The following is an 89,512-nucleotide window of genomic DNA, read 5'->3' on the forward strand; positions in this document are numbered from 1 at the left end:
TCCCCTCATCAGCCTGCCAGCCGTGGCACGCTGATCATCCCGGCCCCTTGCCGGAGAGCGCGGCGACCAAGCCGTCAGCTACACCACTCCCTGGGACACGATCGCAGGTCAACCGACACTCGAGCACCGTGTCTAGTGAGATAGGCAGCGATATCGGCCCCGGCTCGGTCGTTTCCGGTGCAGGTCGCCTCCGGATCGACGAGTGCGACACGAACTTCCTCAGCACCGGCTAGCAGATCCAGCGCTTCCCGAACCGAACGGGACGCCTCGACTCGCGAATCCCAGCCGACCAGAACGCGCCGTAGAGACAGAGTCGCCTCAGCGCCCTCTGGCACGACAAGAACCGGCGTTCCGGTGTCGAACAGGCTGCCGTTGATAACAAGGGGATCGACGTTAATGTCGTTCAGAAGTGCGGGGCCGACGATTGTCAGGTCATTGCAGATCGCCCGCGCTCGCACCGCCTCACCGATGCTGGCCTGATCGCAGTTGACAACATCGACATCATAGCACCGCCACGTGGCTCTCAGCAGTTTGTGAATTTCGCTCGAAGTTGTTTCCAGACTGGCCGCGTCCTGTGAAAATCTCTCGATTTGCCTGTACCGTTTTTCCAGAGTGGCAATGGCGTGTGCGCGTTGTCTAGTAGGCCACTCGGGGATGCCATCGCCTAGCGGCCGAGACGACATAACGACCGGCCGAGGCGACATAATCAGGACGGACAAATGTGCCCGACGTCGGCGCACAAGCTTGCAGCTGTTCTGACGTCCCGACCGGAGTGGTCAGCTCCCGCTACACTGAGTAGGCTTTTGAAGGCCATCTGACTGCTCCCACTGAGTATGTCGCGCCCGTAGCGCGTTTCGAAGCCGCAAGACTTGCCTTCCTACGAAGATGGAGAGTGGCACACCATCCGTTCGCTATTCAGTCGTCCGGCTTCTCGAGCGAGTAGCCGGCAGACCTGACAGTACGAATGACGCTACCTGGCGAGGCCGCCTTCAGCGCCTTTCTGATCCGGCTGATATGTACGTCGACAGTGCGTTCACCGATATGGATATTGTCCGGCCAGGCCGCGTCGATCAGCTCGTCTCTGCTGAAGACTTTGCCGGGAGCCTCAAGAAATTGCCGCAGCAGGTTGAATTCGAGAGGTCCGAGATGGATGTCGTGGCCATTACCTCGAACCCGGTGAGCATCGAGCTTCATCTCAAGGCTGCCGCAACAGAGCCAGCTGCCGTTTTTTATCCCGTTTGAACCCGGCTGTGGCAGCGCCAGCTTCGTGCGTAGACAATCAAGCAGCTTGGCCGGCGCGAAGGGCCGCACAAAGCTCTCGTCAATACCTACCTTCAAGAGATCGAGGTGCTGGTTCTCGGCGCCGGGCGCGATCAACGCAATGACGGGCAGGCGGCCCGTCCGGGGATCCCCCTTGAGCTGGGCGCAGATTGTGGAGCCTGCCGCGCTTGCTGGCCCGCAGTCCAGGATTACCGCCTGGAGCTCCCGTTGATCGGCCAATGCAAGTGCTTCCTTCACGCCGCCTGCCGGCTCACTCGTGAAGCCGTCCACCCCCAAAATGTGGCTGAGGAACAGATACAACTCCGCATCTTGCGAACAGATCAGTACCACTGGCTTCATCAACGCTACCCCAAGGACCACATCGGCCTTGGCCGCCTCGATTGAGAGGGCTGGCCTGTCCTCAAGACCTGACATGATCCCCTCGGCGGAAAATCGGTTCCATCACGCCCGCGCCACCTCGGGATAAGCCTCAATGGCCGCGGTGGCATCGCCGGCCAGTTGGGTACCGGCCGCGGCAAGTTTCCAGAACGTCTCGAAGCCGAACCGATGGACGTCGCGCAGGGTCTTGGACAGAACGACCAGTCGCCCGGCCGTGAAGAGCACGCGCCCGAAGCCCTCGTGGCTTATCTCCATCATCGGCGATGCCATCAGGCCGGAGCGTTCCTCAATCGCAAGCCCGACGGCGGTGTAGAACTTATCGAGCCTCCACAGCACGTCCGGATCGGGATCGCCGATGATTGGAATTGCACGGCGCTGTTCCCTGGTGATGATGAAGTCGCCCAGCAGCTCGGCGTCCGATTTGCCTTCCCATGACCCGTGGGAATCATTGGCACGGATCAGCCGCACGAGGCATTTGACGAACGGGGTGGCAAGGGCCGCCTCGTCCTCGGTGGCGGCAGGGCTAACAGCGGCTTCAAACATTTCGCCTACTCCTCATTTCAGTCCTCGTCATCGAAGGACGGTTTCTGTTCGGCGACACCTGCCTGCGCCAGCACCTTGCGCAGCCAAGGGGGAGGACACGTCCTGAGCATCATCTGCGTGCGCAACAGCACCTCTTGGATGGTTTGGGGGTGCGGCACTTTGATCGGATGAATTTTTGCCGAAACAACCTTGGCTGCCGAAGGCCCCCCGATAGCCAGACAAAACAGGAGATGACAGCCCTTCAGCGCCTCCACCTTCGGGGTGATGCGGTCGTCGCCCTCAGTCCGATGCTTCCCGCTCTGGTCGGAAACGTCATCGAAGGCCACGGCTTCCACGAGATTCCACTCCTCGCGCATCACGTCGTAGACAGCAAAGCGCCTGGCCGAGCCGAAATGGGCGTTGAGGTTCTTCATGTCCTGCGTGGCGATCGCCACGCGCAATGCGCCGGCTTGGCGTTCCGGCTTCGGTGCGTGAACCTCGTCAGTGACGAGCGAGAGGCGACGAACGGAGCTCATCTGGCATTTCTCGCTTACGGAGGGGATCAAGCGCCTCAGGTGTGGGCGCGTGCCGGTTGGCTTCAAAAATGTTGGCAACCTCGATGATCAGGTCCCGGGTCCCCTGGTAGAGGATTGTGAGCTTGTGCTGGCTGCCGAGCCGGTCGAAGATCGGGAAGCCGACCCGCATGAGCGGAATGCCGAGGCGCTGCGCCGCCTGGCGGCCGTGGGAATGGGTGACGAAAAGATCAGCGCCGGCGCCAAGAGCTTCCAAATCGCCGAGATCGCCGATTTGAACCGACTGCGCCGGTACTTCCTCCAAAATTTTCGACATGTCGGTCGTGGTGACCGCCGCCGCGATTTCGGAGCCCATGCCGATGAAGAAGCTCGCGAGTTGGTAGAGTTGGTCTGGTTCAGCAGCGATCGCAATTTTCTTACCTCCAAAGTGGAAATGTCCGTCGAGCAAAGCGTCCTGCAACTGCGCCCGCCGACGGCGCACCCCAGCCGGCGCCGCCGCGCCCGAAACTGCAGACAACAGCGAGACGAACCGGTCGGCGTCCCTCAATCCGGTCAACGACCGGAACAGCACGTAAGAAACCCCGGTCAACCTCTGCAGCACCTCGGCCGGGCGGCGCATATGCTCACCGATGACAATGCATCGCTCGGCCGTGCCAAGCTCGCGAATATCCTCGACGCTGGTGCCGCCATAGGTAGTCGTGACCCAACGGTCGGGCACCGTACCGTCGAGCGAGCCGGAGACGTCCGGCAAAATCACCGGCTTCAGTCCAAAGCTCTCAACCATCTCACGCAAATGCTCGATGTCAGCCACGGTGAGGTTCCAGCCAGGCAGGATCACGATCTTCTTCGATTGCCGCGCCTGCTCGCCGGGCCGTGTAATCCCTTCGATCATCGCGGTGACAGCTTTGGCCCAGCCCTCTTCGACCGCACCATCGAAATCTGGTGTGTTGGCCAGCACCACCTCCGTACCCGCGAGTTCTTTGGTGCGCTTCAGCCTGATATTGGCGATATCTCCTGCGCAGTCTTCGCCCCGGGTTTCCACCAGCGCGGTCGTGCAAACCCCGATCAGCGTTGGCTTTGTGCGGGCCTTGAGGTTGAGGATCGCCTCTTCCAGATGGTCTGCCCCGCCGAGGATCGTTGCGACCTCGTCCATCGCGGTTGTCTGCAAGGGAATGGCTTCCTTGAAATGTCGCACGAAGAGCACGAGCGCGAAGCTGGTGCACCCCTGGCTGCCGTGGAACAACGGCATCGCGCCGTCGACGCCAAGAAAGGCCAAGGCGGCACCCAATGGCTGCGATGACTTCAGCGGATTGACCGCCGCCGCTTTGGTCTGGGGAAGGATGCGGCCCATTGGCTTCCTCAACACTCGCCGAAATCAGCGGCCGTCGTGCCGGAGAATTCCTGGACAGCATGCAAGGTCACGGTCTCGCTTTTCGTGCGCGGCCGTTCCTCACTCACCGCAGGCTGGCAATCCCATGGTGCCGGCTCCCGTACCTGCCCCCAGATCGGGTTGTGAATGGCGATGTCGATCTGGCGTACGAGTTCCACCATGCCGTCATAGCCGGCGTAAGGGTGTTGGCGCTCCTGGTTAATATCCAGCCAGGGTGTCTTGGCCTTCAGCGCGATGAACTGCGTGCGCCCGCCCGACAGCAGGATATCGGCCTTGCGTCCTGAGAGCATGGCGAAAAGCTCGCGCGGCGCCATCTGCTCGAATATGTGGTTGTCGTCCTTGAGGATCTGTTTGATGCGCTCCTTGTCTTCGACGGTCGACTTCTTGACAGAGGTGCCGACGATCTCGATCCCGATCTCCATCAGCGCATGGACGACCGACCAGGACTTCACGCCGCCGGTATTGAGCAGCACGCGCTTGCCTTCGAGCCTCAGCCGGTAGGCGGCTAGCTTCTTCCAAGCGATCGCCTCTTCCTCTGCAATCAATACCTCCGTGCGGCCGAGGATCTCCGGATCGGCACCCTTCTCCACGAGCAGCTGAGATATTTGTCGGAGCGCTTCAGAGGTGGCGCTGATGCCGTAGAAGGAGCCCTCGAAAAACGGGATGTCCCAGCGCTCGTCCATTTTGCGGGCGAGATTGATGAGCGCGGTCGAGCACACCACCATAGCCGCCCGGGCGCGGTGCGCGCAGGCAATGTCGACGTAACGGGAGTCACCCGGAATGCAGGCGCGCACCCGGATCCCGAGCCGATCCAGCAGCGGCTTCACCAGCCAGAATTCGCCCGAGAGGTTGAATTCGCCAAGAATGTTGATGTCGTAAGGGCCGGCATCGTCGGGCTCGAGCGTGCCGATGACATGCTCGAGCAACGCCTCGCCGGCAAGCTTGTTGCCGAGATTCTTGGAGCCGACGAAGCCCGGCGCATTGACCGGTACAACGGCCAAGCCGTACTTTTCCGCCGCGCGCTTGCAGACGGCCTCGATGTCGTCGCCGATCAGCGCCGTCACGCAGGTCGGATAAACGAAGATAGCCGGCGGCCCATACGCTTCCTTGATCTCGAGGATCGCTTTGAAAAGCTTCCGCTCGCCCTGCCCCATCACAACATCGAGTTCGGTGAGGTCGGTCGTGAAGCTTGTGCGCCACAGGGCTGGCCCGGACGAAGCCGCACCGCGGTTGTCCCAGGAATTGCCCTCGCAGGCGAGCGGCGCATGGATCAAATGCGCAACGTCGGTGATCGGCTGCAGCACGATCTTGGCGCCATCGAAGGCACAGCCGCCGGCCGCCGCCCCGGGGGTCAGTGGCTTCGAACAGCCCTCCTTGCGCGCCTTGGCGTCCTTGCCGCGGTTCTTTTCGCAGCCAGGCTCGTTGAAGACATCCTGGATTTTGGCTCTGAGCAAGGGCATTGCGTCGGTCTCCAAAGTCCCTCGGGAAGACGACCGGCCAAAGCCGACGGTCAAGCTTAGCGGGTGAGGTCATACGAATAGTCCGTCACGCCCGTCTCGCTTGTCTCGCGATCGAGCTTGTCGAAGATCTTGTCGAGGATCGTCGTCAGCACGCGCAACCCGCCTTGGTAGCCCATCAGCGCAAACCGATGGTGATGGTGGCGATCGAAGATCGGAAACGTCAGCCGGATCAGCGGCGTGCCGGTGTCGCGCTCCACATACTTGCCATAGGAGTTGCCGATCAGCAGGTCCACCGGCTCGGTGAAGAGCAGCGAGCGCATCGCCCAGAGGTCCTTGCCCGCCCAGACTTGAGCATCCTTGCCGAAGGGCGATGATGCAAGCAGTTCCTTCAACTCCGCTTCCCATGCCGAGGTGCCGTTGGTGGCAAGGCAATGGGTCGGCTCGCCGCCCGTCTCCATGATGAAGCGGGCCATGGCGTAGACAAAGTCCGGATCGCCGTAAATGGCGTATTTCTTACCGTGCAGCCAGGATTGGCTGTCCGCCATGGCGTCAACAAGTCGGCCGCGCTCCAGGCGGATTGCCTCCGGGATTTGCTTGCCGGAAATCGCGGAGACCTCCACGAGGAAGTCGTCGGTCGCCTTGACACCGAGCGGGTAATGGAACGAGGCCGTAGCCTGCCCCACCCCCTCGCAATACTCCAGTGTTTTTCGGGTGTTGTAATGCTGTAGCGAAAGTGTCGCCTCGGCGTTGAGTGCCTTCCTCACGTCTTCGATCTTCGTGCCGCCGTCATACATCCGGTATTCGCCGTCGGACGGCGTGTCGAACTGGTCAGAGGCGTCTTGGATGAAGGAATAAGAAACGCCCATCAGATCGAGCAGGCGCTTGAGTTCCCGGTTGTTGCCCACGCAAAAGCCGTCGAAACCCGGAATGATGTTGATGGTTCCCTCGGCTTCCGTTCGCTCCTCGCCTTTCCAGAAATGCTCCAAAATGCCCTTTACCCCAACGTCATAGCCATCGACATGGCTGCCGACAAAGGCCGGCGTGTGGGCAAAGGGCACGTCGAAGTCGCGCGGGACCGAGCCTTCGTCCTTGGCGTTCTCGATGAAGCTGTGCAGGTCGTCGCCAATGACCTCCGCCATACAAGTGGTCGAGACGGCGATCATCTTCGGGTCATAGAGTTGGTACGTGTTGGCCAGCCCGTCGACCATGTTCTTCAGGCCGCCGAACACTGCCGCGTCCTCGGTCATCGAAGAGGAAACCGCCGAAGCAGGCTCCTTGAAATGGCGCGACAGGTGCGAGCGGTAATAGGCCACGCAGCCCTGGCTGCCGTGGACGAAGGACATGGTTCGCTCGAAGCCTGCGGCCGCGAACACCGCGCCGAGCGGCTGGCAGGCCTTGGCGGGGTTCACGACAAGCGCTTCGCGAGCAAGGTTCTTTTCGCGGTATTCCCACGTCTTGGTGAATTCGCCTTGGTCGGTAACGATCTGGTCCGGGTGAGGACATTCGAAATTCAGCCTCTTCTCGGCGAGCATCTGCCTGTATTCCGGCTCGCGGAACAGGGGCGCGTGGTCGAGAACTTTTTCAGCCGACTGCGGCATGGGTGGTTACCTCTTTCCATCTGGCCCGCCATAGGGCGGCACAGGGACGTCGAAACGTTTCAGGTCTCCCGCGGACAAGCGGCCACAGGCGTTCACTGCCTCCCGGCTTCCGGGAGGCCAGGGTTTCATTCGGCTGCGATCGCCGCCGACGGCTCGGCTTTTTTCTTCCAGGGAGCGTCGTAGAGGTTCCAGACCGGGTTGTTGATGGCCAGGTCCATGTCTCGGGCGAAGATGGCGAAGCCGTCGTAGCCGTGATACGGGCCGGAATAATCCCAGGAATGCATTTGACGGAACGGTATGCCCATCTTCTGGACCGGGTACTTCTCTTTGATGCCGGAGCCAACGAGATCAGGACGGATCCCTTCGATGAACTTCTCCAGCTCGTAACCAGTCACGTCGTCATAGATCAGGGTGCCCTTCTTCACGTAGTGGCCGGTGCGCTGATAGTCGTCGTTATGGCCAAATTCGTAGCCAGTGCCGACGATCACCATGCCCAGGTCCTCATATGCCGTGACGACGTGACGGGGGCGCAGCCCGCCGACATAGAGCATCACCGTCCTGCCTTCGAGGCGCGGCCGGTACTTGGCGATTATGGCATCGACCAAGGGCCGGTATTTGGCGATGACCACCTCGGCCTTGGCCTCGATTTCCGGCCCAAAATGCTTGGCTATCTTGCGCAGAGAGGCTTCGGTCTGGGAGGGGCCGAAGAAATTGTACTCCATCCAGGCGATGCCATATTTTTCCTCCATGTGCCGGCAGATGTAGTTCATCGACCTGTAGCAATGGATGAGATTTAGCTTGGCCTTTGGCGCCCGCTCTATTTCGGCCAGCGTAGCGTCGCCCGACCAGTTGCCGACCACGCGCAGGCCCATCTCCTCAAGCAGGATGCGCGAAGCCCAAGCGTCGCCGCCGATATTGTAGTCGCCGACCACATTGACATCGTACGGGCCGGCCTCGAACTCCACTTCCTTCTTCTCGAACACCCAGTCTCGGATCGCGTCGTTGGCGATGTGGTGGCCGAGAGATTGCGAGACGCCGCGGAAGCCCTCGCAGCGCACCGGCACGATTGTCTTTTCGTGCTCCTTGGCCTTGTTGCGGGACACAGCTTCGGTGTCGTCGCCAATCAGGCCAATCGGGCATTCGGATTGCACAGTCATGCCCTTGTTCAGCGGAAACAGTTCCTCGATCTCGTCGATGATCCGTTCGAGCTTCTTGTCGCCGCCGAAAACAATGTCCTTCTCCTGGAAATCGGAGGTGAACTGCATGGTGACGAACGTGTCAATGCCGGTCGTGCCGATGTAGTAGTTGCGGCGCTGAGACCAGGAATATTGCCCGCAGCCTACCGGGCCGTGCGAGATATGGACCATATCCTTGACTGGACCCCACACCACGCCTTTCGAGCCGGCATAGGCGCAGCCGCGAATCGTCATCACGCCGGGGATGGACTTGATGTTCGATTTGACCTCGCATTCGGAAAGGACCTCGCTTTCCTCGCCAGCCTCGTCGCCGCTTTTTGCGACGCTGAGGTGCTTTTTGCGGCGCTTCGCCGACTTGTCAGGATATTGCGACAGCACTTCCTCGATTAGCCTCGCATGGAGGCCACCGTCATTCTCGTATTCCAGGCTCATGGGACCCCTTTCAAGGTTCAGGGTGACGCCTCACCGACGAGGCGCCGTTCTTTGAAAGACGCACCAGGTCAGGCGGCGCCTCATGTCGGCAGTGGTCGCTACTGTGCGGCCGCCTTAGCCGCTTCCTTGACCTGAAGCTCGGCAAGCATCTGCTCGTCCGTCTTCATGATGCCGAAGTCGAGCAGCATGTCCTCGAGCTCCTCCATGGTGATCGGTGTCGGGATGGTGCCCTGGCCCGAATTCCCATGGATCTTCTCGGCCAGCGCCCTGTATTCGCCGGCCTGCTTGGAGTCCGGCGCATACTGGATCACAGACATCTTCCTGAGCTCGGCGTGCTGGACGATGTTGTCGCGCGGCACGAAGTGGATAAGTTTGGAATTGAGCCTGGAAGCAAGCGCCTCGGCGAGGTCGAGTTCGCGGTCGGTTTGGCGCTCGTTGCAGATCAGGCCGCCGAGCCGCACGCCGCCCGAATGGGCGTATTTCAGGATACCCTTGGCGATGTTGTTGGCGGCATAGAGCGCCATCATCTCGCCGGACATGACGATATAGATTTCCTGGGCCTTGTTCTCGCGGATCGGCATCGCGAAACCGCCACACACCACATCCCCGAGCACGTCGTAGGAGACATAGTCGACGTCGTCGTAGGCGCCGTTCTCCTCGAGGAAGTTGATTGAGGTGATCACGCCGCGGCCGGCGCAGCCGACACCCGGCTCGGGCCCGCCCGACTCCACGCATTTGATGCCTTTGTACCCGACCTTGAGCACGTCCGCGAGTTCCAGGTCTTCCACCGAACCTTCCTCTGCCGCGAGGTGCAGCACCGTATCCTGCGCCTTCGCGTTCAGGATCAGGCGGGTGGAGTCGGCTTTGGGGTCGCAGCCGACGATGAGGATTCTCTGCCCGAGGTCGACAAGGGCGGCGAGCGTATTTTGGGAGGTGGTGGACTTGCCGATGCCGCCCTTGCCGTAAAAGGCGATCTGACGCAAACCTGACATGTAGCTTTCCTTCCTTCGTTCCATTCATCGCGGCTGCCGCGACATGAATGCCGGTCGGGCAGCTGTAGCCGCCTCGCACCTAAGGATCTCAAGACTCGTGCCAATTTGGCTGATCGAACCGAAGAATAATTTGATGGTTGCTTTTCAGGGGTTTAGCCTGAGGGCCAAAGAAAGGATCGTCGCAACAGACCGTGTAGCGGACCCGACAATGGCGACACAAAGCGTCGGATCGCGATCCTCAGTCACCGAATTCGTTTGAACCGCGTCGTTATGTTGAAGTGGACGAACAGCAGCTCGATCCTGTTGGGTGAATTGCGGGATGCTGTCTGTTCCGGCGAGCTGACGTGCTTGCTCACGCGTGTCATCGTGGACACTCCGCGGAATCTTGCGCCACGCTGGCATGCCTTCGATCCAGCCATCCATAGGGCCGCGGATCGAAAGTTCCGCTATATCAGCAACCCGAGGGGACTCGGCTCACTTATCGGCGCAGGAGTTCAGTATCGGCGTCATCGCCTTCACATGTTCGTCCATCCGCTCGAGCACTTTCGCTGCGACAACGTCGCGCTCAGGCAGATGCCACCAGTACTCGTTGACGAGTTTGACCGTCTCGACCACTGCCTTTAGGACTGCCGGCTCCGGAAGCCTTGCGCGGTTCGCAAATGCTTTCCATCGCGGTGCTGCTAGCGCCTTGAACGAGCGCTCTCCTCCAAGCGACAGCGCCATGGCGTCGGCGGGAATATATGGCACAGTGGACAGGACGTCGTAGATTGGTGCAAGCGCCGGCTTGTCGCCGTTTCCGGGATACATCAAAGACCAATTCTTCAGGTGCATGTCGCCATTGCCGGTGATGACGCTCAGTGCCAGGCGGCGGACGAAATCGAGAGCCGCCGTAGGCGAGACGGCCACGCCAAGAGCCAAGGCTATGTCGTGATAAGCGGCCCCCTCATATTTGCGCGAGGGGTAGACACCGAAGACCTGAGCGAAATCCTCGATGTGTATCCTCTCGCCACCGGCGCCGCGATCGAAGCGTTTGACGAGAAGGACCTTGCCCTCCGACAGCGTATTGAATTCTTCGGGAACGCCCTCAAAATCGGACTTCTCGACCAGTTCGCATTCAGGAACCTCCATGCCGATTGCTGCTGCCAGCGCCAGGTTGGCGAATTCGTTCTCGGAAACGCCCGGAAACGCCGTCGAAGGGAACTTGGCAATGTACCGGCCCTGCTCGTCGTCCATCGGCAAGGTAAGGCCGCCGCCTTTTCCAATGTTCTTCATGACCGACAGCTTCATCTGCACGCCGGCAAGCGAGAACCGTGCCTTGGGGTGATCCTTTGAGCCATCCTTCGAAACCGTTATCGCGCCGTCACTGGGCAACGCCCGTACGGCTCCCGGCAGATCGGCGCCCAGTGCCGCTAAAAGATCGAAATCATTGCCTGGCCGCACATTGCCTTCGTGATGCCTTTCCATCGCCTCCCGCAATTTCTCCTCCGGCAGGAGGTTCGCGAAGAAAGCGGGCAAGGCGCTTGCCAGAGGCTTTGGATCTTTCCGCAATCCTCCCGTCGCTGCCCGGAACGACAGGCTGAGAACCGGAAAGCCGCCCGTCGCGCGGTAGGCGTCATCGAAGTTGAACGCATTGAAATCGCCCGGCGTCCTGACGATTGTGCCGATCTTCACTGCATTCAAGAGCACGTCCAGTGACGGGATCGTCTTAGGTGCGCGAAAGACTGGAGCCATGATCGTCATCGTCAGGTTGAGAAACAAAGGCGGGTCGATCGTCATCATCATGCGGACGCAATAGAGCCTGGACAGCCGGCACCATGGCTTGCGGAACCAGCATCATTTCCAGACCGAGCGCGCGAGCGATATTCATGAGCGTCGTCGCACGCGCGGCTGCGGCTCCCTTTTCGATGTCGCGATATCGGGGACGGGATATACCCGCCAAATCGGCGACCTGCTCCTGCGTCATCGCAGCGGCCAACCTCGCCTGCCTGAAAAACCCACCGATTTCCCGTAGAATTTCCGATTGAGAGTCCATAACGCAACCTATACGATCTATTCCAATGCGCGACGGTACGCAAAGGTATCTCATCCAGCGAGTAGTTTCAATGCTTTGATGATCTGTTTACGTATCATATGTGAAGAAAATGGTATGGAAAGAGATCAATCTTCCTCTCTCTTTAGCGCCGCGCGGCAACGTCGTTCCTCCGAAAACTGAACCGCACCGGGTTTTCCGGAGGCCGTTTCGTTGAGTCACGCGGCCATGGCTGGGTCATACAGAATGGCGTAGTAGCGTTCCTCGGCTTCGGCCGGCGGAATGTTGCCGATGGCCTCCAGCAGCCGGCGATTGTTGAACCAATCGACCCAATCGAGCTACCGAACTCGACGGCTTCGAAGTTGCGCCATGGTCCGCGTCGATGGATCACCTCGGCCTTGTAAAGGCCGTTGATCGTTTCGGCGAGAGCATTGTCGGTCGCCGACGCTGCCTACCGAAGGCTCAACGCCGGCCTCCGCCAGGCGCTCGGTGTATCTGATAGAGTCGTATTGGGCGGCCTCTATCGCTGTGATGGATCAGCCTGCCCCCCTGCACGGGCCGCCGATCATGGAGAGCCTGTTCCAGAGCGTCCAGAACGAAGCTGGCATGCGCCGTCCGGTTAACCCGCCAGCCGACGATCCTTCGCGCATAGGTGTCCATGACAAAGGCGACATAGACGGAGCCCGTCCAGGTCGCGACGCAGGTCAAGTCGGAGACCCACAGCATGGTCGGCGCCGGGGCATGGAACTGGCGATCAACGTGATCGAGAGGGCAAGGTGCGGCCTTGTCGCTCACTGTGGTGCGGATCGGCTTGCCGCGGATGCCCTCAAGACCCATGGCCCTCATCAGTGGGGCAACCGTGCAGCGGGCGACGTCGAGCCCTCACGCTGTAACTCCCCCCAGACCTTGCTCCGTAGACGCGGAAGTTGGCCTCGAACACGCGTCGGACCTCATCCTTCAAGGCCAGGGCCTCATCCCGCTTCGCCCGAGCCGACAGCCGGGAAGGATCGATGCGCTTGGCGACATGGTCGTGGTAGCTCGACGGGGCGATCGGCAGCACCTTCCAGATCGGCTCGACCCGATGCGGTTGCCACGTCCGAAGGCACGCCGGCGAGCACGGTTCATACAGCTGCTGTGGCCACCGTCCACCGGCTTTTCTTCGTAATAGGCCTAGTGCATGCGTCGCTGCCAGACGGCCAACTGAAAGAACATTCAGCCAACGGCTATTTGACCTCGGCACCGATGCGCTCGACGGTGGTCCTATGAAAGAGACGGGCTGCTTCAGATGCCGCACAGCCTTCATTTAGCTGAGTCGAGTGATTTCGGAGCGCTGATTGGGTTTGTTTCGGACGGCGTCCACCCTTTCGCCCGCGTTCGCGGGCTGCCTGTAACCGGGGCACCGTGGGCATTTTTATAATAATACCCGCTAAGGTAATTCGAAGTTGTTTGGATTGACCGGTTAGCTCGGATCGGCCTGGAGCGTTCCCGGGTCGGTTAATCTCGTTCCAGAGATAGTCTTCCGTGAATGCGATATGAGCCAAGGAGCGGTGCGACCTGGGAGAGCAATTCGACGGAATATCGATGCCCTGGCCGCGGACATAACCGACAGGGGCTGAGATGACGGTAAGCGCGTAGGCTAGGCCCCGTGTCAGCATCACCAAAGCTGACAACCCTTGGACGGCTCGCAGCGTCGGGGACGACTATGGGGTGGCGACAAGGCGCAGCTTGAGGTGTCCAGACCGGCGCTTGAGAAGGCTCTAACTCAGGCTGGCTAGACCTCCGACCCGACAAGCTAACACAAAGACGCAACGCACCGTTCGAGTTTATTGCTGGCAACAAGCCGGCTCCCCAATTAGAGGATTTCCCGGCTTAATTTCCAGCGTCGACTTGACTGCAAAAGACTTTCGCTGGAAGTGTCGACCTAGATTCGGGGGGCTCCATAAAATGGCAAGCAAGGCAAAATCGCGGAAGCGCGTTGGAACTCTAGAAGACCGGTTTATGGACGCCGTTAGAGAATTGTCGGGGGGCGGAAAAGTGAGCGTTAAGAACGCAGCCCTTTTCAATAAACTGGGTTGGATAGAAGAACGTTACACGACAACTAAGGACCGCCTGAGGAAGAATGGACTGATAAGAGGAGGTCCCGGTGGGACTATGTCCCTCCCCCAAAATGCGGCTAGCCCCAGTCCCAAGCCTCTCAAGGCGTTTATCTCCTACTCGCATGCAGATGCGGCTATCAAGGTTGACCTTCTAAAGCACCTTACGCCGCTGAGCCGACTTGGTCTTGTCGAGGCTTGGCACGATGGCGAAATCGAGACTGGCGACAAATGGGCGGACGCCATCAAGGGCAATCTAGAGAGCGCCGACATTATCATCCTCCTGATAAGCGTTGACTTTATCAACTCGCGTTATTGCAACCAGATTGAGCTAACTCACGCGATGGAGAGAGAGGCCAACAACACGACGGTTGTTATTCCAGTGATCGCGAGAAATTGCCTGTGGCAGGAAGAGCTCTTCGGGTCTTTTCAGGCGACCCTCAAGGGTACATCGATCGCAAGTTTCAAGGATCGCGACGAAGCTCTGACTTTGGTCGCGGCAGATATCAAGGAAAAAGCCCTTTCCATGCTTGCCAAAAAGAACGGGGTTGCTCCTTCCTAGATGTGCAATCTGCACAACATCACCACGTCGCAAGAAGCCATACGCCAGTGCACCAGGGCTCTGCGCGACCATCTCAGGCAACCTGAACCGTCCATCGACATCTACCCCAACCAGCCCCCAACCAGCCCGGTCCGGTGGTCCGCAATGCGGCAGACGGGCAACGTGAAGTCGCCAACCTGCTTTGGGGAATGCCGACACCGCTCGAACGGGTCAAGGGCAAGGCCGACTACGGCACGACCAATATCCGCAACCCACAATACGGCCATTGGCAGCAGTATGTTGGGGTTGAGCATCGCTGTGTGGTGCCTGTGACGAGTTTCTCGGAGCCCAGCCCAACACCCGGTATAAGGACCCTGAGACAGGTATTCAGCGGATTGGTTCGCGCTCAATGAGGACCGGCCGCTTTTCTTCTTCGCTGGCCTCTGGACGCCATGGCATGGGGTGCGCAAGGTCAAGGACGGCGCCGGCGATTTCGAGCTTTACGGCTTCATGACGACCGCGCCCAACGCCCCGATCAAGCCGATCCATGCGCCTCTAGCCTGGCAAGGCAGCGAGGCTCTCGTCCAGCCGCTTGTTGATGGCCGAGATCGACGAGGCCGAGAAGGCATGGCCGCACAGTTCTTCCGTGATCGCCTTCACCTTGCGGGTCGACACGCCCTGGACATACATCTCCGCCAGTGTCGCCACCAAGGCCCGCTCGGAACGCTGGTAGCGCTCGAACAGCTCGGTGGAGAAGCGCCCGGCCCGGTCCTGCGGAACCCGCAGCTCGAGCTTGCCGACCCGCGTCACAAGGGTACGGCCGTAATAGCCCGAGCGATAGCCAAGCCGTTCGGGCGTGCGCTCGCTCTTCGAGGCACCCAGCGCCTCGTCCATCTCGGCCTCAAGCACCTCCTGCATCACCGCACGGAGCACTTCGTGCAATCCATCCGGGTTCGAAAGCAAAATGTCTTTGACGGCAGCGCTGGCGGTCTTAACTTCAGTCTTGGTCATGGTGGCGTTCCTTCGCGGGAATCAGGTGACGTGAACAATCACCAGCCTGCCATGACCGCCCCCTCTCAGCGAATTTGCAGAACTCTCAGCACACTACCGGGGCAATGTGGATCGGTGCCTAATTTGCATAACACCAAGCAAACACAAGGGATTGAGGCTGACTTACCTTCTCCGTTGCTTGCAGGAATACTCCTTCATTGCAATGGATTTGCACCATCTGCTCCTGCCGGTCTCCCGCCGCACCTGGTGTTCCGGCCCTTTCAGGGGCTCGGCTCGATCGGCGTGACCACCCTGATCAAGCATCGACATAGCCGTCGAATACCGCTTTACTCTCGGCTGTCCGTTCGGGGCATGGCGGGGTGCCTCCCCGATCACGAAGCAGCACCCGAACAACCCCGTGACCAGCGCGTCCCCGCTTCCGAGACTTTCTCACTCAGTAAGGCTATGCGCCCGCCGCCACCTGCGGGCTACGCCGGCATCAACCGGCGGGCAGATGGGCCGAGGGCAATAAGCGGGCCTGGCGCAACGCCGCCAGATCAGCCGAGCCGGTGCAGAAGCAGGCGACGGCCAACTGGCGGATGACGATCTCGAAATGCGCGACAACGGCCTCGGTGGATACCGTAGCCGCGCGCAGCACGCCGGCTGCCTGCCCGGCGATGTCCGCGCCGAGGCGGATAGCCTTGGCCACGTCGACGCCGTCGCTGACCCCGCCCGACGCGATCAGCTTCACCGCTGGCAGCGCCCGACGTACCGCCTGCACGCTGGCCGGGGTCGGGATCCCCCAATCGGCGAACGCCATCGCAACTGTACGGTCGGCGGCATCGGGGGTCCGCTCGCCCTCCACTGCGGCCCAACTGGTGCCGCCGGCGCCGGCGACATCGATCACCGCCACGCCCGCCTGAACGAGCGCACAAGCCACCGAGGCAGAGAGGCCCGACCCCACTTCCTTGGCCACGATCGGCACGCCGACGCTACGTGCGGCGCGAGCGATCTGGGCCAGGACGCCGCGCCAGTCGCGGTCGCCCTCCGGCTGTACCGCTTCCTGCAGCGGATTGAGATGGACAATGAGTCCATCGGCCTCTAGTGCATCCACCGCCCGGCGCGCGAGGTCCAGGCCGTCGGCCTCGCGCAGTTGCGCGGCGCCGATATTGGCCAGCAAGGGAACGTCCGGGGCCAGGCGGCGCAGCGCGCGCGTCAGCCCCTGGGAGTTGCGGGATTGCAGGCTCACGCGCTGCGAACCGACGCACATGGCGATCCCCAAGGCTTGCGCTGCCTCGCTCAGATGGCGGTTAATGGCCTCGGCGCGTGGCATGCCGCCGGTCATGGAGCTGATCAGCAGAGGCGCGCGCATGGTCTTGCCCAGCAGCGAGGCGCTGAGGTCGATCTGCGTCAGGTCCAACTCGGGCAATGCGCAGTGTTCGAAACGAATGTACGCCCAGCCAGCGGCCTTGGCCCGTGCCGTTGGCCGATCCAGCACTATGTCCAGATGGTCGTCCTTGCGCCGGCTCAACTTGGTGTCGCTGATGCTCGCTCCATCCGCGTCATCGGGCGACGGCGTTGAGTCGGATCGGACCGACGGCAGCGCGCGCACGCCGCCGTTTTCCGCGCGTTCAGGCCGGCGCACGCTGGCGTCCGCCCGCAGCGTCGCTGCGGTACCGGCTGTTTGAGGTCTGGTAGTACTGCGCGCGGATGGCCGCCATGGCTTCGATCAACGGTCCCCACGGCGGGGGAAAGCGTTCTTGCGCCATCACCCGGTGCAGCATGCGTGTGTGGCCGGCCAGCTCGTCGGTGAGGAACTCCACGACAGGCATGGCCGGATAGCGCTGCAGCAGCAGTATCGCCGCGTTGTCTCCCTCGCCGGCCGACCTATCCTTTTCGCGTCCATGCAGATCGTTCTGCAAGCGCCCTATCGCGGAGATGAGCCGCAGGACCTGGCGAAACGCCGGATGCGCGCGCAAGGTCGCCATGTCCAGCCCCCACAGCAACGACAGGCAACAGAACACGTTCGTGTAGGCGATCGAATCCACGCCGTTCTGCAAGTACTCGGCGTAGGACCAGCGCTCTGCCCCTACCGCCTGCGCGTGTCCGGCGCGCAGCGCCGCGCAGTAGCACCGGGTATCCTCGAGAAGCTGGGCATAGTCGCGACGATCGTAGGCGAGCGCGGCGAGCGAAGCGCGCAGCACAGCACAGCCCTCGAATCCTGGTAGCGCGCACGCCAGGCCCTGCCCCAGCGCCTGCTCCACCGCGGCGAGCTGCTCCGGCGCGATCAGGTCAAGGTCGTTGCAATCGTCCAGCCAGAACAGCAGCGCCAGTTCGCGATAGAACGCCACGATCAGCGTTTCGTCCAGCGGATCGCGGCCGGTGCGGGCGCTGGTGTCGCGCAGGCTCGGCTGGATGCGCTGCAGGATGTACTGGCCGCCCCGGACTGCTTCCACGGCATGCTCGTCGGCGAACCCGGTCAGGGAACGCCCCCACTCTAGCACATGCTGCAGCGCGCGATCGGCCGGGATCATGGCCCCCCTCCTGCTCCCTCGGCCGAGACGCGCCGCCCCCAACGAAGCGCCAGCCACAACCCGGCTAGTTCGGCCACGCGCACCACCCGGGTGGGGCAATACAGTTCCTTTCCGATCCACAGCGGCGTCTGGGGTAATGCATGGGCTGCGTGGCGGGCGAGCATCCACTTCAGCGCGCGCGCCACCGCCTGCGCGATGCGCCGTCGCCCTGCCGGCTGTTCGGTCCCGTCTATCACGTGCAACGCGAACAGCGCATAGGCGGTTTCCTCGAATGTGGACGCGCGACCGGCGCCCCAGCCGCCGTCGTCGCGCTGCGTCTGCAGCAGCGCTGCCAGCGCGCGCTCGTCGCGCCACTGCGGCTTGCCTTGCGCCAGCGCAGCGACCGCATGCGCGGTGGGATACAGCCAGGAAACGTGCCATTTTTCGTTGTCCCATATACCGTGCGGGTTGCGATTGGCCTCGACGTAGGCGCTGGTGCCGGCGGCGGGTTTTCCCAACATTCGCAACGCATGCAGGGCATGGATGTTGGTCGACACCGAGGCATTGCGCTCGCCGGGGAAGGTGACGAAGAGCTCGCCGGTTTCGAACTGGCGCAACGCGTCGGCCGCCGGGTCGCGGCCTGCAAGGCGAAGGACGCACAACGCAACGGCGGTGTCGTCCGCATCGGCCGCGAAGTGCAAGGCAGGGCCTAGACCGCGCACGCCGAGGCGGGCGTCGAGCTGCGCGATGATCACTTGCACCGCCTCGGCGAGCGCGGGATGCGCGAACAGACCGCCCAGATGCAGGGTGTACAGCGACCAGCATGGCTCGAACACATTGATTGGCCAGACGTTGGGAACGACACCTTCGATGCCGGTGCGCGTCGCCCGCGATGCCGCCAGCAGATACCCGCCCGTGCGCCCGACGTGCGGCGTTCTTCTCTGTGTCACGGCGTGCGCACGCCAGGCGGCGGTGGCCGCCGGACTGATGCCGATGCTGCCGTCGTCGTCCGGGCATGCGGTGGCCGGCGACGTCCCCCAGGCTTCCCAGGAGTGCAGCAACGGATGGCCGCTCGGCAACGTCGCCACAGCCCCCAGCTTGACCAGGCGTGCTTGCCGCAACGGCAACAGCGCCGGGTGGCGCGAAAACGACAAGCCGCCCAGCAAGGATGCGGCCTCGTCGCACAACTGCGGCAGGATCAGCTCCGCGCCGATGGGCGCGTCCTCCGGCACCGCATGCGCGTAGGGATCGGGCTGGCGCTCGATGAACCGGGTTGCAGCCTGGACTGCGTCGGCAGCCCTGGGAAGAGCATCGGCACGCTGCAATGCCAGCAACGCCGCCCACGTTGGCGCATGGCGAAACAGCGGGAAGTCCGCACTTCCCCATCCGCCATCGGCCTGTTGCTGCGCGATGAGCCACGCGTATGCGTCGTGCCGACCGGTGACGTTGCCGTCGAACTGCAGAGCTCGCGCCGTGTCGTATACGGACGGACCGACGCTGCCGCCGTCGCTCATCTCGCTCAGCAGGTGGCGCAATTCGGAAAGGATCTGTTCGGACAGCGCGTTCACGCGGGATGTTCCTTCTGCAGAGGGCTAATGAGAACAGAAACGGGCAGACGCCGCGCACGTCGCCGCCGACACGGACACAGTGCGGCATGCAGCGCCCGTCGGCGGATCGCAGCAGCACAGCGACGAGTCCTTACGGATATGCGCGCTCATGCGTATGGCGCGGACAGATAGACGTTGGCCCGCTGCAGCATCTGCGCCAACCCTTCCGCACGCGGCCCCAGAGGGGCGATGGCCTCCCCGGCGTCGTGCAACAAATACAGGGCGAACTGGCGCGCTGCCTGCAGCCCCATGATCGACGCGCAGGTCGGCTTCTGCGCGGCCGCGTCCTTGCCGGGGGTCTTGCCAAGAGTCGCGGTATTCGCCGTCGCGTCGAGAATGTCGTCGGCCACCTGCAACGCCAGGCCAAAACAGGCGGTGTAGCGATCGAGCGCACAGTACAGCGCAGCGTGCGCGGCATCCTCCGTGATGGAGTATAGCGCGCCCATGCGAACCGACGCGCGCACTAGCGCTCCGGTTTTCATCCGGTGCATCGCCAGGATCCTGTCCAGCCCAGCGTGCTTTCCGACCAGCGACAGATCCATGGCCTGCCCGCCTGCGGCACCCTCGGCGGACACCGCCTGAGCCAGTTCGCGCACGAGCGCAATACGATTGTCGCCCGGCGCATCCAGGCTCGCCAGCGTCAGGAAGGCGTGGGCCTGCAGCGCATCGCCGACCAGGATCGCAGTGGCTTCGCCGAACTTTACGTGCACGGTCGGAAGGCCGCGGCGAAGCACGTCGTCGTCCATCGCGGGCAGGTCGTCGTGGACCAGGGTACAGGCGTGCATCATCTCGATGGCGGCACCGACGTCGTCGAGCATGTGCGCCGGCGTGCCCGCCAGTGCGCCGGCAGCCAGACAGAGCAAGGCTCTGGTGCGCTTCCCGCCATGCAAGGTGGCGTAGCGCATGGCTGCCATCAGCTCTGTCTTACCGTCGTCTTCGGCGCAGAGCAGACGCGCCAGCGCCTGTTCGACCCGCTTTGCGCCGTCCTGCATCCAGATCTCCGGGAGCAGCCCGCCAGATGCGCCGCGCGCCTGCGCGCCCAACCCGCCGAATGCGGAAACGCCAGTTCGGTCGTCGTGTATTGTGGAACCGGTTTGCATGTTGTTCATGTCCTTGTAGCTGAGACGGCCACGGCGAGCGCAAGTCGTCACACGAGTGCGTGCGCTGAGTGCAGCAATGCCGCGCCCCGCCGGCGCCGCTGCCTTGCCAGACGGGGCATGCGATGCCAGCTCATGAGAAGCCTATGCGGATTGCCATGGACGGATGTGCGGTCGGGTAATAGCGCCGGCCTTTTTCGACGTCGCTCAGCAACTGCGGCCGCACCCCGGCCTTGTGCATGGTCAGCGCCAAGGCGATGCAGAACTGCACCATTTCCAGCCATACCAGGTGGTAGCCGATGCAGACGTGTGGGCCGGTACCGAACTGCAGCATGTCCACGGGCCGGATCGGCTCCGTGCGTAGCAGCCACCGCGCCATGCGGAACTGATCAGGCGCCTCGTGCAGCAGCGCCGAGGTCGAGAAATGCAGCAGCGGGATGCACAGATGGGTGCCCGCGGGAATGCGCCGTTGGCCGAGTTGCAATTCCTGCAGCGCGCGACGCGGCAGGAGCGTGGTCGCCGGATGCAGGCGCAGTGTCTCGCGGAACAGCGCCTCGGCGACCGGACACTGCGCCAGGTCCGCGTGCCGGGTCGGCACCGCGCCCACGCGTTGCGCCTCCTCAACCAGGGCGTCCCACAGCACAGGCTGCCGCGCCAGCTCGATTACAATCCAGGCCATTGTCGAGGCAGTGGTGTCGTGACCGGCAAGCAGCAGCAAGCGAATATTCGCGACCAGGACGTCATCGGAGAGCGGACCGTCGCTGCGGTCGAAGGCGCTCACCATGTCTTTGATCAACCCGGTGCGCGCGGCATGCGCGCGCGCGTCGCGGACGAACCGGCGCAACTGCACGTCGATCCAGTCGCGGGCGGCGCGGCCGCGCCGCAAAGGCAGTCCGGGCAGGTCGACCGGTGGCGCGACGATCAACTGCAGCAATTGCCGGTACTTGCGATGCCATCCCGGCAGGTCCTGCGCGGGGATTCCCATGAGGCTGAAGATGAGCTTCAGCATCAGGTCGCCGGTTTCGCGCAGGATGGGTACCTGGCCGCGGGCGCGCCACGCCAGCACCCGCGCCTGGATGACGGGCGCGAACAGGTCGCCGATCCCGGCCTGGGTCAGCCCCTTGGGCAAGAAGGCTGCCTTGATGGCATCGCGCGCCTGCCGGTGCGCGCCGCCGTCCAGGGCAACCAGCGTTCCGCCAAGCAATTCGGGCGCGATCTCTTCGATCAGCGCCGAGGACACGTCCTTGTGCTTGAGCAGTGCGAATGCATCCGGATCCAGGCAGGTCATCAGATGCCCGGCGGGGCCGAAATCCAGCCAGAAGTGGCTGCCCAGCGTCCGTTCTGCGCGCTGCAGCAGGCGCGGCAGGTCGCAGACAATGGCGGGAAGATGCCCGACTAGGGGGAAAGCGCCGGGCATGACCGGGATGTCGCATCGCAGCCGGTGCCGACGGTTGAGTGGGTTGAGCAGTATGTCCATCAGCAGCGCGCCGCCGTCGCCGATTCGGTGTCGCGGGCAGGGCGCGCGGCGCAGCTGTTGCCACCGTCGGCGTATGTCGGCACATGCGCCAGCATGCCGCCATCGATGCACACGACCTGGCCGGTGATGAACGCAGCATCGTCGGAGAGCAGGAACGCCACGAGCGCGGCCACGTCCTCGGGGCGGCCGACGCGCTGCAGGAGCTGGTGCCGGCGCAGATGGCGTTGCATGCACTCGTCCAGCTTGGCGAGGAGACGCTCGGTCATGATAAGACCCGGCGCAACCGCGTTGCAGCGGATCTGCGCATGACCGTACTGGGTGGCGAGCGAAGCCGAGAGCATGTTCATCGCCGCCTTCGACGCGGCGTAGGACGTCTGCGCCGTGTCACCGCTTAGGCCCTGGCACGACGACATGTTGACGATCGCGCCACCGCCGCGGGCGATCATCCGTGGGATAGCCTGCCGGCAGCAGAGCAGCGTGCCGCGCAGATTGGTCGCCATGGTCTGGTCCCAGACTGCCAGGTCCAGGTCGAGGATCGCGCGGTCGCGCGGGGTCAGATGCATGGCGCTCGCATTGTTCACCAGCAGGTCGACCCCCCCGAAGTGCCGCTCCGCCGTCTCGAACAGCGCTGCCACCGCCTGCTCATCGGCGATATCCATGGCTATGGGCAGCGCGTGGCCTGCTTCGGCCGCGATCTGCGCGGTGCAGGCGATGGCCGCCGAGCCATCAATGTCGGCCACCACCACTCTGCCGCCCCCGCGCGCGATGGCGAGAGCGCATGCCTTGCCCATGCCGGCGCCGGCGCCGGTCACCACGGCCACCTTGCCTTTAAACCTTGCCATCGTGTCTCCTGAATTGCATTGGTCTTTCGCAGCATGCCGCTCGGCCTGCGCCGGAGAAGGCGCAGGGTCGGCACTGGCGCTCTCGTCATGGCCGGCGTCGCTTTCGATCACCCGAATGGCGGCGACCGGGCACTGGTTGGCCACAAGCCGCACGGCGGCGTGCAGCGCCGGCGGGACCGTCGCCACGCACACTTCGGCCACGCCGTCCGGTTCGCGCTGGCGAAAGGTGCCCGGCAGCGTCAGCACGCACTGCCCGGTAGTTCCGCACAGATCCTGATCGACCACGACGCGCATCTCATCCCTCCTGCCCATGCAGCCGCACCGGCAGCGCGCGGAACGTCCTAAGGAACGCGGAGGGCTCCCGGGTCGGCTGCTCGGCCAATGCCAGCGTGGGGAAGCGCGCCTGGATCCGCGGCAGGCTTTCGGCCAACTGCACCCGGGCCAGTTGCGCACCAAGGCAGAAGTGGATGCCGTGGCCGAAGGTCAGCATGATCTTCCCGTCGATCGACATGCCAGGACTGGTGCCGCAGAACCGCACGGGATCGAAGCGATCGGGATCGGCGAAGGCGTCCGGGTCGCGATTGCCGGCCGCGATCAGCACGCGCACGTCCGCGTTCTTCGGGATCACCACGCCGCCCATTTCGATGTCGCGCTGGGCGATACGCGGAATGGAGCTGAACATGGCGGGCGCGTCGTAGCGTAGGGCTTCTTCGACGAATGCCTTCACCCCCACGGCATCTCCCTTCAGCCAGTGCCGCTGTTCGGGATACGCCAGCATCGCCAGGACAGCATGGCCGATGGCCGCAGCAGTGGTGGCGAAGCCGCCCAGCAGCATGCCCCAGAGCATGCTGATCAATTCCGCATCCGACAGCGTCTCGGCATCGTCGTCGTGTGCGCCGACCAGCATTGACACGATGTCGTGGCGGGAATCGGTGCGCTTGCGCTGTATGAGGTCGCCGAAGTAGGCCTGCACCCTGGCGCTGGCCTCGTCCCCCGCGGCGAGCTGCGGATCGCTGGCGTGCGGGCTCAGGCCTTCCAGAATGGCGCTGATGCCGGTGACGAGCGCGAGAATGTCGTCCGGGGGCATGCCGAACAGTTCTCCGAAAACCAGCATGGGCAAGGCCAGCGCGAATTCCTGATGCAGGTCCACTGCCTCCCCGCGCTCCAGTGCGGGCGCCATGCCGTCCAGGCGCGCTGCGACAATGCGAGCGATGGTCGGCCTCAGCTTGTCGATCTGGCCGATGGTGAAATCGCGCGAGATCAGCCGGCGCAGACGCGTATGCGTTGGAGGTTCCTTCATCGCCAAAGTGGACGCCAGCAGACTTAGCGACAGGCTGGTCGCCGCACGCGGGAAATAGCGCGCCAGTTCGCCTGGTGCCGGCCCCCGAAAAGCATCGCCCGTGGCCTTGAGCGCCCAGTAGATGTCGGCGTGGCGGCTCAACAGAAAGAGGCCCGACGCCGCGCGATGTACCGGATCGTGCTCGCGCAACCACCGCATGAATGGGTACGGGTCCTGAATGCACGCTGGCGACGCCAGTTCGGCGAAGGCGTCCCGGCATGCTGCCGTGGTTTCTTGCACGTCCATCTTGGTCACCTGTTGGTTGGCTGATCTGATCGGCGCGCGGCAGTCGCGCGGGCCAATTCGAGGACATCGCGATTCCTCGTGGCGTCCGCGCATCACCAGAGCACCGGGAACTCCACGAACCCGCCAGTGATGATCTCCTTGCGCAACTCCAGTTCTTCGGGCGCCACCGCCAGGCGCAGCGCGGGAAAGCGCTGGAAGATCGAACCGAACACCGCTTTGAGTTCCAGCCTGGCCAGCGCCAAGCCGATGCAGCTGTGCGGCCCGTAGGAGAACGCCAGGTGCGGGTTTTCGTCACGTCCGACATCGAAGATTTCCGGGTCGTCGAAATGGCGCGGATCGAATGACGTCGCCGGCAGGCCGACCAGCACCTTGCTCTCCGCGGGAACATGCACGCCCGCGATGGTCACGTCGGTCCTCGGATAGCGCATGATGCCGTCCCAGCCGGCGCCCGGCGGGTACATGCGCAGGATTTCCTCTACCGCCTTGTCCACCAGGGATGGATCGCCGACCAGGCGTTCGCGCTGTTGCGGATGGCGGAACATGGCCAGCAGGCCGAATTCGATCTGCGCCACGGTGCTCTCGTGCCCCGCCACCAGCATGCCCGCCGCCAGGCCGATCGCCTCTTCCTCGGTCGCCTTGCCCTGGTCGACCGCCGCGAGCAGATCCGTCAGCACGTTGTCGCCCGGATCCTGGCGCTTGTCCCGCATCTTGCCGCGAATGTAGGCGCGGAGTTCTTCCCAGGCCAAGCGCGACGCGCTTCGCGGGCCGCTTTCATGCTGGTGCGTCATCACCTCGTCGGACAGCCCGGCGAAAAAGGCGTGATCCTCGTAGAGCACGCCCATCAGCGCGCCAATGACCATGGCGGGAAGCGGAAAGGAGAGGTGGCGCCGCAGATCGGCGGGCTGGGGCTGGGCCGCCAGCGTCTCGAACAACTGCGCGGCGATCGCCTCGACCTGCTGCGCGAGCAGCTTCACCCTGCCGTTGCTGAAGGCCGACGCCACGATCGTGCGTAAGCGCGTATGCTCGCCCCCCTCGTGCGAGACCAGCCATCCTGGCGAACCGAGAATCACCGAATCCGGGGTGAATGCCGCCGGCGGCATTCCCGCGGGCCGGAACGCCGCGTCGGACAACACCGCCCGGGCCTCGTCATAGCCTGTCACCCACCAGCCTTCGTGCCCGGACGGGAAGCGCACGCGGTGGATCGGACCGTTGGCCCGTAGCGCCAACATCTCAGGCGAGGGCTCAATGTGATCGACGCGCCACATCGGCAGCGTCGGCAAAGGTTGTTCGGACATGCTGGCACTTCACTCTATAGCGATGGAAGGGCGGAAGGTGACCGGCGGGCGCTGCGGTAGAGAAGACCTAAGACGGCATGTAGACGACGTCGTCGGAAGGCAGACCGATTATCAGGATCGGCTAACGCTTAACTGCCTAGGCAAACGCGCGGCGAGATGCAGAACGTTATCCTGTACCTTCGAGGTCAGGATAAAGTCGGTGTGGTGGGCCTTTGACTCGCCGCCGGCCAAGATTTCCTGCGCAAGGGTCGACAAGAGCGGCGAGCTGTTGGGTAAGGGCGGTTTCGCCGAGGACCCCATGCCCATAGACGCTATCCGACGCGGATTTGACATTTTGCTTTTCTTTCTTCGTTCCATTCGTGCCATCCACGAAATGAAAGTCGGTCGGCGGCTCCCGGCCCGCAACGAAGAGGCTTCAAAACTCGTGCCAATTTGGCCGACCGAACAAAAAAATCTGTGATGCTTTTAGGGGCTTAGCCTGAGGCCAGAGAAGAGCTAGGCGAAATAGGCCGGTGTCGCGGGCCAACAAAGGCGACCGAACAGTGTCGGACAGAACGCCTCGGCGACCTTTAGGTCGGGCTTGCGACATTCTGGTCCAGTTTCGAACATAAGAGGGCGGCAAACAGACACGATTGGGGAATTCGATCCTCACGGGGCCAAGGCGCTTGCCCAAGAGCGCGCGCTCATGTTGCCGCGACAGGCGCGTGTTCGCGGTGCCTGCGCACCCATGAATGCTAGCGGCACACGCTACGGAATGACTGGAGTGCCCGCCAGCCTCAGGTAGTGCATCGGCTCGGCTTCCGGTCTTCTTTGCCCAGCCGGGGCCGAAGCGCCGAATATCCGCACCACACAGCATCGTTGTTGCCTATGTGACGAGGCGGTTATAGCGCGCGCCCGATCTTCCAAGACACGGCCTCCGAGAAGAAAGGGGGCGGTCCAACGGCACCTCTATTCCAAATGGCACGCCGCTTGCTGCTCCTGGTTAGAGCACCATCAAATCACGATGAAAGCGACTTGTGCCATGCCCGATACGCGAAGCTCTAGACCGTGGCCTGAGGAGACGGTGCCCCTTCCAGCTGAACATCGGGGCATCGTCTCCTCCGGAAGTCCGTTCTGGGTGGCCGCTTTGCGCATGGCTGGTCCGATGCCGGCGCGCCAACACGGGCCGCGCGCGCAAATGCGGTTTGCCGGTTCTGTTCAGCATGTGAGTGCCGAAAAGCCTTGTCAAAGGGTCGTCACCCAAGCCAAGGCCGGCGGGTCACTGCCACATATCGACAACATGCTGAACCAGTCCAGTGACGCGGAGTCCAGTGACGCGGGTCTGTTGCGTGAAGTGACATTTCAGGCCCCCACATGCTTTGCGATATTGGCTCCTTCCGGCCGCTATCCTTTTTCCAAACGCACTATCGCTAGTGACCGATCCCGCTTCCGGCGCCATAGCCGTGGAAAGCAAGATGCTCGACGGTGTCCAGCTCGCTCAGATCGATTGCGTTCGGATGGGAAAGGCCAGCAGCCAGGACGTTCCCGTACGTCGGGAGGGAAAAAAAGGAGGTTGCGAGCCGCGAGGCCCTCATTCCGTGCCGGGGATACGAGCCTTTACCCGGTATTGCGCCAGCCTCTGCCAGAATTCAGCGCAGTCTTCTTCAGGAGCAACTTGATGACAGTTCGAAACAAAGTTCCCTTCGTCACCTTTCTCACGCGTGTTCACGATAAGTCAGTCCAGGGGCCAAATCCATATCGCTGGCAAGAAAAAACATCTGACGACTACTTTGCCGGCAAGCGGGTCATCCTGTTCTCGCTGCCTGGCGCCTTCACCCCGACCTGCTCGACCTACCAATTGCCCAAGTTCGAAGAGCTCTATGATGAGTTTGCGAAGCAGGGAATTGACGCGATTTACTGCCTCTCAGTCAACGATGCCTTTGTCATGAATGCGTGGGGGAAGTCCTTGGGCCTGAAGCAGGTCCAGCTCATCCCCGATGGCTCAGGCGAGTTCACACGCAAGATGGGCATGCTGGTTGCCAAGGACAATCTCGGATTCGGGATGCGCTCATGGCGCTACGCCGCCCTGATCAACAATGGCGTGGTGGAGCACTGGTTCGAGGAGGAAGGTTTCTCCGACAACTGCGAGGCCGACCCGTATGGCGTCTCATCCCCGCAAAACGTTCTCGAAACGCTGAAAGCCGCCGCATGACCTAGAAAACGTCTCACTGGCGCCATTGCAGGCCCCAAGAGGCTCCTCGACGGGATTATCGCACACACCATGCAATCTTCAGCAAGCCTGTTTCAGCGCCAGAAGCAATCCATCGTCGCATCGCCTCAACTCATTGAGTCGATTCGCTTGCTGCAACTGGCGCATACCGAACTGCATCAGTTCGTGGAGGGGGAAATCGAGAAGAACCCGCTCTTGGAATCTGCGTCAAACGATGGCGGGCCTTTTGACGATGCTTCGATTTCGGGAGCGGATCAGCCTGTCGGCTTTGGGGCAAACGCCGTTGAAGGTCCGACCGGGGCAGGGTCGCCTGAACGGCTCGGGCAATGGAAATCACTTCGCAACACGACCAACAACCCGCCGGGCAATGGCCCTTCCCTCGACGAGTTTGCCACACTCGCCGAAACATTGCACGACCATGTCGCTCGTCAGATCGCCCTCACTGCGTTCACACCACAGGAGCGGCTGATCGCTGGCCAGCTTGCCGCCGATCTGGAAGACACTGGCTACCTTCGGGCGAACCTTTTGGAGCTGGCCCAGAGCCTAAATGTCCATGAGGCTGTTGTGGAACGGGTTCTCGGAACCTTGCAACAATTTGATCCACCGGGAGTTTTTGCGCGAAGTCTCAGAGAATGCCTCGAGATTCAGTTGCGCCAGCGAAACCGGCTCGACCCGGCAATGGCAGCTTTGGTTGCCCATCTTGAAATGCTTGCGCGACGCGATTTTGAGGCGCTGAAGCAGCATTGCGGCGTCGATGAAGAAGACCTTCTCGACATGATGCATGAGGTTCGTGCGCTCGATCCAAAGCCTGGGAACAGATTCGAATCCGGTGCGTCTGAATCAATCATACCCGACGTCTGGGTCACGCCCTCGCCGCAAGGCGGGTGGCAGATCGAACTTGATCCCGCCACGCTGCCGAAGCTGCTGATCAACCAAACCTACTATGCCGAAGTCACGCGTCAGACTGCCCAAAATTCGAAAGATCAAGCATTTCTCGACGAATGCTTGCAAAACGCGAACTGGCTAATCCGCAGCCTCGATCAGCGCGCCAAGACGATTGTTAAGGTTGCGGCTGAAATCGTGCGTCAGCAGGATGCCTTTTTGGAACATGGCGTCGCCCACCTGCGGCCTCTCAATCTTAGAACCGTCGCTGACGCGATCGACGTGCACGAGTCGACGGTAAGCCGGGTGACCTCGAACAAGTACATGCTTACCCCGCGCGGAGTTTTTGAACTGAAGTATTTTTTCACCGTCGCGATCGCGTCCTGCCAAGGCGGCGATGCGCACTCCGCCGAAGCTGTCCGGCATCGGATCAAAGCGATCATTGCCGCAGAATCTCCCGGCGACGTGCTTTCCGACGAGGACATCGCTGTCCGGCTGAAGGAAACCGGCATTGATGTTGCGCGCCGCACCGTCACAAAGTATCGCGAAGCAATGAACATCCCCTCCTCAGTGCAACGCCGCCGGGAAATGCGCTTGTGTTTTTAGATTTGGGTCAAGGCAGCCTACATCACGTTGCATTGCATCAAAGTGGAGACTTCGTTCATGACCCGATCCGCAGCAGGCGTCATGAACGCTGTTCTGCACGACCCAGAAAAGCCTGTCCCACCGTCTGGTCCCGCATGGGGTGCCATCATTTCGCTTTCCTTGGGCACCTTCGGGCTGGTCACGGCAGAGTTTCTGCCTGTCAGCCTGCTCACGCCCCTCGCGCATGATCTCGCTATCAGCGAGGGAGCGGCTGGACAGGCGATGACGGCGACAGCTATCGTCGGGGCGATCTCGGCGCCGACGGTGGCCATCATCACAAAGCGCCTGGACCGCAGGACCGTCATGTGGACCATGACGCTGCTGCTGATCCTGTCGGACGTTCTGGCGGCCGGCGCGTGGTCGCTGGCGGTTCTCCTGACTGCACGCGTCGTGCTCGGCATAGCGCTCGGAGGCTTCTGGTCGATGTCGGCAGCACTGGCGATGCGGCTCGTTCCAAGCCACCTCCTGCCTCGCGCTATGTCGATCATCCTCACCGGCGTTTCCGTAGCTACCGTCTGCGCAGCTCCAATCGGCGCTTATGTCAGCGATATCTGGGGATGGCGAAGCGCCTTCATGCTCGCTGCAGCCGGCGGTGTCGCTACACTGCTCGTGCAGCTCATAACCATTCCGAGACTGCCTCCGATTGGAGTGACTAGCGTCCGCAGCCTGCTGGATGTGGCAAAGATTCCGATGGTCAAGGTTGCGCTTTTTGTCATCCTGCTGGTCGCTTCCGGCCACTTCGCCGGAATCACCTATATCCGCGCCTTCCTCGAAAAGATTCCCGCGCTTGACGTCGAGACGATCTCGCTTGTGTTGCTTGCTTTTGGCATCGGCGGATTCTTCGGCAATTTGGCCGGCGGGGTTCTGGCCGAGTACAGTCTCAAGGCAGTCGCGGCCCTTGCACCGCTGCTCATAGGGATAGCGGCTGTTTCGCTACTGACGGCGGGAGCATCGGCCTTCGCCTCGGGGATTGCGGTTGGCGCGTGGGGCTTTGCCTTCGGCGCGGTGCCGGTAGGATTACAGACGTGGATGGTGCGGCGGGCCGTTCCCGAGCAGGCCGAAAGCGCCGGTGTGCTGATGGTCGTAGCATTCCAAGTGGCAATCGCAGCCGGCGCGATTTTCGGCGGGCTATTGGTGGAGAATGCGGGGATCGCCAGCGCCATTGCCTACAGCGCTGTTGCCACGTTCGTCGCTGCCCTCATAGTTTTCCTGCTCGGCCCGAAGCGCGGAACCTAGATCGCCTGACAGGAGAGATCTCAGCAGCGCAGCGGGACGAGAGGTCCAATCGCATGCACGGCGCGGCGCGATCCTCCGCTTGCGGGCGATGCCCCGACGGGAGCGACTGGCTCGCCTTCGATAATGCCTTTACTCTCTTGACGAATGCTCTGGCGGATCGATCTGTCGTATCGTTCGCATACCATCAGCTTGCCTGGCCACTCACCCTTTGACACGGTGCCTATCCGTCCGGGGCAGCACGAATGCATTTCGGCGAGCGTCCTAGCCCTGAACGACCTGATCTTATCCTTGTAGTGCTGGGCGGGTTACGCCCCTTGAACTGAACCCGTATTGTGGGCGCACCTGCCGATCCAATTCGCCCTTAATCGTCTCGAAGCGCTGTAAACGTACCCGTCATTGGCTGCAACAAAGTTGCATTCTTCGGCGCAATAATTGCTTACTCGAAATGCCCCGCCCCGCCACCGAGAGGCGGGTCATCCGCGCTCCGCCCGGAGTAGTCGTTCATCCACGCAACATTGCAGAACAAAATAGGCATTTCTCAGCCTCTATGGGACGTCATGATGGATTCGATCGAAGGTTCCTATGTCAGCCGAGTTGGTTAGTTGAACCGTTTTGACGCGAATTCTAATCGAGCCTAATCCAGCTGGTGAATGGTAGATTGTGGCACAACAGCCTTGGCGATTTCACATAGGTGCTTGTGGTGCGTGAGATAGATGACCTGACCTGTGTTCGCCATCTCCCCAAACAATCTAAAAACTTCCTCCGAGCGAATATGGTCAAAGGTTTCCATGATGTCGTCGGCGATGAAGGGAACCGAGGGCCGGAATTGGGCGAACTCGTAATAACCGGCGAGCCTCAGTGCTAGGTAGAGCTGAAAGCGCGCGCCCTTCGAAAGCGCTTCAGCGAGCTTGGATTGCCCGTCGCGCTGCACCGCGATGAGAACCTCCTCGCCTTTGACGGGCTGGGTTGTAAGGCCTGAATACTGCCCACGGGTCATTAGCTTGAATGCGTCTGATGCACGCGCCATCATCCCCGAACGGTGGTTCTCACGGTAGATCCGCAAAGCATTTCCAGCCGACATGATACCAAGTTTCAGCTCAATGTAGCGAACGGCCTTCTCCTCGATTTCCAACAGGGTTGTGCGCCGTTCGGCATCCAGGCGGGCAACCGCGCTGTCACCGCCGATGGCGTCCAACTTGTCTGCCGCGCGGGTCTGTCGGATCAGCTGTTGCTGGATGATTTCAACGAACTGGCGAAGCCGCTGCTCGCCCTCAGCCTTCTCGACCGCGAGGTTGTCGAAATCGATCGCTTCCAGGATCGAGCGTGCCTGGTCGAATCCATCGACTGCGAGTTCCGCCACTACCCGTTCCTCAAGTTCGGCGACGGTAGTGCGCAAGCCGTCGCGCTCACGCAGCAGCTCGTCGCGTTCGACTACCTCGGACAGAGTGGCGACGCCAAAGACGCCCAGCACTTCATTCTTGCGGCGTTCGTGTGCCGAAATCTCGGTGTCGAGGATTTCGCGCGCCTCCTTGAGGCGCTTCAGCTCGTTGCCGAGGCTTGCCTTCGTTTCACGTGTCCGCTCGGCACGCTCCAGGCGCTCGGCAAGGCGGGTGGCCAACTGCTCCGGCTCGCCATCCTTCGTCGGCTCGTCGGCTTCGACCGCAACGGCGATGACCTCGACCAGAAAATTGGCCCTGTCGGCCTCCATCTTGTCGATACGCAGCTGCAGATCCTCCCGCTCCTGCAGGCTTCTTGACAGTTCGGCCAATTGATCGAGCACAGCGCCAACGCCTGACGCGGACAGACCGCTTTCGAGCCACGTTCCCTTGAGCGCTTCGGTAATGCCGGCCAGCCATTCCTCCTCGCGACGCTCCGCCACCCCTACCGCAACCCGTCGGGCAGCTAGATCCTCTTCTTTGGAACTCACCATCCTGAGCGCCTCGGCATACTCGGCGTCCACCTTGCGCTGCCGGTCCAGAAACAGCTCCGCGATGGCCATGATTGCTTCGAGGGTGTCGCCGGGCTCTGATACTATGCCGACACTTTCCAGCGCCGCTCTCATTTCCAAGTGTATCTGCTCGCCGGCGTCAGCGGCTCGCTCGGCTTTCAAGCGAGCAAGTTCGATCTGCTCCCAGGCAGCGAGCGCATCGCTGCGCGCCTCGATCTGATCCTCGATCCTTTCGATCAGGCGCTCAGACGAAGGTTCCAGGGCTTCTCCGAGGAGGTCGCTGGCGGCCACACGGATTTCCAACAATTGGGTATCCGCATCCTTGACGAGCTGTTGGCTTTGGATGCCGTTTCGTGACAGGTTGGCCGTGGCCTCGGCCAGGGCACGCGTCATTGCCCGGATCTCGGCCAGATCCGCCGCGCCGGCCAGCCGGCCTGCGCTGGCAACGTCATCGCGCGTCAGTGCCACGGCGAAATCGTCAGCGGTGTCACCAGTCAACACTGCGCGGTGCGTTGCCCACGCATCATCGCGGAGACGGCGGATGGCGGCAGCCGCTTCATCGTCGACAACGTCGACCGAGGCTCGAAGGGCATCCAATCGTGCGGCGAGCATTGCATGGTGGCCCTCGTATTCGGCGAGGCGTTCGGCAAGTACCGCGGTGTTCCTTGCCAGTACTGACGCTACTGTCTTCCAGGCGGCAATCTGCCCGGCGCTCGGAACCGCAACGTTGACGAGAGCGAGGGCATCTCCGTTCCATGGACGCAAGCGAGCCAGCGATGCCTTCCATCGGATTGTTCCCGCATCTCCCGCCTCGCGAGCCGTCTTGATCTCTGCCTTGTGTCCGCTTGCTCGCGCTTTCGACAAAGCCGAGCCCAGCCTTGCCCTGGCGGGTTCGGGCACCGCCCTTTCCTCGCCGACCCGCTGCCTTGCCACCTGCAACGCATCGAGTGCTGCCGCCGCCTCGTCGCGGGCGGCGCGCGCGCCCGTAGCAATACCGGACCTCTGCTCGACCATAGCGCGAACGACGCCAACTGTGACGGTAGGCAGAAGCAGTGCGGCAGGATCCGGCTCGGAAGACCGGCCCAAGGCGGCAAGGCAGCTTGCCACGGTGTTGTTGAGGATTTGCAGCCCCATCCTGCGAGTGGGCAAGTCAAAGCCAGCCGCGGTATGGCGCACCTTGCCCTCCGCCAGGCTGCGAATGCGTTCGGAAATCGACAGGATCCGTTCGTCCTCGTCGACCGCAGTGACTTTTGCCGACAGCCGCTCGACCTCATCGATGTTTGCGGACAGTCGCGTTCTGAGGCTGGCATCGTCATCGATTAGTTCGGTGACACTTCCCGTCCATGTCCGGGCTGGGGAGGTGATGTCCGGCAGCTGATCCAGCCGGGCAATCTTGCGGCGCATATCCGCCAGCATCGGCGCAGCACGTACGTAACGAGCAATGGTATCCAGCCTGGCCACCAGCACGGCCCGATCGCTGATGGTTCGGCCGTACTGCTGCGATGCATCGAGACGTTCGGCCTCCAGCCCCTCATAGGTCGATGCAAGTGTGTCGATCGCATCCCTGCGCGACTTCACGTCAACAAGGCGCTTCTTCAGCAGCGCCAGTTCGGTGCCATGCGCCTGCTTCCGATACAGCGCGTCTGCTTCGGCCTCGAGGGCGTTCAACGTATCGCTTGCGTTCCCAAGACCGGCGCTGGCCGTGAAGAGGAGCTTGCCGAGGTCGCCCCGCGATTCCAGGATCGATTTTCCGCCGGCTTCCAGCGTCTCGTCATCGAGTGAAAACATAGTCGTGTAAGCGTCACGCGACAGTCCGGCGAGATGCGCCGTGATCGCCACCTCGCTCATCGATTGGCCCGTCGCGTTCAATAGCGAATTAGTACGCTGTTTCGTACGCGTGAACGTGTGCTCGGAGCCGGCCAGTTCCAGAACCCCACCGATGCGCATGGCGCTGTACTCATGCAGGAAGTTGTAGCGGCTCCGTTCCTCGATGCCGAACAGCAAATCTAGATAGGCGGAAAGCGCTGTCGATTTGCCGGCCTCATTCAGGCCAAACACGATATGCAGATCAGGTCCGGATTCCGGTTTGGGTCCGAAGTCGATCGTACCATCGGTGAACTTTCCATAGCGAATGAGGTCAAGGCGCTGCAGCCTCATGACGCTCCACCGGACTTAAGGCGGGAAGTCACCAAGTCTGCGCCCTTGGAAAGCACCTGATCGAGGAACCGTTCCAGCCCGGCTTCGTCCTTCCCAGCAAAATCCCGTCCGTCGGCCGGAAGGTCGGCGACCATCCTTTGGACGAACGCCCTCGCCTCGGCGCGGAAGGCATCCGAGGTGGCATCGGCGCGCATGGATTGCTCGAGTTCGAAAATCGGATCAGCAATATCCTCGGCCGTCTCCGCCCGAGGTGGCGCGATGTCAAGCTCGAGCTTCTCCACCCACGTATGGCCTAGCTGTTCCGCAGCCTGTTCGGCTTCGGCAAGAAGGAGATCTCTGTCGCGGATCAGCGCCCATAACAATGGTGATGTTCCTATTAGGCCAACGCGGGCCACAGCATGACGCGACCGGACGGCGGCCCGCATCTCTTCGAGTGCGTTTCGAACACGCGCGACGGCCTCGGACCACTCCACTGCTCCCGTAAGGTCGACGCTGACCCTTTCGAACTGCGCAACGCAGGTCAGCCTTTCCTCGATCTCCACCGAACGGTCGTCTCGCACCGTCACAAGGGTGACTGATTTCTCGCCGGCCTCGTTGATATCCCTCCCCTGCGGTATTCCCGGCATCACCACCGTGCTTGCGCCGGAATGGACTTGGCGAAGATGAATGTGGCCAAGCCCCCAATAGTCGAAACCGTGGGCGTGCAGGTCAGCGATGCTGCAGGGCGCGTAAACGTCGTGACCGGGCGATCCGGCCAGACTGGTATGCATGATGCCAATATTGACGGCTCCTTCGCGAGCAGCCGGATATTTGGGCAGCAGGCTGTCCGGCGCCTTAGGGTTCGCAAAGCTCAAACCATGGAAAACGACGTCCACACCGCCGGCTGTCTGCAATACCGACTGAGCACGACCGCCAAAAATGGTCACGGTGTCAGGAAACACCAGCTGTTTGGAAATCCGCGACAGGGCGTCATGATTGCCGCGGATCTTGAAAACCCTGATGCCGGCCTGGTGCAGGCGTGTCATCTGCGCTGCCAGGAACCGCGCCGTCTTCATCGAGGTTTGATCACCATCGTATAGGTCGCCGGCTATTACCAACGCATCCACGCGTTCCTCTAGGCAGAGATCCACTATCGAAACGAATGCCTGGCGGCTGGCGTCGCCCACGAGCCCGGCAAGATCGGGATTACGCATCGCGAGCGAACGCAGCGGCGAGTCGAGATGAATATCGGCCGTGTGTACGAATCGAAATGCCATTCGGCCTCCGCCAGCAAAAGAGGTGTTCCGAGCTTCAACATAGATTGCAACGAGGGCTCTACAATGCCCGGTCACACTTCAGCTAATGCCTCGCTCGCGGACTCGCCGGCCACCAACAAACCGTCTTGGGGCCGCAGCAAGCCCTTGGCAATCAAATCGGCGACCCCAGCTGAAATCAACTGCCGCAATTGTGCACTTGTGGCTTTGAAGCCCAGCATTCTCGCAACGGTTATTGCGATTTCTTCCTCCGTCGCACCGAGGTTGGATTTCACGACTTCCATGGCGCCTTGGGCGACTTCGTCCTGCGCAATCATTTCGGGCTTGCGCAATCCAGCGGACACGACGCCGCTGCGATCCCTGAGACGAACAGGAGCACCTGGCTTGAAGCAGAAGCTGCCTCGACGGGCTACTGCACCACCTCTCTGCGCTAGGCCTACCCCTCGCTCGATTGCATCCTGAATCCTGCCACCGGCCCGCTGCAGACCCCACGCGCCCCGAATACGCGAAACTATTTCGTCGACATGGATTGGTGTTTCTATAGCCACCACCTGCTCGACCAGTCCGGCCATGATTCCGCTGGGCGTCTCGTGGAGTTCGAACGATCCCGGTCGGTTTAGTTCGGCCTCTTCGTAGGCTCGATTGGGTATCTCGGATCCCTTTGTGCTTTCGAGACCGATTTCCGTCACGTTGCCGCTGTCGACCGTAACAACCTGCACGGCTACAGCACGATTTCTCTGGACCCCCAATTCGGCCCGCTCATCGAGCTCTTTTCTCGCAGCCTCAATCGCTAATATGGTTCGCTCCAGCTGCTCGCGTGGCATCTGAAACCAGTCAGCGCTCCAGATGCGATGGATTATCCAACCATGGTCTTCCAGAACAGACTGCCGTAGCCGGTCTCGATCTCGGGCCGAGCGCGATGAATGATATTCTGCGCCATCACATTCGATGCCAAGAATATAGCGGCCTGGCCTCTCCGGATCAGCAACCGCGAGATCGATGAAGAAGCCTGCAATGCCAACCTGAGCATGAACCTGGTAACCCTTTCCGATCAGCGCGTTGGCTACCTGCTCTTCAAAGATTGAATCCATTTCGCGAACCGTGGCCTGGGCAAGCGAAATTCGCCCTGTTCTCGCGTAGTGCAAGAAGAGCTTGAAGGCGAAGATGCCTTTCCCTTTGCCACGCTCCAGGTCGATGTCCTCGTCTGTGATGGACGCGAATACTTCGCAGCTGCGCTTGGCGCGGCTTATGAGGACGTTGAGCCGACGCTCGCCGCCTTCCGCACCAAGAGGGCCGAAACGCATGGCCATGTACCCCTGCGCATTCTTGGCATACCCCACTGAGATCATGATCACGTCGCGCTCATCGCCTTGAACATTTTCAAGGCTCTTGACGAAGAATGGCTCGCTGGGGTGCGCGTGAAAGAACTCCTCCGTATCGGGATTTAGTCGCCGCAGCCCTTCGAGTTCATCCTGGATGGCGCGGCGTTGGCTAACCGAAAATGTTGCAACGCCTAGAGTCTCTCGCGGGTTCACCTTCGCATGACGGATGATCGCTTCGGCTACTGCTCTCGCCTCTACCGGATTGGTTCCTGTGCCACCGGAATCGAAGACCCCCTCTGGCACATGCTGAAACCGCAACCCCATGCCTGCCTCTTGGGTATAGGGGCTTGGCACGATGAAAAGCCGGTTCTCGTAGAACTGGCTGTTCGATACGGCGATCAGAGATTGGTGACGGCTACGGTAGTGCCAGCGGAGCATACGCTGCGGCAAGCCGCGGGCCGTGAACAGGCCGAGGATGCTTTCGATGTCGGCGACCTGCGCGCCCTCACCCTCGTCATCTTCAGACTGCGAGCCTGTCACCTTCGCGAAGAATGTCGTGGGTGGCAGTTGGCGTTCGTCGCCAACAACGACCACCTGATTGGCCCTGGCGATCGAGCCAAGCGCGTCCACAGGCTGTATCTGAGACGCCTCGTCCATCACAAGAAGATCGAAGGACATCCTGCCGGGCGACAGGAATTGGGCCACCGAAAGCGGGCTCATCATGAACACTGGCTTGAGTGCCTGGATGGCAGGCCCTGCCTTCTGCATCAACTGCCGGATAGGCATGTGGCCCCGTCTGCGCGCCATCTCAGAACGAAGCAGTCCGACTGGTCCAGCTCCGCCGTCTCTTGAAGGAATTTTTCGGTGATGAGCCGTCACAACTTCGATTGCACCGGCCTTGATCCTCTGTCGGTCCAGATCCGCGAAGTCACGTACAGCCCTGGAATGCAATTCCCCGTCGAACCTTGCCAGCTCCGGCTCATCGGTCGCCATCGCTAGAAACATTCGTTCGTAGTAGGCCATATCGAAGACTGATCGCGCCGATCCTGTTGTAATCTGGCCGTCGGCCAGGCCGTCTATCAACTGTCCCAGTCCAGCCTTTCGGGCTGTTTCGGATCGCTCTCCATAGGCAACCCATTTTGAGAGCTGTTCCTGATGATCAAGCCACCCCTCCAGTCGAGAAACAACCTCGACTATCGCGACGTCTGGAAAATCGTCTACTCCAAACAAGGAGGGAGCATCGGCTTTCAAATCCCCTGCAAGCGCCTTCAATTCCCGCGCTACCGCTTGGGCCGCTTCACGCGCTGAACGCGCCAAGTTTGCGATCTCTTTTCTTTCAGGCAACCGCGCAGCCAAATGCCGGATTGAGCCATTTTCTCTCAGCCAAAGTTCGGCTTGCGCGAGAGCGGCCCAATCGGATCCTCGACCGAGCCACGACGAGCCGAATGCGAACTTGCCAAGGCTTTCCCCGTCCTCGATCTCTTGATCAAGCGCTTGTAGTCTGCCTAGTCGGCGTAGTATCTCCACCCGCTCACTGATCAGATCTGGAACGTCAGTCAGAACCTGTCGTGACGCGTCATCGGCTTGAGCTACAGTGCTTGCCTTCGCTTCCATGATTTGCAGCGAGGCCCGCTCGGCGGAAGCCACGTCACCTTGCATGGATGACGCAAGGTGGCCTAAATCGTTCCAAAACCCCTCGATAATCGGCTGACCGATGTCGATCACCTTACGAACTCGGACCGCACGCGCGCCCGCTTCAGAGCGCTCCGCCATCCGCCCGGCTATAATTCGCGGTTCCGAGCCAAGTCCCCTCAGCGTGCGCATCCACTCCACTAAGGCCTGGAGTGGTGCCGAAGACGATCTCTCACCGCGCCAATCGGCTCCGAAGGCGGAACCGCCAAAGGCGTCGCCTTCGCGCACTTTTGCTGCGGCCGCTTGGCCCTTCATTAGAATGTCGAGGAGACCCACTATCTCCGCCGCAGGCGCGCTAGGGGCCACCAAAATAGTCCGCACAAGTGCAGTGGCACGACGGTAGTCACCATTCAATGCTTTCAATATTCCCGTGTGCTCGGCGAGCGCTTGCCGCGCCGCGGCCACGTTGGTACTCCACGCGGCATCAACAACTTTGCCCTGAAGCTCGGCTCTAGCAGTCTCTAGCGTTGCTACGCTGTCGGCAAGGTCACCAGCCTGTTCCAGCCCGGAGTCCCAAACTGTGGCTGCGAATGCCTCAGGGCTCGCATCGGGGGCTGCCGCAACTCTCTCGCCGGTCATCACTAACCTGAGGAGTCCTGCAAGCGTGTCCGGTAAAACCGTAGACCCCAGTTCTTGATTTAGCCGCTCAGCTTCTTCTCTTAAGCGTGGGAGCAACACGGTTAGCTGGCGCGCACGAACGAAACCATCTTTCGGAAAGTCTGAAGGAAGCTTAGCAAGCTCTGTCTCGAGACCTTCAATTGGCGTGTCGATAGCCGTCGCCACCAACTGCTCCGACAGTTCCTCGGATTTGCGGTTGAAATCTGTTCCTGTCCAGAGAAGCGATGCAATGTCCTTTGGACGCTCATCCCAAACCGGCGAGACTAGCGCCTCGGCAGGAAGTCCAGGTGCGGACGCGAGAAGCTCAGCGAGATCTTCTACCTCGCCGCTGTCGCTGAGGATTTGCGGAGGCTTCGCCTCGATCCGCTCAGCAATATCGGCCAGTTTGGCGTGCAGAGCCTTTGCTTGATCCAGCGACGACGCAATGCGTGGGACGAGCCTCTCAATGGTCGTTGGTAGAACGACATCCAGGCCAACTCCCCGCCATGGGTGGTGGATCGGCAAGCCGATCTCGTTGATCCGCTGAGACACGTCATCGAGAAGTTTGCGACGTTGCGAGACACCGTCATTCGTCCAAGCGGTGGCATCCTCAAGTTCAATGTCAACTGGCTTTTGCCCGTTCTGCCTTAGTCGGGTTAGCTGGCCAAGAACTTGGTATGGAGTGAGTTCGGACGTTCCAAATGGAACATGCATCCTTGTAGCATGTGCATTGAGTTTGTCCCTAGCCTCCAGCAGGCGTTCAGTAAGGGAAGAAGCAAGCTGTCCGCGAGGCGATCCGAGTTGCCAGGTGCGCCGCAACTCCTCCAGCATCATGCGCTTGTTTGCCTTGTTGCTATGGAGCTCAAGGCAGGCGTCCCCCACCCCCGCAGTGTCAAGCCGTCGCTTCACGACCTCAAGTGCGGCCATTTTTTCCGCAACGAACAGCACGGTCTTTCCATCGGCAACGGCCGACCCGATAATGTTTGCGATCGTCTGCGATTTTCCTGTCCCGGGAGGACCTTGGATAACGAGGTCGCGACCCTTTCTTGCATCATGGATCGCAAGCGTCTGAGAACTGTCACTGTCGACGATATGCAACATTTCGGCAGGCGCGATATGCGGATCAATCGCAATGTCGTCCGACATCAGCGGTTCGCGTGTTTCGAAACCATCTGAAAGAAGCGAGCGGATCTTCGGTTGTTCGATAATCTTTGCGCCATCCGGCCAGAGATCCGGATCCAGGTCACGGTACATCAAGAACTTAGCGAACGAGAAGAAGCCGAGCACCATATCATCGGCAAGCACCTGCCAATCCTCTTTGGTCGACACTGCTTCGGCAACGGCATCGAGATAGGCCGAGACGTCGAAGTCGTCTCCTACTTCAAAACGCGGCAGGGCGAGCTTGTGAATGCGGTCGAGATAGAGTTCCAAGGAGAGGTTTGCGGTAAGATCTTCCGTACGAGCTCGCAGCCGAAACTTTTCTCCAGCGGCCCCTCGCTCCAGCCGTACCGGGACCAAAATGAGAGGAGCCTGGCGGATGTTTTCTTTGTTGCTCGAGTCAATCCACTTCAGCATGCCAAGGGCCGGTGGAAAAATTGCGGATGTTTGTTTAATGTTCCGAACACTTCGCATCCCCACCTTGATCTCGAGGTTCCCTTTCGGACAAAATGCCATCATACGTGTGGACGAGGTGTTGGCAGCTCTGGCATCCGCCTCGCCGGCCACGACCAACTGGCGCACAAGCCGACTTCTTTTTGAATCGGCCTCCTAATTTCATTCCGAGAAAACTTGTAGGCTCCAGCGCGGAAAGATGGTCGTGTTTACGGAAAAGGTAACTACAAAGTCGTGACTTCGGGCTGATCTGCGAAGGCACCATGATGTTCAAAGCGCCGAACTACAAGGCAAACCAGCGCCAGCGAAAAAGGCGCCTATGAATGGTGCAGAGGCACGTTACAAATCATGCAGCTTGCGTTTCGCAAAGGATCGGAAATTGAATAACAATCGCTATTCTCATCGTCGCCGCGCGCGACCAAGGCGCGGCGCTGAACCAATCGTCCGCAGACGTTTCTCTCCAGATGTGCGCTTGCCTCTGATCCTGGTGATCGTGGTGGCCTTGGCTGCTTACGCGACCCACTATTTTACAGGCTCGGGTGACCAGTTACGTGGTCTCGATATAGCAAACTCGGCCGGGTCGAGACGGGCGCCGATAGTAGGCATAGCATCGGTGATTGATGGAGACACGATAGAGATCCACGGGCAGCGCGTCCGCTTCAACGGCATCGATGCACCCGAAAGCCGCCAATACTGCAATGACGCTAGCGCACATCAATACCCCTGCGGGCGCCGGGCGGCCGAAGCATTGGCGAATTTCCTTGCGGCTTCGCAGCCTGTCCAATGCACATTTGTTTCATGGGATCGGTACCGTCGCTTCGTCGGTGATTGTCGGCGCGCGGACGGTGTCAGCGTCGCGTCCTGGATGGTCGAACATGGCCAAGCCTTGGACTGGCCCCGCTATAGCCACGGCGCCTATGCGCAACAGCAAACTTATGCTGAAACCGCAAAGGTTGGAATCTGGATTGGGACGTTTGACAACCCTTGGGATTGGCGCGAACAACATGCCGAATCTGCGAGCCCAACCAAAAGCCCCCTTGGGCTTGTCAGCCGTCGCCAAGTAGCACAGAGCTACTCATGCCAACCTCGCCGCTTGTGCACGCAGATTTCATCTTGCGAAGAAGCACGTTGGTATCTCGCCAACTGCTCATGGGGGAGCAAGTTGGATCGAGATAGCGACGGGATTCCGTGCGAAGGCGTTTGCTGACCTGGGCTCACGCTTTGAGCCCATCCCCAACCATCACTCCCTAGTGTGCGCATTTAGAGTTATGAATTGGCGGTCGGAGCTTCGATGCAATTGCGCGAGTGCCGATAGAGCCTGGCAAAAGGGCTGGCTGACGTTTGTCTTGGAAAATTCCACCAACTCGTTAAGTCCGGACGGGCTAGAAAACCGCAACGCTTCGTAGCGGCATACAGGGATCTGCCGATTGTCTTTGAAGCGCTTGTCAGGCCCGCCGTTTTTGTTTGGGTGAGCCCAGGTGTAGCTCACGATCTCCGCATCAGATGGAACTTTGCCGGTCTCGATAAAATTACTCGGGGCGAATTGGGTCTGCAGATCGGCATATCCGACTGCGCCGTATCGGTTTCCGTCCTTCACCAGCACTAGGTCAGGCATGAAGAAGAGCACCTGCCGACCCACATGGATTGAAGGAGGAGTAACGTTGCTGCGTACAACCTTCGGCAAGGAGCTTGTAAGTGTCGTGGGCTTTTTGTCGACCAGCATGCTGGCCCCGGCATTTCGCTTCCAAGCAGTCAGATCCTCTATCTTGCCGCCGGCAGCGACATGCCATCTCCCTGCGCAGCCGGTGAGAGTTTCGAACGCGCCGACAAGTCGCCCGTAGGCGGCCTCCGCGTCTTTTTCCAGATCGTAATAGAGCACGCTCACCCGGCGGTAACTGTCAAACCATTTGCCAATGAGCATACCCGGCACAAAGGCACAGATGCCCAGCACCGGCGCGGCACCTCCGAGCTTGGTCCCCACAAGGAAACCTGCAATCCCGAACAAAACCGCGAGTGCTACGGACAGCCGCGTCTGCGATTGCCTGGCATTGATTTCATCGAGCACATTGGCGAATGTCTCGTCACGCATTTCCACCACATCGCGGGACTCGATTTCTCTCATCACGACGCCGTCAGAGACGTATTCCGGGCGCGAGGATTGTGGACGGGGTTGCGGCGCAGATGGGGTCTGAGAGAGCTGAACTACCTTCTTCGCGCTGGCCTTGCCTAAAGTGCCACGATAGTAGAGCCCACCCACGCCGGCGTGGATGTAGTGACCTCTTGGCCCAGTGCCGATGCGGAGGCCCTTCACGCCAACGGAAGCGCCAACCCCACCGGACGAAAAGTTAAAGCGGAATGGTCCCGCACTGATCGATTTTCGAACGTAAAACCCCATAGCCCAATCCCCCCAACTCAACTGCCGTACCGACTAAGGCGCCAGTCTCTCGTCCCCATTCATGGCTTGGCGCCACCAACCGTCGCCAATTTTGATCGCTGCCTCACCCTAATCTCGATGCGCCTTCGAGCCCGGACATCGCCAATCTGCGCTCCGTCGGTGAGATGATCGCCGGGCATGATGAGCTGACCACCAGACATCGGCAAAATCGTAAACCCCTTTAATGCGGGCATGTCACTGAGCACACTTGTAACTGAAATCGCGCGGGCCAGCCCAAGACCGGCATTGTCGGCGGGATGGAGTGAGCCGATTTCCACTTTCCCTGACAGGACCGGTTGGAGCCCCTTGTCCATGTTGGAGGATTCGCCCGCCATTGCCTGTTCGTCCGTGTGTCCAATTACCTCAATCACGTCGACACCGTACGAGGTCGCAGTCCCGGCGATGGTCTTCGCAAGATCGCGCAACTTTGTTTTGAAGGCATTCGAAAGCTCTGCGCTTCCGGTATCGAAATTATAGCCATCCAGTTCGCTGAGACTGATGATCGGCGGCCAATCGTGAGGTTTTGCTGCTTGCGTCGGCTCTGCAGCCTCCTTGAGCACATCAGCCAGATCCTGCAGCCCTTTGTCGGTGCCGGCGTAACCGAATTCTCTCAAGACCTTCGCCGCATCTATCATGGCCTTGGTCTGATCAATGCTTATGTCGTTGTCCGCAAGGACTTTCGTGACAGGGGCATTTCGCACGACCTCCTCCAGAGAAATACCTGCTTCCTTGACCGACTTAACAGCATCCTTGGCCAGGACCAGCTCGCGCCATTGTTCGTCGGGAACGGTTCCTCCCCTCGTGGGCTGAAACACCGCTTTTATCTGAGCCAGAAGCCGCTTGTTCTCGGCTTCGAGCCTCTGCACGTTTTCCTTGTTTGATTGAGTGGCTCGCAGTGCCTCATCGGTCTCTTTCTGCTTTTTCGTGATGATAGCACCGGCTGCTAGCAACAGGCAGAACACCAAAAGCAGCATCGTCTCGGCCATGGTCAGGCCCAGTATCAAACCGCGGCCAAAACCCTTGCGCTCGAAGGCGACCGAAGTCCCGCCAGCGTCACTCACCTGCCCCACCAACTGGTTCGCTTAGGCGGTTCCGTTCGTTCGGCGGGAGGCTCGCTTCCCAGAGTTTGGAAAGCGTCTGGTTGGGGCTCAGGCTCGACCCGAATTGGTGCGCTCTCGACGGTGTCATTTGCGGCCAGATCTGCCAGTGGCTGTTCAATCGCGATAGGAGCGTTGAGAGGGGGAACAGGCCTCGGCGCGTGAAGGGTTCTTCCTGCCAAGGTTGCGACAAGGTCTCCGGTGTCCTTGCTTTGCTTTTGCACCACTGCGGCAAGCGCCTGGGTCAAGCGTTGTTGCGCTTGGACGCTCTCCGCTGTTTGCTCTGCGGCTGCCACAGCCTTTTCCACACCTGCGGCCACTTTAGCCACAGCATCAACGATGCCCGCCATGCGGGCTTGCTGTTCCTGCGAAGCCGTCTCTGTTTTGACAGCATACTGAGCGACCGCGCTGCCAAGAAGTTTCACCATCGGCGCCAGATCGTTCTTAAGGACCTCATCAGGGACGACAACCTTCTCCAACTTGGTGGCTACGCTTTCGGCCTGTTCACCCAGTCTGCCAACTGAAGAGGACATTGAGCTGTTGGCTTTGTCGAGCAGATCGGCTGCCGCCTCGACGCGCTGTGCGATCGACGAGAACTGACTTTCGATCTGCCCAAAATTGTGGCTCAAAGCATTGCTGAGCTTTCCCGAGGCCTCTTGAACTGGTCTGATCGATTCCATCGCGATTTTATCCAGGGCCGATCTTATGTGCTCTCCGTTCCGCTCCGCTTGAACGGCGATTTCGGCAAAACCCTCCTCCAACATCTGATTGCTTACGCGGCGAAAGTCAGCGAATTCCCTGGTTACACTTTCCATCTCGGCTCTTACACGCCGCGTCATATCCGCGAGTTCGTGCCTGACCGTCCGTTCGATGTCGGCAGGATCGCGGCGCATCTGATTGTAAAAGATCCGCAAAGCAATGCCCGTGATCGTCGACGTCACCGCGATACCAAAGTTCCTCACGATTGTGTCGGTGGATCCTTCGGAACCAAACTGAAACAGCGATACGCCGAGACTCGTCAACGTAAACAGGAAACCCATGTAGTAGAGATTGTCGCCTGTTTGCTCATCGTGGAGCCGTAGCTTGCCGGTGAAGACGGACGCGGCAAGATAGATGAGCATCAGGCACACCGGTGCGCTCGCCGCCATTATAGGGTCTACGCCCGACAGCTTGGCTATTGCGATGAACACGCAGCCACCCAGGGTTAGCGTCGCAAAGACGAAAAGGGGCAGGCTCGGATGTCCTAAGAACGACTCCCCTCGCTTCTTGGCCATTAGTTTAACCCCTCCAACCCTACCAGCTTCTCAAAATCACCATGATGGCTTTGAACCCACCGGGTCCAGAACTCTGCATGTTCGAAAGAGCCAAATGGCTTCTTCGCCCTATCGACGTAGAGTATCGTAAACCCGACGCCATCGAGCGATGTCCCGTAAGTCCTGTCAGCCGCGCTATCAAGGTACTTCTGATAATCGAGACCCGAACGATATTGTGAGTACAGCGCCGTATGTTCGATCATATCTGACGCGACTATTATTCGCTTAGCGGTCTTCTCTTTCGCCAAACTGCTATCGAATAGCGACAGTTTGATTTTCTGAATTCCGGCCATGATCGGAGATTGGCTCGCGGATTCTCCATTGGGAATCTGGTCGGGAAGGTTCGTCAAAGGGTCCTCGAACGCATCTTCCCATTTCTTCTGCCGCCGAGACGGATTGTTCGTCCAGCTGTCGACCGTCAAGCCGTCGCCCGGATTGCATCCATCAAACATCACAGTCAGGTCGCCGGGCCTCGCGCCCAGCGTCAATATCTTGAGATAGCCGCCAGGCTCGATGCGCCCAATGGTCTTGCGGAATTCATTCTTCAGATCCGCCATGGTTATCGGCGAAATCGGGTCGGTGGCGTCGATCAAGACCGCTGTCAGGCTCACAGGTCCGTTCAGTGGGCAATTCGTGCTGATGTCGATTTGGTCCTTCCCGGATCTCGACCACATCCAAACAAAACCGGCCAGCATCACAGCCGACAGCACGGCCAATCCGGCTGCTGCGACAATTGTGCCGCCACTGCCTTTCTTTCTTCTGCGACCCCGCCTAGCCATTCACGCTATCCGGATGAAGCTTGTCGAGATCTCGGTACTGTTCGATCCCGCGCTCGCATTCCAGCCCGATGAGCCGCACCTGAGCGTTGAGTTCTTCCTGCGCGTCACGAATTGAGGCGCCCAGGTCCTTCTCGCTCCATTCATCGTCGGACGATATCAGGGGTTTTATGCGCTCAAGTTTGTAGGGTGTGGCAAAATGTTTTGGCGCTGGCTCTGTGCGGGCCTGGAAATTGGCCTCCCTGTACTTTGAGAGAAGCTGGTTGCAGGCTCGCTCCAGCTGGTCTTGATGCTGCGCAAAGAGCGTCAGCAGCCTCGACCGATGGTCGATGATCGCTCGATGCTCCCTGCGTCTGCTCCCCAGCCGCTTGACGATGTCCTCCACCTTCTCGTTGTGCTCATCGCGCACCTCTTGCAGAGCCTCGATGAGCTCGCTCTTGCGCTCGATGTAGTCTTCCCGGCGAGCCACCAATCTGTTTTCGACACCCGCATAGCCCGGGTATGGGTCGAGAACGAACCAGCCGTCGATAAACGCAAAGATCGAAAACATGAGACCAATGCCGAACAGAAGCCAGGATTTCACGTCCATAAGGCCAGCCGGATTGGCGAGCATGCTGCGCACGACCTCGACGCCGGCTCCGTCCACAAAGGACCCGCTAACCTCGCGGTAATGCGCAAGCGCTAGGTTTATGGTCAATGCCAAGCCGATATAGGCCACTATCGACAGCGCGCCGATCAACTTCACAAAAAGCGATCTGTGAGTCACCAGGCGTGCACAGAATATTGCGAACAGCAGAGCGGCGCCGATGTTCAAAAACGAGAAAGCGGCGGCTTCGAGGAGCCCGCCAAAGAATCCCTGTTCATTTCCCTTTGCGAGGAAATTTCCGTTCATCGCCGTTTCAATGAGGAACAGGAAGATTAGCAGGGACACTCGGAAAACATGGGCCGCTCCGTGTTGAACCCTCACAGCCCGGACAAGCCCGTGCTTCTGTTTGAACCAGTCGTGTTCTTTCTCCGCATCGTTGAGCGATTTGCGCAATCCGTGAAGTTCGTCCAGGCCCACCGCGATCGAGGCCTTGAAATCGGAAACACTGGCGGCGTTCGCCTGACGGATCAGACCAAACTGCTCTTCAAAGTCGAGGCCAGCCAATCGGCCGGAGAGTAGCTGTAGGCTGTCTTCGAGTGTGTGATGTGCGGCCTTCTTTTCGTCCTCGACCCTCTCGATAACTGTGTGCTCTATATCGTCGAAATTCTTGGCCGTTTTCGGGGGCTGGTTAGCCTCGCCTCGCTGCGTTCCACGACCTTCAAGATCCATTTCGCGATCAATTTTCGCGACATCCAAGCTATTGAACAATTGGGTGCTGGCGCGGAAATCGTGATTTGCCTCTAGTAGAGACTCCCGCAGTTTATTTAGCTTTTCGAATTTTATTCCCACAGCACCGCACCCATTTTTGTACCTCTGCCCGCACAAATGGCTTCTATGCACAGTAGAAGCAAAGGGCAACTGCGTCTTCGCAACTTTGCGGTCCACTGCTCACGAGACGATCGTCTGATGTAAAAATGACAACGATAGCTGCCGTGGCAAGCGGACTTGGGCCAATGAATAGGCCAGGCAGCATACTCTTCTCCGCCGGGCTTTGTGGCGAAGGAACTGAAGATCACGCCAATGAGCTGCTAAAAATCGACTCCAGAGGCGTTCGCGCAGTAGCAGAAGCGCGCGCCCGCGGCGCGCACCACGCCACCAAAGTAAGCGCCGTCAATCTCGACCTCGCCTTCAAGGGTTTCGTTCTTGGTTTCAGCCGACAGGCTTCGCGCAGCTTGTGAGCCAGCACAAAGGCGGTCTTGTACTGCACGTCCAGATCGCGAGAGAACTGGACCGCCGACATGCCCTTCGCGCCGTTAACAAACAGGCAGATCGCGGCGAGCAGATCGACAAACGACAGCTTGCGCCAAGGCGAAGATCGTGCCCTCGTAACCGAGAACTGCGCCCCCGCAAGCGGCGCACTTGAACTTGCGACGGGTCGGAATGTCGTAATGATCCAGGCACCCGCATTTCCGGCAAACAGGCTCGCCTTGAGTCGAAGCCCAGCGAAGGCGCTTGAACGCGTCGTAAGCCTTTTCCTCGCCACCCTTGTAAATCTCTTTCAGAGAAAGGGAGCGGCTTTCGGCGGAAAGGAGGAAGTGTTGGGCTATTGTCATCATATCCGGTTATATGCGGGGCTTGTATCGCCAAATACAGGGGCCTGTACCACCGACTGTGATGATATTTTTTGAGGCGAGGCTATGGCAGGCAAGGACGACCCGCAGACCGTCGAATACGAGACGAAAGCCAAGAACCTTTTGAAGTCAGAGTTGAAGCGGAAGGGCGTTACCTATGCCCAACTCGCCGAAAAATTGGCGACTATGGACATTCACGAAACCGAGCGTAATTTGAACAACAAAATAAGCCGGGGGGCTTTAGCGCTGCGTTCTTACTGCAATGCTTAGACGCTATCGGGGCATCCTCATTGCGGCTTTCGGAGTAGTTTTACTCGGGGCGGCTTTACCGCCAGACGAGCGCAAGAGCACTCAGCCCCAACATTCCGAACAGCATCAAGAGACCATAGGCAACCCTGTTGCGGCAAGCCGTCCGCCAGTCCAACAGGCAAATGAACCCCCAAGTTACACTAACCCATGCCAAGCAGGTCACGATGATCGCAGTTCCGATCTGTGTGCCCAGTGGAACGCTGCCGACGCTGCCCAACAGTCGGCGAACTGGACCACCATTGGCGCTATCGTGGGTGCTTTCACGCTCGCCGCTGCTATGGCCGCTGCTTACTACGCCAAAGAGGCTGCTAGGCACACCCAGCGCAGCGCCGACATTGCCGAAAAGGCTTTGCTCGATATCGAGCGCCCGTATTTGTTCGTCACCGCCACCAAACCGTTGGTGGGGGTGACGCACGATTGGGCTGACAAGCCCGACAACAAAAGACCAATTCCGGAAGCGGCATACTCGATCAAGAATTTCGGACGCACTCCTGCCATCATAAACGAGATTCGGGCGAGCCTCCGGCTTTGCAACTTGCCGCCAACTCCGCATTACCATCCCGGAGAAATCAATGACGTTGAACGGGTGCTCGGGGCAGACGATGCTCTTAGCCCTGCAGCTTTTGATCGCGGCGGCCCTATCACAAACAATGTGCTGAATGAGCTTTTCCTGTCCGATACTCACATAGGGGCGGGTTCCCTTCCATATGTATCTGTATGGCGAGATCACTTATACGAGCGTCAACGGGATCACCGACCAATTCGGATTTATCTACCGCTACTCGCCTCCCGGCAATACGTTCCATTTGCAGGACATTCCCGGCTATCGCCACCGTGACGTGAAGAAACATAAGCAAAACGATGACTTATCGGCCTTAGACTTGCTCCGAACGCGTAAAAGCGGCCTCGGGCGGTTGCAAGATCGCTACAATGTTTATTTTTGATATCCGCTCGGTAAGGCGCTTTTCGCTTAAGCAACTAGGCGTTCTCACATTTTTTGTTCATGAGCAAGGCGTTACACAACTTGCCTACGAGGCGATAGCGCCTTAAGTGTCAACGTTTACATACGCGAAAGTGCCTAAACATCCTGCCTGCTGCGGATGGAAAAACGCTGACTGTAAAAGCCCGCCAACCTTTCGGCGGGCGGGCTTCCACTGCCGGAACTGGAGAGTGTCATGTCGACAGCCCCGACAGGTCGGAAAGGGGTCGCTGGTTAGCGGCGCGAGATCAGCAAGCAGAGCCGGCGCAGCTCACGATCATAGGTGTCTTCGTTGCTAAGCACTTCGACGCAGCGCTTCTTCATCCGAGTGACCTGGGCGTTCGACATATCGCCGACAACGCTAGCCAGATTCGGGTTGCTCGAAGCGGTCGGGTTGCTGGGGTTGGCGGCTGGATTGGTTCCAACGCCGACATTTACGTCGGTACCAACCCCGGTGACGACACCGACATTGGCGCGGCCGGTGCCGATGGAAGCAGTCGCTCCGCCAGTGCCGCCGACGGAGGCTGCGGCATTTGCCCCAGAACCGCCTAGGGATACGCTAGCCGTAGCGCCGCTGTTGCCGCCCACATTAGCGCTGGCGCCTCCGCTGCCAACGGATACCCCGCCGACGCCTCCGACATTAATTCCAGCTGCAGTCGCTGGCATGCAAAGAATTACGAGAACACATCCGGCAGTCAGACTGCCCGTAAGAATTTCAAAAATTCTTGCCATAGTACGCCTCCTTGTTGCCCTGCAAAGGATGGGACATTTTTTGGGACCTACGGACCCCATAGTGACGCACTAGAGTTGAAAAACAACTTAACGGCCCGCGAAAGATACGTTCTTGGATCATTACTTGGTAATTCTCAGGAGTCAGATATAATAAAATTTTACTTTGGCTCCTACGTGATTTTTCCATTTGTCAGATAATATCATTCCCTAAGCACTCCAGGTGCGGTGCAACAAGGTTCAGGGATGACCGTCCGGCGATCAGTAAGCGGCTACTACCGCCGATCGGACATACAACGCTGTATTAGCACCTTTTGACGAACCCGACCGGCGGGCCGAGCCAGAATCCCGTCAGCGCAAAACCTGCGAAATCGCTTCCGATGCTCGCCATTGACTAGCACGGAGGAAGTTCTGAGCGCCAAACACGGTGACCATCAACCCACGGCCGCTGGTAACTGTCGACGTCGAGCATTTCGCCTGGTTGAAAGCTATGTGGCGCCGAAGCGGAAGAAAACACTGCAGACCCCGTTTCCTAAAATCGTGTCAGGGCATTAGCAGTGACGCCGAGCGGCCGCCGACCTATCGATTAACTCGGTCCGGAGCCAGAGCGTTATAAAGGAGCAAACACGCCAGAAGTGAGATGACGCTGCCTAGCAGTTGGTCTGCCGTCAGGCCGGAAAAATAAACGAGATCGAGCGCCAGTACAGCCATCGCTCTAGCCACTCATGAATTGGAAAACCTAACGAGCTGGTCACCAAGTCCGGCCTGCTCAAGATCGCGCAACGTGTCCTCCAACTCCTTGCGCTTGTAACGATTGATGATGCCGGCTTAGGTTGTGGCGGCATCTAACAAACATTCGACTCGCGCCTGCCATGACGACGACCCGCCGAAGCGAGCATCGCGAGCGCACAGTATTCAAATCCCCCAAGGCGTCCGTCGAGATTTGACAACAGACAGATGGCGCGGCGCGAGCTCTGACGCTGTACGACTGACGCAAGCGGCTCTCAGTCCTGGGCGTTGTCCTTGGTCCGTGTGAGGCGGCTTTCGCCTTCCTCCGGGCCGAAGCAGCTTTCGAAATCATTGCAGTCCCGGCAACTGGGGGAGCTGCACAGCGAAAAGCCTTCGGCCTCGCAGAGCTTTCGGTAAAAGTATTTTTTCCATTTCATGTTTTGGGTGTTGCCGGCCGCCAGCGTCGGAAAATGCGAGGCGAGCAGGCGGGCGAGGTCGGTTCGATTAAAAAGGCCAAGGTCCTGCCAGAGATGGTCATTACGCATGGCACGCCGGGCGATGATCTTGGCGAAGCGAGCGCTCGCCGGATCGCCCGGCCGGGCATGCGCCAGCAGCAGTCCGCGCAGAAGTTCTTCCTCCAGATCCGGCTCGGGCTCGCTCACCTCTTCCAAGGCAAACGCGTTGATGGGAATAGCAGGGAAACAGCGGGCCAGGACATCGCGCAGCTCGGCGCGCGAAAGGCCGGTTGCCTCCGTCGCCGTCGCCTCGCCGGCCTCGATCTCCTCGAGCGCACGTGAAAGCACACAGGCAAGCACATGCTGGTCGAACCTCCTCTCCAGCTCGATCTGTGGCCATTGGCCGGTGCTGAGCCGGGCATAATGTTGGGCAAATATGGTGCGTTCTCCTGGTTTCGCCCTATCAAATCATGCGGAGACCCGGCCTGCCGCAACATGGGTCGGGCAGTTCTTCGGTACGGCACTCCGGGTCGCCTCGCGTCGAGTAGTTCGGTAATTCTCGTCTGGTCCATCGGCTCTGGCGCAAATTCTGTGATTCGAAGAGGTTCGCGAACCCCTGCCCTGCCGTTTGCGCCTCACGGGGAACACTGGCGCCGGAATTGCCCCGCAGAGTTGGACGTGAACCGTGCGGGACAGAGGTCGCGTGCTGAGTGCGGCCACATGGTTCAAGCCGCCAGACTCACGGTTGAATGAGGCCGATTCAAAACGCGCAGCGGGTGAGAGCCAGCGCACGTTCAGGACAGGATCGCGCGCCTCGTAATGCAGGCAGCTCCTCCCCTTCCGCAACTTCAATGTCACCAGGCAGGATGTAACCCTCGTCATCAAGCTTGAAGATGTCCGGCGCTTGCGCCGCGCATCGCGCGTGACCCTGGCATTTGGCATTTTGGACGATGATGCGCATGGCGCTGCCTCCGTTGTCGGTGCCCCGGCTCGGGGCGCGGCCTAAGACCAGTCCAGGATCAAATTCTCGATCCCGAACACATGGCCGCCAGAGGTTATGGGTGCCGTACCCCTCTTGATCCTGAAAGCCGGGATGCGCGCCAGCCACTCCTCCAGGCCAATGACAATCTCCCGCCGGGCAAGGTGTGAGCCAAGGCAACGGTGGGGACCATAGCCAAACGCTGCGTGGCGGTTGTCCTCCCGCTCCAAATCAATCGTGTTGGGGCATTCGAATTCCGCCGGGTCACGATTGGCAATCATCGTGGCGCAGGAAACATAGTCCCCCTTCCGGATCGGCGCGCCTTCGAAGTCGATATCTTTCGTGGCCACGCGGATCAACTGAATGGGCGGATAGGCCCGCAGCAATTCTTCGGTTGCGAGCGGGATGCGGTCCGGTTCGCTCCGCAGCAATTGCTGATCTTTGCGGTTGCGTGCGAGGTACGCCAAGTCAAAGCCTATAGCTGCTGCGACCGTGTCAAGCCCAGCGACGAAGACAAGCACGCCGATGCCGCGGACTTGGGTGTCCGTCAGCCGGCGGCCCTCGACCTGTGCCTGCACGATAAAGGTCATGAAATCGTCAACCGCCTCGTCGCGGCGCATGGCTGCAAGTTCGTCGATGAATGCCACGATCGTCCGGGCAGCCACAGGTCGTTCCTTATCGTCGCCGTGGAGCAGATCTTTCCCCCAGCCAACGAATGTATCGAGTCGGTCATCAGGCAACCCCAGAAAGCGAAGAAAGGTGCTCACCGCGAAAGGAAAGGCAAAATCCTTCATCACCTCGCAGCTTGTTCCCGACGCGGCGATTCTTTCGATCAGCTCGACCGCCCGTTCGCGGACAGCCGGTTCCAAAGCCAACACCCGCTTTGGCGAAAGCAGCGGATTGAGCAGTGAGCGAAAGACGCCATGGGCCGGTGGATCGAGCTCAAGCGGGATCGTCGGCCAGTTCTCACCCAGTATGGAGGAGAAGATGCTGCGATGGCTGGAAAAAGTCTCTGCGTCCTGCAGCACCTTCCGCTGGTCCGCGGCACGGGTGATGACCCAGGTACCCCGGCCATCTTGCGTGTTGTAGCGGGAGTAAAAGATCGGAGGCCCGTCATGTACGCAAGCGACAGCTGCGTGTGGATCCCCGTTGGGTGTTGGTGGCATCCCTGGCGATGTAAACAGGCTGAAGTCCCTCACCATTTCGGGCGGGACATGATCTGGAACGGGGTTGGTCGCCATTTTGTTTTCTCTACATTGGCGTTCATGGCTCAATTGAGATTGCACCGCTGTTCATAAAGTCGATTTCCAGCATGGGCACGTCTCTTGTCGGGCGCCTTCTAGATTCTGTCGCCTGATACAGCCCACCTGCACCAGCGCGGATGAGATGGGTTGCGAAGTCGATCAGAGGGGCATCTCCGCGGCGCTCCGGTCATGAAGCAAAGCGGCCGCTTATCCCCGTTAGGGTTGAGAGACTGGTCAATCACCTCTGCCCTGCTGATCAAATTGTCGAAGCAAGTCGCGTGCCGGATAGGGTAGCCATGGCGGTGCACCAAGCAATGCCAGCCTGCGCTGGGTCTGCCGCTGATGATCACCTGTCCATCATTCTTATGACAACGTCCGACAACCGACATCCGTGGTCGGTTTTGTCGAGCCCGCGACATCGGGCTGTTCGGCTTGGCTGTTGCTGCACAGCCTGCCGGTCGACGAGCGAGTAGATCGCTCGCACGGCCCGGATTGAGCAACGACGCGATCCAGCGCAAGGATCGGGTGCGGTCCGAGAAGACCCGACGGCGCTTGCGCGAGACGATCGGAAATATCAAAAAGGTCAAGCCGCGCTTCGGTTCGGCGCTGATGGCGTATGCGTTTTATCGCTCGCAGGCGCTGCAAGGCTTTTCCGGCAGACGGCGATGCACCGGTGCCGACCGGCGACCAGCTTGACTGTATAGATGCGGTCCATTCCGGCGTGCATCACCTGACCATGCGCATGCGCTACGACGGCATCCTTTCCGCTCATGGACCTAGATTTGCTCGCGAGCCGCTGTCGGAACGTGGTGCTGAGTCCTATCGCGGCCAATTCAATCCGAGGACCTGTCGGCAGTCAACACACCCCTGGAGGTCGGACCGGGAACGCGTGGCAGACTCTCGGCCAGAAACCGCCAGTCGCTGCCCTCGCGTTCGCCTTCCTTGCGCGTGCCGAAGAACTGGATGATCATCTTGCCGTCCGCGCCATAGGCTTCAATGGACGTAACGTGACCATCCCTCGTCGGCTTGCGCACGGCCCAGACCTCGCGGATGCGATGGGTCCTAAGATGCAGATGGAAGGTCTCTTCGAGCACATTGATCCGCGGCCCGATCTGCTTGACCGACCTGATCGGGCCGGAATGGATCTGAATGCAACCACGATTGCCGACAAAGCACATGATCGGCATCTCGTCTTCGGCCGCCTGTTGGAACAGGGCGCCAATGGCATCATTGTCGAGTAGCCAGGCGTCATCCTCGTCGGCCATACGCATCGCCTGGCAGCGGCTGAGCTTCAGTGTCTTCAACATATGGTAGAACTGATGCACGTCGCTTAGCCGGCCCCAGTGCTCGCGTAGGTCGTCGACCGTGGTGGCGTGGTCTGGACTCACTGCGTTATCGCGCGCCCCGCTCGCCTCGAGCGATATGATCGGCTCCTGGTCGGGGGATACAAGCTCTGCCGTCAGATCCTGATAGGCCTGCAGGTTCGAGGCGGGCGTGAGATGAGCTTTGTGCATCGCCTCGCCGGTGGCATCAAAGAATTGCAGGCTGCGGCGGATCTCGGCCCCCTCGCGCTTCTCGACGGCGAAGCCATACGCCCACGCTTTCGGGAAGATGCGCAGGTCGATCTCGTCGCCGAGCAGTATGGCATGCTGGTTGCCGGTGACCACTTTGCCGTAGACGCCAATCTTTTGGTGCACGGCACTTTCGTTGCTGGTGACCGCCATCACCTCGCCGACCGCTTCGAGGCCGGTCAGCAGATCATCGACGCGCGGCTCGATGCGCACCGCGCCGTGACCACAATGCGCCGCGACCAACTCGGCTTCCGAAATGCCCAATCGAGCGGCGAGATCATGCTCCCGGATCTTCGGATTGTCTTTGCACGCCCGCCGGATTTCGTCGGGCGACGGTTTCTCGCGTTGGTCCATGCTTACCCCTGTTTCTACGACGTGTGAGGATCATCTGCCCTGCCCGGGAACCTTCAGCCGATAAGGCGCGCCGAAATGCTCGATCCTGATCTGCTGCTGGCCCATGAACAAGGTGTCGCTGGACAGCGTGCGCACGGCGTCGCACCGATGCGAAAACCGGCGAGCAGCCACATGCCGATGGCATCCCATCGAGCCGGTCGGCGGCTACTGGGCGGTGGTGAGCCAGTATGGATGTTGTCGCAATCGGCCAAGCGGGCATTCGGATGCCAGGAGCGGCGCTGCTTTGCCAACAACGCGTATCTGACCACGGTCCTGACATGTTACTCCCTTGCTTCGCCCCATCCATCGCGATGGCACCCACGGCATGGTTGTGGATCGGCATGCTCTTGCCGTCTCGCCAAACGGAGCTTCAAAAACCGTGCCAATTGCGCCGAGGCAAGCTCAGAAGAAGTTCTGTCCTTGGTGATGTGAGTTCACCCAAGAACTCAGGCCAACATCCCTCGTGGCGGACCCGACAAACCCGACAGCACGTGTCGATTGGCCGACACCTTATCAGCAATCAAGAGGCACCAGTGCGAGAGATGCCGCGCTGTGTTGAAACGTTTTTTGGCTTTGGCACGGTGCATGCAACGTGATGGGCAAGCAGGTCGCGGACTGAGGAGAATGGAGCCATGATTACGCTCACCGACAACGCTGTTGCCGCCTTCAAGACTGCTCTTTGCCGTGCCAGCGAGCCGGCGGAAGGCTTTCGCATTATGGTCGAGGCCGGCGGCTGCGCAGGCTTCAAATACTTAATGGGCCTGGAGAGCGTGTCGCGCGAGGGCGACGCGATCACTGACACAGATGGGGTCAAGCTGTTCGTGGACGCGGGCTCCCAACCCCATGTAGCCGGCATGACCGTCGACTTCCTCACCGGGCTCCAATCTTCCGGTTTTGTCTTCGATAACCCCAATGCGCGCGAAAAGTGCGGCTGCGGCAAGTCCTTCAGTTAAACGCCCGAAGCGCCTGTGCGGCCGACAGAGTGATTTTGCGGCAGAGGAGACTTATATGGCCGGCACAACAGATGTCCCCGTCCTAAAAAACAAGACAAGGTCAAAGCCGATCTCGGGACCGCCATTCGCTCCCAGTAGGATTCAAAGAACGTCGCCTCCCGAAGCAGCTCGGTTCCTGGTGGCACCCGAGCTGCTTGCGGACAAATCGCGCCGCTGCTCCAAATTCGGCTCATCGGTAGCGTTATCGCGTTCGGGCGTCCTTACCTGCCGGCTGACCTACGGCCACTGCGAACATGTCCATATCGACCAAGATCCGGTTTACGTCAAACACTCCGGGCGCCTGCGCGCGCTGCCAGTTCAAATGATCATCAACGGCATGCGCCAGAGGCTCAACGAGTCGGTCTAGCGCTCGCGTCATTCTGTTTAACTGAGGATCGCACCTATGAAGCCTGTCTACCTCGACAACAACGCAACCACACGGGTCGATCCTGAGGTCGTGCAAGCGATGTTGCCGTTCTTTAGGGATCAATTCGGCAACCCTTCGTCGGCACACGCTCTTGGCGCCTCAGTCAGTGCGGCGGTGAGAAAGGCGCGGAGGCAGTTGCAAGCTCTGATCGGCGCGGAGTTCGAGGATGAGATCACTTTCACCTCGGGTGGGACAGAAAGCGACAATGCAGCGCTTCTTTCAGCGCTCGAGGCGGCGCCCAACCGAACCGAGATCGTGACGTCCGCGGTCGAGCATCCCGCCGTGCTGACGCTCTGCGCGCATCTTGAGAAGACCCGCCGCCTCAAGGTGCACAGGATCCCGGTGGATTGCCGTGGTCGGCTCGATCTCGACGCCTATATGGCCGCCCTCACCCCACAGGTTGCAATCGTGTCAATAATGTGGGCGAACAACGAGACTGGTGTGATCTTCCCCGTGGCAAGGCTTTCCGAGTTGGCCAAGGAAGTGGGCGCCCTATTCCATACCGATGCTGTGCAGGCGGTCGGCAAGCTTCCGATGGACCTGAAGTCGACCGCAATCGACATGCTGTCGCTCTCCGGCCACAAGCTGCACGGGCCGAAAGGGATCGGTGCGCTTTTCGTAAAACGTGGCGTCGATTTCCATTCGCTGATCAAGGGGGGTCACCAAGAGCACAACCGGCGTGCAGGTACCGAGAATACGCCCGGCATAGCCGGGCTCGGCACGGCGGCCGAACTCGCCTTGAAATTCATGGACGACGAGACCACACGGGTAAAGTCGCTCCGCGATCGCCTGGAGGGCGGGATCCTCCAGCGCATCCCAAGCACATGTGTCACTGGTGATCCCTTGCAACGGTTGCCCAACACCGCAAACATCTCCTTCGAACATGTCGAAAGTGATGGAATTCCACTTCTCCTCAGCCGCATTGGCATCGCGTGTTCCTCTGGCTCGGCCTGCACCTCCGGCTCTCTGGAACCAAGCCATGTCCTAAGCGCGATGAAAACGCCACACGCGGCAGTCCGCTTCTCCTTGGCGCGGGACAACAGCGAAGAGGACATCGACCGGGTGCTCGAGGTCATGCCGGGAATCGTGGGGAAGCTGCGCAGCTTTTCCGGTTCTGGGCCGGGTAGTCCGGTCTATGCGTGAGCCGCAGAAGAACAGGCTGCCTGTCATGACCGGTCATGTCTCCCTCAACGATACGACCTTGCGCGATGGCGAGCAGGCGCCGGGCGTCGCCTTCACCACGACGGAAAAGCTGGAGATCGCTGAGTCTCTTGCGGCGGCTGGCGTGACAGAGATCGAGATCGGCACGCCGGTCATGGGCGTCGACGAGATGGAAACAATTCGCGCCGTGGTAGCGCGGCGTCTTCCGGTTCGGCTCATGGCCTGGTGCCGGATGACGTCGTTGGATCTCGATGCAGCGATCGAGAGCGGCGTCCAAGCGGTCAATTTGTCGCTGCCTGCGTCGGACATCCAACTTGCCGCCAAGCTCGGCCTCGACAAGGCGGGAGCGCTCCAGGTCATCGATCATATGGTCAGGCGCGCCGCCGATGCCGGCTTCTTCGTCGCGGTGGGCTGCGAGGATGCCTCGCGGGCCAATCGGGATCATCTCGCCCGCGTCATCGAGACGGCCGCACGCGCCGGCGCAAGCCGCGTGAGGCTGGCCGACACAGTCGGTGTTCTCGACCCGTTTTCGACCTTCGAACTTGTCGCCCAGCTCGTGGTGCAGTCTCCAATCGACCTTGAATTTCATGCGCACAACGATCTCGGACTTGCTGGCGCCAACACGCTGGCGGCGATCCGCGCAGGCGCGCGCCATGCCTCCGTCACCGTCCTGGGGCTCGGCGAGCGTGCGGGCAATGCCGCGCTGGAGGAGGTGGCCGCCGCAATGGCAGTCTTCGACGGCGCAGACACCGGCATTGAGCTGACCGCATTGCCCGGCCTCGCCGCCCAGGTGGCTTGGGCCGCCCGCCGGCAGACCGCAGCCACTAAGCCGGTCGTCGGCGCCGATGTTTTCACCCACGAATCCGGCATTCACGTCGCAGGGCTGCTGAAGGACTCGCGTACTTATCAGGGGCTCGATCCGACTCTCGTGGGCCGCTGCCGGCGGATCGTCATCGGCAAGCATTCCGGCGCCACTGCGATTGCCCATGTGCTGAGCGAAAGCGGTCGCGATCTCGACCCGGATCTGGCAGCCGCGATGGTGGCCCGCGTCCGACGCGAGGCGGCCGAGACCAAATCGACCGTCACTGCAACTCGACTGGTCGAGCTCTACGATGGAATGTGCAGCGAGGCATCCCTCATCGAGCTGTGCGGGTCCAAGTCAGCCGTGCGCGAGCGCACGGAGGCCACAGTTTTGCGACCAGGAAGAATGCAATGAATTGTTCCGCTGACAGCCGCCCCATGGATGTCACCGACATCCTCGCACGACTGAAGCGCTTGTCGGCTGCAGAGGAATTCTTCTCAGTCCTAGGCGTCGCCTATGACCCGAAGGTACTGAATGTCTCGCGGCTCCATATCATGAAGCGTGTGGGCCAATACCTCGCCGAAGAAGATTTCTCCGGTCTGCCCGGCCAGGTGATTGCCGCGAGGGTGCGCGCGACGCTCGAACGAGCTTACGAGGACTTTGCGATTTCCTCGCCGCTCACGCATCGGATTTTCAAGGTGCTCAAGGACCACGATCCGAACAAACCTGCCGCGCCGGGTCACACCTTTGTTCCGTTCGACTCCGTACTGAAGCGGTTCGGACGGGAATGATCGGCGACAAGGGTGCGACGCGACAATGCCGAGCAGCCGCCAAATGCGGTCATCACCACAGCGCCGTCAGAAGCAACCAGCCGAAGTTGTAGGAAAGGGGGGAGCGCAAGAGACTTGGCACGAATAATGCGGACAAAGGAGATAACCGCAATGCCGGACCCGGACAGGAGCCTAGAGAAACCGCCAATGCACATCGTAATCTGCATCAAGCAGGTGCCGGACTCGGCACAGATAAGGGTCCATCCGGTCACGAACACGATCATGCGCCAGGGTGTTCCGACCATCATCAACCCTTACGACCTGTTCGCCCTCGAAGAAGCGCTCAGACTGCGCGACGCACATGGCGGCGAAGTCACTGTGCTCACCATGGGTCCGCCCATGGCAGAGGACGCGCTGCGCAAGGCGCTCGGTTACGGCGCCGACCGAGCGGTGCTCTTGACCGACCGCTATTTTGCCGGCTCTGACACGCTGGCAACCTCGTTCGCCCTTTCCCAGGCAATCGCGAAGATTGGCGAGACGTTCGGCACGCCAGACCTCGTCTTCACCGGCAAGCAGACGATCGATGGCGACACCGCCCAGGTCGGGCCCGGCATCGCCAAGCGCCTCGGACTCCTGCAACTGACCTATGTCGCGAAGATCCCTTCTGTCGACCTTGCTGCACGCGAGATCAAGGTCGAGCGCCGTTCCGAAGGCGGCACACAGATGCTGAAGAGCAGGCTCCCTTGCCTCATCACCATGCTGGAAGGCACAAACGAGATCCGCCGGGGCTCGATCCAGGACGCCTTGTGCGCCGCGCGCAGCCAGGTCTTGAAATGGAGCGCGGCCGACGCCGGCATTGAGGATCTCACCAAATGCGGCCTGCGCGGTTCACCGACGGTCGTCAAACGTGTTTTCGCCCCTCCTGCTCGAGCTGAAAAGGCGGCACAAATCGACACCGCCGAGAAGGCCTTGCGCGATGTCGCTGACGAACTCATCACCGCAATCTTCACCCGCCAGCCGGCGCTGGAACATGAGCTCGCCTTTAACGGCGGCGCGTGACGGCAAGGAGCAAAACGATGTCGACCGCGAACGGAGAAACCCCTCGCCCTGCCGCCGGCCGCGCCGGCATAAAGAAGGAGTTGCCCGCCCATTTCAAGGACTATCGGCACGTTTGGGTTTTCATCGAGCTCGAACGTGGCGAGGTCCATCCGGTATCATTCGAACTGCTCGGCGAAGGCCGCAACTTAGCAGACAAGCTTCAGGTCCAGCTTGCAGGCGTCGTGCTTGGACCGCCGGGAGAGGCCGTCGGGAACGCCGTTGCCGAAGCATTCGCGTATGGCGCTGACCTTGTCTACATCGCCGAGGCGCCCCTGCTCGCCGACTATCGGAATGAACCTTTCACCAAGGCGCTGACGGATCTGGTCGATACCCACAAACCCGAAATCCTTCTTCTCGGTGCCACCACACTGGGCAGGGATCTTGCCGGCTCCGTGGCGACGACCTTGCAGACGGGGCTCACGGCCGACTGCACCGAACTCGATGTGGATACCGACAGTTCGCTCGCCGCCACGCGTCCGACTTTCGGCGGTTCCTTGTTGTGCACGATCTATACGCTCAATTTCCGCCCGCAGATGGCGACCGTGCGGCCGAGGGTCATGCCCATGCCGCAGCGGACGGATAAACCGGTCGGGCGTGTCATCCGGCACAAGCTTTCGCTTGCCGAGGACGAGATCGCTACCAAAGTCCTCGGCTTCCTGCCGGACAATCAGTCGGCGAAGGCAAACCTTGCCTATGCCGACGTCGTGGTTGCGGGAGGCCTTGGTCTTGGCGCGGCGGAGAACCTGCAGCTTGTGAAGAACCTCGCACGAGCAATCGGCGCCGAGCACGGCTGTTCGCGTCCGTTGGTCCAGAAGAGCTGGATGCCAGCTGATCGGCAGATCGGCCAAACTGGCAAGACGATCCGGCCGAAGCTTTACATAGCGGCCGGGATTTCCGGCGCCGTCCAGCATCGGGTTGGCGTGGAGGGGGCGGATCTCATCGTGGCCATCAACACCGACCCGAACGCGCCGATTTTCGATTTCGCTCACCTCGGAATCGTCACCGACGCGATCCGCTTCCTGCCCGCACTGACGGAAGCCTTCACCCGGCGGCTGTCGCCCCACAGTCGCGATAAGCTTTCGAGCTAAGGGGATGGACATGATCGAGGAAAACTTCGACGCCATTGTTGTTGGGGCAGGCATGTCCGGAAACGCAGCTGCTTACACCATGGCCAGCCATGGCCTGAAGGTGCTGCAGTTGGAGCGGGGTGAATATCCGGGCTCCAAGAATGTCCAGGGTGCCATCATGTACGCGAACATGCTGGAGAAGATCATCCCGGATTTCCGGGATGATGCGCCTCTCGAGCGGCATTTGGTTGAACAGCGGCTTTGGGTGATGGACGACACATCCCATACAGGGATTCACTATAGGTCGGACGACTTCAATGAGGCGAAGCCCAACCGGTACACGATCATCCGTGCCCAGTTCGATAAATGGTTTTCGCGTAAGGTGCGCGCGGCCGGCGCGACCGTTCTGTGCGAGACGACCGTGACGGAACTCATCCGTGATGCCAATGACAGGGTGATCGGCGTCCGCACAGACCGGGCGGGCGGAGCCATCTACGCGGACGTGGTCGTTCTCGCAGAAGGTGTCTGCGGACTGCTTGGCACTCGAGCCGGCCTGCGCGAGATGCCAAAGCCGCAAACCGTGGCCCTCGCCGTCAAGGAAATGCATTTCTTGCCCGAAGAGGTCATTGAGCAGCGGTTCGGCGTAAAGGGCGATGAGGGCTGCGTGATCGAGGCGGTGGGCACGACCTCCCGCAGCATGGCCGGGCTCGGCTTCCTCTATACCAACAAGGAGTCCATCTCACTGGGCATTGGCTGCCTCGTCTCCGATTTTGCCGCGATGGTCGAGAGCCCCTACGTTCTCCTTGATGCCTTGAAGAGCCATCCTTCGATCCGGCCGCTGATCGCCGGCTCGGAAGTGAAAGAATATTCCGCACACCTCATTCCCGAAGGCGGCTACAAGGCTATTCCGCAGCTCTTTGGCGATGGTTGGGTCGTGGTCGGCGATGCCGCGCAACTGAACAACGCCATTCACCGCGAGGGTTCGAACCTCGCCATGACCTCCGGCCGCATTGCGGCTGAGGCAATCGTCGAGGTCAAGAGCCGCAACGGTCCGATGAACAAACGGAATCTCGCCCTTTACAAAGCCATGCTGGACAAGTCCTTCGTGGTCAAGGACCTGAGGAAATACAAAGACATGCCGGCCTTGCTCCACACCAATTCATGCAATTATTTCACGACTTATCCGCGGTTGATGTCGCAAGCTGCGCAGAACTTCATGCGTGTCGACGGCACGCCGAAGATCGAGAAGGAAAAGGCGACCACGGCGGCCTTCATCAAGGCGCGCTCGCGCTGGGGGCTGGTCAGCGACGCGGTCCGCCTTGCATTGGCGTGGCGCTGAGGGGAGACGAAATGACCAGCGCAGCGACGAAGTCACGTGTCGAGGACAAGCTTTACCAGAACCGCTACTTGGTGGATTCCGGCCGCCCGCACATCAAAGTGCGACCGCACCAGAAGCCGAGCGCGAATTTGCTCGCGCTGACCCACGTCTGCCCGGCGAAATGTTATGAGTTGAACGACAAGGGTCAAGTGGAGATCACTGCCGACGGCTGCATGGAGTGCGGCACCTGCCGGATTTTGTGCGGGACGACTGGTGAGATCGAGTGGAACTATCCACGCGGCGGTTTCGGAATCCTCTTTAAATTCGGATGACCGGCGCACGCTTGCCCTAAGCAGATACCGCGCTCAGGGACTCTACGATATGTGAAGGTGCTGACCGCGCCAAGCGAGCTGGAGATTACGCTCGCCATACGCTGGGCAATTGTCGTGAACGTCCTGCCCACGTTTCTGCAGACGGGTGATGGAGAAGTCGTCGTCTGGACACTGAAGGAGAGCCGGAGATTGCCGCCACTGCCGGCAACACCCACGCACCTCAATCAGGCACTCGCCGCCTCATACCACAGGCTGTACCAGATCGAGCGGATTGCGGCTGCCGGCCAGTCGCATCGGCGCCTCCGCAGCAAGGTATCTCCCCTTACGGCCGGCGTCCGAACCATGCCGCTTGTCGCCCGCATCTGACGGAACGCTAGTGGCTGATCGACGCGATTGACAAGGCCGGTTGGGTTTTGCCAGGGCGGCTCGTATCCCTGGCCTCACGCCCTGGATAATCGGCTAAGCCCTGCGCCGGCATGGTATCAAGGTTAAGAAATTTGGGACGTCGTGATGACGTCAAGCGTAAGCAGCCCGGAGTGGTCTCGCTCACACTCTGCGCGCCCGAGGCTGCTAGCCTCGCGACCCTATTTGCCTGTCCACTGTCGTAAGCCCGACAGGTGTGTCGGAGCAATCCGAAGGAATGTGACACGGGAAGCCTATTCATGAACCGGAACAGCTCTTTGGGCTGGCATAGCTCTTGCGCTTTGAACTGCGACATCACGCAGCAACGGAGCCGTTCATGTCTGCACCGGCAATTTCGCTTGAGAGCCTCAGCACGACATTCGGTGACCAGTTGCTTGGCACCATGAAACTCGGGGGCTGCGCGTCTTCGTCCTGCGGCTCGTCGACAAAGCCCGACGACACGGATCCGGCTGTCTGGGAGAAGATCAAGGATCACCCCTGCTTTTCAGAAGAGGCGCATCACTATTTCGCGCGTATGCACGTCGCGGTCGCGCCGGGCTGCAACATCCAGTGCAACTACTGCAATCGCAAATATGACTGCGCCAACGAAAGCCGGCCTGGGGTGGCCTCTGAAAAGCTGACGCCCGATCAGGCGCTACGCAAGGTGATCGCGGTCGCCAATGAGGTGCCGCAGCTTTCCGTGCTCGGCATCGCCGGACCGGGCGACGCCTGCTACGACTGGAAGAAGACGAAGGCGACCTTCGCCAGGGTCGCCAGGGAAATCCCAGACATCAAGTTTTGCATATCCACGAATGGGCTGGCGCTGCCCGACCATGTCGATGAGCTTGCTGACATGAATGTCGATCACGTGACGATCACGATCAACATGGTCGACCCTGAGGTCGGTGCAAAGATCTATCCTTGGATCTTTCACGATCATCGCCGCTACGTCGGCATTGAAGCCACCCGGATCCTGCACCAGCGGCAGATGTTGGGCCTGGAGATGCTGACCGCGCGGGGCATCCTCACCAAAATCAACTCGGTGGTGATCCCGGGCGTGAATGATGAGCATCTGATCGAGGTGAATAGATGGATTAAGGAGCGAGGCGCGTTCCTGCACAACCTTATGCCGCTGATTTCGGACCCGGCCCACGGCACGCACTACGGTCTGAGCGGGCAGCGCGGCCCAAACGCAATGGAGATGAAGGCTCTTCAGGATCGTGTCGAAAACGGCGCCCAGTTGATGCGCCACTGCCGGCAGTGCCGGGCAGATGCCGTGGGCCTGCTCGGAGAAGATCGTGGCCAGGAATTCACAGTCGACCGGATTCCCGGCGAGGTCACCTACGATGCCAGCAAACGCAAGGCCTATCGGGAGCTGGTCGCGGAGGAGCGCCGTGATCACGTCGAGGCTAGGAGAGAAGCGATCGGATTGGTCAAGGCAGCGAGCCCCGGCAAGTCCCTTCTCTTCGCGGTGGCGACCAAGGGCGGCGGCCGCGTCAATGAGCATTTCGGCCATGCGAAAGAATTCCAGGTTTATCAAGCCTCGCTGAAAGGGATCAGCTTCGTCGGGCATCGGAAGGTGGACAAGTATTGCCTTGGCGGCTGGGGCGCAGAAGCCGCCCTCGATGGCGTCATCGCAGCGCTTCAAGGCATAGATATCGTGCTGTGCGCCAAGATTGGAAATTGCCCGCAGGATCAGCTCGCGGAGGCTGGAATCAGAGCCACCGACGCCTGTGCCCATGACTATATCGAGACAGCAATCAGCGCGATTTACATCGCCGCATCTGGGACCCCCACACTCGCGGCGACGGCCTGAGCTGTCTCATTCATTCGGACCAGGAGTTAAAATGGCTTTCAAGATCATCGCATCCCAATGCACCCAATGCGGCGCCTGCGAATTCGAATGTCCTTCCGGCGCGATCAAGTTCAAAGGCGAGAGCTACGTGATCGAGTCACAGAAGTGCACCGAATGCGAGGGGGTCTTCGATGCGCAGCAATGTGCCTCGGTATGTCCGGTGCCGAAGACCTGCGTTCCTGCGTAACGGACATTGGACTGCCGACATGGTTGGGGGCTGCCTACGCAGGACGCCTGGAGCGCCTTGTTCGCAATCTCAGCCGCAAGAGAAATCAGGGAACGGACATGTCGCTCGGACGCGAAGAGGAGATCGAAATCCGCAGGCCTCCACGATTCATGCCGGGAGAGCGGGTACGTGCCACTCGCCACATAAAGAATGACGGCACCTATCCTGGCAGGGAGATCGGCGAAAATCTCGTGCGGAAGGGGGACGAGGGATATGTGCGCGACATTGGCACCTTTCTCCAGCAGTTCTTCATCTATGCGGTCGAGTGGATCGACCGTGGCACCGTAGTCGGTATGCGAGCGCGTGAACTGATGAGCCTCGACGAGGCCGAGGCGCCCTGCAGTGCTGAAAGCAATACCAATGAAGGGACGGCCAGATGAAAGTCATGATCCGCAGGACCGATGCTGGTTTGTCAGCGTATGTCCCCAAAAAGGACCTCGAAGAGCCGATCATCAAACTCGAGAAGGAAGAGTTGTGGGGCGGAACGGTCACGCTCAGGAACGGGTGGCGGCTCCTCCTACCCGATCTCCCACATGATACGCGTCTGCCGATCACCGTCGAGGCAAGGAAGATTTCCGAAGAGGGCTGATGCTGCCCCTAGGTGCGTCGCGAGGAAACGAGATGAACACGATCCTGACATCGGGCCACCTCGTCATTGTGCGGGACAGTTTTGCTGAAAAGCTGCTTGACCTGGCGAAGGAAGCGCTCGCCGCCGATGAGGTGATCCCCTATCTCGGTCCGGGTCTTCTTGAGTTGAACTGTGTGGAACCGCCTGTGCCGCATACCCCGGAGGTTGTTGCCGCGGCACTCAATGCACGGGCTCCAGCCCCTTCCAGGATCCGCACCAATATGTGGTCGGTTGCACAGTTCATCGAACAGCGCCGGCATCGCCGGACGCTTCAAGCTTGGATGACCGACATATTCGCAGCGCCGGTGGGGCCGACCCCCTTCCACGCCTGGCTCGCAAGGCTGCCACTCTCCCTCATCATCGACAGCTGGTATGACAGCGCGATGCGCACGGCTCTGGTAGAGACCGGTCGAACGGACGTCCTTGAGATACAAGGCGTCACGCGCGCGAATGAAATCGGCAACATTTGGACGAAAACCTACGATTTGTCCGGGAGGGAGCTCGACCCCCGATTGGGGGCCAAGACGGTTCTCTATTCACCTCACGGGAGTATTACGCCCGCGCAAAACTTTCTCGTCGCAGATTCCGACTACGTCGAAGTCCTGTCCGAAATTGATATCCAGACACCGATCCCAGACGCTGTGAAGGAACGGCGCATCACCCGTGGATTTTTCTTCGTTGGCTGCCGCTTCAACGATCAGATGCTGCGCACCTACGCCAGACAGATCATGAAGCGCTCCCGCGGTCCCTATTGCACCGTAATGGACGCGGAAACCCTGACCAGAAACGAAGCGCGTTTTCTTGCGGCAAGCGGAATCACGGTGATCGACATGCCACTAAGTCAAGCGGCGGCTCGGCTTGTGGGAACGGGCACGGCTGCAGGTTGAGGACGGGATTAACAATGGCGGATGCCTTTGATGATGTCTGCTTCGGCTTTCCTCGAAGGCGCAAAATGCAGTCGGGAATACACCCGTGAACAGTGAAGCTGTCAGCGGCGCAACGAACGCACTGAATTCGTTGGCCCATGTTGAAGCGGCGCGCTGGGGCCGGGATTTGAGTACGCTGTTGCGCATCACGCGTATGAATCTGCGCCATCCGTGGCAGGTCGCCCTCGCTATGGGCTCGACGATCATGGCGGCAATCCTCCAGTTGCTCATTCCCCAGCTTCTCGGCCGGGCTGTCGACCAGACCCAGACAGCTATCGGGGGCGGTGTCGCGGGGGCTGCGGCAGGACAAGCGCTCTGGGCCCCGGCTCTCCTGCTGCTCGCCGTCAGCGCGCTACGCGGCGTTTTCACGATGGCGCAGAACTATTTTGCCGAAGCCGTCGGGCATCATGTCGCGTACGAATTGCGGCTCGCCTACTACGACAAGATCCAGCGTCTCAGCTTTTCCTTTCACGACCGGGTCCATTCAGGCGATCTGATAACCGCCGGAATGCTCGATCTCGAAGGCGTGCGGATGTATTTTTCCACCGGGCTCATGCGGGTGCTCCTGCTGACGATGCTGATCGGGATTGGCGCTTACATGATGATCTCGACCGATCCGATGCTCGGCTTGGCCGCGCTCAGCTTCGTGCCTTTTGTCGCTTGGCGCTCATCGACCACACAGCTTAGGCTGCGCGCCACCTGGCTCGACCTCTATGAGCGCCTTTCGGTACTAAGCCGCGTGATGAAGGAAAATCTCGCAGGTATCCGTGTGGTCCGCGCTTTTGCGGCTCAATCCTATGAGATGCTGAAGTTCGACGGCGCTTCCAAGAACGCGCTCGACCTCGCCAACGATCTCGTTGACATCTACGTACCCAACACGTCGGCGATGACCTTGTCCTACTTTTTCGCAATGGGATTGGTGCTTGGGATCGGTGGCAACAAGCTCGTCGCTGGCGAGATCAGCGTCGGAACCATGGCGACCTTCCTGACCTTCATGACCATGCTGCAAATGCCAGTCCGCCAGATCGGTCTCATGGTCAATGCGTTTGCCCGCGCTTCTAGCTGCGGTTCGCGGCTTTTCGGTCTCCTCGATCAGGAGATCACCATCAGGGATGCTCTCGAGGCCAGACCGCTTGAGATAAGTGACGGCACTCTGCGCTTCCACAATGTCTCATTTGCCTACCCCAACGCCGAAAACCGCGCCATTCTGAAGAACCTCAGCTTTGAGGCCCGGAGAGGCGAGACGATCGCTATCGTCGGTCCGCCGGGTTCCGGCAAATCGACGATGGCTCATCTGGTCCCCCGCTTTTACGACGTGACCGGTGGCGCCATCACGTTGGACGGCCAGGACATACGCAATGTCACCCTCGAGAGCCTTCGCAAGGCGGTCGCGGTTGTACAGCAGGATGCGTTCCTATTCACAACAACGATCGAGAACAACATCGCTTATGGCGATCCCTGGGCGAAGAGACAGCGAATTGAACGCGCTGGAGAATTCGCCCAGCTCCACGACTACATCCTCGGGCTCCCGGCAGGGTATGAGACGGTCGTGGGCGAACGCGGCGTTTCTCTCTCTGGCGGCCAGCGCCAGCGTCTCACGATTGCTCGCACCATGATGCTGCGCCCCTCCGTCATCATTTTCGACGACTCGATGGCCGCGATCGATGCCGGCACCGAGCTGCGCATTCGCGCGGCGATGCGGCGCTTCGCAAAGGATCGGGTGACGATCATCATCGCGCACCGGCTGAGTGCGCTTAAGCATGCCGATCAAATCCTTTTTGTCGATAAAGGCGAAATCGTAGAACGCGGCACGCATGAAGAGCTTCTGGCGAAGCGGGGACGCTACAGGGCCCTTTACGATCTCCAGACGCGCCCGGGTGATAGCATTATTAGCCAGGATGGGGGCGCCCGCTGATGGACCAGGGCCGCGGCGAACTCGAAGCCGAACGTGACGATGGGAGACGCCCTCCGCGCGCGGTCGTCGGCTCGCACCGGATCGAGGAGGAGATGTTCGGCCGGGCTTTCGACAAGAGCATCCTCCGTCGCATCTGGGGCTTCGTCCATCCCTACCGGGCAAAGGTAGTTGTCACGATTGTCGCGATGCTGATCTTCACCGGGACGCAGCTTCTCATCCCCTTGATCATCCGCTACGCGATCGACCTCGGCATGAACCCGGCAAGGCCCGATCGCTCAGCCCAGCTTGCGGCCGTCGGCGCGTTCCTTTCGGCGATTTTGGTCAATTTCGCCGCCGGCTACATGCAGGAAGCCTTGGATGGGAAAATGGCCGAAACTGTCCTGTTCGACATCCGCCGCGCCATGTTTGGCCATCTGCAAAAGGTTTCGCTCTCTTTCATGGACAAGACCGAGGTCGGACGCCTGATGTCGCGCCTGCAAGGCGACGTTAACTCCATACAGGAGTTCCTGGAAACCTCGGTATATTCCCTAGGCGATGTTGCGCTTCTCTTCGGCATCGTTTTCGTAATGCTGTGGCTCGACTTTCGCCTCGGCCTCCTGACGCTATCGGTTCTGCCAATCCTGGTGATCGTCCGCATTGTCTGGTTGCCGCGGGCCCGCGACGCCTTCATGGCTGCACACGAAACCAATTCCGTCGTCAATGGCGCGCTGGCCGAAGCCATTCACGGCGTGCGGACCATACAGTCAATGGACCGCCAGCAGGTGAATTTCAGTCTTTTTGACGATCGGGCCCATGCCAACCTCAGGACCCACCTGATCGCTGCCAGATATGCACTGGTCATGGTGCCCATCGTCGATGGCATCACCGGCCTCGCCTTGGCCGCCGTTATTGTGGTCGGCGGCTCGATGGTCATGAATAGCCGTATAGATGTGGGCGTGTTGGTAGCCTACCTATTTTACATCCAGCGCTTCTTTGACCCGATGCGCTCACTCACCCTGCAATATTCGGTCATGCAGCGCGCCATGGCCTCAGGCAAGCGCCTGACCGATGTGCTCGACGTCAAGATCGATGTTAAGGACAAACCCAATGCCGAGGTGCTTTCGCCCGAAATGGACGGCTCGGTCGAGTTTAGGGACGTCACCTTCGGCTACGATCCGAACCGTTCGGTTCTGAAAAATGTCTCGTTCAAGGTCAATCCGGGCGAGACGGTCGCACTAGTCGGACCGAGCGGTTCTGGCAAATCGAGTGCGATGGCCCTGGTCCACCGCTTCTATGATGTTCAGCAGGGTCAGGTGCTGGTCGGCGGACATGATGTACGCGACCTCACCCAGGAATCGCTCGGCCGCCAGGTCGCCATGGTGCTGCAGGAGCCATTCCTGTTCACCGGGACGGTCTTCGAGAACATTCGATACCAGAAGACGGAAGCCACGCGCGACAAGGTGATCGAGGCGGCCAAGGCTGTCGGCGCGCATGACTTCGTCATGAGCCTCGCCGACGGGTATGAGACCCAACTTGGCGAACGCGGCGACAACTTATCTCTCGGCCAGCGCCAGCTTATCAGTTTCGCCCGCGCCCTCGTCGCTGACGCCAAGATCCTCGTGCTCGACGAAGCTACCGCCAATATCGACAGCTACACGGAATTGCAGATTCAGAAGGCTCTGATCAAGCTGCTTGAAGGGCGGACTGGCCTCGTCATCGCCCACCGTCTCGCCACGGTCCGGGGGGCCGACCGCATCATCGTGCTTCAGAATGGCCAAGTTATTGCGACTGGCAAGCACGATGAGTTAATAGCCATGGGCGGCCTGTATTCCAAACTCTACTATCTCAACTACGCCTCCTTCGACGACCTTCCCGAACACGATACCACCGTCCAAGCTGGCTCTCAGACCTGACATCTTGGCGGCCTTGTGGTAGTGGCGTTGACTTTCGGGCGTGTCGGCAGACCACTCAGGCCACCGCATCCGGCCAGCAGCCAGCATTCAAGAACGAGCACTCCTCGCAATTCATGAAGACCGGCTGCGAACGATTTCCTCCAGCATCGTATCCGACCGCGGTGCACCACCATCATCGGGCGAGCTCGCTGGAGGTGTTGGCTGGGCGTCGCAAAGCCGCTCGCGAGCGCGCCCTCAATAGCGCCGTAGCGAGTGACGGCTTTGCCACCGACGGGCCGCTGATGAAGCTGGATTAGTGGGCGCCGCACCGACGCCGCCCCGGGCGAGAAGAACCTCCTGCGGCTGGCTATGGGCAACGACTAGCGCCAGCGCGACGAGCAGACGCGTGCCGGCATCGTGACGCGCTCGGCTACCCTCTCCTTAGGATCGTGCATGTTCACACGATGGCCCAGACGCCAGCCAACGCACAAAGCTGGTATTCTGTGCCGCCTGCTCGTCGTCAGTTTGGCCTCCTCCCGATTGCCCGCCCCACCACGTGCAAGCTCGAGCACATGGTCAGCCAAGTCGAGCCATGATTTCGGATTGAATGGTCCTCGCGGTGTAAAGGGAAGCATCTAGCGGCAGATTTCCAAATGCCATTTGACAAAGCAGGTAGTTGGCACCTGCCTCTTCCAACTGATCTAGCAGAGCTTTTCGCACAGACTCTGCTGATCCTACCACGCACAATTCACTCTCGACTGCCGCATCGAAGGTCAGCGGCAAGTTTGGTGGAGTGGGGATAGCGTTAAGCTCGTAAAGGAATTGGAAGCTCTTGAGCCAGCGTGCGTAAGCAGGTGCCGCGAGCGAATAGGCATGTGTGTCACAACGCCCAATCACGACCATGCGGAGCAATCCGACAAATCTCCCTTGATCCCCCCCGCCTGCGTTGTCCTCTCGATAGGCGCGGAACGCATCAGTAGTTTTGCGAACAGAAGAGGAAGGTCCTACACACGCGATATTTGTTCCATTCGCAGCGGCCCAAGCTGTGGACTCGGGTCGATTGGCAGCGACCCATGTGGGCGGATGTGGACGCTGATGAGGTCTTAGCGTCAAAGGAACGTCATTGAGATCAAAATGGCGACCTTGATAGCAGAGCGTGCCGACCTCGCTCGAATTAACAAGTATTTGCATAAGAATTTCGCTGGCTTCGGCATAACGGCCCGGCACCGCGTCCGCACCAATCCCGAAGTAGCCCAATTCGGTCGGGAGAGCACCGCGCCCTATGCCCAGTTCGAGCCTGCCACCGCTCAACTGGTCCAGCATACAGATCTCTTCGAACGCACGCAGCGGATGATAAAGCGCAAGCAGCATCACCAAGGGTCCGAGACGCAAGCGCCGGGTGCGCTGGGCGACGCTCGATAAGAACAGATTCGGCGATGGACCTCTCCCATGGGGAGTGCAGTGGTGTTCTGCGAGATGATAGGCATAGAACCCTAGCTGATCGCACGCCTCTGCTAATATCAGGCGATCTTCGTACTGCCGGCCTATATCGCGGCCATCCTCATCCAAATGATCGAAGATGCCGAAAGCTAGGTTTGAAGGAAAGACGTTTGTCACTCTTTAAGTCCCCGATTTTAAAAGCAGGCTGTTTTCTTGCTGGGGTCACCAAGCAAGTCGGAAGAGATGTGTGTGATCGCCGATTAGCGTCAGCGTAACGAAGAAGCAGAGCCTGACGCTTCCCTGCCCCTGAAGCTTGGCACCGTTAAGCTTCCAGCGATGTCGCCAGCGGCAGCAAGAAATTCATCCATCTGCTCTTTTGTGCCGATGCTGACGCGGATACAGTGTTCCAAGCCTTTGTCCGGAAAAAACGCGACAAGTATCTTTTGCCTCTCCAATGCTGCTTGCCACCATGAGCCGTCCTGTCCCGCGGGCACACGGGCCAGCAAGAAATTTGCGCGGGAGGGTGTTACGGAAAATCCGAGTTGCGATAGTGCAACTGTCACTCGCTCTCGTTCATCCTTGATGTGCTTGTGGTTGTCTGCGTAGGCGCCGCGATGCGCAAGCACGCTGATACCAACGGCATGCCCGATCACGTTCATGTTGAAGACGTTCTGGATGTTTCGCAGCCTTCCAATAATTTCAGGGTGACCGAAACCGAAACCGACGCGAATGCCGGCGGCCGCATAGCTTTTCGAGAATGACCTCAAGATCAGAAGATTCGAATACCGGTTGATGAGGCGCAGTCCGTGATCGGGTGCAAAGTCGACGTATGCCTCATCAAGGACAATCAAGCGGTCCGATTGGGCTACGAGGCATTCGATATCGCTGATCGGGAGGAATGTTCCGGTCGGATTGTTTGGATTGGCCAACATAATAAACTTGGCGTCTTTTGCCGCACCGGAAAGCAATTGCTCCATTGGCAGGGAATGAGCTTGACATCCGATTTCGAGGAACTCAGCGCCCTGAAGCATGGCAAGTTTGCGGTTGAACGAAAACCCTGGCGACATCATCGCAACCTTGTCGCCGGGTGCGAGGAAAGCTCTGTAGATCAGTCCGAGCAGTTCAGACGACCCGTTGCCAGCGATGACCTGATCCCTGGAAACGCCATAGGTGCTGGACGCTGCTTCCCTCAATCTTAAGTTATCGTCATCCGGATATAGATACTGGCGCTTGAGGGCCGCCACTGCACTTTGCATTATGATTGGCGGCAACGGAAACGGGTTCTCATTCGTATTCAGCTTGATAAAATTTGCGTCCGGCGCTGGTCCGTTGGACGGCAGAGCATCCAACTGTCGTGTCACTTGCGAAAGAGCCGAAAGCACAGTTTGCAGTTTTGCGTCGGACATATTTGACTCCGTTTCAGTACAGGGGGCATGCGTATGAGCTCGCAACGAGAGCAACATGGCGGACGGGATTGACGATGGCAGGGTTGCCTTTCACACAATGGTCGCAGCGCCGGCTGAGATGGGAATTCAGCCAGGCTGTCCTCGGTCGAATCGAGTTGACGCGCACGCGGATCTGCATCGCTGCGCGGCGCCAAGGCGCTAAGCGGCTCAGCTCATGCCCAGGGTCATGCTTTCAAAGACGCTTGATCTCGACGCCGTATTTCCTCAGCACGTAGCCAATCTGGCGCGGGGTCAGCCCAAGCAAGCGCGCTGCCTTTGCCTGCACCCAGCCACATCTTTCCATGGCAGCAATGACGCGCTCTATATCGGGCGTCCTCGCGCCAATTGGGTGGGTTGCGCCGGCAAGCGGGCCTGTAGTCGCGGCCGAACTGGCGGCCTCGTCCGGGGGCGTGGCCAAATTCGCTGACTCCGGCAGGATCGGCGGTGGTTGCAGCGCGGCCTTGCCCGATCTGCACTTCCACAGCGCCTCGGCAAAGCATTGGCCTTGGGAGCAGGCAAAGTCGTTTCTCCCGATTGACAGTCCCTCGGCCAGGATCGCTGTCCGGTGCACGCAATTTTCAAGCTCGCGAATGTTGCCGGGAAACTCACATTTCATCAGCACTTCAATCGCACGCGGATCGAAGGTGAGCGTACAGCCGTTCTCGTCGTTGAACTTCTTGAGAAACTCAGCTGCGAGGAGCGGAATATCGCTGCGCCTTTGGCGCAATGCTGGTACCAGCAAGGGAACCACGTTGATGCGGTAGTACAGGTCGGCGCGGAACTCATTCCTTGCAACCGCCTCTTCCAGGTTCCTGTTCGTGGCGGCAATCACGCGAACATCGACCTTGATGGTCTGATTGCTGCCGACGCGCTCAAACTCCTGCTCCTGCAGCACGCGCAGTAGCTTTGCCTGGAACGAGGCCGAGATCTCGCCAATCTCATCCAGAAACAACGTCCCCTTGTCAGCGAGCTCAAAGCGCCCCTTGCGGGAATTGAATGCGCTTGTGAAGGCACCCTTCTCATGACCGAACAATTCGGATTCCAGGACTGTCTCTGGGAGCGCTGCACAATTGAGTTTAACGAAGGGCCGCTTGGCGCGCGGCGACAACTCGTGAATTGCCTTGGCAGCCAGCTCCTTCCCGGTACCGGACTCACCTCGCAACAGAACTGTGGTTTTTGCCTTCGCTACGACCGCGATCTTCTCCAGCAGGGCGCTTATCGCCGGACTGTCACCAATCATCCCCTCGACGTGAACCTTTTTGCGCCGGGGTGCAGGGTGCTTAACATCAGAAAATTTCGTTTGCAGCCGATGTTCCAGCTCCGGCGCTCGCTCGCTGTCGGCCGCGGAGAAGCGATGCAACTTGACTGTCTGTCCCACCATGTTGGCAATCATGGTGAGCAGCCGGACATCATCGTCGAGCCCATAGCTTGACCTGCTTTCCAAAACCCGGTCCAAAGTCAGCGCGCCTATGGCGTTCCCATCAACACGAATGGGAACGCCGATGAACGACACGGTGTCGGAGGCCCCAAGCACCTCGATATCAGTGGCAGTGAAGGTCGGATGCATCGCTATGTCGTCGGCGACGAGCGGCGTGTCGGTCGTCACAATCTGATCGATGGCGTTGCGCGGCAGGCGCGACCGGGAGGGCTCATTGCCGTTCGTGCCGCAGCCGCTGGCCACTGTGATGTCCAGTCCGCCCTCGGCATCGCAGAGAGCGATGATGCCGTGCCGCATCTGCACAAACGAGTGCAGGAGGTCGACTACCTTGGCCAACTTGAGTTCGAGCCGGGCGGCATCGGCGAGTACTTTCGATATTTCGAAGATGCCGGTTAGCGCGCGCTCGTGCAATGCCACATTCGCAGGATTCGTGTCGGGCTTTGGACAACCCTTTATCGCATTCGGCAGCGATATGCCGCAGTCGCGGGCATTCTGTTCTGACTTGCTAATGTTGTGGTGCATGTGATCCTCGATCTCGCGCCATCAAATCTAGGCTGGCGGCATGTGCGCCCGCGACGTCGCGGGCACGCGCGAATATGCTCCGACGTGAACTCGTGCCGCCGCCGTGTGGTCGAGTGCAAAGCGGGTCCGGCCCTAACGCATCGCTTGGCTACTCCCTCCACGAAGCTTGGCCATGTTATTGGCTTGCCCCGGGCAAACACACGTTGTTTTCAAAAGACTGGAGCGAGGCGGCATAGTCAATCGAGCTTTCTTTCATCTGTGAAAGGAAACCTCGCGGCCTATGATAGGATTCATCAGTTCTATCTTTGCGTTGAAGCAGAAATACCTGGGCCGGCCATGCGTTGCCCGAGCGGCTGACCGCGCGGAGTGTAAATGCGGGGCCGTGCCATTCACCAGCGCCCGCGAAGGAGGGGCGGGAGCGAGAATAACCGCCAACGGCACTGGTCGGTTGCGGCAACCGCCATCTTTCTCGAGTTGATCAGGCGGCGGCGATGTCGGGTGTGAAGGCGCGAAGCTGGCGTCGAGTACGACTTCGTAGGCGGTGCTCGCAACTTCTGAATCGCATCGTCGTGGTCAGCACCATCACCAGCCTGGGGCCGAAATCGGCACACTCAATGAGCGTATCGAAAAGTCTGAACAGATTACGATGCGACCGCTTGAAAACGGCTGCCCCTGCTGCGGGCGTTGATTTGCAAAATGGGTCGTCCAAAGGACCGTCCGAATTTATTCTGTGCATTGCAGTGGCTGCACGGTCGTAGGCTGTCCAGAAACGAGCGCTTCCGAACAGGGGTAAGTTAGCCTGTCATCTGGACGGCCTTGAACAGGCGACACGATGGGGCCCGGTCCAAAGCCGGCTAACGAGGAACCCACCGCGCTCTGTGCAGCAAACCGCTAGCCAGAGGGATCGACCGGCAGCACTCTGCCAGAGACCATCAAGGGCGTTCGGACCGCGACCTTGCCCGCTGGTCTGACACCGCATTCCTCCATCATTGGCGAGCCCACGTCAGTTCAGGTGATGCGGATTCATCTGGCATGGGTATTGCGGCGGCGTTGGTGCAGCGTTCGACCGGAGCGCCGCGATAGGGAGAAGCCCGGGAGAAGTCACGCCACCTCGATCCGGTCAGGGAGAGAGAAACAGTGTCAGCTGCACAAGTCCGCGGCGCGAGTCCCGCGCCCCGCAAATCCTTCTACACCAAGCTCTACGCCCAGGTGCTTGCCGCCATCGCGCTCGGCGTCGCAATTGGCTATTTTTATCCGGAGACCGGCGAGAGCCTGAAGCCGCTGGGTGATGCCTTCATCAAGCTGGTCAAGATGATCATCGCGCCTGTCATCTTCCTGACAATTGCGACCGGCATTGCCGGCATGAACGATCTTCATAAGGTCGGCCGGGTCGCCGGCAAGGCAATGGTTTATTTCCTCACCTTCTCAACGCTCGCGCTGATCGTCGGCCTCATCGTCGCCAATGTCGTCCAGCCTGGCGACGGCCTGAACATCGATCCGGCCTCGCTCGATGTCCAGGCCGTGAATACCTATGCCGCAAAAGCCAAAGCGCAGTCGGTCACCGGCTTCCTGATGAACATCATCCCGCCAACGATCGTCGGTGCCTTCGCGGAAGGCGACATCCTGCAGGTGCTGTTCTTCTCGGTTCTGTTCGGCATGGCGCTTGCGATGGCCGGAGAGACGGGCAAGCCTGTCGTTTCCTTCCTCCAGGCGCTCATTGTGCCTGTCTTCAAGCTCGTCGGAATTCTGATGAAGGCCGCGCCGATCGGCGCTTTTGGCGCGATGGCCTTCACCATCGGCAGATATGGCATCGGTTCGGTAGTCAACCTCGCGATGCTGGTCGCGACGTTCTATTTCACCGCCTTCCTCTTCGTGTTCGGGGTTCTCGGCGCAGTCTGCCGCTACAACGGCTTTTCGATTTGTTCTCTCATTCGTTACATCAAAGAAGAGCTGCTGCTTGTCCTCGCAACGTCCTCCTCGGAGGCGGCGCTCCCGTCGCTGATGGAGAAAATGGAGAAGGCGGGCGCCAGGCGTTCGGTTGTGGGTCTCGTCATCCCGGCCGGATATTCGTTCAATCTGGACGGCACGAATATCTACATGACGCTAGCGGCTCTCTTCATCGCACAGGCGACGAACACGGATCTGTCCATCGGCGATCAGGTGCTGCTGCTGCTCGTAGCAATGCTTTCCTCCAAGGGCGCTGCAGGTGTGACAGGTGCGGGCTTCATCACCCTGGCGGCTACGCTCGCGGTAGTTCCGAGTGTTCCCGTTGCTGGGATGGCACTGATACTCGGCATCGACCGATTCATGTCCGAATGCCGGGCGCTCACGAATTGCGTCGGCAACGCAGTGGCATCCCTCGTCGTCGCACGCTGGGAAGGAGAGTTGGACCGAGCACAGATGAAAGCTGCCTTCAGCGGTCATCAGCTTACCGAGGCATCAAACCGGCTACCCTCCTGCAAGTAAGATGGGCGGCCCACGACCTGTGAAGTCGCTTAGCTGGTCACATAACTGAACGACCGACCCGCAGCCTCTAAACGGCTCCTCACGGACCATGTATCAGAAGCGCTAAATGTGTGAGTGCAAATCGTCACCGCCCTTTAAGCGAATGAGCCTTTCAGTATACCCGGCCGGTTTACGTCTGCAATGATGTTCGTCCAACACGCTGTGCCCATTCGTATGGGGACGTCTTCACTTTGCCACCCGAAACCGAAACGCGTTAGGCGGACAGAGAGCCGGCCCGCGTCAAAAACCAATCAGAATAGGACCTATGACCAAGCGACCCACAATTGCCGATCTCGCCCGCGAAGCCCGAGTCAGCGTAGCAACGATCGATCGGGTTCTGAACGCCCGCCATCCGGTGCGCGAGGAGACCGCGCGGCGGGTCCACGACGCCGCCCAGGCGATCGGCTATCATGCTGCCGGGCTAATCAAGCAGCGGTTGCGGCGAGACCTACCGCACTACCGTCTGGGCTTCATCTTGAGAAAACCGGCCCAGCATTTCTACCAAGATTTAGCGCGCGAGGTCGAAGCATCGGTCAATTTGGCCCAGTCCTTCCACGGCATTCCGCTCGTCGAATTCGCCCCGTCACATATGCCGAGCGACCTGATCGCGCCGCTCAAGGAGTTGGGCGCACGCTGCCATGCAATCGCGATGGTGGCACCGGACCACCCGAAAATCACAGCAGCGGTTGAGGACCTCAAGGCCAAGGGCATTCCGGTTTTCTCGCTGCTTTCCGACTTCGCCGCCGGCGTGCGACAGGGGTATATCGGCCTCAACAACCGCAAGGTGGGGCGCACGGCCGCTTGGATGGTGTCCAAGGTCGCAAAACGGCCCGGCAAAGTGGCGGTGTTTGTCGGCAGCCATCGTTTCCAGGGGCACGAGCTCCGTGACGTCGGCTTTCGCTCCTATTGCCGTGAGAACGCGCCCACGTTCGAGGTGCTGGATCCGGTCATGAACCTCGAGAAACGGCAGATCACCTACGAGGCAACGCTTGATCTCATGCAGCGGGAGCCCGAGCTCGTCGGCTTCTATGTCGCCGGCGGCGGCATGGAGGGCGCGATCTCCGCGCTCCGAGAAGAGGGCAAAAGTCGGGATCTCGTCGCGATCGTGAATGAAATCACACCTGAGTCTCGGGCAGCGCTTGCAGATAACATCGTCACGATGGCGGTCGCCACGCCAATGCGCCGGCTTTGCCAGGAGCTGATAACGCTGATGACACGGGCTATCGAGACCGGCACCGCTGAAACACCCGGACAGACATTTCTGCCGTTCGACATCCATCTGCCGGAAAATATATGAAGGCGGAAGCGCGAGGTGGATTGCCTAGATCCGCAGCGTCAACCTCCACCGGCTTCACTTGCCAACATGCCCCACGTCTCGTGCAGGGGGTGTGGTCAATCATCCCGCACGGCAAGAGCCGAGCGAGGCCAGCACAGTCCATTTGGGGTCGACCTCGTCGACCGCCATCTCCTCGCCTGGCTGCACGTGAAAAGCCGCGGCACAGCCGGCAAGGTAGGAATTTAACCGGGCTAACCATCTTCTGGGACTTCGCACGCAAATCGAGGCGGCAGTCAATTCAGTAGCAGCCCGGGCGTGTGTTCTGCTCGTTCCGGCCCCTCGCACTTAGCAAGGAACTGCGCCGCTCTGCCGGGCCAAAGGCCCGACGCCCGAAGGGCAACCGCTCCTACGCGATCGCGTCCGCCTCCAGAAGCCGCCATCGAAAAGAATGCTCGCGTCGTCACCACCTACGGCCAAAGCGGGCAATCAAGGCAGCTGGCATCACTCTGCCACACACCCTCGACGAGCAACTCGCCTGAGATCAGCCCCAGAACGTAGGTAACACGCGCCGCGCCGGCGCTTGTCGAACATGCTGATCAGCCTGTCTTACAGGCGGTGATTAGGTGGGGCTCAACATCTTCCGGGACTTCGCACGCGATTTCGAGGTGGCAGTCGGTACCAAGAAACGAAAGGTCGGATCGGCGTGCCCGAGACGCTCAATGATTTCAGGCAAAGGCGCCAGGCGAGATGCCTCCTGCAACATCATTTCCCGCATCCACATGCTTGCCGGATCACTATTGTGAAGCTCAGGCCATTGGACGGCTTCCGTGAATGCAGGAGGAGGAAGTGGCGGCGGAAGTTGGACAATCCGCAGGGGTGTTGTTTTTGCGAAATGCTGCGCCAGCCGTAAGGGCATAGTCCCGATGCGGCTGGTGCCTGACAGGACGGGCGGGATCAGGCTAAAGCCCTGTACGACAACTTCGATACGTCTCTCGAAACCGTGCTCGAGCAAATACCATTCCTCCATGGTGGGCTGCCGGGTGTGCCTGAATTTGAGCACAACATGCCCCATGCACAAGTATCGCTCGAATGTAAGTGGCTCCGACAGCTGCTTGTTCGTGCCGCAGCCTACGCCTACGAGCTTATCTTCGAACAGGGCTGCCCGAGGATGTTTCGACATGAACACTTCCGGCATAATCAGAAAATCAACGTCGCCGCGCCGGAGAAGCTCCTCGGGGTCGTCGCAAATAGGCAGACATTCAAAGCGAACGGCGGGAGCTTCCCGCGCAGCGCGCTCTACTATCTTCCTAAAAAATACGAGCGTGATGTAATCGGAAAGCATGATTCGGAAGAGACGATCCGATTGGGCCGGGTTGAAGGCGTCGGGGGAAATAATCGATAGCTGGATGTGCAGCAATGCGTCCCGGACTGCTGGGGCGAGCCCGTCGGCGCGCGGCGTCAAAATGAGCTCGCGGCCGTTCATCGTAAATAGCTCATCGTTGAAATAGGCGCGTAGCCGAGCAACGGCGGCGCTCATGGCCGGCTGGCTCAGGTTGATACTGCGAGCCGCGGCAGTGACTTTACGCTCCCTCATCAGAGCGTCCAGCACAACGAGGAGATTTAGATCCAGCCCTTTAAAACGCATGTCATGTTCTATCCAACGTGTGGATGCGTATCATTCAAACAATCAATTTTACGAATTTACGAGCCATGCATTAGAGGAACGGAAAGTGAGCGACGTCAAGCTCAAATCGACGACACGGGCCGGAACTCGAGAGAGCGTCTGGCTCACCTTCGCCAACGACAACGGCTGAGTGCAGCCACCAACGCCGCTTTGGTCGAGTAATGCGGCCACAAAAACCAATATGAAGAGAGGTCCTGAATGCGCCATCAGGTGCAGTGGAAGTTGTGCTGGGAAAACGAGTTGCAGCTCTCCGATCACGTTAAGCTCGCCGAGTTCTTTCGTGATACGTACGGGCCGACTGGGGCGTCCAACGCAGAACCGTTCGAAGGTAGTCGAAGCTGGGCCGGAGCCAGGCCTGAACTCCGCGTAATCGCCTATGATTCAAGCGGTGTAGCGGCTCACATGGGCATACTGCGCCGTTTCATCAAGGTCGACGCGGTCGACCTGTTGGTGGCTGAACTGGGCCTGTACGGGGTACGTCCGGACCTTGAGGGTCTGGGAATCGCCCATTCAATCCATGTCATGCTTCCAATACTGCAGGAGCTTGGCGTTCCATTCGCTTTCGGAACGGTCAGGGACGCGATGCGGAATCATGTTGAGAGGTTCGGACGGCGATACAGCCCTATGGCCGTTTTGTCGGGAATTCGCGTGCGCTCCACCCGACCAGAGGCCCGCCTCGACCTGCCGCCCACACGCATCGATGACGCACTCACAATTGTTCTGCCAGTTGGACGGCCGATCAGCGAATGGCCCACGGGCACGATGATAGATCGGAACGGACCAGAGCTATGAGCCGGTCCGATTGCTTGTACGAAGTGCGCCGTGAGTGCTCTGACGGCACCGGCCGTCGAAGCGTTTATCTGACGTTTGACGACGGTCCCAATCCACTTTTCACACCGGAGATTCTCGACGTGCTGGCAGAGCAGCGGGTGCCGGCGACTTTCTTCGTCATCGGCGCCTACGCCTTAGAGCACCCATATCTAATCCAACGGATGATCGCAGAAGGGCACGAGGTAGGCAACCACACGATGTCTCATCCGGATCTGTACCAATGCGGTTTCGGCGAAGTGCAACGTGAGGTCTTTGAAGCGAACGACGCCATCATGAGAGCGTGCCCGCAGGCCTCGGTCCGCTTTGTTCGCGCGCCCTACGGCGCCTGGAGCGAAGAAGTCTGCACAGCATCACAGATCGCCGGGCTGGCGGCCCTTCATTGGTCCGTCGACCCTCGAGATTGGTCTCGCCCTGGAGTCGAGGCGATTATCGATAAAGTGCTCGCCTCCGTCCGGCCGGGCGCAATTGTACTCTTGCACGACGGATGCCCTCCCGGCGAGTTGAGCCAGGGCGCTCACGCCGGCATGCGCGACCAGACGGTCACGGCGCTGTCCCGGCTGATTCCAGCACTGCGTGAGCGCGGATTTGTAATCCGCTCACTTCCTCAACATCACTGAACAACGAGATCCCATGACTCTTCTTGGTACAACCAGCACTGTGGCCATTTCGCTTTATGCACTGCTCTCGACTGCCTATAAGAGCATGCAAGGGCTTTATGCTATGCCGACAAAGGATTCGTCGGCGTTGGAGGTTCTCGCCGGCTCCGACAAACTGCCCAGCGTCGATGTCATCGTCCCCTGCTTCAACGAGGATCCGCGCACGCTTTCAGAGTGCCTGGCTTCCATTGCAGACCAAGAATACGCCGGAAGACTTCGGGTCTATTTGGTTGATGACGGTTCTGGAAATCGCGAAGCCTTAGGAACTGTCCACGAAGACTACGCGCGCGACCCCAGGTTCGACATCATTTTGCTTCCCGAGAATGTTGGAAAGCGCAAGGCGCAGATCGCCGCGATACGACGCTCATCAGGGGATCTGGTGCTTAACGTTGATTCAGACACGGTACTCGCGCCCGACGTCATTTCCAAGCTTGTACCGAAGATGCGAGATTCAGCGGTCGGCGCAGTCATGGGTCAGTTGACGGCCAGTAACCGAACCGAGAGCTGGCTGACCAGGCTGATAGACATGGAGTACTGGCTGGCTTGCAACGAGGAGCGCGCGGCACAGGCTCGCTTCGGTGCCGTTATGTGCTGTTGCGGCCCATGTGCCATGTACCGCCGGTCTGCGCTCCTTTTGTTACTGGACCAGTACGAGTCGCAATTTTTTCGGGGCAAGCCAAGCGACTTCGGTGAGGATCGCCATCTCACTATCCTGATGCTGAAAGCAGGCTTTCGAACCGAATACGTTCCGAGCGCCATCGCGGCCACAGTCGTTCCGAACAGACTCGGACCGTATCTGCGCCAACAACTCCGTTGGGCACGAAGCACATTCCGGGACACACTGCTTGGGCTGCGCTTGCTGCCTAGCCTAAATAGCTATCTCACGTTGGACGTGGTCGGACAGAATCTCGGCGCGCTACTCCTCGCCCTATCGGTATTAACGGGCCTCGCACATTTCGCACTGACAGGCACTGTGCCTTGGTGGACAGGACTGATGATTGTGTCCATGACCATGCTCCGATGCAGCGTGGTAGCATTTCGTGCTCGACAATTTCGATTTCTTGGCTTTTCGCTGCACACGTTCATCAACGTCTTTCTCTTGCTTCCGTTGAAGGCCTACGCGCTGTGTACCTTGAGCAATAGCGATTGGCTGTCGCGAAGCTCTGCTGTCGCTACATCGAACACTGGGGGAAAACAGGCCCCCACCCAAGCTCCGATCACTGGTTCCAGCAGGGCAGAACTCTCGCCCCATTCGGCTCCGCTTCGCAGGCTCAGTCTTGCGCGGGATTCTTCGGAATTAGTCCTGTCGGACAACATTTGCGGCGACGATTGATCGCAAATACCTAATGGACGAAAGGTGCACGAGTTTGACCCAGAACGTGAATCATCAGTTGCTTGATCGGGAATTGGCCGCCGACGATCCGTGGGGCCTCGACGGCAATCCATTCGAGCGGAAGCGCCACACGCAAATGCTCCAGCTGGCGCTTGCCCAAGGCTCCATTACAAATGCCCTCGAAGTCGGGTGCGCTGCCGGCGCATTCACGGAAAAACTAGCCCCCTACTGCCAAGGGCTCACCGTCATCGATGTCGTGGCGCAAGCGATTGCTCGAGCACGTCAACGGATAAAGGAGCCGTCGCGCATCAACTGGATAGTCTGCGATGTTCAACAGTTTTCGACCGACGAGTTGTTTGACGTGATCGTTGTGGCGGAGGTCCTCTACTACCTCGGAGACATAGCCGAGATGCGCGCGGCCGTCAAAAACCTGGTGCGGGTGCTTGCGCCAGGCGGGCATCTGATCTTCGGATCGGCAAGGGATGCTAATTGCCGTCGCTGGGGTCACGCCGCTGGTGCTGAGCCGGTCATCGCCATGCTGAACGAAACGTTGATCGAGGTAGAGCGGCTTGAGTGTCGGGGCGAGTCGGTCAACGAAGACTGCTTGCTCGTCCGTTTCCGGAACCCGATTTCCGCTTCCTGATGAATCTCGAATCTATCGCCGTTAACGTGGAGACACTATGCGCATCTGTGGTACCAAGCTGACCCATGATGGGGCGATCGCCCTGGTCCAGGATGGACGGCTCGTCTTCTGCGATGACCAGGAAAAGCGGCACAACGATCCGCGTTACCAATCCATCGATAATCTCGACGCAATTGTCGCCGCTTTAGCGGAGCAGCGGCTAGATCCTTGTGATGTCGATCAGTTCGTTATCGACGGCGGGGATGGCGAAGACGAGTCACAGTTTCAGATCGGCAGGGAACCAAGCGACCGCCAGTTTTGTCGTCCCTCTCGGTAAAATGAACCCATGTCCATGATAGCGATCGACCTTACTGACGTAAGCAAAACTTATGACAAGCTCGTTGTCGACAGGCTGTCGTTCCGCGTTGCGGCGGGGGAATGCTTCGGGCTCTTGGGACCGAACGGCGCGGGCAAAAGCACGATTGCGCGTATGGTCCTCGGCATGACATCGCCTGATGCGGGGAAGATTACTGTGCTCGGCGCTCCAGTGCCGGCGCGCGCGCGTTTGGCACGTATGCGCATCGGCGTGGTCCCGCAGTTCGACAATCTTGATGCCGCGTTCACTGTACGCGAGAACCTGTTGGTGTTCGGGCGCTACTTCCGGATGAGCAGACGCCAGATCGATGCGGTCATACCATCGCTGCTTGAGTTCGCCCGCCTCGAGAACAAAGCGGATGCGCGCGTCGCCGAACTGTCCGGCGGCATGAAGCGGCGCCTGACGCTCGCGCGTGCGCTCATCAATGACCCGCACTTGCTGGTGATGGACGAGCCGACCACCGGCCTCGATCCGCAGGCCCGCCACCTGATCTGGGATCGGCTGCGATCGCTGCTGGCGCGGGGCAAGACTATTCTTTTGACTACCCATTTCATGGAAGAGGCCGAGCGGCTGTGCGATCGGCTGTGCGTTATGGAGGAGGGGCGCAAGATCGCCGAAGGTCGCCCGTCCGAACTCATTGACGAGCAGATCGGCTGTGACGTGGTGGAGGTCTACGGCGGCAATCCGCATGAACTAGGTGCGCTGATCCGGCCGTACGCACAGCGCATCGAGGTGAGCGGTGAGACGCTTTTTTGCTATGCACCCGATCCGGAGCAGGTGCTGGCGCAGCTACGCGGGCGCACGGGTCTACGCCTTCTGCAGCGTCCCCCCAATCTCGAGGATGTGTTTTTGCGGTTAACCGGGCGCGAGATGGAGGACTGAACAATGGGCGAACGTTATGCGGCGGGCATGCCCGCCAATGCGTGGAATTGGGTCGCGGTTTGGCGCCGCAACTATCTTGGATGGAAGAAAATCGGGCTTGCATCGGTTCTCGGCAACCTCGCCGATCCGATGATCTATCTGTTCGGTCTCGGCTTTGGCATCGGAACAATGATAGGTCCTGTTGAGGGCACTTCGTACATTGCGTTTCTCGCGGCTGGCATGGTTGCCACAAGCGTGATGGCATCGGCGACCGCTGAAACGGTCTACGGGAGTTTCGGCCGCATGGGCGACCAGCGCACCTGGGAAGGAATGCTATGCACTCAGCTGACGCTCGGCGATATCTTACTCGGCGAATTGGCGTGGGCAGCCACGAAGGCCCTCATGGCGGGCACAGCAATCACTATTGTTGCTACCACGCTCGGCTACGCATCGTGGCCATCCATCCTCTGCTTGCTGCCAGTCATCGCTCTCAATGGCCTCGCCTTCGCGAGTCTAGCGATGGTCGTCACGGCGCTTGCGCCCAGTTATGAATATTTCATATTTTATAATACGCTTGTTATTACACCCATGCTGTTCCTTTGCGGCGCGATGTTTCCGGTCAACCAATTGCCCGGCGCTTTTCAGTATGCTGCCTCCTTATTACCGCTCGCACATGCAATCGACCTCATTCGTCCAGCGATGCTTGGCCGTCCGATTGACAAAATGGGCCTGCATATCGGCGCGCTTTGCATATACACAGTTTTGCCCTTCTTCTTTTCGATTGCTCTTTTTCGTCGAAGGCTGATGCGTTGACGCTACTCACCATTCGAATTGAATGTTTGGTCGCAACCCATTCACACGCCGCCTAGATCAAGACATGCGTTTTAAGGGACTCGATCTGAATCTCCTCGTCGTGTTGGACGCTCTGGTCAGGGAACGTAAAGTCACCGCGGCGGCCCGCAGTATCAACCTGAGCCAGCCGGCAATGAGCGCCGCCGTTGCTCGGTTACGCGCCTATTTCAGCGATGAGCTATTTACGATGAGCGGCCGCGAGCTCATTTTGACACCTCGCGCTGAGGGGCTCGCCCCAGCAGTCAGGGAGGCATTGCTGCACATCCAGCTATCGATTATTTCCTGGGACGCCTTCAACCCAGCCCAATCGGATCGTCGCTTCCGGATTATCCTTTCCGATTACATCACGCTCGTATTTTTTAAGAAGATCGTAGAACGTGCTGCGCGGGAAGCTCCCGCCGTCCGCTTTGAATGTCTCCCTATTTCCGACGACCCCGAGGAGCTTCTCCGGCGCGGCGACGTTGATTTTCTAATTATGCCGGAAGTATTCATGTCGAAACATCCTCGCGCAGCCCTGTTCGAAGATATGCTCGTGTGCGTAGGCTGCGGCACGAACAAGCAGCTGTCAGAGCCACTTACATTGGAGCGATACTTATCGATGGGGCAGGTTGTGTTCAAATTCGGGGACACCCGGCAGCTCTCCATGGAGGAATGGTATTTGCTCGAGCACGGTTTCGAGAGACGCATCGAAGTTGTCGTACACGGCTTTAGCCTGATCCCGCCCGTTGTATCAGGCACCAGCCGCATCGGGACCATGCCCTTACGGCTGGCGCAGCATTTCGCAAAAACAACACCCCTGCGGATTGTCAAACTTCCGCCGCCACTTCCTCCCGCATTCACGGAGGCCGTTCAATGGCCTGCGCTCCACAATAGTGATCCGGCAAGCCTGTGGATGCGGGAAATGATGTTGCAGGAGGGATCTCGTATGATTCCTCTGCCTAAGAGCACCGGACGTCTCAGTTGTCCCCAAATTGAGAAAATGCCCCCCCCTCGACTATGAGAGGAGGCATGGATGGCGATGCCCCGCCGCCTGCGACCCCGCAACTGCTCAGCAGAAGGGCGAAGCGAACGAGAGTGAATCCATTTCGTAAATGTGTGCCTATCCAAGCAATCGATTTCTGCAATTGTCCGATGACGAATATGAACGCGCCTGAAGGTGTGGAGGCGGAAGCCTGTTCGGGCCCTTGCGGCCGACCACGATGAATCCCTTCCAAACCTTCAGCCGGACGGTGTTGTTGACGCGCTCCATTAAA

At 60.0% G+C, this 89,512-nt stretch carries 72 protein-coding genes and 7 pseudogenes; 38 read left to right on the plus strand and 41 right to left on the minus strand.

All coding sequences use genetic code 11. From position 1 onward, the window contains the following. Positions 1–915: 915 nt before the first annotated feature. The 11 genes and pseudogenes from NKJ57_RS27420 to NKJ57_RS27470 all read right to left on the minus strand — a co-directional run. On the minus strand, positions 916–1,695 hold the full coding sequence (locus NKJ57_RS27420; protein ID WP_352513760.1) for a response regulator transcription factor: 780 nt from the start codon (positions 1,693–1,695) through the stop codon (positions 916–918). A 27-nt stretch (positions 1,696–1,722) separates the two neighbouring features. Next, positions 1,723–2,202: a NifX-associated nitrogen fixation protein gene (locus NKJ57_RS27425; RefSeq protein ID WP_023690550.1), complete on the minus strand. Its 480-nt coding sequence runs from the start codon at positions 2,200–2,202 to the stop codon at positions 1,723–1,725. Between the two features lie 17 nt (positions 2,203–2,219). Then, on the minus strand, positions 2,220–2,717 hold the full coding sequence (gene nifX / locus NKJ57_RS27430) for a nitrogen fixation protein NifX (protein WP_352513761.1): 498 nt from the start codon (positions 2,715–2,717) through the stop codon (positions 2,220–2,222). Further along, on the minus strand, positions 2,683–4,065 hold the full coding sequence (nifN, locus tag NKJ57_RS27435; RefSeq protein ID WP_352513762.1) for a nitrogenase iron-molybdenum cofactor biosynthesis protein NifN: 1,383 nt from the start codon (positions 4,063–4,065) through the stop codon (positions 2,683–2,685). The genes nifX and nifN overlap by 35 nt, the downstream gene beginning before the upstream one ends. 8 nt (positions 4,066–4,073) lie before the next feature. Continuing rightward, positions 4,074–5,564 carry a nitrogenase iron-molybdenum cofactor biosynthesis protein NifE gene (nifE, locus tag NKJ57_RS27440; protein ID WP_352513763.1) on the minus strand — a complete coding sequence of 497 codons (1,491 nt, stop codon included), beginning with the start codon at positions 5,562–5,564 and terminating at the stop codon, positions 4,074–4,076. A gap of 56 nt (positions 5,565–5,620) precedes the next feature. Further along, entirely contained in the window at positions 5,621–7,162 is a 1,542-nt protein-coding gene (nifK, locus tag NKJ57_RS27445; RefSeq protein ID WP_352513764.1) for a nitrogenase molybdenum-iron protein subunit beta, read from the minus strand. Between the two features lie 125 nt (positions 7,163–7,287). Continuing rightward, positions 7,288–8,790, minus strand: coding sequence for a nitrogenase molybdenum-iron protein alpha chain (nifD, locus tag NKJ57_RS27450; RefSeq protein WP_352513765.1), 1,503 nt, complete (start codon positions 8,788–8,790; stop codon positions 7,288–7,290). Positions 8,791–8,888: 98 nt separating this feature from the next. After that, positions 8,889–9,782 carry a nitrogenase iron protein gene (gene nifH, locus NKJ57_RS27455; protein ID WP_023706403.1) on the minus strand — a complete coding sequence of 298 codons (894 nt, stop codon included), beginning with the start codon at positions 9,780–9,782 and terminating at the stop codon, positions 8,889–8,891. Between the two features lie 474 nt (positions 9,783–10,256). Continuing rightward, the gene (locus NKJ57_RS27460) at positions 10,257–11,513 is read right to left on the minus strand and encodes a type II toxin-antitoxin system HipA family toxin (RefSeq protein ID WP_352513766.1); all 1,257 of its coding nucleotides are present in this window, start codon (positions 11,511–11,513) and stop codon (positions 10,257–10,259) included. Further along, entirely contained in the window at positions 11,488–11,814 is a 327-nt protein-coding gene (locus NKJ57_RS27465; RefSeq protein ID WP_023690557.1) for a helix-turn-helix domain-containing protein, read from the minus strand. The genes NKJ57_RS27460 and NKJ57_RS27465 overlap by 26 nt, the downstream gene beginning before the upstream one ends. Before the next feature lie 215 nt (positions 11,815–12,029). Then, positions 12,030–12,889 (minus strand): annotated as a pseudogene (locus NKJ57_RS27470) (IS3 family transposase); the annotation flags it as partial. An 866-nt stretch (positions 12,890–13,755) separates the two neighbouring features. On the opposite strand from NKJ57_RS27470, the gene NKJ57_RS27475 reads away from it, so the two are divergent. Together NKJ57_RS27475 and NKJ57_RS30965 are read left to right on the plus strand one after the other, a co-directional pair. Continuing rightward, positions 13,756–14,466 carry a toll/interleukin-1 receptor domain-containing protein gene (locus NKJ57_RS27475; protein WP_023727169.1) on the plus strand — a complete coding sequence of 237 codons (711 nt, stop codon included), beginning with the start codon at positions 13,756–13,758 and terminating at the stop codon, positions 14,464–14,466. Beyond that, positions 14,467–14,994 (plus strand): annotated as a pseudogene (locus NKJ57_RS30965) (SOS response-associated peptidase family protein); the annotation flags it as partial. A gap of 18 nt (positions 14,995–15,012) precedes the next feature. Here NKJ57_RS30965 and NKJ57_RS27480 read toward each other — a convergent pair. The 10 genes and pseudogenes from NKJ57_RS27480 to NKJ57_RS27525 form a co-directional block, all read right to left on the minus strand. Continuing rightward, a pseudogene (locus NKJ57_RS27480) lies at positions 15,013–15,456 on the minus strand (transposase); the annotation flags it as partial. Positions 15,457–15,934: 478 nt separating this feature from the next. Then, on the minus strand, positions 15,935–17,038 hold the full coding sequence (gene fni / locus NKJ57_RS27485; RefSeq protein ID WP_502902075.1) for a type 2 isopentenyl-diphosphate Delta-isomerase: 1,104 nt from the start codon (positions 17,036–17,038) through the stop codon (positions 15,935–15,937). Between the two features lie 28 nt (positions 17,039–17,066). Beyond that, positions 17,067–17,969 (minus strand): terpene synthase family protein, encoded by a 903-nt coding sequence (locus tag NKJ57_RS27490; RefSeq protein WP_352513578.1) that lies wholly within the window; start codon positions 17,967–17,969, stop codon positions 17,067–17,069. Further along, complete coding sequence (locus NKJ57_RS27495) at positions 17,966–19,516, minus strand: prenyltransferase/squalene oxidase repeat-containing protein (RefSeq protein WP_352513577.1); 1,551 nt, start codon at positions 19,514–19,516, stop codon at positions 17,966–17,968. The genes NKJ57_RS27490 and NKJ57_RS27495 overlap by 4 nt, the downstream gene beginning before the upstream one ends. A gap of 146 nt (positions 19,517–19,662) precedes the next feature. Further along, positions 19,663–20,655: a polyprenyl synthetase family protein gene (locus NKJ57_RS27500; protein WP_352513581.1), complete on the minus strand. Its 993-nt coding sequence runs from the start codon at positions 20,653–20,655 to the stop codon at positions 19,663–19,665. 130 nt (positions 20,656–20,785) lie between these two features. Then, complete coding sequence (locus tag NKJ57_RS27505) at positions 20,786–22,129, minus strand: cytochrome P450 (RefSeq protein WP_352513576.1); 1,344 nt, start codon at positions 22,127–22,129, stop codon at positions 20,786–20,788. Beyond that, positions 22,129–22,971: an SDR family oxidoreductase gene (locus NKJ57_RS27510; protein ID WP_352513580.1), complete on the minus strand. Its 843-nt coding sequence runs from the start codon at positions 22,969–22,971 to the stop codon at positions 22,129–22,131. The genes NKJ57_RS27505 and NKJ57_RS27510 overlap by 1 nt, the downstream gene beginning before the upstream one ends. Positions 22,972–23,139: 168 nt before the next feature. Then, positions 23,140–23,283: pseudogene (locus tag NKJ57_RS27515) on the minus strand (ferredoxin); the annotation flags it as partial. Further along, positions 23,267–24,556 (minus strand): cytochrome P450, encoded by a 1,290-nt coding sequence (locus NKJ57_RS27520; protein WP_352513575.1) that lies wholly within the window; start codon positions 24,554–24,556, stop codon positions 23,267–23,269. The pseudogene NKJ57_RS27515 and the gene NKJ57_RS27520, both read right to left, overlap by 17 nt. Before the next feature lie 92 nt (positions 24,557–24,648). Then, on the minus strand, positions 24,649–25,851 hold the full coding sequence (locus NKJ57_RS27525; protein WP_352513574.1) for a cytochrome P450: 1,203 nt from the start codon (positions 25,849–25,851) through the stop codon (positions 24,649–24,651). Positions 25,852–26,050: 199 nt separating this feature from the next. Between NKJ57_RS27525 and NKJ57_RS27530 the strand changes: the two genes are divergently transcribed. The 4 genes from NKJ57_RS27530 (at position 26,051) to NKJ57_RS27545 (ending at position 30,823) form a co-directional block, all read left to right on the plus strand. Continuing rightward, entirely contained in the window at positions 26,051–26,311 is a 261-nt protein-coding gene (locus tag NKJ57_RS27530; protein ID WP_352513573.1) for a hypothetical protein, read from the plus strand. A gap of 1,197 nt (positions 26,312–27,508) precedes the next feature. Beyond that, complete coding sequence (locus tag NKJ57_RS27535) at positions 27,509–28,042, plus strand: peroxiredoxin (RefSeq protein ID WP_352513572.1); 534 nt, start codon at positions 27,509–27,511, stop codon at positions 28,040–28,042. A gap of 69 nt (positions 28,043–28,111) precedes the next feature. Beyond that, positions 28,112–29,548, plus strand: coding sequence for an RNA polymerase factor sigma-54 (rpoN, locus tag NKJ57_RS27540; RefSeq protein WP_352513571.1), 1,437 nt, complete (start codon positions 28,112–28,114; stop codon positions 29,546–29,548). A 57-nt stretch (positions 29,549–29,605) separates the two neighbouring features. Further along, complete coding sequence (locus NKJ57_RS27545) at positions 29,606–30,823, plus strand: MFS transporter (protein WP_286456083.1); 1,218 nt, start codon at positions 29,606–29,608, stop codon at positions 30,821–30,823. Positions 30,824–31,457: 634 nt separating this feature from the next. Here NKJ57_RS27545 and NKJ57_RS27550 read toward each other — a convergent pair. From NKJ57_RS27550 to NKJ57_RS27560, 3 genes are all read right to left on the minus strand, one after another. Beyond that, positions 31,458–34,928, minus strand: a complete 3,471-nt coding sequence (locus tag NKJ57_RS27550) for an ATP-binding protein (protein WP_352513570.1) — start codon at positions 34,926–34,928, stop codon at positions 31,458–31,460. After that, complete coding sequence (locus NKJ57_RS27555) at positions 34,925–36,184, minus strand: metallophosphoesterase family protein (protein ID WP_352513569.1); 1,260 nt, start codon at positions 36,182–36,184, stop codon at positions 34,925–34,927. The genes NKJ57_RS27550 and NKJ57_RS27555 overlap by 4 nt, the downstream gene beginning before the upstream one ends. A gap of 71 nt (positions 36,185–36,255) precedes the next feature. Then, positions 36,256–41,532, minus strand: a complete 5,277-nt coding sequence (locus NKJ57_RS27560) for a DUF3320 domain-containing protein (protein ID WP_352513568.1) — start codon at positions 41,530–41,532, stop codon at positions 36,256–36,258. Between the two features lie 190 nt (positions 41,533–41,722). Between NKJ57_RS27560 and NKJ57_RS27565 the strand changes: the two genes are divergently transcribed. Beyond that, entirely contained in the window at positions 41,723–42,610 is an 888-nt protein-coding gene (locus NKJ57_RS27565) for a thermonuclease family protein (protein ID WP_352513567.1), read from the plus strand. 33 nt (positions 42,611–42,643) lie between these two features. Here the strand turns inward: NKJ57_RS27565 and NKJ57_RS27570 are convergent, their stop codons facing one another. From NKJ57_RS27570 to NKJ57_RS27595, 6 genes and pseudogenes are all read right to left on the minus strand, one after another. Beyond that, positions 42,644–43,798, minus strand: coding sequence for a DUF4236 domain-containing protein (locus tag NKJ57_RS27570; RefSeq protein WP_352513566.1), 1,155 nt, complete (start codon positions 43,796–43,798; stop codon positions 42,644–42,646). Between the two features lie 59 nt (positions 43,799–43,857). Beyond that, on the minus strand, positions 43,858–44,898 hold the full coding sequence (locus tag NKJ57_RS27575; RefSeq protein WP_352513565.1) for an OmpA family protein: 1,041 nt from the start codon (positions 44,896–44,898) through the stop codon (positions 43,858–43,860). Further along, positions 44,895–46,208: a hypothetical protein gene (locus NKJ57_RS27580; protein ID WP_023672193.1), complete on the minus strand. Its 1,314-nt coding sequence runs from the start codon at positions 46,206–46,208 to the stop codon at positions 44,895–44,897. Before NKJ57_RS27580 ends, NKJ57_RS27575 begins: the two co-directional genes overlap by 4 nt. Further along, positions 46,208–47,026, minus strand: a complete 819-nt coding sequence (locus tag NKJ57_RS27585; protein ID WP_352513564.1) for a hypothetical protein — start codon at positions 47,024–47,026, stop codon at positions 46,208–46,210. Before NKJ57_RS27585 ends, NKJ57_RS27580 begins: the two co-directional genes overlap by 1 nt. Beyond that, entirely contained in the window at positions 47,019–48,452 is a 1,434-nt protein-coding gene (locus NKJ57_RS27590) for a hypothetical protein (RefSeq protein WP_023706372.1), read from the minus strand. Before NKJ57_RS27590 ends, NKJ57_RS27585 begins: the two co-directional genes overlap by 8 nt. 293 nt (positions 48,453–48,745) lie before the next feature. Then, positions 48,746–49,216, minus strand: a pseudogene (locus NKJ57_RS27595) (IS1595 family transposase); the annotation flags it as partial. Between the two features lie 90 nt (positions 49,217–49,306). Here NKJ57_RS27595 and NKJ57_RS27600 point away from each other — a divergent pair. Continuing rightward, positions 49,307–49,510 carry a DUF6471 domain-containing protein gene (locus tag NKJ57_RS27600; protein WP_023731283.1) on the plus strand — a complete coding sequence of 68 codons (204 nt, stop codon included), beginning with the start codon at positions 49,307–49,309 and terminating at the stop codon, positions 49,508–49,510. Between the two features lie 55 nt (positions 49,511–49,565). On the opposite strand, the gene NKJ57_RS27605 is transcribed toward NKJ57_RS27600, so the two are convergent. Next, positions 49,566–50,234: a hypothetical protein gene (locus NKJ57_RS27605; protein WP_352513563.1), complete on the minus strand. Its 669-nt coding sequence runs from the start codon at positions 50,232–50,234 to the stop codon at positions 49,566–49,568. Positions 50,235–50,256: 22 nt separating this feature from the next. On the opposite strand from NKJ57_RS27605, the gene NKJ57_RS27610 reads away from it, so the two are divergent. Beyond that, positions 50,257–50,493: a hypothetical protein gene (locus tag NKJ57_RS27610; RefSeq protein WP_352513562.1), complete on the plus strand. Its 237-nt coding sequence runs from the start codon at positions 50,257–50,259 to the stop codon at positions 50,491–50,493. Between the two features lie 269 nt (positions 50,494–50,762). Here NKJ57_RS27610 and NKJ57_RS27615 read toward each other — a convergent pair whose 3' ends face one another. From NKJ57_RS27615 to NKJ57_RS27630, 4 genes are all read right to left on the minus strand, one after another. Further along, complete coding sequence (locus NKJ57_RS27615; protein ID WP_023706369.1) at positions 50,763–51,260, minus strand: hypothetical protein; 498 nt, start codon at positions 51,258–51,260, stop codon at positions 50,763–50,765. Between the two features lie 1,001 nt (positions 51,261–52,261). Then, positions 52,262–52,879, minus strand: coding sequence for a nitrogen fixation protein NifQ (locus NKJ57_RS27620; RefSeq protein WP_502900547.1), 618 nt, complete (start codon positions 52,877–52,879; stop codon positions 52,262–52,264). Positions 52,880–53,201: 322 nt separating this feature from the next. Next, a complete protein-coding gene (locus NKJ57_RS27625; RefSeq protein WP_352513561.1) occupies positions 53,202–53,402 on the minus strand; it encodes a ferredoxin in 201 nt (66 codons plus the stop codon). A 41-nt stretch (positions 53,403–53,443) separates the two neighbouring features. Further along, positions 53,444–54,661, minus strand: a complete 1,218-nt coding sequence (locus NKJ57_RS27630; protein WP_352513560.1) for a cytochrome P450 — start codon at positions 54,659–54,661, stop codon at positions 53,444–53,446. 495 nt (positions 54,662–55,156) lie between these two features. Between NKJ57_RS27630 and NKJ57_RS27635 the strand changes: the two genes are divergently transcribed. Then, a complete protein-coding gene (locus NKJ57_RS27635) occupies positions 55,157–55,360 on the plus strand; it encodes a hypothetical protein (protein ID WP_352513559.1) in 204 nt (67 codons plus the stop codon). Positions 55,361–55,497: 137 nt separating this feature from the next. Here NKJ57_RS27635 and NKJ57_RS27640 read toward each other — a convergent pair whose 3' ends face one another. Further along, positions 55,498–56,589: a hemin-degrading factor gene (locus NKJ57_RS27640; protein WP_023672205.1), complete on the minus strand. Its 1,092-nt coding sequence runs from the start codon at positions 56,587–56,589 to the stop codon at positions 55,498–55,500. 30 nt (positions 56,590–56,619) lie between these two features. Next, positions 56,620–56,724 (minus strand): hemin uptake protein HemP, encoded by a 105-nt coding sequence (gene hemP, locus NKJ57_RS27645; RefSeq protein WP_023672206.1) that lies wholly within the window; start codon positions 56,722–56,724, stop codon positions 56,620–56,622. 536 nt (positions 56,725–57,260) lie between these two features. Between hemP and NKJ57_RS27650 the strand changes: the two genes are divergently transcribed. The 17 genes from NKJ57_RS27650 (at position 57,261) to NKJ57_RS27730 (ending at position 72,439) form a co-directional block, all read left to right on the plus strand. Then, positions 57,261–57,581 carry a HesB/IscA family protein gene (locus NKJ57_RS27650; RefSeq protein WP_023672207.1) on the plus strand — a complete coding sequence of 107 codons (321 nt, stop codon included), beginning with the start codon at positions 57,261–57,263 and terminating at the stop codon, positions 57,579–57,581. Between the two features lie 55 nt (positions 57,582–57,636). After that, positions 57,637–57,987, plus strand: coding sequence for a hypothetical protein (locus NKJ57_RS27655; protein WP_352513558.1), 351 nt, complete (start codon positions 57,637–57,639; stop codon positions 57,985–57,987). A 36-nt stretch (positions 57,988–58,023) separates the two neighbouring features. Continuing rightward, positions 58,024–59,190 (plus strand): cysteine desulfurase NifS, encoded by a 1,167-nt coding sequence (nifS, locus tag NKJ57_RS27660; protein ID WP_023685015.1) that lies wholly within the window; start codon positions 58,024–58,026, stop codon positions 59,188–59,190. 25 nt (positions 59,191–59,215) lie between these two features. Further along, positions 59,216–60,424 (plus strand): homocitrate synthase, encoded by a 1,209-nt coding sequence (gene nifV, locus NKJ57_RS27665; protein WP_023727119.1) that lies wholly within the window; start codon positions 59,216–59,218, stop codon positions 60,422–60,424. Then, positions 60,421–60,801 (plus strand): nitrogenase stabilizing/protective protein NifW, encoded by a 381-nt coding sequence (gene nifW / locus NKJ57_RS27670; RefSeq protein WP_031204291.1) that lies wholly within the window; start codon positions 60,421–60,423, stop codon positions 60,799–60,801. The genes nifV and nifW overlap by 4 nt, the downstream gene beginning before the upstream one ends. Before the next feature lie 186 nt (positions 60,802–60,987). After that, positions 60,988–61,839 carry an electron transfer flavoprotein subunit beta/FixA family protein gene (locus tag NKJ57_RS27675; RefSeq protein WP_023672212.1) on the plus strand — a complete coding sequence of 284 codons (852 nt, stop codon included), beginning with the start codon at positions 60,988–60,990 and terminating at the stop codon, positions 61,837–61,839. Between the two features lie 17 nt (positions 61,840–61,856). After that, on the plus strand, positions 61,857–62,966 hold the full coding sequence (locus tag NKJ57_RS27680) for an electron transfer flavoprotein subunit alpha/FixB family protein (RefSeq protein WP_023685019.1): 1,110 nt from the start codon (positions 61,857–61,859) through the stop codon (positions 62,964–62,966). Between the two features lie 10 nt (positions 62,967–62,976). Beyond that, positions 62,977–64,284, plus strand: a complete 1,308-nt coding sequence (locus NKJ57_RS27685) for an FAD-binding protein (RefSeq protein ID WP_023712672.1) — start codon at positions 62,977–62,979, stop codon at positions 64,282–64,284. Between the two features lie 11 nt (positions 64,285–64,295). Next, positions 64,296–64,595: a ferredoxin family protein gene (locus NKJ57_RS27690; protein WP_023806340.1), complete on the plus strand. Its 300-nt coding sequence runs from the start codon at positions 64,296–64,298 to the stop codon at positions 64,593–64,595. Positions 64,596–64,646: 51 nt separating this feature from the next. Continuing rightward, positions 64,647–64,961, plus strand: a complete 315-nt coding sequence (locus NKJ57_RS27695) for a hypothetical protein (protein WP_023672216.1) — start codon at positions 64,647–64,649, stop codon at positions 64,959–64,961. A gap of 373 nt (positions 64,962–65,334) precedes the next feature. After that, entirely contained in the window at positions 65,335–66,813 is a 1,479-nt protein-coding gene (gene nifB, locus NKJ57_RS27700; protein WP_023708818.1) for a nitrogenase cofactor biosynthesis protein NifB, read from the plus strand. A 31-nt stretch (positions 66,814–66,844) separates the two neighbouring features. After that, positions 66,845–67,039, plus strand: coding sequence for a 4Fe-4S dicluster domain-containing protein (locus tag NKJ57_RS27705; RefSeq protein WP_023672218.1), 195 nt, complete (start codon positions 66,845–66,847; stop codon positions 67,037–67,039). Between the two features lie 98 nt (positions 67,040–67,137). Next, complete coding sequence (locus NKJ57_RS27710; protein ID WP_023672219.1) at positions 67,138–67,458, plus strand: nitrogen fixation protein NifZ; 321 nt, start codon at positions 67,138–67,140, stop codon at positions 67,456–67,458. Next, complete coding sequence (nifT, locus tag NKJ57_RS27715) at positions 67,455–67,667, plus strand: putative nitrogen fixation protein NifT (protein WP_023672220.1); 213 nt, start codon at positions 67,455–67,457, stop codon at positions 67,665–67,667. The genes NKJ57_RS27710 and nifT overlap by 4 nt, the downstream gene beginning before the upstream one ends. A 32-nt stretch (positions 67,668–67,699) precedes the next feature. Further along, entirely contained in the window at positions 67,700–68,593 is an 894-nt protein-coding gene (locus tag NKJ57_RS27720; protein WP_023706365.1) for an SIR2 family NAD-dependent protein deacylase, read from the plus strand. Positions 68,594–68,678: 85 nt separating this feature from the next. Continuing rightward, complete coding sequence (locus NKJ57_RS27725) at positions 68,679–70,547, plus strand: ABC transporter ATP-binding protein (protein WP_352513557.1); 1,869 nt, start codon at positions 68,679–68,681, stop codon at positions 70,545–70,547. Then, a complete protein-coding gene (locus tag NKJ57_RS27730; protein WP_352513556.1) occupies positions 70,547–72,439 on the plus strand; it encodes an ABC transporter ATP-binding protein in 1,893 nt (630 codons plus the stop codon). The genes NKJ57_RS27725 and NKJ57_RS27730 overlap by 1 nt, the downstream gene beginning before the upstream one ends. Positions 72,440–72,994: 555 nt before the next feature. Here NKJ57_RS27730 and NKJ57_RS27735 read toward each other — a convergent pair. The 3 genes from NKJ57_RS27735 to nifA all read right to left on the minus strand — a co-directional run bounded on the left by NKJ57_RS27735 (position 72,995) and on the right by nifA (position 77,263). Then, positions 72,995–74,035 (minus strand): LLM class flavin-dependent oxidoreductase, encoded by a 1,041-nt coding sequence (locus NKJ57_RS27735; protein WP_031195881.1) that lies wholly within the window; start codon positions 74,033–74,035, stop codon positions 72,995–72,997. A gap of 89 nt (positions 74,036–74,124) precedes the next feature. Next, positions 74,125–75,264: a histidinol-phosphate transaminase gene (gene hisC / locus NKJ57_RS27740; protein ID WP_352513555.1), complete on the minus strand. Its 1,140-nt coding sequence runs from the start codon at positions 75,262–75,264 to the stop codon at positions 74,125–74,127. A 232-nt stretch (positions 75,265–75,496) separates the two neighbouring features. Further along, entirely contained in the window at positions 75,497–77,263 is a 1,767-nt protein-coding gene (gene nifA, locus NKJ57_RS27745; protein WP_023703128.1) for a nif-specific transcriptional activator NifA, read from the minus strand. 1,137 nt (positions 77,264–78,400) lie between these two features. On the opposite strand from nifA, the gene NKJ57_RS27750 reads away from it, so the two are divergent. From NKJ57_RS27750 to NKJ57_RS30970, 3 genes and pseudogenes are all read left to right on the plus strand, one after another. Continuing rightward, a complete protein-coding gene (locus NKJ57_RS27750) occupies positions 78,401–79,729 on the plus strand; it encodes a dicarboxylate/amino acid:cation symporter (protein WP_031209948.1) in 1,329 nt (442 codons plus the stop codon). Positions 79,730–80,033: 304 nt separating this feature from the next. Further along, the gene (locus NKJ57_RS27755; protein WP_023703127.1) at positions 80,034–81,065 is read left to right on the plus strand and encodes a LacI family DNA-binding transcriptional regulator; all 1,032 of its coding nucleotides are present in this window, start codon (positions 80,034–80,036) and stop codon (positions 81,063–81,065) included. A gap of 290 nt (positions 81,066–81,355) precedes the next feature. Next, a pseudogene (locus NKJ57_RS30970) lies at positions 81,356–81,583 on the plus strand (IS1634 family transposase); the annotation flags it as partial. A gap of 80 nt (positions 81,584–81,663) precedes the next feature. On the opposite strand, the gene NKJ57_RS27760 reads toward NKJ57_RS30970, so the two are convergent. Next, a complete protein-coding gene (locus NKJ57_RS27760) occupies positions 81,664–82,689 on the minus strand; it encodes a LysR family transcriptional regulator (protein ID WP_023712679.1) in 1,026 nt (341 codons plus the stop codon). A 237-nt stretch (positions 82,690–82,926) separates the two neighbouring features. On the opposite strand from NKJ57_RS27760, the gene NKJ57_RS27765 reads away from it, so the two are divergent. From NKJ57_RS27765 to NKJ57_RS27800, 8 genes and pseudogenes are all read left to right on the plus strand, one after another. Beyond that, a complete protein-coding gene (locus NKJ57_RS27765) occupies positions 82,927–83,520 on the plus strand; it encodes a NodA family N-acyltransferase (RefSeq protein WP_023685029.1) in 594 nt (197 codons plus the stop codon). Continuing rightward, the gene (gene nodB, locus NKJ57_RS27770; protein WP_023672235.1) at positions 83,517–84,176 is read left to right on the plus strand and encodes a chitooligosaccharide deacetylase NodB; all 660 of its coding nucleotides are present in this window, start codon (positions 83,517–83,519) and stop codon (positions 84,174–84,176) included. The genes NKJ57_RS27765 and nodB overlap by 4 nt, the downstream gene beginning before the upstream one ends. A 13-nt stretch (positions 84,177–84,189) precedes the next feature. Then, positions 84,190–85,548, plus strand: coding sequence for a chitooligosaccharide synthase NodC (nodC, locus tag NKJ57_RS27775; RefSeq protein WP_023687361.1), 1,359 nt, complete (start codon positions 84,190–84,192; stop codon positions 85,546–85,548). Between the two features lie 13 nt (positions 85,549–85,561). Further along, positions 85,562–86,191, plus strand: a complete 630-nt coding sequence (gene nodS, locus NKJ57_RS27780; RefSeq protein ID WP_023685032.1) for a nodulation methyltransferase NodS — start codon at positions 85,562–85,564, stop codon at positions 86,189–86,191. A 37-nt stretch (positions 86,192–86,228) separates the two neighbouring features. Further along, positions 86,229–86,462, plus strand: a pseudogene (locus NKJ57_RS27785) (carbamoyltransferase N-terminal domain-containing protein); the annotation flags it as partial. A 54-nt stretch (positions 86,463–86,516) separates the two neighbouring features. Then, a complete protein-coding gene (gene nodI / locus NKJ57_RS27790) occupies positions 86,517–87,428 on the plus strand; it encodes a nodulation factor ABC transporter ATP-binding protein NodI (protein WP_023685034.1) in 912 nt (303 codons plus the stop codon). Between the two features lie 3 nt (positions 87,429–87,431). After that, a complete protein-coding gene (locus tag NKJ57_RS27795) occupies positions 87,432–88,220 on the plus strand; it encodes an ABC transporter permease (protein ID WP_023687364.1) in 789 nt (262 codons plus the stop codon). Between the two features lie 64 nt (positions 88,221–88,284). After that, on the plus strand, positions 88,285–89,259 hold the full coding sequence (locus tag NKJ57_RS27800; RefSeq protein WP_023703124.1) for a LysR family transcriptional regulator: 975 nt from the start codon (positions 88,285–88,287) through the stop codon (positions 89,257–89,259). Positions 89,260–89,512 lie beyond the last annotated feature (253 nt).

It is taken from the genome of Mesorhizobium sp. M0077, from assembly GCF_040322955.1.
Lineage (GTDB): Bacteria > Pseudomonadota > Alphaproteobacteria > Rhizobiales > Rhizobiaceae > Mesorhizobium.

What these genes read in the sequence shown, in the direction of transcription:
- nifW (WP_031204291.1), top strand. Translation starts at nt 60,421, where the DNA reads ATGAATTGTTCCGCTGACAGCCGCCCCATGGATGTCACCGACATCCTC.
- nodB (WP_023672235.1), top strand. Translation starts at nt 83,517, where the DNA reads ATGAGCCGGTCCGATTGCTTGTACGAAGTGCGCCGTGAGTGCTCTGAC.
- nifT (WP_023672220.1), top strand. Translation starts at nt 67,455, where the DNA reads ATGAAAGTCATGATCCGCAGGACCGATGCTGGTTTGTCAGCGTATGTC.
- NKJ57_RS27600 (WP_023731283.1), top strand. Translation starts at nt 49,307, where the DNA reads ATGGCAGGCAAGGACGACCCGCAGACCGTCGAATACGAGACGAAAGCC.
- nifE (WP_352513763.1), bottom strand. Translation starts at nt 5,564, where the DNA reads ATGCCCTTGCTCAGAGCCAAAATCCAGGATGTCTTCAACGAGCCTGGC.
- NKJ57_RS27680 (WP_023685019.1), top strand. Translation starts at nt 61,857, where the DNA reads ATGTCGACCGCGAACGGAGAAACCCCTCGCCCTGCCGCCGGCCGCGCC.
- NKJ57_RS27505 (WP_352513576.1), bottom strand. Translation starts at nt 22,129, where the DNA reads ATGGACATACTGCTCAACCCACTCAACCGTCGGCACCGGCTGCGATGC.
- NKJ57_RS27475 (WP_023727169.1), top strand. Translation starts at nt 13,756, where the DNA reads ATGGCAAGCAAGGCAAAATCGCGGAAGCGCGTTGGAACTCTAGAAGAC.
- nifB (WP_023708818.1), top strand. Translation starts at nt 65,335, where the DNA reads ATGTCTGCACCGGCAATTTCGCTTGAGAGCCTCAGCACGACATTCGGT.
- NKJ57_RS27675 (WP_023672212.1), top strand. Translation starts at nt 60,988, where the DNA reads ATGCACATCGTAATCTGCATCAAGCAGGTGCCGGACTCGGCACAGATA.
- NKJ57_RS27420 (WP_352513760.1), bottom strand. Translation starts at nt 1,695, where the DNA reads ATGTCAGGTCTTGAGGACAGGCCAGCCCTCTCAATCGAGGCGGCCAAG.
- NKJ57_RS27615 (WP_023706369.1), bottom strand. Translation starts at nt 51,260, where the DNA reads ATGGCAAGAATTTTTGAAATTCTTACGGGCAGTCTGACTGCCGGATGT.
- hisC (WP_352513555.1), bottom strand. Translation starts at nt 75,264, where the DNA reads ATGTCCGACGCAAAACTGCAAACTGTGCTTTCGGCTCTTTCGCAAGTG.
- nodI (WP_023685034.1), top strand. Translation starts at nt 86,517, where the DNA reads ATGTCCATGATAGCGATCGACCTTACTGACGTAAGCAAAACTTATGAC.
- NKJ57_RS27710 (WP_023672219.1), top strand. Translation starts at nt 67,138, where the DNA reads ATGTCGCTCGGACGCGAAGAGGAGATCGAAATCCGCAGGCCTCCACGA.
- NKJ57_RS27425 (WP_023690550.1), bottom strand. Translation starts at nt 2,202, where the DNA reads ATGTTTGAAGCCGCTGTTAGCCCTGCCGCCACCGAGGACGAGGCGGCC.
- NKJ57_RS27460 (WP_352513766.1), bottom strand. Translation starts at nt 11,513, where the DNA reads ATGGCTCCAGTCTTTCGCGCACCTAAGACGATCCCGTCACTGGACGTG.
- NKJ57_RS27570 (WP_352513566.1), bottom strand. Translation starts at nt 43,798, where the DNA reads ATGGGGTTTTACGTTCGAAAATCGATCAGTGCGGGACCATTCCGCTTT.
- NKJ57_RS27690 (WP_023806340.1), top strand. Translation starts at nt 64,296, where the DNA reads ATGACCAGCGCAGCGACGAAGTCACGTGTCGAGGACAAGCTTTACCAG.
- NKJ57_RS27705 (WP_023672218.1), top strand. Translation starts at nt 66,845, where the DNA reads ATGGCTTTCAAGATCATCGCATCCCAATGCACCCAATGCGGCGCCTGC.
- NKJ57_RS27510 (WP_352513580.1), bottom strand. Translation starts at nt 22,971, where the DNA reads ATGGCAAGGTTTAAAGGCAAGGTGGCCGTGGTGACCGGCGCCGGCGCC.
- NKJ57_RS27755 (WP_023703127.1), top strand. Translation starts at nt 80,034, where the DNA reads ATGACCAAGCGACCCACAATTGCCGATCTCGCCCGCGAAGCCCGAGTC.
- nodS (WP_023685032.1), top strand. Translation starts at nt 85,562, where the DNA reads ATGGACGAAAGGTGCACGAGTTTGACCCAGAACGTGAATCATCAGTTG.
- NKJ57_RS27760 (WP_023712679.1), bottom strand. Translation starts at nt 82,689, where the DNA reads ATGCGTTTTAAAGGGCTGGATCTAAATCTCCTCGTTGTGCTGGACGCT.
- NKJ57_RS27490 (WP_352513578.1), bottom strand. Translation starts at nt 17,969, where the DNA reads ATGATCCCGGCCGATCGCGCGCTGCAGCATGTGCTAGAGTGGGGGCGT.
- NKJ57_RS27580 (WP_023672193.1), bottom strand. Translation starts at nt 46,208, where the DNA reads ATGGCCAAGAAGCGAGGGGAGTCGTTCTTAGGACATCCGAGCCTGCCC.
- NKJ57_RS27565 (WP_352513567.1), top strand. Translation starts at nt 41,723, where the DNA reads ATGAATGGTGCAGAGGCACGTTACAAATCATGCAGCTTGCGTTTCGCA.
- nifA (WP_023703128.1), bottom strand. Translation starts at nt 77,263, where the DNA reads ATGCACCACAACATTAGCAAGTCAGAACAGAATGCCCGCGACTGCGGC.
- NKJ57_RS27640 (WP_023672205.1), bottom strand. Translation starts at nt 56,589, where the DNA reads ATGGACCAACGCGAGAAACCGTCGCCCGACGAAATCCGGCGGGCGTGC.
- NKJ57_RS27525 (WP_352513574.1), bottom strand. Translation starts at nt 25,851, where the DNA reads ATGTCCGAACAACCTTTGCCGACGCTGCCGATGTGGCGCGTCGATCAC.
- NKJ57_RS27650 (WP_023672207.1), top strand. Translation starts at nt 57,261, where the DNA reads ATGATTACGCTCACCGACAACGCTGTTGCCGCCTTCAAGACTGCTCTT.
- rpoN (WP_352513571.1), top strand. Translation starts at nt 28,112, where the DNA reads ATGCAATCTTCAGCAAGCCTGTTTCAGCGCCAGAAGCAATCCATCGTC.
- NKJ57_RS27685 (WP_023712672.1), top strand. Translation starts at nt 62,977, where the DNA reads ATGATCGAGGAAAACTTCGACGCCATTGTTGTTGGGGCAGGCATGTCC.
- nifD (WP_352513765.1), bottom strand. Translation starts at nt 8,790, where the DNA reads ATGAGCCTGGAATACGAGAATGACGGTGGCCTCCATGCGAGGCTAATC.
- nifN (WP_352513762.1), bottom strand. Translation starts at nt 4,065, where the DNA reads ATGGGCCGCATCCTTCCCCAGACCAAAGCGGCGGCGGTCAATCCGCTG.
- NKJ57_RS27550 (WP_352513570.1), bottom strand. Translation starts at nt 34,928, where the DNA reads ATGAGGCTGCAGCGCCTTGACCTCATTCGCTATGGAAAGTTCACCGAT.
- nifV (WP_023727119.1), top strand. Translation starts at nt 59,216, where the DNA reads ATGACCGGTCATGTCTCCCTCAACGATACGACCTTGCGCGATGGCGAG.
- NKJ57_RS27610 (WP_352513562.1), top strand. Translation starts at nt 50,257, where the DNA reads ATGTATCTGTATGGCGAGATCACTTATACGAGCGTCAACGGGATCACC.
- nifH (WP_023706403.1), bottom strand. Translation starts at nt 9,782, where the DNA reads ATGTCAGGTTTGCGTCAGATCGCCTTTTACGGCAAGGGCGGCATCGGC.
- NKJ57_RS27625 (WP_352513561.1), bottom strand. Translation starts at nt 53,402, where the DNA reads ATGCGCATCATCGTCCAAAATGCCAAATGCCAGGGTCACGCGCGATGC.
- NKJ57_RS27800 (WP_023703124.1), top strand. Translation starts at nt 88,285, where the DNA reads ATGCGTTTTAAGGGACTCGATCTGAATCTCCTCGTCGTGTTGGACGCT.
- nodC (WP_023687361.1), top strand. Translation starts at nt 84,190, where the DNA reads ATGACTCTTCTTGGTACAACCAGCACTGTGGCCATTTCGCTTTATGCA.
- NKJ57_RS27555 (WP_352513569.1), bottom strand. Translation starts at nt 36,184, where the DNA reads ATGGCATTTCGATTCGTACACACGGCCGATATTCATCTCGACTCGCCG.
- nifK (WP_352513764.1), bottom strand. Translation starts at nt 7,162, where the DNA reads ATGCCGCAGTCGGCTGAAAAAGTTCTCGACCACGCGCCCCTGTTCCGC.
- nifS (WP_023685015.1), top strand. Translation starts at nt 58,024, where the DNA reads ATGAAGCCTGTCTACCTCGACAACAACGCAACCACACGGGTCGATCCT.
- NKJ57_RS27795 (WP_023687364.1), top strand. Translation starts at nt 87,432, where the DNA reads ATGGGCGAACGTTATGCGGCGGGCATGCCCGCCAATGCGTGGAATTGG.
- NKJ57_RS27545 (WP_286456083.1), top strand. Translation starts at nt 29,606, where the DNA reads ATGACCCGATCCGCAGCAGGCGTCATGAACGCTGTTCTGCACGACCCA.
- NKJ57_RS27655 (WP_352513558.1), top strand. Translation starts at nt 57,637, where the DNA reads ATGGCCGGCACAACAGATGTCCCCGTCCTAAAAAACAAGACAAGGTCA.
- NKJ57_RS27720 (WP_023706365.1), top strand. Translation starts at nt 67,700, where the DNA reads ATGAACACGATCCTGACATCGGGCCACCTCGTCATTGTGCGGGACAGT.
- NKJ57_RS27465 (WP_023690557.1), bottom strand. Translation starts at nt 11,814, where the DNA reads ATGGACTCTCAATCGGAAATTCTACGGGAAATCGGTGGGTTTTTCAGG.
- NKJ57_RS27535 (WP_352513572.1), top strand. Translation starts at nt 27,509, where the DNA reads ATGACAGTTCGAAACAAAGTTCCCTTCGTCACCTTTCTCACGCGTGTT.
- NKJ57_RS27730 (WP_352513556.1), top strand. Translation starts at nt 70,547, where the DNA reads ATGGACCAGGGCCGCGGCGAACTCGAAGCCGAACGTGACGATGGGAGA.
- NKJ57_RS27520 (WP_352513575.1), bottom strand. Translation starts at nt 24,556, where the DNA reads ATGGACGTGCAAGAAACCACGGCAGCATGCCGGGACGCCTTCGCCGAA.
- NKJ57_RS27630 (WP_352513560.1), bottom strand. Translation starts at nt 54,661, where the DNA reads ATGGCGACCAACCCCGTTCCAGATCATGTCCCGCCCGAAATGGTGAGG.
- NKJ57_RS27585 (WP_352513564.1), bottom strand. Translation starts at nt 47,026, where the DNA reads ATGGCTAGGCGGGGTCGCAGAAGAAAGAAAGGCAGTGGCGGCACAATT.
- NKJ57_RS27500 (WP_352513581.1), bottom strand. Translation starts at nt 20,655, where the DNA reads ATGCAAACCGGTTCCACAATACACGACGACCGAACTGGCGTTTCCGCA.
- NKJ57_RS27765 (WP_023685029.1), top strand. Translation starts at nt 82,927, where the DNA reads ATGCGCCATCAGGTGCAGTGGAAGTTGTGCTGGGAAAACGAGTTGCAG.
- nifX (WP_352513761.1), bottom strand. Translation starts at nt 2,717, where the DNA reads ATGAGCTCCGTTCGTCGCCTCTCGCTCGTCACTGACGAGGTTCACGCA.